General features: G+C 60.9%; 97 protein-coding genes and 7 pseudogenes (1 of these 104 running past the window's edge). 44 read left to right on the top strand and 60 right to left on the bottom strand.

Annotation, left to right across the window (positions count from 1 at the left end):
- The 3 genes from NKH36_RS07485 to NKH36_RS07475 form a co-directional block, all read right to left on the bottom strand.
- Positions 1 to 493, bottom strand: partial view of a Gfo/Idh/MocA family protein gene (locus NKH36_RS07485; RefSeq protein ID WP_352958202.1) — the start only. Its footprint begins 599 nt before the window's first position; the window shows 493 of its 1,092 coding nt (coding positions 1-493); it begins with the start codon at positions 491 to 493; its stop codon lies beyond the left edge, outside the window.
- An 83-nt stretch (positions 494 to 576) separates the two neighbouring features.
- A complete protein-coding gene (locus NKH36_RS07480; RefSeq protein ID WP_352958204.1) occupies positions 577 to 1,461 on the bottom strand; it encodes a sugar phosphate isomerase/epimerase family protein in 885 nt (294 codons plus the stop codon).
- Between the two features lie 107 nt (positions 1,462 to 1,568).
- Positions 1,569 to 2,552 (bottom strand): LysR family transcriptional regulator, encoded by a 984-nt coding sequence (locus NKH36_RS07475; protein ID WP_352958324.1) that lies wholly within the window; start codon positions 2,550 to 2,552, stop codon positions 1,569 to 1,571.
- 42 nt (positions 2,553 to 2,594) lie between these two features.
- Between NKH36_RS07475 and NKH36_RS07470 the strand changes: the two genes are divergently transcribed.
- From NKH36_RS07470 to NKH36_RS07440, 7 genes are all read left to right on the top strand, one after another.
- The gene (locus NKH36_RS07470; protein ID WP_254026262.1) at positions 2,595 to 2,948 is read left to right on the top strand and encodes a Dabb family protein; all 354 of its coding nucleotides are present in this window, start codon (positions 2,595 to 2,597) and stop codon (positions 2,946 to 2,948) included.
- Positions 2,945 to 3,232 (top strand): YciI family protein, encoded by a 288-nt coding sequence (locus NKH36_RS07465; RefSeq protein ID WP_352958205.1) that lies wholly within the window; start codon positions 2,945 to 2,947, stop codon positions 3,230 to 3,232. The genes NKH36_RS07470 and NKH36_RS07465 overlap by 4 nt, the downstream gene beginning before the upstream one ends.
- 5 nt (positions 3,233 to 3,237) lie before the next feature.
- Positions 3,238 to 4,314 carry a maleylacetate reductase gene (locus NKH36_RS07460; RefSeq protein WP_352958207.1) on the top strand — a complete coding sequence of 359 codons (1,077 nt, stop codon included), beginning with the start codon at positions 3,238 to 3,240 and terminating at the stop codon, positions 4,312 to 4,314.
- Between the two features lie 8 nt (positions 4,315 to 4,322).
- Entirely contained in the window at positions 4,323 to 5,108 is a 786-nt protein-coding gene (locus NKH36_RS07455; protein WP_287329018.1) for an SDR family NAD(P)-dependent oxidoreductase, read from the top strand.
- Between the two features lie 26 nt (positions 5,109 to 5,134).
- Entirely contained in the window at positions 5,135 to 5,935 is an 801-nt protein-coding gene (locus tag NKH36_RS07450) for an SDR family NAD(P)-dependent oxidoreductase (protein ID WP_287329019.1), read from the top strand.
- 251 nt (positions 5,936 to 6,186) lie between these two features.
- Positions 6,187 to 7,158, top strand: a complete 972-nt coding sequence (locus NKH36_RS07445; protein WP_352958209.1) for an MFS transporter — start codon at positions 6,187 to 6,189, stop codon at positions 7,156 to 7,158.
- Positions 7,155 to 8,225 (top strand): 2,3-butanediol dehydrogenase, encoded by a 1,071-nt coding sequence (locus NKH36_RS07440; RefSeq protein WP_352960965.1) that lies wholly within the window; start codon positions 7,155 to 7,157, stop codon positions 8,223 to 8,225. Before NKH36_RS07445 ends, NKH36_RS07440 begins: the two co-directional genes overlap by 4 nt.
- 76 nt (positions 8,226 to 8,301) lie before the next feature.
- Here the strand turns inward: NKH36_RS07440 and NKH36_RS07435 are convergent, their stop codons facing one another.
- The 4 genes from NKH36_RS07435 to NKH36_RS07420 form a co-directional block, all read right to left on the bottom strand.
- Positions 8,302 to 9,090 carry an intradiol ring-cleavage dioxygenase gene (locus tag NKH36_RS07435; RefSeq protein ID WP_502911991.1) on the bottom strand — a complete coding sequence of 263 codons (789 nt, stop codon included), beginning with the start codon at positions 9,088 to 9,090 and terminating at the stop codon, positions 8,302 to 8,304.
- 104 nt (positions 9,091 to 9,194) lie between these two features.
- Positions 9,195 to 9,974, bottom strand: a complete 780-nt coding sequence (locus NKH36_RS07430) for an ATP-binding cassette domain-containing protein (RefSeq protein ID WP_352958214.1) — start codon at positions 9,972 to 9,974, stop codon at positions 9,195 to 9,197.
- Positions 9,974 to 11,083, bottom strand: coding sequence for an ABC transporter permease (locus NKH36_RS07425; RefSeq protein ID WP_352958216.1), 1,110 nt, complete (start codon positions 11,081 to 11,083; stop codon positions 9,974 to 9,976). Before NKH36_RS07425 ends, NKH36_RS07430 begins: the two co-directional genes overlap by 1 nt.
- A 78-nt stretch (positions 11,084 to 11,161) precedes the next feature.
- The gene (locus tag NKH36_RS07420) at positions 11,162 to 12,178 is read right to left on the bottom strand and encodes a sugar ABC transporter substrate-binding protein (protein WP_352958217.1); all 1,017 of its coding nucleotides are present in this window, start codon (positions 12,176 to 12,178) and stop codon (positions 11,162 to 11,164) included.
- 270 nt (positions 12,179 to 12,448) lie between these two features.
- On the opposite strand from NKH36_RS07420, the gene NKH36_RS07415 reads away from it, so the two are divergent.
- On the top strand, positions 12,449 to 12,868 hold the full coding sequence (locus tag NKH36_RS07415; protein WP_352958218.1) for a hypothetical protein: 420 nt from the start codon (positions 12,449 to 12,451) through the stop codon (positions 12,866 to 12,868).
- A gap of 521 nt (positions 12,869 to 13,389) precedes the next feature.
- Here NKH36_RS07415 and NKH36_RS07410 read toward each other — a convergent pair.
- The gene (locus tag NKH36_RS07410; protein ID WP_352958219.1) at positions 13,390 to 13,629 is read right to left on the bottom strand and encodes a hypothetical protein; all 240 of its coding nucleotides are present in this window, start codon (positions 13,627 to 13,629) and stop codon (positions 13,390 to 13,392) included.
- A gap of 138 nt (positions 13,630 to 13,767) precedes the next feature.
- Here NKH36_RS07410 and NKH36_RS07405 point away from each other — a divergent pair.
- Positions 13,768 to 14,368: pseudogene (locus NKH36_RS07405) on the top strand (cupin domain-containing protein).
- A gap of 60 nt (positions 14,369 to 14,428) precedes the next feature.
- Here NKH36_RS07405 and NKH36_RS07400 read toward each other — a convergent pair.
- The 5 genes and pseudogenes from NKH36_RS07400 to NKH36_RS07380 all read right to left on the bottom strand — a co-directional run bounded on the left by NKH36_RS07400 (position 14,429) and on the right by NKH36_RS07380 (position 17,959).
- On the bottom strand, positions 14,429 to 14,641 hold the full coding sequence (locus tag NKH36_RS07400; RefSeq protein ID WP_352958220.1) for a flavodoxin: 213 nt from the start codon (positions 14,639 to 14,641) through the stop codon (positions 14,429 to 14,431).
- A gap of 29 nt (positions 14,642 to 14,670) precedes the next feature.
- Positions 14,671 to 14,985 (bottom strand): FAD-dependent oxidoreductase, encoded by a 315-nt coding sequence (locus NKH36_RS07395; RefSeq protein ID WP_352958221.1) that lies wholly within the window; start codon positions 14,983 to 14,985, stop codon positions 14,671 to 14,673.
- Positions 14,972 to 15,307 carry a c-type cytochrome gene (locus tag NKH36_RS07390; protein ID WP_352960960.1) on the bottom strand — a complete coding sequence of 112 codons (336 nt, stop codon included), beginning with the start codon at positions 15,305 to 15,307 and terminating at the stop codon, positions 14,972 to 14,974. The genes NKH36_RS07395 and NKH36_RS07390 overlap by 14 nt, the downstream gene beginning before the upstream one ends.
- A pseudogene (locus tag NKH36_RS07385) lies at positions 15,304 to 17,477 on the bottom strand (xanthine dehydrogenase family protein molybdopterin-binding subunit). The gene NKH36_RS07390 and the pseudogene NKH36_RS07385 overlap by 4 nt, the downstream one beginning before the upstream one ends.
- An 11-nt stretch (positions 17,478 to 17,488) precedes the next feature.
- Positions 17,489 to 17,959 (bottom strand): (2Fe-2S)-binding protein, encoded by a 471-nt coding sequence (locus NKH36_RS07380; RefSeq protein ID WP_352958223.1) that lies wholly within the window; start codon positions 17,957 to 17,959, stop codon positions 17,489 to 17,491.
- Between the two features lie 320 nt (positions 17,960 to 18,279).
- Here NKH36_RS07380 and NKH36_RS07375 point away from each other — a divergent pair.
- The 4 genes and pseudogenes from NKH36_RS07375 to NKH36_RS07360 all read left to right on the top strand — a co-directional run.
- Positions 18,280 to 18,973, top strand: a pseudogene (locus NKH36_RS07375) (response regulator).
- Positions 18,970 to 20,451: an ATP-binding protein gene (locus NKH36_RS07370; protein ID WP_352958224.1), complete on the top strand. Its 1,482-nt coding sequence runs from the start codon at positions 18,970 to 18,972 to the stop codon at positions 20,449 to 20,451. Before NKH36_RS07375 ends, NKH36_RS07370 begins: the two are co-directional and overlap by 4 nt.
- A 181-nt stretch (positions 20,452 to 20,632) precedes the next feature.
- Positions 20,633 to 20,788 carry a hypothetical protein gene (locus NKH36_RS07365; RefSeq protein WP_352958225.1) on the top strand — a complete coding sequence of 52 codons (156 nt, stop codon included), beginning with the start codon at positions 20,633 to 20,635 and terminating at the stop codon, positions 20,786 to 20,788.
- An 851-nt stretch (positions 20,789 to 21,639) separates the two neighbouring features.
- A pseudogene (locus tag NKH36_RS07360) lies at positions 21,640 to 21,894 on the top strand (cyclic nucleotide-binding domain-containing protein); the annotation flags it as partial.
- Between the two features lie 306 nt (positions 21,895 to 22,200).
- Here the strand turns inward: NKH36_RS07360 and NKH36_RS07355 are convergent.
- The 10 genes from NKH36_RS07355 to NKH36_RS07310 form a co-directional block, all read right to left on the bottom strand.
- A complete protein-coding gene (locus tag NKH36_RS07355; RefSeq protein WP_352958226.1) occupies positions 22,201 to 22,659 on the bottom strand; it encodes a c-type cytochrome in 459 nt (152 codons plus the stop codon).
- A 51-nt stretch (positions 22,660 to 22,710) separates the two neighbouring features.
- Positions 22,711 to 23,571, bottom strand: a complete 861-nt coding sequence (locus NKH36_RS07350) for a WD40/YVTN/BNR-like repeat-containing protein (protein WP_352958227.1) — start codon at positions 23,569 to 23,571, stop codon at positions 22,711 to 22,713.
- 217 nt (positions 23,572 to 23,788) lie between these two features.
- On the bottom strand, positions 23,789 to 24,073 hold the full coding sequence (locus NKH36_RS07345) for a copper-binding protein (RefSeq protein WP_352958228.1): 285 nt from the start codon (positions 24,071 to 24,073) through the stop codon (positions 23,789 to 23,791).
- A gap of 26 nt (positions 24,074 to 24,099) precedes the next feature.
- Positions 24,100 to 24,588 carry a cupredoxin domain-containing protein gene (locus NKH36_RS07340; protein ID WP_352958229.1) on the bottom strand — a complete coding sequence of 163 codons (489 nt, stop codon included), beginning with the start codon at positions 24,586 to 24,588 and terminating at the stop codon, positions 24,100 to 24,102.
- A gap of 43 nt (positions 24,589 to 24,631) precedes the next feature.
- On the bottom strand, positions 24,632 to 25,990 hold the full coding sequence (locus NKH36_RS07335) for a multicopper oxidase family protein (RefSeq protein WP_352958231.1): 1,359 nt from the start codon (positions 25,988 to 25,990) through the stop codon (positions 24,632 to 24,634).
- A 16-nt stretch (positions 25,991 to 26,006) separates the two neighbouring features.
- Positions 26,007 to 27,461, bottom strand: coding sequence for a TolC family protein (locus NKH36_RS07330; RefSeq protein ID WP_352958232.1), 1,455 nt, complete (start codon positions 27,459 to 27,461; stop codon positions 26,007 to 26,009).
- The gene (locus NKH36_RS07325; protein WP_352960956.1) at positions 27,458 to 27,688 is read right to left on the bottom strand and encodes a hypothetical protein; all 231 of its coding nucleotides are present in this window, start codon (positions 27,686 to 27,688) and stop codon (positions 27,458 to 27,460) included. Before NKH36_RS07325 ends, NKH36_RS07330 begins: the two co-directional genes overlap by 4 nt.
- 87 nt (positions 27,689 to 27,775) lie before the next feature.
- A complete protein-coding gene (locus NKH36_RS07320) occupies positions 27,776 to 28,279 on the bottom strand; it encodes a hypothetical protein (protein ID WP_352958234.1) in 504 nt (167 codons plus the stop codon).
- Positions 28,280 to 28,286: 7 nt separating this feature from the next.
- On the bottom strand, positions 28,287 to 28,724 hold the full coding sequence (locus tag NKH36_RS07315) for a YqaA family protein (RefSeq protein ID WP_352958236.1): 438 nt from the start codon (positions 28,722 to 28,724) through the stop codon (positions 28,287 to 28,289).
- A 26-nt stretch (positions 28,725 to 28,750) separates the two neighbouring features.
- Positions 28,751 to 30,751 carry a multicopper oxidase domain-containing protein gene (locus NKH36_RS07310; protein ID WP_352958238.1) on the bottom strand — a complete coding sequence of 667 codons (2,001 nt, stop codon included), beginning with the start codon at positions 30,749 to 30,751 and terminating at the stop codon, positions 28,751 to 28,753.
- Between the two features lie 359 nt (positions 30,752 to 31,110).
- Between NKH36_RS07310 and NKH36_RS07305 the strand changes: the two genes are divergently transcribed.
- The 5 genes from NKH36_RS07305 (at position 31,111) to NKH36_RS07285 (ending at position 36,034) form a co-directional block, all read left to right on the top strand.
- The gene (locus NKH36_RS07305) at positions 31,111 to 31,830 is read left to right on the top strand and encodes a FadR/GntR family transcriptional regulator (RefSeq protein WP_352958325.1); all 720 of its coding nucleotides are present in this window, start codon (positions 31,111 to 31,113) and stop codon (positions 31,828 to 31,830) included.
- 121 nt (positions 31,831 to 31,951) lie between these two features.
- Positions 31,952 to 32,926 (top strand): sialic acid TRAP transporter substrate-binding protein SiaP, encoded by a 975-nt coding sequence (locus tag NKH36_RS07300; protein WP_352958239.1) that lies wholly within the window; start codon positions 31,952 to 31,954, stop codon positions 32,924 to 32,926.
- Between the two features lie 79 nt (positions 32,927 to 33,005).
- Positions 33,006 to 33,578, top strand: coding sequence for a TRAP transporter small permease (locus NKH36_RS07295; RefSeq protein WP_352958241.1), 573 nt, complete (start codon positions 33,006 to 33,008; stop codon positions 33,576 to 33,578).
- A 3-nt stretch (positions 33,579 to 33,581) separates the two neighbouring features.
- Positions 33,582 to 34,988: a TRAP transporter large permease gene (locus NKH36_RS07290; protein ID WP_352958243.1), complete on the top strand. Its 1,407-nt coding sequence runs from the start codon at positions 33,582 to 33,584 to the stop codon at positions 34,986 to 34,988.
- The gene (locus NKH36_RS07285; protein ID WP_352958244.1) at positions 34,985 to 36,034 is read left to right on the top strand and encodes an L-idonate 5-dehydrogenase; all 1,050 of its coding nucleotides are present in this window, start codon (positions 34,985 to 34,987) and stop codon (positions 36,032 to 36,034) included. The genes NKH36_RS07290 and NKH36_RS07285 overlap by 4 nt, the downstream gene beginning before the upstream one ends.
- Before the next feature lie 32 nt (positions 36,035 to 36,066).
- Here NKH36_RS07285 and NKH36_RS07280 read toward each other — a convergent pair whose 3' ends face one another.
- Together NKH36_RS07280 and NKH36_RS07275 are read right to left on the bottom strand one after the other, a co-directional pair.
- Entirely contained in the window at positions 36,067 to 38,670 is a 2,604-nt protein-coding gene (locus NKH36_RS07280) for a TRAP transporter permease (protein ID WP_352960952.1), read from the bottom strand.
- Positions 38,671 to 38,739: 69 nt separating this feature from the next.
- Positions 38,740 to 39,723, bottom strand: coding sequence for a TAXI family TRAP transporter solute-binding subunit (locus tag NKH36_RS07275; protein ID WP_352958246.1), 984 nt, complete (start codon positions 39,721 to 39,723; stop codon positions 38,740 to 38,742).
- A gap of 117 nt (positions 39,724 to 39,840) precedes the next feature.
- Between NKH36_RS07275 and NKH36_RS07270 the strand changes: the two genes are divergently transcribed.
- Entirely contained in the window at positions 39,841 to 40,713 is an 873-nt protein-coding gene (locus tag NKH36_RS07270; protein WP_352958248.1) for a MurR/RpiR family transcriptional regulator, read from the top strand.
- A 12-nt stretch (positions 40,714 to 40,725) separates the two neighbouring features.
- On the opposite strand, the gene NKH36_RS07265 is transcribed toward NKH36_RS07270, so the two are convergent.
- Positions 40,726 to 42,048 carry an aspartate aminotransferase family protein gene (locus NKH36_RS07265; RefSeq protein ID WP_352958249.1) on the bottom strand — a complete coding sequence of 441 codons (1,323 nt, stop codon included), beginning with the start codon at positions 42,046 to 42,048 and terminating at the stop codon, positions 40,726 to 40,728.
- Positions 42,049 to 42,142: 94 nt separating this feature from the next.
- On the opposite strand from NKH36_RS07265, the gene NKH36_RS07260 reads away from it, so the two are divergent.
- The 7 genes from NKH36_RS07260 to NKH36_RS07230 all read left to right on the top strand — a co-directional run bounded on the left by NKH36_RS07260 (position 42,143) and on the right by NKH36_RS07230 (position 51,359).
- Complete coding sequence (locus tag NKH36_RS07260) at positions 42,143 to 43,000, top strand: beta-keto acid cleavage family enzyme (protein WP_352958250.1); 858 nt, start codon at positions 42,143 to 42,145, stop codon at positions 42,998 to 43,000.
- A 121-nt stretch (positions 43,001 to 43,121) separates the two neighbouring features.
- Positions 43,122 to 43,403, top strand: a complete 282-nt coding sequence (locus tag NKH36_RS07255; RefSeq protein ID WP_352958252.1) for a hypothetical protein — start codon at positions 43,122 to 43,124, stop codon at positions 43,401 to 43,403.
- Positions 43,404 to 43,882: 479 nt separating this feature from the next.
- Positions 43,883 to 46,477 (top strand): AMP-binding protein, encoded by a 2,595-nt coding sequence (locus NKH36_RS07250; RefSeq protein WP_352958254.1) that lies wholly within the window; start codon positions 43,883 to 43,885, stop codon positions 46,475 to 46,477.
- Positions 46,474 to 47,457 carry an NAD(+) synthase gene (gene nadE, locus NKH36_RS07245; protein WP_352958255.1) on the top strand — a complete coding sequence of 328 codons (984 nt, stop codon included), beginning with the start codon at positions 46,474 to 46,476 and terminating at the stop codon, positions 47,455 to 47,457. Before NKH36_RS07250 ends, nadE begins: the two co-directional genes overlap by 4 nt.
- Before the next feature lie 4 nt (positions 47,458 to 47,461).
- On the top strand, positions 47,462 to 49,483 hold the full coding sequence (gene asnB, locus NKH36_RS07240) for an asparagine synthase (glutamine-hydrolyzing) (protein WP_352958256.1): 2,022 nt from the start codon (positions 47,462 to 47,464) through the stop codon (positions 49,481 to 49,483).
- The gene (locus NKH36_RS07235; RefSeq protein WP_352958257.1) at positions 49,480 to 51,036 is read left to right on the top strand and encodes a class I adenylate-forming enzyme family protein; all 1,557 of its coding nucleotides are present in this window, start codon (positions 49,480 to 49,482) and stop codon (positions 51,034 to 51,036) included. Before asnB (NKH36_RS07240) ends, NKH36_RS07235 begins: the two co-directional genes overlap by 4 nt.
- A 56-nt stretch (positions 51,037 to 51,092) precedes the next feature.
- Entirely contained in the window at positions 51,093 to 51,359 is a 267-nt protein-coding gene (locus NKH36_RS07230; protein WP_352958258.1) for an acyl carrier protein, read from the top strand.
- A 173-nt stretch (positions 51,360 to 51,532) separates the two neighbouring features.
- Here NKH36_RS07230 and NKH36_RS07225 read toward each other — a convergent pair whose 3' ends face one another.
- Positions 51,533 to 52,225, bottom strand: coding sequence for a N5-glutamine methyltransferase family protein (locus NKH36_RS07225; RefSeq protein ID WP_352958260.1), 693 nt, complete (start codon positions 52,223 to 52,225; stop codon positions 51,533 to 51,535).
- A 430-nt stretch (positions 52,226 to 52,655) separates the two neighbouring features.
- On the opposite strand from NKH36_RS07225, the gene NKH36_RS07220 reads away from it, so the two are divergent.
- Together NKH36_RS07220 and NKH36_RS07215 are read left to right on the top strand one after the other, a co-directional pair.
- Complete coding sequence (locus NKH36_RS07220; protein WP_352958261.1) at positions 52,656 to 54,398, top strand: type I secretion system permease/ATPase; 1,743 nt, start codon at positions 52,656 to 52,658, stop codon at positions 54,396 to 54,398.
- Positions 54,399 to 54,486: 88 nt separating this feature from the next.
- Positions 54,487 to 55,842 (top strand): HlyD family type I secretion periplasmic adaptor subunit, encoded by a 1,356-nt coding sequence (locus NKH36_RS07215; RefSeq protein WP_352958327.1) that lies wholly within the window; start codon positions 54,487 to 54,489, stop codon positions 55,840 to 55,842.
- 37 nt (positions 55,843 to 55,879) lie between these two features.
- On the opposite strand, the gene NKH36_RS07210 is transcribed toward NKH36_RS07215, so the two are convergent.
- The 6 genes from NKH36_RS07210 to NKH36_RS07185 form a co-directional block, all read right to left on the bottom strand.
- A complete protein-coding gene (locus NKH36_RS07210) occupies positions 55,880 to 57,142 on the bottom strand; it encodes a polysaccharide biosynthesis/export family protein (protein WP_352958262.1) in 1,263 nt (420 codons plus the stop codon).
- Positions 57,129 to 58,406 carry a hypothetical protein gene (locus NKH36_RS07205; RefSeq protein ID WP_352958264.1) on the bottom strand — a complete coding sequence of 426 codons (1,278 nt, stop codon included), beginning with the start codon at positions 58,404 to 58,406 and terminating at the stop codon, positions 57,129 to 57,131. The genes NKH36_RS07210 and NKH36_RS07205 overlap by 14 nt, the downstream gene beginning before the upstream one ends.
- Positions 58,403 to 59,407, bottom strand: coding sequence for an SDR family NAD(P)-dependent oxidoreductase (locus NKH36_RS07200; protein WP_352958265.1), 1,005 nt, complete (start codon positions 59,405 to 59,407; stop codon positions 58,403 to 58,405). Before NKH36_RS07200 ends, NKH36_RS07205 begins: the two co-directional genes overlap by 4 nt.
- Before the next feature lie 75 nt (positions 59,408 to 59,482).
- Positions 59,483 to 60,181: a sugar transferase gene (locus NKH36_RS07195; protein ID WP_352958267.1), complete on the bottom strand. Its 699-nt coding sequence runs from the start codon at positions 60,179 to 60,181 to the stop codon at positions 59,483 to 59,485.
- On the bottom strand, positions 60,178 to 61,314 hold the full coding sequence (locus tag NKH36_RS07190) for a DegT/DnrJ/EryC1/StrS family aminotransferase (RefSeq protein WP_352958269.1): 1,137 nt from the start codon (positions 61,312 to 61,314) through the stop codon (positions 60,178 to 60,180). The genes NKH36_RS07195 and NKH36_RS07190 overlap by 4 nt, the downstream gene beginning before the upstream one ends.
- Before the next feature lie 47 nt (positions 61,315 to 61,361).
- On the bottom strand, positions 61,362 to 62,084 hold the full coding sequence (locus NKH36_RS07185; protein ID WP_352953271.1) for a nucleotidyltransferase family protein: 723 nt from the start codon (positions 62,082 to 62,084) through the stop codon (positions 61,362 to 61,364).
- 636 nt (positions 62,085 to 62,720) lie between these two features.
- Between NKH36_RS07185 and NKH36_RS07180 the strand changes: the two genes are divergently transcribed.
- The gene (locus NKH36_RS07180) at positions 62,721 to 63,395 is read left to right on the top strand and encodes a LuxR C-terminal-related transcriptional regulator (protein ID WP_352958271.1); all 675 of its coding nucleotides are present in this window, start codon (positions 62,721 to 62,723) and stop codon (positions 63,393 to 63,395) included.
- Between the two features lie 96 nt (positions 63,396 to 63,491).
- On the opposite strand, the gene NKH36_RS07175 is transcribed toward NKH36_RS07180, so the two are convergent.
- Positions 63,492 to 65,177, bottom strand: coding sequence for a PAS domain S-box protein (locus NKH36_RS07175; protein ID WP_352958272.1), 1,686 nt, complete (start codon positions 65,175 to 65,177; stop codon positions 63,492 to 63,494).
- 317 nt (positions 65,178 to 65,494) lie between these two features.
- Here NKH36_RS07175 and NKH36_RS07170 point away from each other — a divergent pair, with 317 nt between their 5' ends.
- Positions 65,495 to 66,205: a helix-turn-helix transcriptional regulator gene (locus tag NKH36_RS07170; protein ID WP_352958274.1), complete on the top strand. Its 711-nt coding sequence runs from the start codon at positions 65,495 to 65,497 to the stop codon at positions 66,203 to 66,205.
- A 128-nt stretch (positions 66,206 to 66,333) separates the two neighbouring features.
- On the opposite strand, the gene NKH36_RS07165 is transcribed toward NKH36_RS07170, so the two are convergent.
- The 7 genes from NKH36_RS07165 to NKH36_RS07135 form a co-directional block, all read right to left on the bottom strand.
- A complete protein-coding gene (locus NKH36_RS07165) occupies positions 66,334 to 66,576 on the bottom strand; it encodes a hypothetical protein (protein WP_352960945.1) in 243 nt (80 codons plus the stop codon).
- A 95-nt stretch (positions 66,577 to 66,671) separates the two neighbouring features.
- Positions 66,672 to 67,532: a P-loop NTPase family protein gene (locus NKH36_RS07160; protein WP_352958277.1), complete on the bottom strand. Its 861-nt coding sequence runs from the start codon at positions 67,530 to 67,532 to the stop codon at positions 66,672 to 66,674.
- A gap of 36 nt (positions 67,533 to 67,568) precedes the next feature.
- Positions 67,569 to 69,776: a lipopolysaccharide biosynthesis protein gene (locus NKH36_RS07155; RefSeq protein ID WP_352958278.1), complete on the bottom strand. Its 2,208-nt coding sequence runs from the start codon at positions 69,774 to 69,776 to the stop codon at positions 67,569 to 67,571.
- A 73-nt stretch (positions 69,777 to 69,849) separates the two neighbouring features.
- On the bottom strand, positions 69,850 to 72,069 hold the full coding sequence (locus NKH36_RS07150; RefSeq protein ID WP_352958279.1) for a GumC family protein: 2,220 nt from the start codon (positions 72,067 to 72,069) through the stop codon (positions 69,850 to 69,852).
- A 1-nt stretch (position 72,070) separates the two neighbouring features.
- Positions 72,071 to 74,068 (bottom strand): asparagine synthase (glutamine-hydrolyzing), encoded by a 1,998-nt coding sequence (asnB, locus tag NKH36_RS07145; RefSeq protein WP_352958280.1) that lies wholly within the window; start codon positions 74,066 to 74,068, stop codon positions 72,071 to 72,073.
- 4 nt (positions 74,069 to 74,072) lie between these two features.
- Positions 74,073 to 75,341: an O-antigen ligase family protein gene (locus NKH36_RS07140; protein WP_352958281.1), complete on the bottom strand. Its 1,269-nt coding sequence runs from the start codon at positions 75,339 to 75,341 to the stop codon at positions 74,073 to 74,075.
- The gene (locus NKH36_RS07135) at positions 75,338 to 76,564 is read right to left on the bottom strand and encodes a glycosyltransferase (protein ID WP_352958282.1); all 1,227 of its coding nucleotides are present in this window, start codon (positions 76,562 to 76,564) and stop codon (positions 75,338 to 75,340) included. The genes NKH36_RS07140 and NKH36_RS07135 overlap by 4 nt, the downstream gene beginning before the upstream one ends.
- Before the next feature lie 1,152 nt (positions 76,565 to 77,716).
- Here NKH36_RS07135 and NKH36_RS07130 point away from each other — a divergent pair.
- On the top strand, positions 77,717 to 79,516 hold the full coding sequence (locus NKH36_RS07130; RefSeq protein WP_352958283.1) for a calcium-binding protein: 1,800 nt from the start codon (positions 77,717 to 77,719) through the stop codon (positions 79,514 to 79,516).
- A 410-nt stretch (positions 79,517 to 79,926) separates the two neighbouring features.
- On the top strand, positions 79,927 to 81,588 hold the full coding sequence (locus NKH36_RS07125) for a calcium-binding protein (protein ID WP_352958284.1): 1,662 nt from the start codon (positions 79,927 to 79,929) through the stop codon (positions 81,586 to 81,588).
- A gap of 324 nt (positions 81,589 to 81,912) precedes the next feature.
- On the opposite strand, the gene NKH36_RS07120 is transcribed toward NKH36_RS07125, so the two are convergent.
- On the bottom strand, positions 81,913 to 82,215 hold the full coding sequence (locus tag NKH36_RS07120) for a DUF982 domain-containing protein (protein WP_352958285.1): 303 nt from the start codon (positions 82,213 to 82,215) through the stop codon (positions 81,913 to 81,915).
- A gap of 217 nt (positions 82,216 to 82,432) precedes the next feature.
- On the opposite strand from NKH36_RS07120, the gene NKH36_RS07115 reads away from it, so the two are divergent.
- The 4 genes and pseudogenes from NKH36_RS07115 to NKH36_RS07100 form a co-directional block, all read left to right on the top strand.
- Positions 82,433 to 83,494: a glycosyltransferase family 4 protein gene (locus tag NKH36_RS07115; protein WP_352958287.1), complete on the top strand. Its 1,062-nt coding sequence runs from the start codon at positions 82,433 to 82,435 to the stop codon at positions 83,492 to 83,494.
- Between the two features lie 4 nt (positions 83,495 to 83,498).
- A pseudogene (locus NKH36_RS07110) lies at positions 83,499 to 83,717 on the top strand (amylo-alpha-1,6-glucosidase); the annotation flags it as partial.
- Between the two features lie 154 nt (positions 83,718 to 83,871).
- Complete coding sequence (locus NKH36_RS07105; protein ID WP_352958328.1) at positions 83,872 to 85,647, top strand: alpha,alpha-trehalose-phosphate synthase (UDP-forming); 1,776 nt, start codon at positions 83,872 to 83,874, stop codon at positions 85,645 to 85,647.
- A gap of 71 nt (positions 85,648 to 85,718) precedes the next feature.
- A pseudogene (locus NKH36_RS07100) lies at positions 85,719 to 85,925 on the top strand (winged helix-turn-helix domain-containing protein); the annotation flags it as partial.
- A 19-nt stretch (positions 85,926 to 85,944) separates the two neighbouring features.
- Here the strand turns inward: NKH36_RS07100 and NKH36_RS07095 are convergent.
- From NKH36_RS07095 to tpiA, 6 genes and pseudogenes are all read right to left on the bottom strand, one after another.
- The gene (locus NKH36_RS07095) at positions 85,945 to 86,247 is read right to left on the bottom strand and encodes a DUF982 domain-containing protein (RefSeq protein WP_352958288.1); all 303 of its coding nucleotides are present in this window, start codon (positions 86,245 to 86,247) and stop codon (positions 85,945 to 85,947) included.
- Positions 86,248 to 86,601: 354 nt separating this feature from the next.
- A pseudogene (locus tag NKH36_RS07090) lies at positions 86,602 to 87,130 on the bottom strand (DUF1697 domain-containing protein).
- 14 nt (positions 87,131 to 87,144) lie between these two features.
- The gene (gene pyrG / locus NKH36_RS07085) at positions 87,145 to 88,782 is read right to left on the bottom strand and encodes a CTP synthase (RefSeq protein WP_352958290.1); all 1,638 of its coding nucleotides are present in this window, start codon (positions 88,780 to 88,782) and stop codon (positions 87,145 to 87,147) included.
- A gap of 138 nt (positions 88,783 to 88,920) precedes the next feature.
- The gene (locus NKH36_RS07080) at positions 88,921 to 90,036 is read right to left on the bottom strand and encodes a L,D-transpeptidase (RefSeq protein ID WP_352958331.1); all 1,116 of its coding nucleotides are present in this window, start codon (positions 90,034 to 90,036) and stop codon (positions 88,921 to 88,923) included.
- A gap of 211 nt (positions 90,037 to 90,247) precedes the next feature.
- Positions 90,248 to 90,706 (bottom strand): preprotein translocase subunit SecG, encoded by a 459-nt coding sequence (gene secG, locus NKH36_RS07075; RefSeq protein ID WP_352958291.1) that lies wholly within the window; start codon positions 90,704 to 90,706, stop codon positions 90,248 to 90,250.
- A 178-nt stretch (positions 90,707 to 90,884) separates the two neighbouring features.
- Positions 90,885 to 91,652 (bottom strand): triose-phosphate isomerase, encoded by a 768-nt coding sequence (gene tpiA / locus NKH36_RS07070; RefSeq protein ID WP_352958293.1) that lies wholly within the window; start codon positions 91,650 to 91,652, stop codon positions 90,885 to 90,887.
- 144 nt (positions 91,653 to 91,796) lie between these two features.
- Between tpiA and NKH36_RS07065 the strand changes: the two genes are divergently transcribed.
- The 6 genes from NKH36_RS07065 to lexA all read left to right on the top strand — a co-directional run bounded on the left by NKH36_RS07065 (position 91,797) and on the right by lexA (position 98,163).
- Complete coding sequence (locus tag NKH36_RS07065; protein ID WP_352958294.1) at positions 91,797 to 93,689, top strand: SurA N-terminal domain-containing protein; 1,893 nt, start codon at positions 91,797 to 91,799, stop codon at positions 93,687 to 93,689.
- Complete coding sequence (trpD, locus tag NKH36_RS07060; protein WP_352958296.1) at positions 93,686 to 94,696, top strand: anthranilate phosphoribosyltransferase; 1,011 nt, start codon at positions 93,686 to 93,688, stop codon at positions 94,694 to 94,696. Before NKH36_RS07065 ends, trpD begins: the two co-directional genes overlap by 4 nt.
- A gap of 4 nt (positions 94,697 to 94,700) precedes the next feature.
- Positions 94,701 to 95,552, top strand: coding sequence for an indole-3-glycerol phosphate synthase TrpC (gene trpC / locus NKH36_RS07055; RefSeq protein ID WP_352958297.1), 852 nt, complete (start codon positions 94,701 to 94,703; stop codon positions 95,550 to 95,552).
- Between the two features lie 66 nt (positions 95,553 to 95,618).
- Positions 95,619 to 96,116 (top strand): cyclic pyranopterin monophosphate synthase MoaC, encoded by a 498-nt coding sequence (gene moaC, locus NKH36_RS07050; RefSeq protein ID WP_352958298.1) that lies wholly within the window; start codon positions 95,619 to 95,621, stop codon positions 96,114 to 96,116.
- Positions 96,116 to 97,321 carry a molybdopterin molybdotransferase MoeA gene (locus NKH36_RS07045; protein ID WP_352958300.1) on the top strand — a complete coding sequence of 402 codons (1,206 nt, stop codon included), beginning with the start codon at positions 96,116 to 96,118 and terminating at the stop codon, positions 97,319 to 97,321. Before moaC ends, NKH36_RS07045 begins: the two co-directional genes overlap by 1 nt.
- 104 nt (positions 97,322 to 97,425) lie before the next feature.
- Complete coding sequence (gene lexA / locus NKH36_RS07040; protein WP_258116956.1) at positions 97,426 to 98,163, top strand: transcriptional repressor LexA; 738 nt, start codon at positions 97,426 to 97,428, stop codon at positions 98,161 to 98,163.
- Here lexA and NKH36_RS07035 read toward each other — a convergent pair.
- Positions 98,157 to 100,613, bottom strand: a complete 2,457-nt coding sequence (locus NKH36_RS07035) for a ComEC/Rec2 family competence protein (protein ID WP_352958302.1) — start codon at positions 100,611 to 100,613, stop codon at positions 98,157 to 98,159. The two genes, lexA and NKH36_RS07035, sit on opposite strands and share 7 nt — an antisense overlap.
- 102 nt (positions 100,614 to 100,715) lie before the next feature.
- Here NKH36_RS07035 and gltX point away from each other — a divergent pair, with 102 nt between their 5' ends.
- Both gltX and gltA read left to right on the top strand, forming a co-directional pair.
- Positions 100,716 to 102,140, top strand: a complete 1,425-nt coding sequence (gltX, locus tag NKH36_RS07030) for a glutamate--tRNA ligase (RefSeq protein WP_352958304.1) — start codon at positions 100,716 to 100,718, stop codon at positions 102,138 to 102,140.
- Positions 102,141 to 102,321: 181 nt separating this feature from the next.
- A complete protein-coding gene (gene gltA, locus NKH36_RS07025; protein ID WP_095485242.1) occupies positions 102,322 to 103,650 on the top strand; it encodes a citrate synthase in 1,329 nt (442 codons plus the stop codon).
- A 65-nt stretch (positions 103,651 to 103,715) separates the two neighbouring features.
- On the opposite strand, the gene lpxB is transcribed toward gltA, so the two are convergent.
- The 11 genes from lpxB to pyrH form a co-directional block, all read right to left on the bottom strand.
- Positions 103,716 to 104,894 carry a lipid-A-disaccharide synthase gene (lpxB, locus tag NKH36_RS07020; protein WP_352960936.1) on the bottom strand — a complete coding sequence of 393 codons (1,179 nt, stop codon included), beginning with the start codon at positions 104,892 to 104,894 and terminating at the stop codon, positions 103,716 to 103,718.
- Positions 104,884 to 105,786, bottom strand: a complete 903-nt coding sequence (locus NKH36_RS07015; RefSeq protein ID WP_352958305.1) for an LpxI family protein — start codon at positions 105,784 to 105,786, stop codon at positions 104,884 to 104,886. The genes lpxB and NKH36_RS07015 overlap by 11 nt, the downstream gene beginning before the upstream one ends.
- The gene (gene lpxA, locus NKH36_RS07010) at positions 105,773 to 106,606 is read right to left on the bottom strand and encodes an acyl-ACP--UDP-N-acetylglucosamine O-acyltransferase (RefSeq protein WP_352958307.1); all 834 of its coding nucleotides are present in this window, start codon (positions 106,604 to 106,606) and stop codon (positions 105,773 to 105,775) included. Before lpxA ends, NKH36_RS07015 begins: the two co-directional genes overlap by 14 nt.
- 13 nt (positions 106,607 to 106,619) lie before the next feature.
- A complete protein-coding gene (fabZ, locus tag NKH36_RS07005) occupies positions 106,620 to 107,078 on the bottom strand; it encodes a 3-hydroxyacyl-ACP dehydratase FabZ (RefSeq protein ID WP_352958308.1) in 459 nt (152 codons plus the stop codon).
- A 1-nt stretch (position 107,079) separates the two neighbouring features.
- Positions 107,080 to 108,138: a UDP-3-O-(3-hydroxymyristoyl)glucosamine N-acyltransferase gene (gene lpxD, locus NKH36_RS07000; protein ID WP_352958310.1), complete on the bottom strand. Its 1,059-nt coding sequence runs from the start codon at positions 108,136 to 108,138 to the stop codon at positions 107,080 to 107,082.
- A 179-nt stretch (positions 108,139 to 108,317) separates the two neighbouring features.
- A complete protein-coding gene (gene bamA, locus NKH36_RS06995; protein ID WP_352960933.1) occupies positions 108,318 to 110,669 on the bottom strand; it encodes an outer membrane protein assembly factor BamA in 2,352 nt (783 codons plus the stop codon).
- Between the two features lie 217 nt (positions 110,670 to 110,886).
- Entirely contained in the window at positions 110,887 to 112,029 is a 1,143-nt protein-coding gene (gene rseP, locus NKH36_RS06990) for an RIP metalloprotease RseP (RefSeq protein WP_352958313.1), read from the bottom strand.
- A 116-nt stretch (positions 112,030 to 112,145) separates the two neighbouring features.
- Positions 112,146 to 112,976 (bottom strand): phosphatidate cytidylyltransferase, encoded by an 831-nt coding sequence (locus NKH36_RS06985; RefSeq protein ID WP_352958315.1) that lies wholly within the window; start codon positions 112,974 to 112,976, stop codon positions 112,146 to 112,148.
- On the bottom strand, positions 112,973 to 113,704 hold the full coding sequence (locus tag NKH36_RS06980; protein ID WP_352960930.1) for an isoprenyl transferase: 732 nt from the start codon (positions 113,702 to 113,704) through the stop codon (positions 112,973 to 112,975). Before NKH36_RS06980 ends, NKH36_RS06985 begins: the two co-directional genes overlap by 4 nt.
- A gap of 30 nt (positions 113,705 to 113,734) precedes the next feature.
- Positions 113,735 to 114,289 carry a ribosome recycling factor gene (gene frr / locus NKH36_RS06975; RefSeq protein ID WP_352958318.1) on the bottom strand — a complete coding sequence of 185 codons (555 nt, stop codon included), beginning with the start codon at positions 114,287 to 114,289 and terminating at the stop codon, positions 113,735 to 113,737.
- A gap of 122 nt (positions 114,290 to 114,411) precedes the next feature.
- Positions 114,412 to 115,134 carry a UMP kinase gene (pyrH, locus tag NKH36_RS06970; RefSeq protein ID WP_254020117.1) on the bottom strand — a complete coding sequence of 241 codons (723 nt, stop codon included), beginning with the start codon at positions 115,132 to 115,134 and terminating at the stop codon, positions 114,412 to 114,414.
- Positions 115,135 to 115,343 lie beyond the last annotated feature (209 nt).

Here is a 115,343-nt window from a genome sequence, read left to right as displayed (position 1 = left end):
CCTCATTATGAGAGCAGCCAGCATGGGCCCTGACCTGGAGAACTTTCCCGAGTCGTCCGCTTGCCAGAACCTCCTGCATTTTTCCGATGGAAGGCGCGAAACGCCAACAGTAGCCAACCTGAAACAGGCCGTCCGTCCGATCGACCGCGGCGACAATACGCGCGGTGTCGGCTGACCCTCGGCCGGCCGGCTTTTCACAAAGCACGGCTTTTCCCGCTTCAAGCGCCTCGATGGCAAAATCCGCCATAGCGTGGCTTTTGGGATGCACAAGCACCGCATGGACATCGGGATCCGCTAGGATCTCGTCCTTGCTTCGAGGCTCCAACCCAAGCGCATCGACGAACGGCGTCAGAAGCGGACTTTCGTCATGGGCACCCAGCAGGCGCACCCCTGGCATTCTCTGAAACGCCTTTACCCTGCCGGATGTGTGAGGGTGCGTAATTCCCAGGCAAGCGATGCCGAGCACAGCATCTTCACCAATAGCGTAGCCCATGCCGTTGACCTTCGTTGTGGAGAAAGAGGAAGGGGCGATCCTCGTTGATCACCCCCCAAAAGCTCGCGCTGCCGTTGGTCCGATCAGAGATGGGCAAACTGAGCCATGGAGGACTTGAAAACTCGCTCGGCCATTTCGTCCAGTCCTAGCTTGCGGTGTTTGGCCGAAAGGATCTCCGTGCCGTACACGCCGCGGTAACCGGCTGCCTGTACCTCGCGCAGAAACGCCGGGACATCGAGTTCCCCTTCCCCGCAAAGCTCGCGATAAGCGATCGTGTCTTCCCAAATGTCTGGTACCGGCGCCACCTTCAGCGCGTCGTCAATTTCCACGGCTTTGATAAACCGAGCAGGTACCTTGCGAATTTCGCTATAGGGAATGTTGCCTCGGGCCATGTGCCATATGTCGATCAGCAGGCCACCATTCTTGCGATTTGCAGCGGAGACGATCGCCAAGCCGGTTTCGATGGTACGCACATTGGACCATGGCATGATTTCCAACACGATGTCGGTGCCGTAGGGCGCGGCCTCGTCGCATAACTTGCCCAGTTCGTCCGCCATCAGCGGCACGTCGGCGGGGGCATCCTCGAAGCCAGGCCCGACTTTGATATCCTTTAGTCCCAATTCCGCTGCGACCTCGAGCATAAGCTTGCGGACCTTGTCGGACTCCTGACGCTTCTCGTCGCGGCGGAACCAATTGGTCAGGAACTCGATCTCGAGGTGCTTGATGGCGTTCGCCTCCACGATCCGGCGCATTTCCCGGTAGCCGATCTGATCCCTGACATGAACTACATCCTCCGAATGGAGGCCAAAGCCCTTGAATCCGGCGCGGGCAGCGGCCTCGACACGGTCCTTGAACGGAAAGGGGCTGATCTCCGTCGGGCCCAACGGAAAGACGTCTCCAGAGAGGGCGAAGTAGGAAATCAGGAGTTCAACGTCTGCAGCCATCACGATGTCCTTGCGGGAATGCATATCGTGCCTCCGCGAACAGCGCGGCACCCGTTTTGGCTAACGTTCTACCGAGGGAGAATAAACCCGGTCGCTGGGGAAACTGTGTTGCGTGGCGCGCAAAAATCGGCCTACCGAGTCCGCAGTTCCTCGTAGTTGTTTGCGCGGAACTGCTCGACGAGAAAGTCGAGGAACAGCCGGGTCCGGGCAGGCATGAAGGATTTGCTCGGATAGGCGATATTCATTGTCAGCCTCGGGAGATCCCAATCGTCGAGGACGCGGACAAGGCGCCCGGCTACGAGATCTTCCTGGATAATGTACGTCGGCTGCGCCAGGATCCCAAGGCCGTCGCGAGCGGCTGCGCAGATGAGCTGGCCGTCATTGGCATTGATGATGCCATCGACCTCGACGGTTACAGCATCCTCGCCCTTGCGGAAGTTCAGGTTGTTCCAGTTGTCGGCCAGAGTGTAGAGGATCAGATCGTGGTCCTTGAGGTCACTGGGATGTATCGGGGCTCCGCAGCGGTTGAGATACTCCGGTGATGCCGCCAACAGCCGGCGCGTCTCGGCCAGTTTCCGAATAGTAATGGAGCTATCGGCCTCCACGCGACGCGTGCGGATCGCAAGATCGAGCCCATTTTCGATGATGTCGTAGTAGCGGTTGGATGCCACCACCTCGATCAGCACACTCGGATAGCGCTGCCTAAACTGCTGAACTACTGGCATCAGATGCAGCAACGAAAATGACAGAGAGGCCCCCACCCTCAGCCTGCCGGTTGGTGCATGAGCGCGGGCCGTAACGTTTGCCTCGGCCTCTTCCCAGTTCGCCAGGATGTCTCGGGCGTCCAAGTAGAGCTGCTGGCCTTCGGTGGTCGTGCTGAGCCGGCGAGTGGATCGTTGAACCAGCCGGGCACCGAGCCTCGTCTCCAGATTCACAAGGTGGCGGCTAACTCCGGAAACCGAGAGGTCAAGGGCATCCGCCGCCTTTGTCATGCTCTGTTCCTCAACGATCTTGAGGAACACCTGTAGCTCGGTCCAGCGATCCACTTTTTGCATCCCGCGGAAAGGTGTTTTGAGAAAGCCAGTCTTCATCGCATCCCAAGCAAATGCAATCACTTCCGTCAAACTTGCACGGTCACTTGGCTTGAGAGGGAACGGATGGATCAGGTGGCGACACAGAAGGGGCAGAGGGAGCGGGTAAAGCATGTCGTCATGTGGAATCTCCTTCCAACTGCCGACGGCCAGAAAGCCGCTGCGGTAGAAGCGGTCAAATCGCGCTTTGAGGCATTGCTCGGAGCGATCCCGGGCCTTCTGCACATAGAAGTAGGCGTGGATTTCAGCGGCGTCGATTACGCCTGCGACGTGGTGCTCTACTCAGAATTCGAAAGCGCTGAAGCTCTAGAGGCATATGCCACCCATCCCGCCCACCTGAAGATACGTGACGAGCTCCAAGGTGTGCGTATTGCGCGGTACCAGGTCGACTACGTTTCAACGGAGGAACCCTCGCCATGAAGGTTGCCGTCCACTGCATCGATCATCCAGACGCGATCGATATTCGTCTTGCTCACTACGATGAGCATAAGGCCTATCTGGCCGCGGGAAAGATGAGGACCGTAATCTCCGGACCGCTGCTAGCGGCCGACGGCGCCACAATGATTGGGTCACTGTTCGTCTTTGAGGCCTCCAGTGTGGCTGAGGTCGAAGCATTCAACGCCGCCGACCCCTTCAACCGGTCGGGCGTGTGGGCCGAGATCAGCATCAAGCAGTTCAACCTGCGCATTAACAATCGGGAGTGAGCAAAATGGCAAGGCTACCCGAGAGTTTCGTCTACAGCGCCAATGCGTCGCGAGTGGTCTTTGGCGCGGGATCGGTTGGAAAGGTCGGAGAAGAAGTCGACCGCCTGGGGCTACAGCGGGTTCTGGTCCTCTCCACACCCCAGCAGGAAGACTTTGCGCTGACGGTGGCCTCCCTGCTCGCGGCGAAGTCAGTTGGGGTGTTCTCGGGCGCCGCCATGCACACTCCGGTGAATGTCACCGAACAAGCGATGCGAGACATTCAGGAAAAGAATGTCGACGGGCTCATCGCCATTGGCGGTGGTTCGACGACTGGGCTGGGCAAAGCGTTAGCTCTGCGTACAGATCTGCCGCAGATCGCCATCCCGACCACCTATGCCGGCTCTGAGATGACACCCATCCTTGGTGAAACAGCAAACGGCCAGAAGAAGACGATCACTTCGCCGAAGGTCCTGCCTGAAGTGGTGATCTACGATGTCGACCTGACGCTTTCCCTACCGGTCGCCCTCTCGGGAACCAGCGGCATCAACGCTATCGCACACGCGGTTGAGGCGCTCTACGCTCGGGACCGGAACCCGATTATCGACCTCATGGCGGGCGAAGCCATCGGTGCATTGGCCAAGGCCTTGCCCACGATCAGGCTTGACCCGCGGGACAAAGAAGCACGATCCCTGGCCCTGTACGGTGCTTGGCTGGCGGGGACTTGCCTGGGGGCCGTGGGTATGTCTCTGCACCACAAGCTTTGCCATACGCTCGGCGGGTCGTTCGATCTCCCACATGCTGAGACGCACACCATCGTGCTGCCTCATGCCCTCGCCTACAACGCACCAGCAGTCCCGGATGCCATCGATCGCCTGAAGCGCGTTTTAGGCACCGACAACCCTAGCCTCGCGCTCTACGAACTCGCCGGTCAGGTAGGAGCGGCGCGCGCCCTTAAGGACATCGGCATGGTAGAAGAAGGTCTTGGCCAGGCCCGCGCATTGGCCCTGTCGAATCCCTACTGGAACCCTCGGCAGCTCGATAAAGATCGGATTGGGCGCCTCCTCCATCGCGCCTACGCCGGCATGCCTCCCCTTGTTGAATAGGTGATCGAATGGGTTCGCTTGAATTGCGTCTGCCCGACATCGTCGTCGTGACAGGCACAGCGTCAGGTCTCGGCCTCGAAGTGGCCAGGCATCTGCTGCAGTGCAACTGTAAGGTTGTCGGCGTCGATGTGGCCCCATCTGCGCTCCCATCCGATCCCAGCTACCAGCAAATCACCGGTTCGATCGCTGATACAAGTACCTGGGATAAGGTGGGCGACTTCCTCGACGCCGAAACGTCCGCAACGCTCGGGCTCGTGACGTGCGCCGCAATCCTTGACCTTGGCACTGTATCTGAAGCGACACCCGAACGCATCCAGCTCACCATGTCGGTGAACGTGACCGGCACCGCCTTGGCGATGGCGATGATCATCCCTCGAATGGAGGCCAAAAGTGGAGGCGCAATCGTTGCGGTTGCGTCAGTCAATGCCACCTTGGCCGAGCAGCAGCTGGCCATCTACAACGCATCGAAAGCAGCCGTGCGTCAGCTGGCTCGGACCGCGGCACTCGACCACGCACGCCGAGGCATTCGGATCAACGTTCTAAGTCCCGGTCCCATGATGGCTGGTCTCTTCAAGCGACACGTCGAGAGCGCCACCGACAGCTCCCGGTTCTTGGCGACCCGCGCAAATCGACAGCCGCAAGGCCGCATCCTCGAGGCAAGCGAGGTCGCCCAAGCAGCATTGTTCCTCTTGTCGGATGGCGCGTCGGCACTCCTCGGCGCTGACGTCATCGCCGACGGCGGATTGACTGCTGGCTTTGATTTCCGAACCGGCGCCGAAGGGGCGTCCGTCTAAACTCACGATCGTTGGGAGGAAGCAATATGGACACTGGTCTCAAGGGAAAGGTGGTGATCATCACGGGCGCTGCCAATGGCATCGGCCGCGCCACGGCTTTGGCTTTCGCTAAGGAAGGCGCCGACCTCGGTCTGTTGGACCTCGACGAGAAGGGACTTGCAGAGGTCGGGGCCGTCGCCGGTGGCCATGGTGTAGTCGTTCACTGCGCAAAGGCGGATCTTTCGGAGGCGGCCGGGGTATCCGGCGGCATGGACGAACTTCTGAAAGGCTTCGGGAACCGTGTTGACGTGCTCATCAACAATGTTGGTTCCGGCGCCATCCGCAGCTTCGACGACGTCGATGACGCGGCGTGGGATGCAACACTTTCGCTCAACTTCATGAGTTATGTGCGAGCGATCCGCAAAGCGCTGCCAATCCTGCGGGCCAATGGCGGCGTGATCATCAACAACGCATCGGACCTAGGGCGACAGCCTGAACCCGTGCCGGTCGACTACTCGGTATCGAAGGCCGCAATCCTCGCCCTCACCAAGGCATTGGCGCGAGCCGAGGCTCCCAAGATCCGCGTCAACGCTGTCGCTCCTGGTCCCATCTGGTCGCCCTTCTGGGAGAAACCTGGGGGCTTCGCCGAGACGATGGGCAAGTACCACAAGATGGAGCCGCAGGCGGCCGTCGAGCACGAATTGAAGCTTCGGCAGCTGCCGCTGCAGCGGCTCGGGACGCCGGACGAAGTGGCGAACGTGATCTTGTTCCTCGCCTCAGACCTGGCCTCGTTCGTGACGTCCTCGGTCTGGGGCGTCGACGGTGGTTCGATCCGATCCATCACCTGACGTGGTTGTCTCAGCCTCCAAGGATCAACCGCCGGCTGGCTTCGAGTTCGTAGTCGCCTGCGTTTGTGGCGCCATCGTCGCGAATCTCTATTTCGCACAGCCCATCGTCGGGGAAATTGCCGGCACGCTTGGGTTAGCTCCCGAAGGTGCTGGTATCATCGTGACGCTTGCCCAGCTGGGCTATTGTCTTGGGCTCCTCCTTTTAGTGCCGCTCGCTGACGCGATCGAGAACCGACGACTGGCTTTAGGCAGTGCTCGTCGTCGGCTTCGCCGCCTCGATCACCATGGCACTGACAACCTCGCCGACGCTTTTTCTAATCGCGTGTTTTTGCATCGGCATCGGGTCAGTGTCTGTCCAGATCCTGCTTCCTTACGCGGCCGCGCTTTCCGACCCAAAGCGCCAGGGATTGATGGTTGGGCGCGTGATGGCGGGCATCCTGACCGGCATCATGTTGTCTCGGCCTTTGTCGAGCTTGATCACCGGTCCTTTCGGTTGGCGGTCGGTCTTCTTTTTCTCTGCAGCCATCTGCCTGGGTGCTGCTGTGCTGATCCTCGCGCGGATGCCGGCGCGACAGCCCGAAAGCAAGCTTGGTTATGGAGCGATGCTGAAATCCATGGCTTCGCTCGCTTGGGAAAATCGCTTGCTTCAACGTAGGGCCGCATACCAGTTTCTGATGTTCTATTCCTACACCCTCTTCTGGACGGCCCTGCCCCTCCTTCTGAGCAGGCCGCCCTACAGCCTCGACCAAGTTCAGATCGCACTCGTGGCGCTGGCGGGTGCCGCAGGCGCGATCATGTCACCTCTGGCCGGGAGGGTAGCTGACCGCGGAGCGATCACCTTGGGAACGACGCTCTCCCTCAGCGCCGGCGTCCTATCCTGGATCGTCGCCGGCTGGGGCGGATCGGGTGGCGTGGTGGGGCTGGCGGCCCTGCTGGTTGGTGCCCTCCTTCTCGACGGCGCCGTCCCCGTGTCCCTGGTGATGAGCCAGCGTGAGCTCTTTTCCGCTCACCCTAACGAACGCGCTCGCCTCAACGGCCTCTTCATGGCAGCCTTCTTCGTCGGTGGGGCGGCTGGCGCCAGCGTCGGCGTCTGGGCGATTGAGAGCTTTGGTTGGCTTGGCGCTATGATTGCAGGCGCTTCAGGCCCCCTACTCGCCCTGACACTACATCTGATTTTTCTGGCGCTGCAAGCGCCGCCACTTTCCAAAGGATTTCGAAAATGAGAGCTGCCCGCTTCTACGCCAAAGGCGACGTCCGAGTTGAGGAACTTCCAGATCCGGTCGATCTGCAGCCGGATGAAGTTCTTGTCCGCAACAGATTGTGCGGCATTTGCGGCACCGATCTGCATGAGTTTGCCGACGGACCCCACTTCGTATCGTCTCAGCCCAACCCTTTCTCGGGGGCCTCAATTCCGCAGATCCTCGGCCACGAGTTCAGCGGTGAAATCGCGGCCGTTGGGAGCGACGTGTCCCATCTGAAGCTGGGCGACCGCGTGGCGATTCAGCCGCACATGGGTCCGGCCGATGGTTTTTTCGGCGTCCGCGGCCTCCATTTCCTTGGCACTCGCGGGGCCGCGACTGGCCTGACATGGAATTGGGGCGGGTTCGCGGATTTCGCGGTCATGAAGGCATCCGCGACTGTCAAAATGCCTCACACCTTGACTTTTGAACAGGGAGCGATGGTGGAGCCGGCGGCTGTCGCGGTGACAGCAGTCGACCGCAGCGGGCTTGAGCCGGGCGGCTCGATCCTGATCACTGGTGGCGGCCCAATCGGGGCGCTTACGGTCATGGCCGCCCACGTTGCTGGCGCCGGCAAGATCTTCCTCAGCGAACCCAATGCTGCCCGCCGCAAACGCATCGGGTCATTGGGCATTCCGGTCATCACGATCGACCCTACCAAGACGCCGCTTGCAGACTTTATTCGAGAGCACACATTCGAGCGCCTCGGATGCGATTCAGCGATCGAGTGCGCGGGCAACCCGCGAGCTATTGCCGACTGCATCAAGTCGGTGCGCTCGCAGGCAACGGTGGTGCTGGTCGGCCTCACCAACGCTAAGGTCGAGTTCTCACCTTTTGACCTGATCACGCGTGATATTCGACTGCAGGGGTCGCTCTGCTACCCGACGACACTATGGCCGCGTGTTTACGCAATGATCGAGAGCGGCCGTTTGCCGGTCGAACGCCTGATCGATGACACGATCGCCTTGGACGACATCGTCGAGAAGGGATTCAAGCCGCTGATGGATCCGAGCGGGACCAAAATGAAGATCTTAGTCGACCTCGGCGTTTAGCCGCCAGGCCTGCGGTCGCAGCCGCCGCCGCGCGATTGTCAGCCCTTGCCTTTGAAATATACCGCGAGCGAGGGTTCTACAGTCGCTTCAGGACGAAGTCGAACTTAACATTCCACTTCGTCGCCGCGTCGACGAGCGGCTCGAACGCGACAATCAACGTATGCTTCACCCCAAACACGGAATCCGACTCCAGGTACGGGTCTCCCGAGACGAAGATGTGCGTACAGAGGCGGTCGTAGCCGATCGCGCCAACCAGGAAATGCACGTGCGCAGGGCGGAAAGGATGACGCTCGAGCTGTTCGAGCATTTGCCCCACCGGACCGTCGTTTGGAATGGGGTATGAAGTCGGCTTGATTCCCACGAAGCTGTATCGACCATCTGCGCCAGTCCTGAAAATACCACGGTTGTTGAACGGCGGCTGTATGTCAGGCTGCTGAACGTCGTAGAAGCCTTCGTCGTTGTCTGACCAAACGTCGACATAGGCGTCCTCGATTGGATTACCGTCCAGGTCAAGGACCCGGCCCTCAAAGAGGCAAAGCTCACCCTTGCCATCGAGGTTGATGTTTTCACCCATCTGCCGCTCGGGCGACCCGTCGACATGGAATGGACCAAACACCGTGTTCTCGGTGGCACCGGTAGGACGCCGATGATTGATCGCGTCCACGAGCATCGAAACACCGAGCACGTCCGAAAGCAGGATAAATTCCTGCCGCGTGTCGCTGCACATCTGCCCAGTACGGGTCAGAAACGCGATTGCAATCTCCCACTCTGCCTCGGTAAGTTCGACATCGCGAATGAAACCATGGAGGTGATTGATCAGCGACTCCATAACGGTACGAAGACGAGCATTCGTTCCATCGCCCATCCTCGCGAGGACTGTTTCGACCGAGTTCTGCTCATTCAGGTACTTTGACAATTCGACCTCCTCTCGGTGGGGCTCCCAATCCGGGCCGCCCTCCGACGCGATCCCTAGATCGTTTTTCCGAGCGATGCTTCGAGCTGGGCGAGTTCCTCCCCGCCGGCCATCAAACTTTGCAGTTCTTCTGATGAGATATGCCCACGATCGGCCGTGCCAAGCGTCTTGCCGCGGTTGAGAACGGTAAACCGGTCTCCGACCGCCATTGCGCGCCGGACATTGTGAGTGATGAACACGACGCCTATGCCCTTCTTGCGGACCCGGTCGATTGTCGTCAGCACATTGGCGGTCTGGCGCACGCCAAGCGCCGAAGTCGGCTCATCGAGAATGAGTGCCTTGGCGCCGAAATAGACGGCACGCGCGATCGCGACGGTCTGTCGTTCGCCTCCCGACAGAGTGCCAACCGCCTGACCTGGCTCCCGCAAATTGATACCCATTTGCTTCATCTGCTCGAGTGTGATGGCATCGGCCTTCTTGAAATCCAGCCAGCGTAAGGGTCCGAAGCCGACCTCTGGCTCGCGGCCGAGCCAGAAATTCCGGCTGACGCTCATCAGCGGGATCATGGCAAGGTCCTGATATACGGTGGCGATGCCGGCAGCGAGCGCCTCGCGAGGGCTTGTGAAATGAACGGTGTCGCCCGCTACCCTCATCTCGCCAACAGTCGGGGTATGGGCTCCCGACATCGTCTTGATGAACGTCGACTTACCGGCGCCGTTGTCACCGAGCAGGCAGTGACATTCCCCCGGCATGACGCTGAACGACACGCCGGACAGGGCGATGATGCGGCCAAAGTGCTTCTGGATGTCGATCATTTCCAAAATTGGCGTGGTCATCACCTCTCTCCAGTGATCGAGCGGCGGATGTACGTGTTGGCCACAACTGCGCCGAGAAGGATCGTGCCAAGGAACACTCGGAAGAGCGAGCTCTCGACGTTGGTGAAAAACAGGCCCTGCTGGACCACACCGAAAATAACGGCACCGAGAGCGGCGCCCACTACAGACCCGTATCCACCGGTCAGCAATGCACCGCCGAAAACGACACAAATGATCGCCTCGAATTCCGTCATAATGCCGCGATCGGACGCAGCCGACCCGAACTCTATCGCTTGAGAAATGCCGAGCAGCGCTGCGCATATTGCGGCAACGATAAACATCAGTACCTTCACTCGAGCCACGGGGACACCGACGTTGCGGGCAGCCTGTGGGTCACCGCCGGCGGCGTAGATCCAGTTGCCGAACTTGGTACGGGTCAGAACCCACTGCCCGACGATCACCAGGCCGATGGCCCAAAGTATCAGCATGGGAATGCCATCGACGATCGGTTGCCCTAGCCGTGTGCCTCGGGTGTACGTTTCGATGATGCCCTGCTGGCCAAGCCAGGTGAACAGGCCTGTGAACGCTTTACCTCCGAAAAGCCAGGCGATGGGGTCGCCCGCTGCGGCATCACTGATCCCCGATACGACCGGCTGTTTGTTGAAGGTGATCGCACTCCAGATCGTCGCGCCGCGAAGGATGAACATGAAGGCCAGCGTCACGACAAAAGACGGAAGACCCGTGCGAATAACCAGAACGCCGTTGATGGTGCCTATCAAGGCACAGACCGCAAAGGTCAGCACGATCGCTACCCAGACTGGAATGCCAACGTGGATGACCAGCAGGCCGAAGACCATGCCGGAAAAGCCCACCATTGACCCGAGTGAAAGATCGAACTCGCCTGCGATCATCAACAACGACACGCCCACGGCCAGCACAATGAACTGCGCCGAAACGGTGCTCCAGTTAATGACACCATCCAGGGCGAACATCTGGGTGCCGCCGGCGAGAATGAGGAAGAAAGCGAACACGGCTGCCGTGCCGCCAATTGCTCCAAGCTCCGGGCGAACGAGCGCTCGACGCAGGAGTGAGTTCCGCTTAAGGCGCTCGTCGGTGCTAATGGACGTCATCTGATCTTGCCCGCAAAAGAGATCCGCAAGGACGAAGGCGGAAGCGCACGTCGCTTCCGCCCCCGGGAGGCGAGGCGCTTACCGGTACTTGCCGGCCAGCGACTCGACGAGAGAAAGGTTGTCCTTGGTGACAAACCCCGGCCCCGAAAGCACCGAATTGGCCTGCAGCACGCCATAGCGGAGATCATTGGTCAGCGTGATGACCGGCAGGTAGCCCTGCAGGAAAGGCTGCTGGTCGATGGCGAAGTTGATGACGCCATCTTTGATCGCCTGCGAAATGTCAGGATTGAGATCGAAGGTCGCGAAGTAGATGTCGCCCGCCATCCCATTGTCCTTCAGCGCTTTGATCGTGGGAATCGCGGTCATGGGGCCGAGGGTCAAAACGGCACTCGTATCCGGATGACTTGAGAGGTAAGCTTTCACACGGTTGGCGATTTCCGCTGCGTCGGTGCCGGAATCGATCATCTGCTCGCCCAGAGGCACGCCCAGACCCTCCGCGAAGCCTTCACAGCGCTGCTGCCCCGCCACATTGGGGAACAAGCTGTTCACGCAGAGGAACGACTTCATGCCTTCGGCTTTTGCTCGTTCACCGGCGCCCTTGCCGGCTTCATATTCAGGCTGACCGACGTGGAGCAGAGCACCGAGTTTTTTGGATTCCTCGGCCGTGCCCGTGTTCATCGTCACGACAGGGATACCCTGGGCAACCGCGTCTGCGATAGCGCCGCCCACTGTTTCGAGATCGGGGATGGTAACGATGATCCCGTCGGGCTTCTCGGCGGTCGTCTGCTGGATGATGCGCACCATGTCCGCCAAGTCGCCGGACGGCGGATTGCGGAACGTGACGGTTGCACCGACTTCCTTTGCTGCCAAGCTGGCGCCGTTCTTGACGGTGTTCCAGAATGTCTCGCTGTCAGGGGAATGGTGGATCAGGACGTATTTCTCGTCGGCAGCGCTTGCTGACTGTACGACGCCCATTGCGGCTGTTGCGGCTAGGCTCGCCAACAGCACGGCCTTAAACGATAGGTTTTTCATCTGCTCCTCCACGTTGGTGACTGTCGCTCTACTGGCGCAATCGGGTTCTCCGCGTTGCGCCACGGTCCCCCTCAACCGCCAGCGTGGGATTTATGCAGCTATCTTGTCGTGGGATGAACTGGGGCCAGCACAAAACACTATTGCAGATCACGCAATAATTGCCGGCAGAACGCCGTCCGCATCACGACCACGGCAAAGTCGGCATGATTTGGGCCATGGACCCGACGTCGCTTTCAACTTGTGGACTAGCCAAGCTCGCGGGGCGACAAAGCCCAGCGACGATGATCTTCGCATCTAAAACCCCAGCCCCGGAGATGTGAGCGGAACACTCGCTTGACGCGCACGGCCATCCCTCGAAACTCTCTCACACATTGTCGATCACCGTGGACGCAAACGAACAAACCCGTCACCACCGTCACTGGTGCGGCACTTGCCGACGAAAAGCTCGACCGGAAAGCTCTGCCCAGCGGTGCCGCCGCGCAGTCCATTGTCCGCCTCATTACCGCCGACGAATACCTCGTCGGGCATGCCAATGCGGCCGGCTATCTCGTAGAAGGCTTGATCCGGCTTGGAACGGTCATTGCAATCGGCTCGCGGCCCGGCGGTGAAAAGACGGCGATGCTCGTCGAGTTGGCGAGGATGCTTCGTACCAGCGGCAGCTTCATCGGCCGCAAGGCCAGGGTGTTTTCGGTCGCATATTTTGTCTGCGAAGTGAAAGCGACATCGCGGTTCGTTTCAAGACGGCCGGGTTGAATGATGTCCCCATGGTTCGGTCGGAAATCGGCCTGCCTCTGACCAACCCGACGAGGGCAGAGGATGTAGCGCTCCCGTGGCTTCGTTGCGCCTGGAGTCCAGTAATCCCCAGATGACCGACAGGACCCCTATCCGCCATTCGTGCCCCCTTCCCCGAAATGCGCCCGGTTTTTGCCCAAGCGCTCCGGACGAGTACAACGACAGTACAACTTAGAGGAATTGATTCCACTAAGTTGCTGAATACAATTGCTTTTCGCGACGTCCGTCCAGTCCATCATAGGCGCCACAGCAAGTTTGTGGTTTATCTTATTCTCCATTGTCTTTTTCTGTCTCATCCCGTCCAACGCCGGGTCGGAACGATTGAGCAATTTGACAGGTGCGCGCGCTCAAACGTGACCCTTATGCGATTTTGCCGCCGCAATTGGAAGCCAACTGGCCATGGTACGCGCCCGCTGCGCGGCCCGACTTGCTAGTGGCTGACGCGCTCGATCTCGGCCGCTCGGATGAACTTATCCGCGATCTCACCGATGTTCACGGCGTACCTCCTTTTCCTCGCTGTTCTGCTCCTCACCACCGTCGGGACGGTTGATTGTCACCGTGCACGCAATCAGCGTGTTCCAGTCCGGACCGTGTTCGATGATGTTATGAAGCTCGGAAATCTCTTCAAGATAATGTTCGATCGTAATCGGGCCGTTCTGGTGGCCGTAGACAAGAACCGCTTTCCAGCGTTTGTCACCATGCAGCGTTACCACGTTACTCATGCGGAATATCTCCTGCGGTCATCGAACAAATCCGGCTGCATTGCCGTGGGCCAAAAGGTAGCGGAACCGACCGGCATGTAGCCGGTTGAATCGGCATGAAGAGTCGTCCTCTGACAACCAGCAATGCAAGGCTACATCATGAGCATTCTGCAGAGTACCAAGAAAGCTGTCGAGCGGGTTACCGGTATCGCAAGACCGGGCAGGCAAGATGTGGCCGATCTTGTAAGGCGGCGAAAAGCAAATGAGTTTTGGTTCCAGGATGATGGCCTGGTGCCCAATCATCCGTTTTGGCCGCTTGTCGTCTATCGGGGCGCCGTGAGGCTGCCCGAAGAACTTGATCCCGCAGCCGTCTTGGAGGAGCTTTTCGAGGCCAATGGATGGGGGGACAGCTGGCGGAATGGCATCTACGACTACGTTCACTACCATTCGCGAATACATGAGGTGCTCGGGGTGGCGGGCCGGGACGGCCAAAGTCCGGTTTGGAGGCAAAAAGGGCCGAACCCTGTCACTGAAGGCCGGCGACGTCGCGGTTCTTCCGGCCGGCACCGGGCACCAATGCCTTTCGGCATCCGACGATTTTCTAGTTGTCGGCGCCTACCCTCCATTTGGGACCTATGACGAATGCACGACTGCCCAGGAGCATGATGGCGCGGTCGCGACGATCCAGAAGGTAGGTCGTCCACGCAAGGATCCCGTCTATGGGAGCAAGGGCCCGCTTCTGCAAAATTGGAAGAAGTAGGCGCAGGTCGACCGAAGCCCCAAGTGCAGAACGCACGAGCGGGGGCATGTACAACTCAGGCTAACGGCCTATCTCGACGCTCGCGAGCCACCGAGTGACCTCTCGAAGCGTCTCGCGCCTGGTCGCGATCAGACGGGCACTGGGTGCATGCTCGGCGACTATGGCGAGGCGGTTGCCGAGCCCGTAGCCGCCATGCGTAATGAACGGCACCAGCGTCTTGCCCGACAGGTCGTGCAGCGACAGGAACGAGCGTATAACGGAAGGCGCGGTCATTCCCTAGATCGGAACCCAGGAACACGAGTTCATAGGAGCTCAGATCCCGCACGGTCGCCTGCAACGGCGGTTCGTAACCCCGCTGCCGCTCGTCCTCTGCCTGCGCTACCTGTGCCTCGTAGTCTTCTGAACGGGCAGGCCAGATAAGCGGTCTCTGGCTCGATCAGCGTCACGGCAAGGTCGCGATCCAGCTGTTTCAATGCGCGTGCGCAGCTTGCCCCGGCAAAGCCGCCGCCGATGACGATCACACGGGGCTGCGCCTGTGCGCGTACCTGCGGCGCGGCAAGGACGGCAGCGGCGACGCTGGCCGCCGCACCGCTGATCAAGGCTCTACGGTTGGGCATGGCGCGCCGCCTCCGGTTTGGCGAGCCATTCGGCGATGGCGCGCGTCTCCTCCTCGGTAAATCCCCTGGCGACCCGGTCCATGACCGTCGCCTTGCGCTCACCGGAACGGAAGGCTTGCATCTGAGCGACGATGTCGTCCGCCGCATGGCCGTCGAGCGAAGGGATGGCTGAGCCGAGCGCCGCCGGCCCGTGACAGCCGGTGCAAGCCGTCGCACCGGGCGCCGCGTCGGCCCATGCCGGGGCGCTGGCCACGAGCCCCGCAAGCAGAACAGGCACAAAAGATCGTCCGCCGCGCCTGTTCTTCGCGCGCCTCATTGTCATGCGAGGTCATGGTTCTTCAGCGGCAGCGTGCGGATGCGCTTGCCGGTGACGGCGAAAATCGCGTTGAGGACGGCCGGCGCGGCGACCGCGATGGTCGGCTCGCCGACGCCGCCCCAGAAGCCGCCGGATGGCATGATGATCGTCTCCACCTCCGGCATGTCGGCCATGCGCACAACCTCGTAGCTGTCGAAATTCTCCTGCTCCATGCGGCCGCCATTGACGGTGCATTCGCCGTAAATGCAGGCGGAAAGGCCGTAGACGAAGGAACCTTCGACCTGCCGCTCCACTTGTGCGGGGTTGACGACATGACCCGGATCGGTGGCCGCCACGATCCGGTGGATCCTGAGCTGCCCGTCGGTGACCGAAACCTCCGCTGCTGCCGCCACATAACTGCCGAAGCCCATGATCTGCGCCAGGCCGCGGTGAACGCCGGCCGCGGGCGGGATGTCCCAGCCGATCCGTTCGGCAACTGCCTCCAGCACGGCGAGGTGTTTTGGATGGTTGACCATCAGCCTTCGTCGGAAGGCGAGCGGGTCGACGCCGGCCGCATGGGCGAGTTCGTCGATGAAGCACTCGACGTAAAGCGCATTCTGGTTGAGGTTGACGCCGCGCCAGAAGCCTGGCGGGATCGGCGGGTTGCGCATGGCATGGTCGACAAGCAGATTGTCCACCGTATAGCCAAGCGTGCCTTCCGTGCCGCTGAGGACGAGGCCTTGGAAGACCACCGGGTCCATACCGTTCTGCATGGCTTCCGGCCGCACCGCGGCAAGGATCGACTGGCCGGATATGCGCATGTGCAGAGCGGTCAGGTTGCCGTCCGCGTCGAGCGCGCCCGTCAGCCGGCATCGCGTGGTCGGGTGGTAGGCGCCGTGCAGCATGTCCTCTTCGCGCGACCACATGAGCTTTACCGGCGTTCCCGGCAGCTGCTTGGCAATGCTCACCGCCTGGCGCACATAGTCCTGGAAGTTGCCGCGCCGGCCGAAGCCGCCGCCGAGATGAATCTTGTGCACCTCGCATTGCTGCACCGGCAGGCCGGCGGCCTCGGCCGCTGCAGCAAGGCTGGCCTCGCCATTCTGGGTCGGCACCCATACCTCGCAGCGCTCCGGCGTGTAGAGCGCCGTCGCGTTCATCGGCTCCATCGTCGCATGGTTCTGATAGGGGAAGGCATAGGTCGCCGTGACCGTCCGGCCGGCTGCGGACAGCGCAGCACCGGCGTCACCTTGCTTGGCGCCAATGAAGGCGTCATTTGCGCCGAGCCCCTCTTCGAGCATCGCTGCGATCGAGGCGCTGGTGACCTGCCTGTTGGGACCTTCGTCCCAGACGACCGGCAGGGCATCGAGAGCGGTCTTGGGCCGCCACCACGTGTCGGCGACAACCGCAACGGCGGTTTCGTCGACCTGAACGACGGTGCGCACGCCGGGCATGGCCGCGACCGCCGCCGCGTCAAAACTCTCCACCTTGCCGCCGAAATACGGGCAGGCCCGGATCGCGGCGTTGAGCATGTTCGGCAGCTTGAGATCGGCGCCGTAGACCTGGCTGCCGTTAAGCTTGTCGGCCGTGTCGAGCCGCGGCAGCGGCTTGCCGGCTATGGTCCAATCCTTCGGGTCCTTCAGCGTGACATTGGCAGGCGGCGTCATCCGCGCGGCGGCGGCGGCCAACTGTCCATAAAAGGTGGCGCGATCTGATGCCGCATGCGTGACCATGCCCATCCTTGCGGTGCATTCGCTGGCCGGCACGCCCCATTCGGCGGCCGCTGCAGCGATCAGCATTTCGCGTGCGATGGCGCCACCAATGCGCACATACTCGTGCGATTCGCGGATACCGCGGCTGCCGCCGGTCGAGAAATTGCCCCACACGCGGTCGCGCGCCAGGTTCTGGGCCGGCGACGGATATTCGGTCGTGACCTTTGACCAGTCGCAATTCAACTCCTCGGCGACGAGTTGCGCCAGGCCGGTCAGCGTCCCCTGCCCCATCTCGGAACGGGCGATGCGGATGACCACCGTCTCGTCGGGCCTGATCACCCCCAGGCATTGATCTCCGGCGCCGTCTCGGCGCCCTCGGCACGTGCCGGCTTGATGAACGGCACGTTGAATCCGAGGGACAGGCCGCCGGCCGTGGCGGCCACGCCAATGATGAAGTTGCGGCGGGAGAGGGAAATTATGGCGTTCATGACTGTTCTCCTCAACCGCGTTGCGTGGCTTCGCCGCTTTTGGCGGCCAGCTTGATTGCTGCGCGCACCCGATTGTAGGTGCCGCAGCGGCAGATATTGGTGATCTCGACGTTGATATCCTCGTCCGCGGGGTTCGGGTTCTGCATGAGCAGACCCGCCGCAGCCATGATCATGCCGGCCTGGCAGTAGCCGCATTGCGGCACGTCGAGCGCCAGCCAGGCCTGCTGGACCGGATGCGAGCTGTCCGGCGAAAGCCCCTCGATGGTGGTGATTTGCTGGTCGGGCTCGACCGCGCTCACCGGAAGCACGCAGGAGCGCGTGGCGACGCCGTCTATATGGATGGTGCAGGCGCCACAGGCGGCAACGCCGCAACCGTACTTCGTTCCGGTAAGCCCGATCTGCTCGCGGATCACCCACAGCAGCGGCGTGTCCGGATCGACCTCGATGTCACGTGGCGTGCCGTTGATGATCAATCTGGCCATTGTGCAATCCTTTCGATCAAAGGCTGGCGAGGACCGCCGTCCGGATGCCGCACGGCATAGCCTGGCGGCAAAGACCGGAAGTCCGGGCTAGCGACGAGGCCAAGTTAGGCGGAAGCTGTCGCAGAACCTTGTCCCGACGACCGGCAGTTCATCGCAAGCTGTCGCAGGCGCTGCGCTCTGATACATTTCGTTACACTTCTCACGCTTTGTTGATGCCGCGCCAGATTGCCGCCGTGGCGCGGAAGGTGATCATCCGTGTAGACGCAAACTAGATATCGTCGATACTGGCCGACTATTCAGCGGCGGCTTTGGAGCATTGCATGGAAGTGGCCCAGCACATCGCGGTCGTTGACGACCATAGGGACATCCGCGATCTCGTCGGGAAATACCTCACCCAGCAAGGGTATCGCGTCAGCGTCGCCGACAGCACGGCCGCGCTCAGGCGGCTGCTCGACCGCAGCCTGCCCGATCTTATCGTCCTCGACGTCATGATTCCTGGCGAGGACGGCATTGCCGCCTGCCGCCACGTGCGCGGAACGGTCGACGTCCCGATCATCTTCCTTACCGCCATGGCCGAGGAGGTCGACCGGATCGTCGGCCTCGAGATCGGGGCCGACGACTACCTGACTGGCGCGGATCAAGGCTGTGCTCAGGCGCGTCCACAGCCTGCCGCCGCAGCGCGGTCGTCTCAAGTCGAACGCACTGCGGTTCGACCGCTGGACGCTGAATGTCGGCCGCCGCGAACTGGTCGGGCTCGACGGCGTGGCGGTCGCGCTCAGCACCGCTGAGTTCCGCCTTCTCACCGCCTTCATCGAGCATGTCGGGATCGTGCTCAGCCGGGATCAGCTGCTCGATCTCACTGTCGGGCGCACCGCCGACGGTTTCGACAGGGCCGGCGACAACCAGGTGAGCCGGCTGCGCAAGAAGATCGAGGTGGATCCGAAGAGCCCGATGCTGATCAAGACGCACTGGGGCGGCGGCTATTGCTTCACCGCCGAGGTGGCCCAGGCATGATGCTGTTGTGGAGACGCAGCCTGGCGGCCCGCTTCCTGATGTTGGTGCTGCTTGCGCTCGCCCTGTCGCAGGCGATCACCTTCCTGATCTCGTGGGACGAGCGCGGACAGGCCCTGCACGCGGCGGCCAAGGGCGAATTCGTCAGCCGCACGTCCTCGCTTGCGCTTCTGCTGGACACGACGCCGCCCTCGCTTCGGCCCGACATCCTCAATGTCAGCGGCACGGCCTATACGCGCTTCTGGACCTCGGAGGATGGACCGAGCAATCCCCTCTCTTGGCAGCAGGAAGCTTTTACCGAGCTCGCCAAGCCGCTGCCAGGAATTGCCGGCAAGTATGCCGCGTATATGAACGGGCAGGCCTCGACCGCAGTCGATGCCGCCGACCCTTCCGTGCCGCCGCGCATGCTGGATTTGTCCGGCAATGGCATGCCATTCTCGCGGCCGGCCAAGTTTCTCTATATGGACGCCGCCCCAAACGGCATGGGCCTTTCTGTCCGCCTCGAGGACAGCACCTGGCTGAATGCCGCCTACGCCAAGGCGATGCCGAACGCCTTCTGGACGGCGCAATCGGCGATATCGCTGGCGCTCACCGCACCCATCCTGTCCGCCATAGCGATTTTCGGGGCGCAGGCAATCGCGCGTCCGCTGCGACGGCTCGCCAATGCCGCTGAACTTTTTGGCCGCGGCGAGGCCGTGCCGCGGCTGCCGGAATCAGGGCCGGACGACATCCGCCAGACCGCCGAGGCGTTCAACCGCATGCAGGAGCGCCTGCAGCGCTTCGTCGAGGACCGCACGCGCATGCTGGCGGCGATCAGCCACGACCTGCGCACGCCGCTGACCTCGCTCCGGCTGCGCGCGGAATTTGTCCAGGATCACGATCTCCAGGAAAAGATGCTGAAGACCATCGAGGAAATTCAGACGATGACGAAAGCAGCGCTCGCCTTCGCGCGCGAGGACGCCGCGGTGGAGGAGACGCGTACCGTCGATCTTTCGGCGCTGGTCGGGAGCCTCTGCGACGATCTCGCGGATCTGGGCCAAAACATCACCGTCAGCGACGAGCCAAAGGTGCTGTATCGCTGCCGGCCAGACTCCCTGCGCCGGGCGATCCGCAACCTCGTTGAAAATGCCGTTCGATATGGCGAGCAGGCCAAGGTGAGCCTGGTCCGGAGTGCCCACAGCCTGGATATCGTGGTCGAGGACTCCGGACCCGGTATTCCGCCAGGCGATATGGAACAGGTGTTCGCCCCCTTCTTCCGCCTGGAGCAGTCGCGCAACCGGGAGACCGGTGGCGTCGGGCTCGGCCTGTCAATTGCCCGCGCCATCGCCCGTCACCACGGCGGCGACATCGTGCTGGAAAACCGGAGCAACGGCCTTCGTGCGGTCATCCGGTTGCCGCTGATCGACATGGCCAAGCAGCTTGCCCCGGCGCCCGTGCCTGAGACAAACCCTCCGACCGGACTGCGATCCCTGCCGGTTTGACCGAAACCCGTCCCGCGATCGGAACTCCTGCGCTGTCAGATCACCGCTGTCGTAACTAAGGACACGTCGCCACCCGCGCCTTCCTTAACCCAGCCGCTCTCGCTGGTGAGCGGCTGGTCCTGCCGGAAACTTCCGGCCACCAGCAGAGCCCTCCCCTCAACGTTTCCGCAGAGGTCATCCGATGAGCCATTCACAAGCCACGACACGCAACAACGTTATTTCCGCCGGAGATGCGACCGCATCCCCGGCGACGTCCATCACGCGAGCGCGTGCTTTCCTGGCTGCGCTCTTGGCTGCCGCCGGCCTGCTGGTGCCGGCCGCCGCTTCCACGCAGTAGGCCGACGGCGAGCGGCTGTTCCGGCAGCGCTGCGGGAGTCTGATATCGTCTGGGACGGCGGTACCCTTGATACCTTCCTCGCGGCACCGCGCCAAAGGGTTCCGGGCACGTCGATGACAGTGGGCGTTCCCAACGCCGCCCAGCGCGCCGCGATCATCGTCTATCTGGAAGGTGCGGTCGCGCAATAGTGTCCGCTGATGAGACCAAAGGTGCGTGCGTAGCCCTGTTCAATCGACCTGCCCAGAGTATCCGCGACGCTGTGAATACCGGCCGATCTGCTCAGGGGTGAGCAATTCGGCCATATCGAGATGATAGCGCAGGTGCGCTGCCCGTAGCGCACCTTGCACGTCGGCGATGGTTTTGTCATCTCAGCCAGGTGCGCCGAAATTATCTTCCGTTCGGAAAACAAGCGGTCCAGTTCGGTCTCTTTCTCGATGATGCGTCTTCCGAGCGGGACGGTTTCCGCCCTCATCTGATCCAGCAGCGCCTTGGTCCGCGACGCCTGTTCATCGGTGAGGCCAAGAGCATCCCGGAGGTCGATGTGACGGACCCGGATAGGAATTGAGTTCGGCCGCCAGCGCAAGGCCCATCCCTCGCCCCGCCATTAGGTCGGCGATCTGCTCGCCCGAGAGCGCCTTCACGCGGCGCGCCTCCATTCCGGAGTAAGACGAAGTGGTTTCGTCCTTTTCTGCAGCGGCCTTGTGACGGCTGAGGTCGCCATGCTGCTGCGCCAGCCCGTGAGGGACGGCAAGAAAAACCAGCATGAGGGACAGCACGGCAATGCGGTTCATCGAGCGATCTCCGGCGTTTCTTGTCTTGCAACGTTTGACACCAACCGCAGGACCTGAAACATGATTGCGATCATGTCGGAACTCCTCTTCGAGCGATTGCTTGAACTCGCGGGACGCGAGCAATCTCTCCCTGCCGGCAGCGCCCTGTTTCATATGGACGACCCGGTGCTGTCGCTCTTCCTGGTCACCGCGGGAGAATTGCGCCTTGTTCGGGCACTTTCTGACGGATTCCAGCTGACGTTGCAGCGTACCGGCTCCGCTTCGATCCTGGCCGAGGCTTCGCTGTTTGCGGATCGATACCATTGCGATGCGCTGGCAGCCGAGGAATCGATGGTGCGCGCCGTACCGATCACCAGGGCCATGGCGGTGCTCGAAAGCGATCGCGCGCTGGCCTCCGCGCTGCTGCGACACTTGGCAGGCGAGATCCATCGGACGCGGACACGGGCCGAGATATTGTCCCTGAAATCCGTCGCGGCGAGAGTTAGTGCCTGGATGGCATGCAACGGCGGCGTCTTGCCGCCCAAGGGACGCTGGCATCATGTTGCGTCGGAAATAGCCGTACGCCGGAGGCGTTTTATCGGGAGCTTGCCCGCCGGCGATGATGTGCCGCCACAATGCGGCTCATCGTGCGGACGATTTCCGCCGCGCGAAGACGCGGTTCAGTTCGTCGTGGCGACGGCGCACGTCGTCCGGCCAGCGCGACTTGATATAGGACAAAGCCGCGATGATATCGGCGTCGGTCAGGATTCCTCCGAAAGCTGGCATCCGCGTCTTGTAATCCTTGAGGTTGGCGGCTTCGGCGACGCCGAGTTTCGTTATCCTGAACAGCAGTGTGTCCGGGTGGTGCCAGGTGTGACCGCTTTCGTCGTGTGGCGGGGCCGGAAGAAATCCATCTTTGTCCTGCGCTTTCCAGCCCGGTTGACCTTCGAGGTTCTTGCCATGGCAAGAGGCGCAATGCGCCATGTAAACGGCCTCGCCGCGCGCGATCATAGGGGCATCGTCGGGCTTGAGGATCCCGCCCGACTTGCCGCCGAAAACAAGAACCACGAAGACCGCCACCAAGGCGGCGAGCGCAAGCACAAGCGCCAGCGCCAGATTTCCAGTCAGCCTACGATCCACTGTGTCACCGCATCAACGACCGAGTTCGGTCCAGTTGACGCCGCCATCGGTGCTGGCCAGGATGTCACCTTGGTGAGACGCCACGAATATCCGATCCTTGTCGGCCGGGTCGACCGCGAGATGCAGCAGGATTCGGTCACTCAAGCCGCTGGAAAGAGGCGCGAAGTTCAGAGCAGCCTCCGCGGACCGGACAAGTCCTCGTCCCACCACGAACGCGTAGACGAAACCGTCGGCCGTCACCTCAACGAGACTGACTGGCGCACCATCGACGACCGTTTCCCAGATCAGGCCTCCGTTCCTGCTGACCGACAGGCCTCCTTCAGTCGCGGCGTAAATCGTGTCGGCGTCCTTTGCCGATGCGGCGAGGTCGATCAGCTTTTCGGGCAGCAGTCCAACCACCGACCATGTCTTCCCGGCATCGCGGCTCACCTGTAGCGCGCCGTAGGCGCCGTAGAGAACCTGAGGATCGGCCGAGCTGACCGTCATCTGGTGAAAGTCGACCGGGCCGTCTGCTCCCGGCGAAACCTGATTCCAGGTAACGCCATTGTCGGCTGAGGCGATGAAACCGAGATTGCCCCCAGCCGACGGGTGCCCGCTGGCGTAGAGCGACCTCGGGTCGGAAGGGTCCGGCGTGAACCCCATAAAATCCTGCACCGGCGAAATGAGCTCTGCCTTTCCGTCCGACCCGGCGCGAAAGAGTCCGTGGTGGGTCGCTATCAGGAGCTTGCCGGAATTCTCCCTATCTACGGCCAGCCCGTGGATGTGGGTATGCTCCTTCAGTTGCGAAACCGAGACGGCCTCGACTCCTGCAGCCGATCCGGTCGACGTCGCCGCAATCAGACTCGCGACCAGAATTCCCAGGAGTTGTCTCATCTCATCGCTCCAACTTCGCCCTTAGCATCATGACGGGCATGATATCAGGACCGGGATTGCGGTGCATCGGACAAGTCTGCGCAGCCCAGCCCGCCGTCTGACCGACGCGGAGCCGGGCCGAGCAGTTGCGCCGCCTTGTTCGGATATCGGCCGCCTAGACTGCCTGCGAAATTTTCCGACATCGGATTGGTTTTCAACCCGCGGCGCTGGTCCCGGATCACTTGATGCCGGTGACCGTGATGCGTCCGTTGATGCGGTCGGCTTTGAACTCGATCGCCTGACCCGTTTTGACCTTATCGAGCATGCCCTGCTCCGCAACGACGAACACCATCGTCATCGCCGGCATGTCGAGATTGGTCAGCGGCTCATGCTTGATCGTCAGCTTCTTCTGTTTGGCGTCGACCTTGATGACTTCGCCCTTCACGAATTCCTGCGCAAGCGCGCTCCCGCCGATGGCGAGCATGAGCGTGAGTGTCGACAGTGTCTTTACCAATAGTGTCATGGTTTGCTTCCTTTGCGGTTTGTCGGTCAATTGGCGACGGTGATGTCGCCCTTCATGCCGGAATCGTAATGACCCGGAACCAGGCAGGCGAAGCCGAATTCGCCGGCGTTGGCGAACGTCCAGATGATCTCGCCTCTGGCGCCGGGCGCCAGCCGGATCGCGTTGGGATCGGCGTGCTCCATCTCGGGGAATTTCTCCATCAGCGCCTTGTGCTCCATGATCCCCTCATGGACGTCCATGACGAATTCGTGGTCGACTTGGCCCTTGTTGACGAACTTCAGGCGAACGGTCTCGCCCTTCCTCACCTTGAGCACGGCCGGTTGGAACAACATCTTCCCGTCGTCTTTCTCCGACATCGAGATGTTGACAGTCCGCTTTGCCTTGCCAGCCTCGCCAGGGCTGCCGATCGGCATCGTGGCGGCTTTGTCGCCATGGCCACCGGCATGCGTTCCACCGGCAAGAGCTGCTCCCGAACTGACCGCCATCAAAACGGCCGCTGCGATTATACGTTTCATGCTGCACTTTCTCTCATTGTTGAGGTTGAGGGGTTTCGGATTCTCATCCGAGTTTGCCGTGACCGCCGTGCGTTGCCGGGGCCATCGTTTTTGCGTCGCCTGATTTCGTCGGAGCGGGCACATCCCCCTTCCACTCGTAAGCCACGGTTCCCTCCGGGTGCTGGTACCAGCCCGGATCGGCATAATCGTTCGAGGCGAGGCCCTCGCGAACCTTCACGACCGAGAACATGCCGCCCATCTCGATGGCGCCGAATTGGCCCCACCCGGTCATCATCGGGATCGTGTTGTCGGGAAGCGGCATCTCCATTTCGCCCATGTCGGCCATGCCGCGGTCACCCATGGCCATGTATTCGGGCTGGACCCGGCGGATCTTGTCGGTGACCTTCGAGTTGTCGACGCCGATGTACGTGGGCACGTCGTGGCCCATGGCGTTCATTGTGTGGTGCGACTTATGGCAATGGATCGCCCAATCACCCTCGTATTTGGCTTCGAACTCATATGCCCGCATGGCGCCGACCGGAATGTCGATCGACACCTCCGGCCACCGCGCCTCCGGCCGGACCCAGCCGCCATCGGTGCAGGTCACCTCGAAGTCGTGGCCATGCATGTGGATCGGATGATTGGTCATGGTCAGGTTGCCCACGCGGACCCTGACCCGGTCGTTTTTCGCCACTGGAAGATGGCTGATCCCTGGAAAGACGCGGCTGTTCCATGCCCAGAGGTTGAAATCCGTCATCTCCATGATGCGGGGGACGTACGACCCCGGTTCGATGTCGAAGGCGTTCAGCAGGAACACGAAATCGCGGTCCACGCGCATGAATTTCGGGTCTTTGGGATGAATGACGAAGAAGCCCATCATGCCCATGGCCATCTGGACCATTTCGTCGGCGTGCGGGTGGTACATGAACGTGCCGCTCTTCACGAGGTCGAACTCGTAGACGAAGGTCTTGCCGGGCGGGATTCCGGGCTGGGTAAGACCCGTCACGCCGTCCATGCCGTTGGGCAGGATCATGCCGTGCCAGTGGATCGTCGTGTGCTCCGGCAGTTTGTTTGTTACGAAGATGCGGACTCGATCGCCCTCGACCGCCTCAATCGTGGGACCCGGCGATTGACCGTTGTAGCCCCAGAGATAAGCAGTCATGCCGGGCGACATCTCGCGCTCGACCGGCTCGGCCACGAGATGGAACTCCTTCACGCCGTTGTTCATGCGATGCGGAAGGGTCCAGCCGTTGAGCGTCACGACCGGCTGGTAGTCCGGCCCGCTCGTCGGGAAGATCGGAGGTTGCATGTCGGGGGACTCCATGATTGGAGCGTCGGGCAGCCCCATCGCGGACGTTTTGGTCCATGCAGTGGCGCCGGCGAGCAGGGCTCCCGCGCTTAGCAACTGACGTCTTGAAAGCATCTTCTTCTCCTTGAGTTCAGTGGCCTTCGGAGCCCGCGTCGGCCACCGCCGGTGCGTCGCCGCCGGACGAGCTCGTGCCGCCGCCGTGGATGGCGGTTCCGAGGTTGACGTCGGCCAGCCAGAAATTGCGCTTGGCGTTGAGGGAAAGCATGATCGAGCTGATTTTCGCGCGTGTGTCCGCCAGCAGCTCGAACGTGTTGGTGATCATGCCGTTGTAGGTGAGGACCGACTCCGCCTCGATCTTTGTTCGCAGCGGCACAACATTGTTCCGATAGTGCCGGGCAATGTCGTACGTCGAACGGTAGACGTCATAGGCCGATCTGGCCTCCGACCGGATGTTGACCGCCTTTTCCGCCATCCGGTTTGCAGCTTGCATATAGGCAAGCTCGGCCTTGCGCATCCGTGCCTTGCCGGTGTCGAAGATCGGAATGACGAATTCGAGCTCGAGAGTGGGTGAGACACTCGTCTCCGTTCCGCCCTCCTCCGCCTCTTCGCGTTCCACCTCCACGCCGGAAAGCAGTTCCAGATCGCTGACGTAGCGCGTCGCCTCGGTCAGACCGTAGGATTTCGCCAGCGCTTCCAGCTCAAGTTTCACGATCTCGAGGTCGACGCGATTTCTTAGCGCCTCCGCCTCGATCGCGCGTTTGGCCTTGGCGCCTTTGGGCAAGGCTGGAAGCGTGTTGGGGACTGAGTAATCGACATCCGGCCCCCATAAACCCATCAGCCGGGTGAGCTCTTCCTTGGCGGTGCGGGCGGCGAGCCGCGCCTCCGCGGCCTGACCGGTGATCTCGGCATAAAAGACGTGTTCTCGGGCTTGGCCGGTCTTTGTAAAGGCGCCCGTCTCTCCAAGTTTTTGAGCGAGTTCTGAGGCAGCGTCGGCAGCGGCTTGCGCCTTGTTCAAATAGGAAACGCTCTCCCAGGCAGAGACAGCATTGATCCAGGCACGCCGCGTGTCCGCGGCCAGCCGTAGCGTTTCTTCGGCGGCGCGGAGCTGGGCCTGACGGAAACGTGCATCCGCGACTGCGACGCGCCGCTTGCGGGTCGCCAGCGCAAGGATGTTGCTGACTACGGCTCCTTCAATCGTCCGCACAGGATCGACGCCGATCATGCCGGCCGAGATCGTCGGATTGACGAGCATCGTTTCCTGCCACATGTCAGCCGCCGACAGGCCGATCTCGGCGTAAGCGGCCTGCAGGCCCTTGTTGTTGAGCAAGGCGACCTGCACCGAGGTGTCCGGGCCGATCGTCTTCTTCTGAACAAGGCGCTTCACGCGCTCCGAGACCATCCGCGCTTCCTCGCTGGACTGCACCCACACGGTTTGCTTGCCGGTCACGGATTCGGCACGCGCCGCGACTGTCGTGAAGCCGGCCATCGGGGCTGAAATGCCATCGAGGGCCCCGCTGGTCGCGCACCCGGCAGCGATCAGCGGGATGGTTACCATCGCAGCCATGGTCAGGAGCCGGCGCTTCATGATCTGGCTCCCGGATTCGCAGGGGAGCGTTCTTCATTGAGACGCCGCCAATTCTGCGGATCCACCGGCTCCCGATGGCTATAGACGACGACCGGATGGTAGTGCGCATCACGGACGCCCATTGCGGGATCGGCTGGATTGAAGGTGGGAAGGATGTCCGGCGGCGTGGTCGCCGCGCATCCGGCAACTAACAGCGATGCGAGCATCGCGGAGCTTGCGATTTTCATTGTAGACCTGAAGCATGACGTGTGCGTTTGGCCGCGCGGGAACGGATCCCGACGCAGCGCGCGAACGCCCGAAGAGGGCGCGTCAGTTCAGATGTGTTTGGGGGGCCTTATGAGCGCTGCGTATTCGCCAAGCGGCAAAGTCACGGCAACGACCGACGCAAAGCAGCGAGAGACGACATGCTCCAGGTCAGGGCATTCGACCGGCACCGCATTTGCCGGCGCACAGTGGACTTCGCAGGTTTTGTCGGAAGCTTGCTTGTCGCCGTGATGATGTTCCGACGTGTCCGCGTCGCCTGCCGTCGGGCCGTGATGGCCCATGTCGTGTGCGGGTGTCTCGGCCTGCACATGCACCCCGGCGTGAAAACCCGTGGCATTGGCTGTGGCAAACAGACCAGGCTGAAGAGCCGACATGACCAGGAACACAACCGCCAGCATTGCTCGGAGCGGTATGTTTCCCAAGATCGAGATTCGACCAGCATTCGTCATCGCGCCCTTGGGACAATTGTTCGCATGATTTGTCAAGTTCGCGTGCGTACAGTTTGTTGCGATGCAACCAAAAGTGAACGCAATTGCCTGCTGCGATGTCTGCATTTCGATTTCACATCAGACCCAGCACCGCTCCGGCGACAACCAGATAACGCGAGACTTTCGCGAGGGCAACGATTGCGACAAAGCTCCATAGCGGCTCGCGCAAAACCCCAGCGACCACGGTCAGTGGGTCGCCGACGATCGGCATCCAGCTTAACAAGAGCGACCATCTTCCATAACGGTGATACCAGTTCGTGGCGCGGTTGAGCGTCGCGGGGCGCAGCGGAAACCAGGGCCTGTCCCGGAAGCGTTCGATGCCTCGACCGAGACCCCAGTTCACCACAGAGCCCATGACGTTGCCCAAGCTGGCGACAAGAACCAGCATTGCGGGCGAGAAGGAATCCATGGCGAGGAGTCCTGCGAGGGCGGCCTCCGACTGTGCCGGAAGGATGGTCGCCGCAGCGAAGGCAATAGCAAACAGGCCGCCGTAGATGGCAAAGATATCCATCTACGTTTCGGCTTGCGGAGCGGGCTTCAGGGTTTCACATCGATCACGACCATCAGTCCGCCACCGCCCTTCTCTTCGACATTGTTGTTGGTCGTATGATGCCCGATATGGCAGTGGATCAGCCATTTTCCGGGCCGACGTGCCTGCCAGACGACATCGTAGCGTTGCCCTGGTCCGACGTTGACGGTATCGGCAAGGAATCGCGCCGACTCCGGGATAGTCTCGCCGTCGCGGGCGACAACTTCGAATGGACCGCCGTGGATGTGCATCGGGTGGACAAATCCGTTGTTGGTGCCGATGAAGCGCACCTTCAGAGTTTCGCCGACCTTCATCCTGATCGTGTCCGTTGACGGATAGGCGCGGCCGTTGATGGTGAAATAATTCGGCTGCCCGCCGTCCATCGGCATCGACGGAAAAGTCAGGCCCTCCCGCATCAGCCATTCCTGAAGCTGGATAACAAAGTCGTGGTCGGCCGCAATCTCGTCCTGGGGATTGGCGGGATCGATGATGAGTGCGCCGTAGAGTCCGAGCGCCTGCTGGCGGTCGACATGGTCGTGCGAATGATAGAAGTAGGTCCCCGATTGGTCCGCCGTGAATTCGTATCGGTAGCTGCCGCCTGGCGGGATCGGCTCCTGCGTGATCTCGGCCGGGCCATCCATTTCATTGGGTAGGATCAACCCGTGCCAGTGAATGGTAGTGCTCTCCGGCAGGAGGTTCGTGACGTTGATGCGTACCCGGTCGCCTTGCCGGATATGCAGTCGTGGGCCGGGAACCTGACTGTTGATCGCATAGGCGTCGACTTTCACGTCCGGCAGGATCGCCCAGCGGATGACCGAGGTTTCAAGGTCGAACACCTTCACCCCGTTCTCTATCCTGGGTTCCAGTTCCCGGTCGCCGCGAACGTCCAAGCCATGGCTGGCCGTGATCAGGCGAGGATGCACGGCGGCCATGTCCAGCATCGCTGCAGCCGGCGTGTCGCGGTCCATGATCATGCCGGGCGGCATGATGGCGCCGCCAACGTCTCGCGCGCTGAGGGTGAGATTCACCCAATTGGCCGGAGCGATCATGCCGAGCGCCAACGCAAGCACGGACACTCCGCCGAAGGCCGCGAGTTGCGGCACGGTTGCATCCGGTTCCATGCCGTGACCGCCATGCGGATCACGCGACCCGCCTCCCCCATTGCCATGGAAGGAGCCATGGCCGGATCCATGATAGCCGGCCCCGGAATTGCCGCCCGGGCCGCCATGTCCAGGGTTGGCGTGTTCGTTGAGGCGCGCGTAAGCGTGGTGCCCCGCCCTTCCGGCTTCCGCGCCGCTATGTGCGTGCTCGCGCCTGCCTTCCCTCGCCTTGTCGAATTCCGGTTCGCGTTCGGTCATCAGCCCGTGCTTCAGGCCACGGGCCACCATCCATACGTTGGCAGGATATGCGGTGATGAAGCCAACGATCACGCCGAACGACATGACGCCCCAGAACAGAAGCTCGGTCGGCTCCATGGCCCGCATGTCGCTGCCCATCATCAGAAAGCTCATGACCGGCGCCATGCCCGCCATCATGAAATTCATGCTGATAAATTCCGGCATGAAGCTCTTGCGAACATTCTCCCAATAGGTGCCGCCCATCATCGATTTCATGAACAGCGACTGGAAGATGAACAGGCCGAAGGCGAACCCGGCAACATACTCAACGATGAGATCGATCCACATCGGCAGCCCAAGCGCGGCAGTGATTGCCGCCGCGAGGATGATGCCGGTGGCGTCTCCGGCGACGCAGTGGATCGTCGAGCCGACGCCTTGCTTCCAGAGCGGCTTCGTGAATGCCTCGTGTTCCCCCGGCCGAGGCTCCTTGTCGGCCAGCACGTAAATCAATAACCCCAGTGGTCCCATATAGAGCGTGACCAGGATGAAGCCCCATTTCATCACTACGGGTTCGGGATTGTTGCGGAACTGATCCCACGCCACATAAGCCGTACTGAGGCCCGCAAGAACGAACCAGACTGCAAGGAAGTAGTCAACGGGCTGTACGAACATTGCAGGACTCCTGTCGGTTTGCTCTCCAACGACCTAGTCTGGCATTGCCTCTCCAGATCGTCTGCGGACGGTTTTGGCCGCCTCTTTGGACGTTGCCGCGTCATCGGCCATTCCCCCTGGAAAACCCTGAAAAATGGTCTTGGCGGCTTCAGCCATCGCTTTGAAAACCACGGAGTTAAGCCTTCCAGTTGCTGGAAGGTCAAGAGTTGCTGCCCAGCCAGAATCGCCGAATGAGTTCCAGGGCGTTCTCTGCTGCTTGACTCTGCGCCTTTTTCGCGGCAGTTTTCGATCAATAGGTCAGACCAATTTACCGATTCGAGATCAGCCGGATAATTCTGTTGAAGTAGAACTGGGTGACGATGCCGATCCAGGCCGTTGAACCGCGTCGACTTTACCGACAGATCGCCGATCAGCTCAGGCAGCTGATCGACGCGGGCGAGTTCGCAGTCGGCGATCGCCTGCCGACCGAACGCGAACTGGCCGACCAGCTAGGCATCTCCCGCCCGACCGTCCGTGAAGCGCTGATCGCGCTCGAGGTCGAGGGGCGCATACGCATTCGCGTCGGCTCCGGCATCTACGTCACCGACCGGCCGCGTGCCGAGGTTTTGACGGCAGAGATGGATGAAGGCCCGTTCGAGCTGTTGCGGGCACGCGAGTTCATCGAAGGCGCGATCGCCGCCGAAGCCGCCCTCCATGTTCGGCCGATCGACATCGAACATATGGACGACGTGCTGCGCCGCATGGAGGACATACCTCACCCGACCAAGACGACGATCGCGCTCGACCGCGAGTTCCATACGCTGGTGGCGAGCATTCTCGGAAACGCCGTCCTGGTGCGTTGCATCGGCGAGCTTTTCGACCAGCGCATGAACCCATATTTCGAACGCCTGTCGAGGTATTTCGAGAACAGGGATTCCTGGCGGGTCGCCGCGGAGGAGCATCGCGCGGTGCGCGACGCGATCGCGGCGCGCGACCCTGAACGGGCCAAGGCCGCCATGCAGGAACATCTGCGTCAGTCGCAATTGAGATTCTCACGCAATTTCGGTGAGAAATCCGCAGCCAGGGAGGTCGCGGAATAGAGCATCGGACCCAAAAGTGGGAACCGGTTTTGGGAAAAACCGATGCTCAAACCTAGAGGTCAAGCAGCCGACCGGGAGGATCCTGTCGGCACAGTCAAATCCAATCACAGGGAGGAATATGATGTTGAGAAAGTACGCCGTTCTGCTCGGCACGATCGCCGCAATCGCTCTGCCCATGGCTTCGGCCTCTGCACAAACCGCGCTGAAATGGGCCCACGTCTACGAAACGTCCGAACCCTTCCACACGGAGTCCGTGTGGGCGGCGGAAGAGATCAAGAAGCGCACCGACGGCCGCTATACGATCGACGTCTTCCCGGCTTCGCAACTCGGCAAGGAAGCAGATATCAACCAGGGGCTGACCCTCGGAACGGTCGACATCATCATCTCCGGATCAAGCTTCGCCGCCCGCGAATTCCCGCCGATCGGCGTGACCTACTTCCCGTTCACTTTCCGCGACGCCGATCATCTGCTCGCTTACACCAAGAGCGACAAATACAAGGAATTGACCGGCGGCTACGAAGAGGCGTCCGGCCATCATATCACGGCAACCACCTACTACGGCACGCGTCACACGACATCCAATCGGCCGATCGAGAAATGCGCCGACATGCAGGGCCTGAAGATCCGCGTGCCTGATGTGCCGGCCTATCTCGCCATGCCGCGCGCCTGCGGCGCCAACACCGCGCCGATCGCCTTCGCCGAAGTCTATCTCGCCTTGCAGCAGGGCACGGTTGAAGCGCAGGAAAACCCGCTGACGACGATCGACGCCAAGAAGTTCTACGAAGTGCAAAAGCACATTATCCTGACCGGACACATCGTCGATCATCTCAACACGATCGTGTCGCAATCGCGCTGGTCGCAATTGTCGGACGAGGACAAGGCGATCTTCACCGAGGTGATGCAGGAAGCCGCCGCGCGAGCGACAAAGATCATCGTCGACCGCGAAAAGGCTCTGGTTGAAACCTTCAAGGAGCGAGGTCTCACCGTCACCGAAGTCGATCGCACCGATTTCGAAAAGAACGTGATGGAGAAGGTGACGTTCGAGGAGTTCGGCTACCGCAAGGAAGACTGGGAGGCGATCCGCGCCGTCAAGTAACCTGCGTCAATCCGGGCCCGGCGCGACGAGCGCGTCGGGTCTGTCGAGCCCGCTGTCCAACAGTGCCCGGAGCTTGCCGATGACCCAAGAGGTCCACACCCAGGTTACCCCCGAAGAACTGGCGCATGCATTCGAGGAAGAAACCGCACCCGTCGATCTGTCGAGATACGCGATGGAGGACTGGGTCACGCTCGCCGTGTTCTGGGGCATGTCGTTCTGTGTGTTCCTGCAGTTCTTCACGCGCTACGTCATGAACAACAGTTTTGCCTGGACCGAGGAGATCGCCATCAACTGCCTCGTCGTCGTGGTCTTCCTGGGCTCGGTCATGTGCACGCGCACCACGCGTCACATCCACGTCGACGTGCTTTATCATTATCTCCCCGCTGGGGCGGGGCGCTACCTGGCGCTCGCGGTCAATGTGATCACCATTTGCTTCTTCGCCTACATGTCCTGGCTCCTCTGGCGCTATGTCGGGATCGTCCACCGCGAGCGGATGGTCACCATCAACCTGCCGCGGAACGTCGTCTTCTACGCCGTCTTCGCCGGTTTCGTGCTGATGATGCTGCGCGCCATCCAGGTATTCATCGGCAACCTCCGCCGTGGCTACTCGGCGCTGGAGCGCCCCGCCGCGTTCGACGGACTGGGGGAATAGACCATGCTTCTTCTAATCGGAGCCTTTCTCGTCCTGATGCTGGTCGGCGTGCCCGTCGCTGTGTCGATGGCGGTGTCGTCGCTGCTCTATCTCGTCTTCTATGGCGTGGCGCCCGACATCATTGCCGCGCAGCGCATGATCGCCGGTGTCGAGAGCTTTCCGCTGCTTGCCGTGCCGTTCTTCATCTTCGCCGGCAATCTCATGAACATCGCCGGCGTCACCGGGCGGATCTATTCCTTCGCGCTGGCGCTTGTCGGCTGGATGAAGGGCGGCCTCGCGCAGGTGAACATTATCGGTTCGGTGATCTTCTCTGGCATGTCGGGGGCAGCCCTTGCCGACGCTGCCGGCATTGGCACGATCGAGATCAAGGCGATGAAGGACCACGGCTATCCCGTCGAGGCGGCCGTCGGCGTCACCGCGGTGTCCTCCACGCTCGGCCCGATCTTCCCGCCGTCGCTGCCCTTCGTCATCTACGGCATGATGGCCAACGTCTCGATCGGCGCGCTGTTCATGGCCGGCATCCTGCCCGGCGTCGTCATGACGGTGCTGATGATGGTCACGGTCGCGATCTTCGCCCACCGTCGGGGCTGGGGCTCGGACACGCCGTTCAAATTGAACCGGCTCGCCGCCGCCTCGATCGAGGTGGCCGTCGTGTGCTGCTTTCCGCTGGCCGTTTATTTCCTTGTCCAGATGGGATTGTCGCTCAATATTGCCGTTGGCATCGCGCTCGTCGTCCTGATCGCCTGCGACTGGTATTTCGACTTCTCCGCCGTCATGGCGCTCATGACCCCGATTATCCTGATCGGCGGCATGACCATGGGCTGGTTCACGCCGACCGAAGCGGCCATGGCCGCCGTCATCTGGTCGTTGTTTCTGGGGCTCGTGCGCTATCGCACGATGACACTTTCAGCCCTGGCCAAGGCCAGTTTCGACACGATCGAGACGACCGCGTCGGTCCTCTTCATCGTCACAGCGGCGTCGATCTTCGCCTGGTTGCTCACGGTCAGTCAGGCGGCGCAGCTCTTTTCGGTCTTCATCACATCGCTGACCGAAAACAAATGGGTGTTCCTGATCCTGGTGAACATCCTGATGCTGGTAGTCGGCTGTTTCCTCGACACGATCGCCGCGATCACGATCCTTGTGCCGATCCTCCTGCCGATCGTCGTCCTCTATGGGATCGATCCGGTGCATTTCGGTCTGATCATGACGCTTAATCTGATGATTGGTCTCCTCCATCCGCCGCTCGGCATGGTGCTGTTCGTCCTCTCGCGGGTCGCCAAGCTGTCGGTCGAGCGTACCACCATGGCAATTCTGCCATGGCTCGTCCCATTGATCGTCGCGCTGATCCTGATCACCTTCATCCCCGCCATCACACTGTGGCTGCCGACGCAAATGGGACTGATCCGATGATCGATAGCGCAGTCGCCGCGACGCTGTTCGGCCCCGAGGATCTGCGCGTCATCGAGCATCCGCTCGGCCCCCTCGCGCCGGGAAGGGTGCGCGTGCGCTTCGGCGCAGGCGGCATCTGCGGTTCCGACCTGCACTATTTCCGCCATGCGCGGACCGGGGATTTTGTCGTCACATCGCCGCTCGTGCTTGGCCACGAGGTCGCCGGAGAGATTGTCGAAATCAACGCGGACGCGCCCGGGCTTGCCGTCGGTGATCGCGTGGCGGTCAACCCGTCGCGCTGGTGCGGACAATGCGCGCGATGCGTCGAGGGCCGCGCCAATCTCTGCGAAAACATCTATTTCATGGGCTCGGCGTCGAAGACGCCGCACATGCAGGGCGGTTTTGCCAGCCTGTTCGACGTCACGCCGGCGCAATGCGTGAAGGTTCCGCATGATGTCGCCTACCAGGCAGCGGCACTCGCCGAACCGCTCGCCATCAGCCTGCACGCGGTGGCGCGGGCCGGCGACATTGCCGGCCGCAACGTCATCCTGTTCGGCGCCGGCCCCATCGGGCTCCTGACCATGCTCGCCGCCAGGCTCAAGGGATGTGGCGAGCTCACCGTCGCCGACATTGCGGACGCGCCGCTCGCCTTCGCCAGCAAACTTGGAGCAAACAGGACGATCGACCTGTTTGGCGGCGACGACGAGCTCAAGGCGCTCGCGTCCGACAAGCCTATCGATGTCGCATTCGAGATTTCAGGCACCGCAGCAGGCCTCGCGGCGGCGATCGCCAGCGTTCGGCGCGGCGGCACGGTCGTTCAGGTCGGCAATCTTCCGGGTGGTCAGATCCCCGTGGCGGCCAACGCGGTGATGGCCAAGGAAATCGACCTGAAAGGCACGTTCCGCTTCGGCGCAGAATTCAACCAAGCGGTCGATCTCATCGTCGGCGGGGATATAGATGTCCTAAAGCTGGTGACCGCCGAACGCCCCCTTTCCTCGGCCCGCGATGCCTTTCGCCTGGCCGCCGACCGCTCGCAGAGCGTCAAGGTGGTGCTGACCGCCGACTGAGGAGTTTTTCCCGGGCCTCAACCGTTCCAGTCTCAGCGCGCCGGCCCGGTTTCCCTCCTGTCCGCCTGCTTGCGCGCCCGCGCAAACTGCAGCCCGGCGACGCCGGCGGTCGCAGCGAGCGCCAGGCCGATTGGAATGAGGCTCGAGGGCTGGTCGGCCTTTCTGAGCACCGCCACCACGTCATATCCGACATCCAGCCCAATGCGCTTGGCGTAGGATCCGAAATCGACATTGCTGATCATCAGCGCGTCGCCCGCTTGCGTGATGGTAAGTCCAATGCCGCGCAGCCGCTCCAGCGGCTCGCCCGGCTCCCCGAGCGGCACGTTGACCGTTTTGCGTACATCTTCGCCCATGAGGTCGACACCCTCGACGACGAAATTGATGCGGCCATCCGCCGGCGTCTGCGCGACTGCCGACAGGAATTCGCTCGCCGGCAATTCCTCGTAAGGCGGCGACACCTGGTTGAGCCACCAGTCCGGCCGGAACAGCGTGAAGCAGATGAGAAGCAAGGCAGCACTTTCCCAAAGTCGGCTTTTCGTCACGAACCAATTCATTGTCGCGGCCGAAAACAGCAGGATGGCTATTAACGAGACCGTTGCCACCCAGATCGTCTGGGGCCAGGTTTCGACTCCGATCAGCAGGATCGCCGGATTGAAGATGAAGACGAACGGCAGGATCGCCGTACGCAGCGAATAGAGCGCGCCCTGGAAACCGGTGGCGATCGGATCCTCCTTGGAAATCGCCGCCGCCGCGAAGGCCGCCAGCCCGACGGGCGGAGTGATGTCGGCCATGATGCCGAAGTAAAAGACGAAGAGGTGGACAGCGATCAACGGGATTGGCAATCCGGCCTGCGCACCGAGATCGACCACGACCGGCGCCATCAGCGTGGCGACCAGGATGTAGTTTGCGGTGGTCGGGATACCCATGCCGAGCACAAGACTGATCGCGGCGATCAGGATCAGCATCAGGATGACGTTGCCGCCGGAGATTAACTCGACGAGCTCCGTCATCATCAGGCCGAGACCGGTCAGCGTTATCGTGCCGACGACGATGCCGGCGGTGGCGGTGGCGATACCGATGCCGATCATGTTGCGGGCGCCGAGCGCCAGCCCGTCGATCAGGTCATCCCAGGCAGCACGCACTGAGGCGGCGAGGTTTTCGTTACGGAATACCGCCATCAGCGGCTTACGCGTCACGACGATGCCGAGGATCGAGACCGTTGCCCAGAACGCCGAGAGGCCAGGTGACATCTGCTCGACCATGAGGCACCACAGAAGCACGGCGATCGGGATGAGGAAATCGAGCCCGGTCCGCGTGACGTCCCAGGCGCGCGGCAGTTCCAGGATTGGCGCGTTCGGATCGTCCAGTGCGAGGTCCGGATAGCGGGAGGAATACCAGACGGAGGCGACGTAGAGAACCACGCCAGCGACTGCGAGCACCGGCGGCGCGGTCCCACCCAAGACAGCCTGGATAGCAACAATGCCGTAATAGACGATACAGACGGCGAGAATGCTGCCCGACAGTCCCAGCCCCATCCGCAGCATTCGTTCTCTTGCCGGCGTCGGACGCTGCGGGATCGTCTTCAGGTCCATCTTTATCGCTTCGAGGTGAACCATGTAGAGCAGTGCTATGTAGGAAAAAACCGCCGGCAACAGCGCGTGCTTGACGATCTCCGAATAGGGAATGCCGACATATTCGACCATCAGGAAGGCGGCCGCACCCATGACCGGCGGCATGATCTGGCCGTTGATCGAGGCCGCGGCCTCGATGGCGCCCGCCTTGACACCGGAAAGGCCGGTGCGCTTCATCAGCGGGATGGTGAAGATGCCGCCTGAAACCACATTGGAGACGGACGAGCCGGACACGACGCCGTTGAGAGCCGATGAGACCACGGCGACTTTCGCCGGGCCGCCGCGCAGATGGCCGAGCAGCGCGATGGAGATCTGCATCATCCAGTTGCCGGCGCCTGCTTTTTCCAGAAGCGTCCCGAACAGGACGAAGAGAAAGACGAAGCTCGTCGATACGCCAAGTGCAATCCCGAAGACGCCTTCGGTGGTCAGCCATTGATGGTTGAGAAACTTGTTGAGCGATGCGCCGCGATGCTGAATCACGTCAGGCATGTACTGGCCGGCAAAGGTGTAGAAGATGAAGACACATGCCACGACCACCATCGGAAGGCCGAGCGCGCGGCGCGTCGCCTCGAGGAGCAACAGGATGCCAACGGTGCCGGTAACGAGATCGAGCGTGGTCGGCTGGCCCGGCCGTCCTGAAAGCTGGACGTAGAAGAGAAAGAGGTAGGCGCCAGCAAACCCGCCGACCACGGCCAGCACCCAGTCGAGCAGCGGCACACGATCGCGGGGCGAGGATCTCAGCGCCGGATAGGCGAGGAACGTCAAGAACAGCGCGAAGCCGAGGTGAATGGCGCGCGCTTCCGTATCATTGAGGATGCCGAAGCCGAACACGAACGGCAAAGGCGAAGCGTACCAGAGCTGGAAAAGCGACCACGCAACTGCAGCCCAGAGCAGGATTCGAGCGACTGTTCCGCCCGGATGCCGGCCACCCGTATCAGCCTCCGCGACAAGCTGTTCGAGCTCTTCGAGATCGACGCCGGCCGGTTGTTCTTTCACTTCGCTCATGACGCCTCCTGTTGCGGATGGCCCCGGCGGGTCCGCTGAACCCGCCGGACTGTCGTCAGATCACGAAGCCTACTTCAACCAGCCCTTTTCCTTGAAGTATTTTTCAGCGCCCGGGTGGAGCGGCGCGGAATTTCCTTCCGACACCATCTTGGCCGGATCGAGATTGGCAAAGGCCGGATGCAGCGACTTGAACTCGTCGAAATTCTCGAACACCGCCCTGGTCAATTGATAGACGCTCTCGTCGGGAACTTTAGCCGAAGTGACCAGCGTGGCGAGCACGCCGAAAGTCTCGGTATCGTCGGGATTGTTGGCGTAGAGCCCGCCCGGGATCACCGCCTTGGCGTAGTAGGGATTTTCTGCGACCAGCTTGTCCACGACTTCCCCGGTCAACGGCACCAGCTTGGCAGCGCAGGTAGTGGTCGGATCCTGAATGTTTGCCGAGGGATGACCGACGCCGTAGAAGAACCCGTCGATCTTGCCGTCGCAGAGCGCCGGACCATGCTCGTCCGCCTTTAGCTCGGATGCGAGCGAAAAGTCGGCCAACGTCCAACCCATCGCACCGAGCAGACGTTCCATGGAGGAGCGCGTCCCGGAACCGGGATTGCCGACGTTGAAACGTTTACCCTTGAAGTCCTCGAATTTCGTCACGCCGGCCTTCGGATGCGCCAGGACCGTGAACGGCTCCGGATGGATCGAGAAAACCGCGCGCAGGTCGGTATGGGCGCCACCGTCCTTAAAAGATTCCAGCCCCTTGTAGGCGTTATACTGGACGTCGGACTGCGCCATGCCGAAGTCGAGTTCGCCTTCCTTGATCGTGTTCACGTTGAACGCCGATCCACCGGTCGATTCGACCGAGCAACGGATGCCGTGTGTCTTGCGATCCTTGTTGAGCAGGCGGCAGATAGCACCGCCGGCGGCATAATAGACGCCGGTGACGCCACCGGTCCCGATGGTAACGAAATTCTGCTGCGCCATTGCGCTGGCCGAAAACAGCAGCACGGCCGACAAGGCGGCGATCTGCGCTCCGAGGCGTGCAGTCCGGGCATGTTTCATCTGGTTCTCCCTTGGTATTTTGCGTGCCGTCACGGCCGTCCGGTGTTCTAGTGTCAAGGCACGTCGATGAATGCTACGATTGTTGCGCTTTATCAATCAAGGGAAATGCTTGTTACAATGAATACGTGGGAGATGGGCTTCGACGCGCTTCTGGCGCGCATATTGACCGAACTCCCCGAACTGAGCTCAGAACTGCGCAAGGCGGCCCGCTTCCTGGTCGATCATCCCGACGAGGTGGCGCTGGTTTCCATGCGGGTGCTGGCCGCGCGATCAGAGGTGACACCGACGACCTTCGTGCGACTGGCGCGGCGGCTGGGCTTCGGCGACTGGGCGGCACTGCGCAAGCCGTTCGAAGACCGGCTGCGCTCCGGCAAGGCGCCTTTCGCGGCAAAGGCCGATGCGCTTGTCAAGCGCGGGTCGGAGGCGATTTTCGCTGAATCGCTGAGGACGACCGTTGCCAATCTGGCGGCGGCCGAAGCGGTCAACGGCAGCGAAGAAATAGCAAGGGCTTGCGCGATACTGGAGAAGGCACAGCGCATACGCGTCGCCGGATTCCGAAGCTGCCGCGCGCCCGCTCACGCGCTCGTCTATCTCTGCCGGATGTTTCGGCGCGACGTGACGCTGCTCGGCGGCGACGGCGGTGCGCTCGAGGCGGAACTCGCAGCGCTTGGAACGAGGGAAGCGGTCGTCGCGATCGGCTTTTCGCCCTATTCGCGTGAACTCGGGCCGGTGATAGAGGCTGCGCGACGACACAGCGTTCCGATTGTCGCGATCGTCGACAGCATGGCTGCTCCGATCGCGCGGCATGCCGACGTTACCTTGCGGTTCTCTACCAACAGCCCGTCCTTCTTCCCGTCGGTAGCCGCAGCTATGGCTATCGTGGAAGCGCTGGCTGCAACGATGCTGGCGCGCAGCGGGCCGGCCGCCGCGGCTCGTGTCAGGGAGACGGAACTGGAGTTACAGGCGTTCGGTGCCTATCTGCCGGAATGAAGAGCGCTGGGGCTATGCCACTGCAGCGTCTATCGCGTCGCCGAGCCGTTCAACAACCGCATCGATTGCTGCGGCGTCTATGATGAAGGACGGCGCAAGCAGCACATGATCGCCGCGCACGCCGTCGATCGTGCCTCCCGCGGGATAGACGAGCAGTCCGCGCGCCATCGCCTCGCGCTTGATCTTCGCATTGAGCTTCAGCTTCGGGTCAAAGGGCGCCTTGGTCGAGCGATCCTCGACCAGTTCCACACCCATGAAAAGGCCACGCCCGCGAATGTCGCCGATATGGGCATGGTTGCCGAACCGTTCGCCCAGTCGCTGCGAAAGATGTGCTCCCATCGCCCGAACATTGGCGAGCAGATCGTCGCGAGCGATCACCTCCTGGACGGCAAGCGCTGCCGCGCAGGCCATCGGATGGCATATGTACGTGTGGCCGTGCTGGAAAAAGCCGGAGCCTTCGGCGAACGCGTCGAAAATGCGGCGTGAAAGCAGCACCGCACCAATGGGCTGGTAGCCTCCGCCGAGGCCTTTGGCAATTGTCATCAGGTCGGGCGCGACACCGTCCTGCTCGCAAGCGTGCAGCGTGCCGGTGCGGCCCATGCCGCACATCACCTCGTCGAGGATGAGGAGCACACCGTAGCGGTCACAGATTTCCCGGATGCGCCCGAAATAGCCAGGAACGGCAGGCACTGCTCCTGCTGTCGCGCCGACGACAGGTTCCGCGACGAAGGCCATGACGGTGTCCGGACCGAGTTTGCGAATTTTATCCTCAAGCGCCTGGGCGGCGCGCAGGCCGTAGGCCTCCTCGCTCTCACCGGCTTCCTGGAAGCGGTAGGCATAGCATGGGTCGATATGATGCGTATCCATCAGCAACGGGCGGAATTGGGCGCGGCGCCACTCATTACCCCCGGCAGCGAGAGCGCCGAGCGTGTTGCCGTGATAGCTCTGTCGGCGGGCGATGACGTTTCGCCGCTCGGGCTTGCCAGTTTCGACGAAAAACTGCCGTGCCATCTTGAGCGCCGCCTCCACCGCTTCGGAGCCGCCGGACACGAAATAGGCGTGGCTAATACCTTGCGGCGCGCCAGCGACGAGCTTGTCGGCCAATGTCTCGGCCGGCTCGTTGGTGAAGAAGCTGGTGTGGGCATAGGCGAGCTTGTCGGCCTGTGCGTGGAGCGCGGCCGTCACGTCAGGATGGCCGTGACCGAGGCAGGAAACCGCCGCGCCGCCTGATGCATCGATATAGACGCGGCCATCGCGGTCGAAGAGTTCGATACCCTTGCCGCCAGCCGCGACGGGCAGGGTCGCATGGATCTGGCGATGCAGGATGTGTGTCATGCTTTCCTCGATTGACGATCGCGCGATTTGGAGCGAACCTATCATGCAACATATGTTACATAGTGCGCAATACTGAAACGATTGGACTGCACCTATGACAGTCGACAGGGACGTGACCGGCCCCGGACTTGTCGCACCGACGGCGATCGCCGTTGCGCCGAATGGTGGACGGCGTGGCAAGCAAGACCACCCTGCCCTGCCGATCAGCCCCCAGGAACTGGCCCGGACCGCCGTCGCCTGCCTCGAGGCGGGCGCCGCGATGATCCACACGCATGTCCGTGATCGCGACGGCGGCCATTTGCTCGACGCGCACGCTTATCGCGAGACGACGAAAGCGATACGCGATGCGGTGGGCGAGCGGCTAATCATCCAGATCACCAGCGAAGCGGTCGGCCGATACCAGCCGGCCGAGCAGATGGCGATTGTGCGCGCTACCCGCCCTGAGGCGGTTTCGCTGGCGCTGCGCGAACTGGTGCCGGACGCTGCCCATGAGACCGCTTTCGCGGAGTTCCTGTGGTGGCTGAAGAGCGAACGGATCGCCCCTCAGATGATCCTCTACGCGCCCGAAGAGGCGTCGGCCCTAGCCGCCATGCAGCAGCGCGGGCTGGTGCCTTTCGACGACATCCCGGTGCTCTATGTGCTTGGCCGCTACACGCCAGGCCAGGTTTCGCGGCCGGCCGACCTGCTTCCCTTCCTTGCGCATGACCGCCCGCGCTTCGCGCACTGGATGGTCTGCGCCTTCGGTCGGGAAGAAACCGCCTGCGTTACAACAGGTGCGCTGCTGGGCGGTCACGCCCGCGTCGGCTTCGAGAACAATTTTACTCTGGCCGACGGCACAACCGCTAAGGACAATGCCGCGCTCGTAGCGGCGACCAAAGGTGCCCTGACTGCTTGCGGCCTCAGGACCGCCCAAGCCGACGACCTGCGCGCCGCTTGGTCGATCCAGCGTTGACACTCGTCCGCACGCCTTGAGCGGCCTCCGGTTCGTCACATTTGTCAAAAATCTCTTTGCTACGCTGCAACCCAACTCTTTGGCTGACGTTAAAGGCTGCAATGAGCGCTGGGGAGGCTTTATGCAGACATACCTTGTCGAGCAAATGGAGGGCGATGACGTGATCGCGGTGCGTATCATCAACGCGCCGAGCCCTTTCAAAGCCGCCGCCATGTCGACAGATCGACATGTTATCCTTCGAACGTGGGAAAAGGATTGGATCCGAGTAACCGACGAGAACCGGGGACATATCTTTGCATACTGCTTTGTCTCCGACGGAGACTCCGACACCAGCGAGCGTGGTCCGACAACAGCACCAGGTAAACCAAGAAAAGCCCAAAAAACCGATCAGAGAGCCGGGTAAGCTCAAAACCACTGATCATCGATCCTGGCTGTATCGCGCTAACTTCCTGACGACTTCGCGACCACTGACAGCGGTGGCGCCTACTGCCACATTGCCGATTATCGCCCAGAACCGCAAAAAACCACGAATTAAGCCAATAGCGGCGCTGCTGGTCGGTTGTCAGGCGCGATCGCCTGTACGCCGTGAGCCTTCCGTCGACGCGAAGCGTCCGCAGCACGAGATGACGCCAAAGTGAGCAACCGCAGCCGTCTGGCGAAGATCGCGGCATCATCAGAATGATCGATGAAAAGATTTCGGCCGGGGGCGATAAGTGGCCTTAATCATAGCGTGGGCAACTCATGTCTCCGGCATATTTGGGATCAGAAAAGGCGCGTCTGGATCTAGGGGCCGATTGTCAGCCAGCGGCCTACCGTAGGTGGTCAAACGTCCCGGATTACGCACTTGATCAGGGCGGTCCTGTACTGCGCCCTCATCAACGCATGGGCGTCGATTTTGCGAACATTACCGTCTTCGATCACCTGAGAGACGTCACCAAACAACATCCTAACAAACTCGCGATCAGCGACGGCACCACTCGTCTGACGTATTCCCAGCTTGTCCAAGCCGTCGAGATGCTGTCCCACCGAATTGCGGCCGTCGTTCCCACCGGACAGGCGATCGGGATCCTTCAGGCCAACTCGGCCTGGTACCCTGTGGCTATCTTGGCGAGCATGGCGGTTGGGCGGCCTTCCGTGCCACTCAACACGAGAGACCCCTACTCGCGAACCAATGAGATTGTTGTTGCGGCGCGGCTCTCGGCGGTCATCGGCGATGGCAATATTCGCCCTGTCGGTTTGGCTCAGGATGTCCACTGGATTGATGCCACCACCAGCATCACGCCGCAAGTGCAGCCGATACCCCAGTCCTGTTCGGTGTCGGTCGACGCGCCCGGGATAGTACTCTACACCACAGGCAGCACTGGCCATCCCAAAAGCATCGTCAACAGCCAGCGCAGCCTGCTGTGGCGGGTTCAGCAATATGTCGACGCATGCCACATCAATTCGGATGATGTTTTCCTGCCCTTGACCGGGCCCGCCACGATCGCCGGTTGCCGGGAGATTCTCGCTGCCGTTCTGACCGGCGCCACCTTGCATCTCGCCGAGCTCGAAGCCATCGGCCTGCGGGCGGTCCAACGCCTGGTAGAATCCGAAGGCGTGACGGTCACCTATCTGGTGCCGGCCTTGCTCCGCGCACTCATGGCGGACAAGCCTGCTGACGCCTTCCGCTCGCTCAGAGTGGCCCGGATCGGGGGAGAGACGGTGTCATGGACCGATATCGCCCTGCTGCGCAAGGTCGTTTCGAGCACTTGCCTCATCCAGATCGGTTACTCGTCGACCGAGACCACAGGGTCGCAATGGTTCTTGCCGCAGGACTGGCCGGAGGAAGGCGCCTCGGTTCCGGTTGGCTGGCTGCTTCCAGGAATAGCGTTCGCGATTGTTGACGAAAAGGGACGCCGCGTTCAGCCGGGCAAGAGCGGAGAGCTCCTGATAAGAAGCCCGTATGTCCTGCTTGGCCATTGGGAGAACGGCGCCGTCGTGCCGGCGGAATCGGATCCGGATTACCCGGATCTTCGGATCTTCGCGACGGGTGACCTCGTCCAACTTGACAGTCATGGCCTGCTGCGGATCGTCGGACGCAAGGGGCGCCAGATAAAGATCAATGGTCGGCGTATCGAGCCAGCCGAACTCGAACGGGTGTTGCGTAACGCGCCTGACGTGGAGGATGCCGTTGCAATCGTGACGGCGGCAAATGAGCTTGTTGCATTCGCCATCCCCCAGCCATGGGCGGGGCCAGCCTTTTCGGACGAGCTTCGCCAGCTTGTCAGAACGAAGCTGCCGCCTCCGCTATGTCCCTTGCGGCTCCACACGATCGCCGCGATTCCGCGTCTGCCGGGCGGCAAGGTCGACATGGCTACGCTTGCGGAGATCGATCTTTCAGCCAGGAAGATCGCCCCGGCCGCGCAGCCGTCCAATACGAGCGAACCGACCGTCCACCGGATCGTGCAGCATGCCTGGAACAATACCCTCAATACACGCGTCGCCGCAGGCCGCTGGGATGACGCAGGCGGAGATTCGCTGAAGCTGCTGCAATGCGTCATGGAAATCGAAAGCGCCATCGGGCAGGAACTCAGTCTCGATGGGTTCACGGTCGGTATGAGCGCGGACGAAATGGTCAAGGCGGTCGTGTCGGCACAAGCAGGCGCCCTACGCACGCAAGTACAAAAGCACGACCCCCCAATTCTATTCCTGCTGCCGGGATCTGCCGGCTATGGCCCGAGCTTTGCTGCCTTTGCGTCTTCGATGGGCAAGATCGCACGAGTGGTCCCCATCAGATATCCTGCCCTGGCTATGATATTGCGCGGACCAAACACTGTCGCAAATATCGCCGAGGGCGCGGTTCAGCAGATCCGCCGCGCTCAGCCAACGGGCCCGATAAGACTTCTCGGCCATTCGCTCGGCGGCGCCGTCGCGTTCGAGGTTGCGGAGCGGCTGCTGGCCGCGGGGCGAACTGTGAAGTTCCTGGGCATCCTCGACACGAGCCTCCTCGGCGAGCGCAGCACCTATTGGGAGATGTTTGTCCGCACATATAATCGGATCCGAACCAACCGCGTGACCGCGGACCGGATGGTTTGCCGCTTCGTTGCAAAAGTCGCTGTCAAAATGGGCTTCGAGGCGCATCTCGCCCGCATCCTCGATCGCTATGCGAAGGACGGGTTCAACACGACGAGCTTCAGGACCAAGCTGGAACTGCAGGGGCAATTGCGGGGGCGAGCTTTCTATCAGTGGTTGGCGAGACCCAGACCGACGCTGCCGATCACTGCAACCCTCTTCCGCTGCGCTCGGCCCAAAATGCCTCTGGCCATAGGTTGGGATGGCGCTTTCGTGCGTCTGGATGTGATTCCGGTCGTTGGCAGTCACTTCGATATGGTCACAGAGCCCCATCTCGCCACCAACCGCCCACTCATCGAGAAGGCGTTGGAGCAAACCTATTCTGCGGCTGAGCTTCGCAAACGGGAGTACAGACCATCGACATGATCTCACAATTCAGCATGGGCGCGCTGGTGCTCGATGCTCGCGCGGAGGTCGATCGCATCGTTCAGATCCTGCGCGAGCAGGTTTTTGGCACGCTGCGGCGTCGTGGCGTGGTTGTCGGCCTCTCCGGGGGTATCGACAGCTCCGTTGTCGCATCGTTGTGCGCACGCGCGTTTGGGAAAGACAAGGTCTTGGGGATATTTATGCCGGAGCGCCATTCCTCCGGCGATTCGCTAAGGCTTGGCCGCAGCGTCGCAGCTCAGCTTGGCATCGATACGATCCTGGAAGACATAGCACCAGCACTTGAGGCCGTCGGCGCCTATCGCCGACAGATCGAAGCGATCCAGACGGTCGTTCCCCAATATGGCGACGGCTGGAAATGCAAGCTCGTGCTCGCGTCGGTTCTCGAGAGCAACGGTCTCAACATCACACGCCTCACGGTTCAGGGCCCCGACGGCAAGACCAATACGGTACGTCTGTCGCCGGCAGCCTATCTGCAGATCGTTGCTGCAACCAACTACAAGCAGCGCCTGCGCAAGATGACCGAGTACTACCATGCGGACCGCCTCAACTATGCCGTGGCAGGTACGCCAAACCGCCTGGAGCATGACCAAGGCTTTTTCGTCAAGCAGGGCGACGGAATTGCCGATCTGATGCCAATCGTCCACCTCTACAAGACCCAAGTCTACCAGCTGGCTGAATACCTTGGGGTGGATGAAGAGATCCGGCGGCGGCCGCCGACCACGGACACTTTCTCCATGGCCCAGAGTCAGGAGGAATTCTATTTCGCGCTGCCTTACCATCTGATGGATCTGTGCCTCTACGGCTTGAACCACGGAATTTCTGCCGACGAGGTCGCCGCAGCTGCCGGCCTCACCGCGGCCCAGGTTCAGAAAGTCTTCAAAGACATCGACAGCAAACGGCGTGCCGCACGCTATCTTCACGCGCGGCCCTTGCCGACCACTGCGATGGGCGAGGGCTGACCGGATGTGCGGCATCGCCGGAATCGTCTCGCTAAGCGCCTACGCGGCGCCTCCTTCGCGCGAGGCACTGATGCGCATGGTGGGCGCACTCGCGCATCGCGGCCCTGACGAGCGCGGCCTTTACCGCGACAAACGCGCGGGATTGGCGCATGCCCGCCTGTCCGTCGTCGATCTCTCCAACGGCCAGCAGCCACTCGCGGACGCGGGCGATACGACGTGGATCGTCTTCAACGGCGAGATCTTCAACTACCTCGAGCTGCGTGAAAAGTTGATCGCCCTCGGCCACCGCTTCCGCACCCATAGCGACACAGAGGTCATCGTCCATGCCTATCGCGCGTGGGGCGAGGCTGCCTTCGAGCGGATGAATGGGCAATGGGCGGTCGCAATCTGGGACTCCGTGGCGGGTCGTCTCGTGTTATCGCGCGATCGGTTTGGCATCTGCCCCTTGCAATTCTGCGAGCATGGGGGCCGCCTTTACTTTGCCAGCGAAGTGAAAGCCATTTTCGCGGCCGACATGGACATACCCCGTGCCTTCGATCCAGCCGGCATCGATCAGACTTTCACGCTCTGGACAGTCGTGCCGCCGCAAGGCGTGTTTCAGGGGATCAGCGAACTCACCCCGGGGCATGTCCGCATTTACGACAATGGCACCGTTCGCGAGCGGGCCTTCTGGAAGCCTTGCTATCCCGAAATTTCCGATCCCCGTCGTGACGAATTCACCGGCTCGCTCAACGACGCGGTGGAGGAGGTGCGCGGCGCCCTGGAGGCTGCGACGGCGCTCAGGATTGTGCAAGCCGACGTGCCGGTCGGCTGTTATCTTTCGGGCGGGCTCGACAGCTCGCTAGTCGCCACGCTGGGAAAGCGCTACGCGGGCGAGCGGTTCCAGACTTTCTCCCTGCGTTTTGCCGACGCCGAGTATGACGAGACCCGTTTCCAGCGCCTGGTCGCCGGCGCGACCGGGAGCGAGCACCATGAGGTGGTGGTTTCGCGCAGCGACATCGCCGAGATCTTTCCCGAGGTGATCTACCACACCGAGCGTCCAATCCTGAGGACCGCGCCTGCGCCGCTGTTCCTGCTCTCTAGGCTGGTGCGAGAACACGGCATCAAGGTCGTGCTGACCGGCGAAGGAGCTGACGAAATGTTCGCTGGCTATGACTTGTTCCGCGAAGGCAAGGTCCGCCGCTTTTGGGGATGCCAGCCCGCATCGACACGACGCTCACGGCTGCTGGAGCGCCTGTATCCCTATCTCAGCCGCTCGCCGGTACATCAGCAAGCAATGGCGCGCCAGTTCTTCGGGCGCGATATCCAGGCCTATGACACGCCCGGCTTTGCGCATGACACACGCTGGCGCACCACCAGCGCCATCAAGCGATTGTTCTCCGCCGACATGCGCGCCGAGTCCGAGCGCCGCAATGCCGTGCCCGAGCTGATCGCCCGCCTGCCCGCGGAGTTTTCGCGATGGGGCTCGCTTGCGCAGGACCAGTATATCGAGATCCAGACGCTGATGTCGGGATACCTGCTTTCTTCGCAAGGGGACAGGATGCTCATGGCCCACTCCGTCGAGGGGCGCTTCCCGTTCCTGGACGATGAACTCGTGACGCTCGCGAATTCGCTTCCGGCTGCCTACAAGCTGCGCGTCCTCGACGAAAAGCACGTGTTGAAGCGGGTGGCGGAACCAATCGTGCCGTCGGAAATCGTGGCCCGCAAGAAGCAGCCGTACCGGGCGCCCAACGCGCTTTGCTTCGTTGCCGACGATGCTCCGGCCTATGTCCGCGAAGCGCTTTCGGAGACGGCGTTGCGCGAGGCAAACGTTTTCGATCCGAAGTCGGTCACGCGCCTGCTGGACAAGTGTCGATACAGGGCGAACGACGGCGATCTGTCCAACTCCGACAACATGGCGCTGGTCGGCGTGCTGTCAACCCAGATCCTTCACCAGCAGTTTGTCGCAAGCCGTCCCGGTGGGGTCCGCTTAGGCGAGCTCAGCGTCGACGTTGACCGCGAGCATCGCGAAGAGGTGCCGGCATGATGCATGGCGCCGTACCCCTGCTGCATGACTACCTCACCCACGCCGCCAGCCGGGTCGGTGAGAAGGTGGCGCTGGTGTGCGGCGGGCAACGTGTCACCTATGGCGAGCTCGAAGCGCGCTCGAACGCCGTCGCGCAACATCTGGCCGCGGCTGGGGTTGCACGCGGCGATCGCGTGATGATCTTCGCCGACAACACTGTCGAGACGGTCGTCGCCTTCTGGGCGGTGCTCAAGGCGAACGCCGTGGTGTGCATCGTCAATCCGCTTACCAAGAGCGACAAGCTTGATTACCTGCTCAACGATTGCCGACCGACGGCACTGATCACGGACAGGCACCTGCACTCGATCTTTACAGAGCCGGCACGCAACTGCCCGTCATTGCGCCGGGTGATCGTCTCCGGGCCGATCATCGACGCCGAGCTGACAGGATTGCCGCACGCCGTGCGCTGGGACACCGTGGTTGCCGTCGACGGCAGCGCACCACCGGCGCGCCGCTGCATCGATATCGATCTCGCTGCCATCATCTACACGTCCGGATCGACAGGCGAACCCAAGGGCGTGATGCTGACGCACAGGAACATGACTGCCGCGTGCACGTCGATCGCTTCATACCTGAAGCTGTGCGAAGACGAGGTGATCCTCAACGTCTTGCCTCTCGCCTTCGATTACGGCCTGTATCAGATGATCATGGCGTTTCGCACTGGCGCTCGGCTGGTGCTTGAACGCTCGTTCGCTTTCCCGGCGCAGATCCTCGGATTGATCAAGCAAGAGAGGGTGACAGGTTTTCCCGGCGTGCCGACCATCTTCGCCGCACTCTCGGACCTCAAGACGCTGAAAGACCACGATTTTTCGAGCATTCGCTACGTCACGAACACTGCGGCTGCCCTGCCGCTCAAGCACATTCTCATGCTTCAGGACCTGTTTCCGGATGCGCGCATCTATTCAATGTATGGCCTCACCGAATGCAAGCGCTGCACCTATCTGCCGCCGGAAGACCTTGAGCGAAAGCCATTGAGCGTCGGGGTCGCCATCCCGAACACGGAAATGTGGATTGTCGACGAGCATGACAAGCCGGTCGGTCCTGATGTCGTTGGCCAACTCGTCATCCGCGGGGCGACGGTGATGAAGGGCTATTGGGGCAAGCCGGAAGCCACGGCCAGAAAACTCAAACCCGGCCCGTTGCCGGGCGAGCAGGTCTTGTACACCGGCGACTACTGCCGGATGGACGCGGAAGGCTACCTCTACTTCATCGGTCGCGGCGATGAGATCATAAAGTCGCGAGGAGAGAAGATAGCGCCGAAGGAGGTGGAAAACGCGCTGCTGGATATTCCGGGTGTGCGGGAAGCCGCGGTCATCGGCGTTCCGGACGAGTTGCTCGGACAAGCTGTGAAAGCCTTCGTCGTGATCGAGCAAGGAAGGATCGTCGGCGAAAGGCAGTTGCAGAAAGAATGCCAGAGACGATTGGAAAACTTCATGGTTCCGAAGTCCATCGTAATCGTACCCAGCCTACCGATGACAGACACGGGCAAACTCAAAAAAACGGCCCTGTCATGAGGCAGTTTCTGGATGAAATTGATCAGCATTCATCTTTTGTATCGGAGGAGGATTCAATGTTGTCTACCAAGGATAGAGCCGAGACCTGCAAGGACCAGATTCGCGCTTTCCTGGCGTCGAATTTCTACATAGCCGACGCGGATGCTCTGGAGAGCAACGCGTCCCTTCTCGACCAAGGCATCGTCGACTCGACAGGGGTACTCGAGGTTATCGGCTTTATCGAGGAGACCTTCGGCATCACTGTCGAAGACAGCGAGCTCCTGCCGGAGAACCTCGATTCCATCCAAGGAATTGCGCAATATGTTCTCCGCAAGCAAAACTGATTGCCGACATCTGGCTAGACCGGTTCATCGTTTCACGGAAACGCCGAACCGCTCTATCTCTTTGTTTTGCGTAATTCCGGACGGAAAACCGTTTCACACTTTTCCTGGAATTGCTCTAGCGCTGTTTTACGCCGCCGGCAGCGCCACCGAGCCTGCCGCAGTCGCGGCATGGCTCATGCTTGCGACGTGGTATGTCCCACAACCACCCTGCCCTCGCCGGCTTCGTTCGTGACCGCGCGGATGTTCTCGTAAGCCTTGGAACGCTCCAGCAGACTGATGACCTGCCGGTCCTGGCCGAGGCCGACCTCGAAGAGCAGGATGCCTCCGCGCCGCAAGTATCGCGGCGCATCCTTGATCACCCGCATATGGATGCTCAGGCCGTAGGGGCCGGCCGCAAAGGCTTCACGCGGCTCGAGCTCCGTCAGATGCGCGCGGTCGCCCTCAAGCCGCTTTTCCGAAATGTAGGGCGGATTGCAGACGATCACGTCCATCGTACCATCAAGCTCTAAGCCCGAGAAAGCATTGAACAAGTCGCCCTGAAGCACGGACACGCGATCCGCCATGCCGTGATGGGCGACGTTGCGGCGCGCGACTTCAACGCATCCATCGGTAAGATCGCTCGCCCAGACACGCGCGGTGGGAGCGTAGTGCGCGATGGCGCACGCCAGATTGCCGGCCCCGCAGCACATATCGACAACGTGTGGCGCCGGCAGGTTCATTTGACTCAGAACATCAAGAGCGGTCGTGCCAAGCAACTCCGTCTCCGGCCGGGGAACGAGCGCACCGGGCGCGATGAGCAACTCCAGCCCCATGAAGATGGTGCGGCCTTTGCTGTAGGCTTCGGCGACACTGATCTCTTCGCTCATGACAGACCCGCCTTCCTGACATTGCCGGTGCCGTTGTCCGACAATTCCGTCCCAATTAAGTGTATCTCGAATTCATTAAATTCTCGATGGGCAAATCGAAAAACAGTCGCCGCCCTAGGCTTTGAAGACACGATGCAACAAAAGGTGATCATGAGCCTCTTATCTGTCGCATGGTTGGGAATATTGTCTCATCATTGGAAATAGCCGGGTTCCCAGCCCGGTTATCCCCAACCTTGCAAAGCCAATTCCCGAATTCTCGGCCCTGCGTCACGATTTTGCTACATTTTAATCAAAAGGCACATACGTAAGCAAAACGTAATGTTTCAGTGGCTAACGGAAAGTAGCCGCTTCCCGCAAGGCAAGAGGGTTTACCCATCACCGACATGACCAATACGTTCGCGCGGCAATTTCGCACGAAAGATCGCAGATCATGAAGTCAACGCAAGGGCGCTCGCCCGATCTACGTTCCGCTATGTTCGGCTCAATGCATGGACTGGTTGGCGTCGGCGTTTTCTCGGCAGTGATAAACGTTCTCGCCCTGACCGGCTCCGTCTACATGCTCCAGATCTACGATCGCGTGCTGCCTTCGCAGAGCATTCCGACTCTCATCGGATTTACGATCGGGATGCTTGGCCTCTACGCTGTCTATGGCCTCCTCGATTTCGTCAGGCTTCGCCTGTTGGTCCGCATCGGCAGCCGCCTGCACAGAGATCTGCAGCAAAAGGCGTTTGCTGCCTCGCTTTCCCTACCGCTTACTGCTGGGCAGGATGCGAACCGGGTGCAGCCGCTTCGCGATCTGGACCAGTTGCGCGGCTTTCTTTCCGGACTGGGACCGACGGTCGTCTTCGACGCTCCCTGGATTCCGTTTTATATGGTGGTCATCTATCTGCTGCACCCTTCGCTTGGTGTGTTGGCAACCCTCGGCGCGGCTGCTGTCGTACTTTTGACGGTAGTCGCGGAAGTCGTTGCCCGCAAACCCGCCGCGCGGGCATCTGAAACGCTCGTGGCACAGCGGCTTCTTGCCGATTCCGGCCGCCGCAATGCGGAGGTTGTCCAGGCGATGGGCCTTTCCGCTCAGCTCGGTCGGCGCTGGAATGAGATCAGCCATCTTTACCTCAAGAACCAGGAACAGCTCTCCGATGTCGTTGGCGCAGCGAGTTCATTGTCGAAGACACTCCGAATGGCCCTGCAGTCCTCCGTACTGGGGCTTGGTGCCTACCTTGTGATCGGCGGCGAGGCTTCGCCCGGCGTGATCATCGCATCGTCCATATTGCTGGGCCGCTCATTGGCGCCGGTCGATGTGGCAATCGCAAACTGGAGAGGATTTCTGGCCACCCGGCGAAGCTATACCGATCTGGCGGCAGCGTTGGATGCTTTCGGTAGCCAGAAAGACCCTATGGAGCTGCCGCGCCCACAGACACAGCTTGCGGTCGAGGAACTGACGGTCGCGCCGCCAAGTCTGCAGAGACCAACGCTCGTCAATGTAAGCTTTCGCCTGTCGAGCGGCGCGGGGTTGGCGATCGTCGGCCCGAGCGGCTCTGGCAAAACGACGCTCGTGCGTGCGTTGGTCGGGGCATGGAAGCCGCTTCGCGGAACGGTAAGGTTGGACGGCGCCTCGCTCGATCAATGGAATTCGGAGCTGCTCGGCACCCATATCGGCTACCTGCCGCAGGACGTCGAACTGTTCGACGGAACGATCGCAGACAACATCTCAAGGTTCGGCGGCAAGAGTGACGCAAAGGGCGTGCTAGCAGCCGCCAAGGCTGCTGGCGTGGACAAGATGATCATGCGGCTGCCGGAAGGTTTCCAAACGCGCATCGGTGAAGGCGGAGCGGCCCTGTCGGCTGGGCAGAGGCAGCTCGTCGGGCTCGCCAGGGCGCTTTATGGCGATCCATTCCTTGTCGTTCTCGACGAACCAAATTCCAATCTGGATGCAGATGGCGATGTTGCCCTGGCTGGGGCAATCCTGACCGTGCGCGAGCGTGGCGGCATCGCGATTGTTGTTGCGCATCGTCCGTCAGCTCTCGTCAACATCGACCAGGTGCTCGTCTTGTCGAATGGCATGCTCCATTCATTTGGCTCGCGCGAAGACGTTCTGGCAAATGTTGTCCGGCCCTTCCCGCGGCAAAATAGTGTCGTCCCGTTGCAGCAAGGTGCAAGCGGCCATGCGTGAGGTGTTGCTACGTCTCTTGAGGTCTTGCTCCGTGTCTGCCGTGACCCTGTCACGTCTCTTTAGGTCTTGCTCCGTGTCTGCTGTGACCCTGTCATCATTTGCTCCTGTCGCTCGCGTAAGCCAAGACGCAAGCCAAGAGACCGGGACCAATCCAATCGAAGAGCCGGATGGTATCAGGGCCAATCTGATCCTGGGCCTGGCGACCACCTTGCTGTTGATCTTCGGCGGAGGACTCTGGCTGGGATTGACCAAGATTGCCGGCGCGGTGATTGCGCCCGCCACCGTAGTGGTCGAAAGCAACATAAAAAAAGTCCAGCATCAGACCGGCGGCACCGTCGGCGGCATCTTCGCCAAGGACGGGGACCATGTGCGTGCCGGCGATGTGTTGGTCAGGCTGAACGACACGTTGACACGAGCAAACCTGCAGATAGTCAGCGAGGATCTCGACCGCGCCACCATTCGCCTGGCGCGGCTGGAGGCCGAGCGACAGGGCCTGCCGGAAATGCAACTTCCACCCACCGTTCGGGCCCGGATGGGCGACCCGCAACTGGCGTCACTTGTCCGTGGCGAACGCGCCGTGTTCGAAAGCCGTGCCGCGGCGCTAGCTGGCCAGAAGGCACAGTTGCAAAGCCGCTCGAAGCAATTGGAACGTCAGATCGATGGCCTCAAAGCGCAGCAGGCGGCGATGGATGAGTCCTTGGACCTGCTGACGCTGAACCTTGCTGACGTCGAGTCTCTCTACTCAAAGAAGTTGGTCTCTAAAGAGAGGCTGAGCACTATCAGCTTGGAGAAGAGCCGGACTCGCGGCGAGTCAGGACGGCTTGTCGCAGCAATCGCGGAGGTTCAAGCGCGCATCAGTGAAACTGACCTGCAGGTGCTTCAGCTCGATGAGCAAATGCGGAGCGAGGTAACGAGCGAACTGCGCGAAACGGAAGCCAAGCAGACTGAACTCAATGAGCGCAAGGTCGTGGCGGAAGACGAACTCGCCAGGACAGATATTCGCGCTCCACAGTCGGGAACGGTACAAGAATCCTCAACCCACACCATCGGAGGCGTGATTGCCCCCGGAGAAGTGCTCATGATGATTGTGCCCGATACCGACAACCTGGTCGTGGATGCGCTCGTTTCTCCAGAGCGTATCGATGATGTACGTCCTGGACAGCGGGTTTCAATTCGCTTTCCGGCTTTCGACGCAGGGACGACACCTGTTTGCCAAGGTTCGGTCAACCGCATCTCTGCAGATCTGATCAAAGATCAGCAACGCCAGCTTTCGTACTTTTCGGCACGCATCAACGTCGAAAATGCGGCGACCTGCTTGACGGGAGCGAAAATCCTCAAACCCGGCATGCCCGCCGAAGTTCACATACGCACCGACGAGCGCAATGTATGGTCCTACTTGCTGAAACCCTTTACCGACCAGGTTTCCAGAGCTTTCAGACAGTAACGCAATCGGCAATCGCGACAGAACAAGGTGCAGCAGTCTATCGGGTCGCGGCGGTCTCGAGACCGCTGCTGAACCTTACCTCTATCGTGTCACCCGGTGATACCTCGGTGTCTTCTCCGGCCGGCTGTTTGCGCCATTCCTCACCGACCTTGCGGATGATCGTGACCTGAGCCTGGATGGTCTCGCCGGCAACCGGCAGTGGCTGGGCAGACGCCCCCGTGGGCTGCAACTTTTGGCTGGCGGCGCGAAGTCTTGCGGTGATGTCGGCAAGACGCACGTTGGTATCCTTCAGCTCAGTCAAAAGAGCCATCCTTCTCAGGTTGTCATTGCGCTCGCGCTGCCTGACAAAATCATCCTGCTGGCGTCGTGTTCTCATGAGCTCAACCGACGTTTCGAGCGCCCGGCTGGAAGAGAGAATCACACCGCGCCGGACATCGGCGAGTCTATCGTTGGTCAGATTGCCTGCTTTATGCACTTTCGTTATTCGTGCCAGGTCTTCCTCGTCCGCTTTCACTGCCTCGGCTTCGGCCTTCTCGCGCTTGAGCAGCACCTCGATCTGCGCCGCAGCAGCCTTGGCACTTTGTTCAAGGTAGCTTTGCTCCTGCTGGAAGTTGTCCAGCGAGATCTTGAGCCCTTCTGCTTCAGCCTGGGTGATTGCCGAAACGAAAGCGGCCGACAAGGGTGACCCTTGTGGTGCCTTCATGTCGAAATTCGCCTGGTTCTGAAGTTCGGCGCGCAGGCGGGCGCTATGAAAATAGTCTCTGGTGTACTCCCCCCAGGCCGATTCATAGTCACGCCGCAGATCCACCGGATCTGGGCCAACCTGGTTTGCCCGCGACCGCAGGAGGCTGAACCCCCCAGACACGGCGATCGCCTGCCGCACGGTCATGAGCGGTCGGTAGGCCTGCTGTCCGGGAGTGAGCACGTCGCCGGTCACATAGATCGGGCGATACTCTGCGATCACGGCGGTGACGTCGCTCGGCTTGACGACGATCATTTGCTCCCGCCCATCGGGCAGACGCTGGTGAAATATCTTGGTAGTCAAGATCGTCTCCATGCGTGTCTGCAATTCGGCGGGAGTGAGGCCGCCGACCGAAACCATGCCGACTTCGGGAAGCGCGATCGTGCCGTCCATTTGAACCATGACACGTTGCGTCCGTTCCGGGATGGAGGCGATTCCTATCTCGACGGTATCGCCGGCGGAAAGTCGATATGCGACCCGCGTCTCCGCTGCGGCGGCCATACCCATCGCAGTCAGGATGCCAAGCGCGGCAAGTAGGATTCGATTAGTGAAGACCATTGGTGACAATCTCCTTCCGGTTCAACGTCGACTCTTCCGGCCAATCGACACGGGAGACGAAGTCGTAGACTGGCCCGCCGGCCACGCCCCAGTTGCTCGACCAGATTACCTGCGAGCCGTCAGGCGACGGCGAGGCGTGACTCTCGCTTCGATAGTCTAACTGAGTGCTTCTCGTTTGTGCGATGCGGCGAACCTCGCCACTGCCATCGATGCGCAGCGCGATCACTTCCTGTGCATATGGCGCCCAGTCCAGGTGAGCCGATATTTCGTCCGGATCGCCGCCATAGGTCAGGAACACCCAGCCAGGCCTGTCCAGCGCACGCAGAGATGCATGCATAGCTTCGCCATATTTCGTAAGCGGGGTGACCCTGCCGTCGGACAGCCTTCGCTTGATCACCTGAAACTTGTCCGGATCGGACTTGCTGATGCCGACATAGACTTCGCTGCCGTCTTCATCGACTGTCATATCGCCGTGTCCGGGCCGGTGATGTTCCACCCACCTTTGTAGCAAAGTGCCCTCGACACTGAAAATGAAGCCCTGTTCGACGCCTCTTGTTATCTCCTGAAGGCATAGAATGTTGGTTCCGAGCGGAGAAATCGAGCAGGTGCCGTTGGTTCCGCCAATATGCTCAAGTTCGATGTCCGGGAATTTCCGCCGCTGCTTGAGATCGTAAGCAAAGACCACCGCATCGCCATCCTTACGCACCGCGCGCACGGCTATGCGGTCACCGTCACGGCTTGGGTTGCCCTTGCCCGGTCCGAAATGGAAATCGTGATGCTCGGTCGAAACAAACAGGACGTCTTCGCGATTGGTCCGTGGCGCCCAGGTTGATACTTGCCGTCCCTGAACGCAGATCATCAGAGCGGCGTTTTCAGGGTGCCATTCGCATTCAGTCGATCGAGCGCGACGGAACAGCGGGGCATATGTGTGCCCGTCGAAAAAGCACATGCCGCCGCTACAGCCATTGGTGATGACGAGAAGGCTCTGGTCTGAATTCCAAGCTTGAGCACTCGAATAACGGTGGCTGCAATACTTGTTCTCGCACGCGACACCATTGCCAAGCGCTCCTGGCTTGGTAATGCGCGTGAAGATCGTCCCAAACGCCGGATCCGTCACTTGGCGCAGATAGTCGGGCAGATCCATCGTCACCGGCGCGACAAATTGTGTCTGCTCGCTGCTTTGCCGGCTTCCGGCCGCGGGCAGACCCAACGACATCGCAACGGCAATCAACAGCAGAGCCGATGCACGCTGGTAGAAGGTCATGTCATATAGCCCATTTCGCGGCGTACGCGGCCTTCGCTGAGGCGCGCCTGCCACCATCCGATGGTTCGCTCCAATCCTTCCCGCAGGCTGGTCTGCGCCCGCCATCCGGTCTTCGTCTCGAGTTGCGAAGAATCGGCTAGCAAGGCACGGACTTCGGAATTCTGCGGCCGCAGACGGCGTTCGTCGCGGTGGACCGGTTTTTTGGAGCCGCTCAACTCGAGCACCAGATCCAAGACGTCCGAGACCGTCACAGCGCGCTGGCTTCCGGCATTGTAGGCATGGCCGAATTCGAGCTCGGCCGAACCTGCGGTCAGGAATGCCGCCGCAGTGTCTTCCACAAAAGTAAGGTCGCGGACCGGACTTGTGTCCCCGACCATGATCGCCGGGCAATTTTTGTCGAGAGCCTGCCTTATGATGGTCGGCACGATGGCCCGCTCACTCTGACGTGGGCCGTAGGTATTGAACGGCCGCAAAATCACGACCGGGACGTCGAACGACCTGGCGTAGGACTCTGCCATCATGTCCGCGCCGATCTTGGATGCCGAATAGGGTGACTGGCCCTGCAGCGGATGGGATTCGCGGATAGGCATGGTCTGTGCGGTGCCATAGACCTCGCTGGTCGAGGTGTGCACCACACGCTCTGTCTCCCATTGCCGCGCCGCTTCGAGGACATTCACTGTGCCCAGGATGTTAGTCTCCACATAGGATTGGGCGGCCGCGTATGAGTATGGAATCGCGATGAGTGCAGCGAGATGAAACACAACGGCCTGGCCACGCATGATCCGGCTCAGGAACGCGCTGTCGCGAACGTCGCCGCGGACGAGGTTCAGCTGGGTTCGAATGGTGTCCGGCAAATCATCCAGCCAACCATGACTGTCGAAGGAATTGTAGAGGGCGAGCGCTGTGACATCCGCCCCACTACGAACGAGCGCTTCGGTGAGATGCGACCCGATGAACCCATCAGCACCCGTTACCAGAACTTTCCTACCCCTGTAGTTCATGACTAAACGTACCCCCTATGACGTGAAGCGCTGACCTTGCGAATTCACCAGAGCGTGGCCATGCCAAGCATGGTCTCACATGCCGATTGGTGGCGGCGAAACCAGGCCGATCGGCGGCCGCGAGACCAAACCGAGAACCGCCAGAAAGCCGCGCATCATCCAGATGATGTCAGCGGCGATCGTCCGCTGCGGATAGTAGGAGAGGTCGATCCTGGCCTTGGCAGGAAACAGAACCTCGCGGTAGAACTGCATCGGATCCGCGGATTGCGGATAGAATTTGGCCTCATGCCGGAAGAGAACCTGGGCCGGACCCAACAAGCCCGGCTTGTATTGCAGAACAGCCTCAAAGCCACCACGGAAACAATCGGCAAAGACAAGGCTCTCCGGCCGCGGCCCGACAATTGCCATCTCGCCTCTAAAGACATTCCACAGTTGCGGGAGCTCGTCGAACTTGGTGAGGGCGAGGAACCGGCCTATTCTCGTCATGCGGCTGTCGCCGGCCATGGTCAGCGCCAAGCCGCCCGGATCGCATCGCACCGCGAATTTGCGGAACTTGTAAATGCGGAACGGCCGCCCACCGGCACCCACGCGGGTCTGCGTAAAGAAGATTGGCCGGCCGCCTTCCAGTAAAAGCGCCAGGGCGATCACCAGCATCAGCGGAGCGAAGACTATGGCGGCTGCTGTAGCGATCACGAGATCAATTGCTCGTCTCGCAAACCCATGGGCGGCCCTTGAGACAACAGATCGATGAATGGATAAATCCAAGGCATTCATGCTGCTGTTCCTGCTTGGGCGCAACTGTGGACTGCAGCGGCAAGAGCGGCAGCCACTGATTCGACGACAGGCGCGGTGATCTGGGGATGCAGTGGCACCGTGAGCTCACGCTGGGCAAAGTCCTCAGTCCGCGGCAAATATGTGCCTGGGAAAAGCTCGCGATAGAGCGTCATCTGGTGCACCGGCGGATAATGGATGGTGGTTTGTATTCCTTGCCTGCGCAATTCATCGATGACGTCTTGCCTATCAGCATAACGCGGCAAAAGGACAGGCATGATATGATAGGCGGACGTCCGCGGCTCGTGGAACGGAACTGTCACGGCCGGACAATGTTTTGCGATCAGACGTCGATACAGCATGACCAGAATACGCCTGATCTCGTTCCACTCCTGCAAATTCTGCAGCTGGACCAGTCCGATTGCAGCGCGCATTTCATCCATGCGATAGTTGAATCCGAGCATGGTGACATCGTACTGCGGCGTGCGACTGTTCAGCCTCTGATGTGTCCCCGTGGTCATGCCGTGCCCACGAGCCTGGCGGATTGTCTCAAGCAGCCTGGGATCTCGGGCAATCACGGCTCCACCTTCCGCCGTGGTCATATTCTTGTTGCCATAGAAGCTGAAGGCGGCCGCGGCACCAAATGTACCTACCTCCTTGAGGCCCGGCGCATGCGCGGCGTCCTCGATGATCTGCAGCCCTCGGGCTCGAGCGAACTTCTGCCATTCTTCGCGATTGGCGAGATAGCCGGCGAAATGTACGAGAATGACCGCCTTGGTGCGCGCGGTGCATCGCGCTTCAGCTTCCACGATCGACATCAGCGGCACGTCGGCCGACTCGATATCGACAAAGACCGGAGTGGCACCGACGTAGAGAACCGCGTTTGCGGTCGCCACGAAGGTCATTGACGGGACCAGCACTTCGTCGCCTGGTCCGATACCGAGTGCATGTAGAATGAGATGAAGCGCTGCCGTACAAGAACTTACCGCGACGCAATCCTCTGCACCATGCATGTGGGCAAAAGCCTCTTCAAAGGCTCTCACCTGCTCTCCCATGGTCAGCCAACCGCTATCGATGACCTTGGACAAAGCTGCCTTCTCCGGCACACCCAAAATTGGGGCACTGACCAAGAGCATCATAACCTCCTAGACTGTTGGACTGTGGGATCGGCTTGGCGATCTCGTCATGCGGCCGTGGCAGTGACCTCGATCGAGGCCGACTGGTCTTCCCAGGAAATGGCTTGTGCATTCTGGAAATCGTCGACGCGCCCGATATCGAGCCAGAGACCATCATGCTTGTACACGTGGACAGTTGTACCGTTCTGCATCATCTGCAGCATCAGGTCGTCAAACCCGAAGGGAATGCCAGATGGAATAAACTGCAGAACGTCTGGATTCATGCAGTAGATTCCCATGCTGACCAGGTGCGAAAGCGTCGGTTTCTCGCGAAAGACCTGCACGGTGTTGTCGACTTCGTCTATGACGCCGAAGTCCATCTTGATCAGGCGGCAGGCTGTGGCGATCGTCACCGGATCGGTGTGCTTGCGGTGCGCTGCCACAAATCGACTGAGACTTAGATCGGTAAGGACATCGCCGTTGAGGACTATGAATGGTTCTGTCAGCTCGTCTCTGATCAAGGAGAGCGGTCCGATGGTGCCGAGCGGCTCCATTTCTTGCGTGTATCGAATTTTCAGGTTCCACTGCGAGCCATCTCCGCATACGGTGCGGATCAAGTGGCCGAGATACCCGGTTGTGATGTAGACCTCTTGGATGCCATTGCGTCGCAGCCATTTCAGAAGCATCTCAAGAACCGGTCGAGCACCGATCGGCATGAGCGGTTTCGGCAAGATCGATGTGAAGGGGCGAAGGCGGGTCCCCATTCCACCACATTGAATCACTGCTTTCATCTGGTCCTCCCATGTTCACTCGACCTGAACGCCATCGTTACAGCCACAGGATCCGGTAAAGCCGCGTTCTTGTTCTCTTAAAGGACCGGTGAGGTTTCCCGCCGGCCCTGATCCGGACATTGTAGCTAGATGGTATGTGGCCGTCGGGGGGGATGTCGTCGTGCATTCGAATGGTAGCGATTCAGACATTCTGGTATTCAATAACCGTGCTGATCGACGAAGGCTGGCGCCTGTCACAGAGGCAGGCTCCGAGCGCGCTTCAGCGATCAGTTCTTGGCCGATCAGCTTGGGGCCACAAGACCGACAAAACCCGAATGAGTGCTTACAATGAGCCTAGCATCCATCAATCGCCGGAACGACCTACGACAACCCGGCGATTGCGCGGTATCGGCATCAACGCGAGCTGTTGGGACATGGGTCTTGGAGGCTGAGAACGGATATTCGACAGGTCGGCGGGCTCCGTTCGCGGGTTTCAAAAATAAGAGGAGCGTTTCCGGTTATTTAGGATTATATTAGCAATCTGACGCTTGCGGTGTTGGGGCATCGCAGGTGTTGACTGGATGAATCGACGAGTGGTCGGCCACGACTTTAAGGCCATCACCGTTCAATCATTCCAGGATTCGTTGGGGTAGTTCAATGTATCGAATCGTCATCGCCGACGATCACGGCTTGTATCGTCGTGGCTTGCGATTGGCACTGACCGCAGGCATTCCAGGTGTGGAAATATTTGAGGCGTCGTGTTTCGATGCCGTACTCAGTCTGCTGGCGGAACAGGCGTCAGTTGATCTGGCGATCCTGGACCTGAACATGCCGGGATTGTTCAATCAGGAAGTGCTCAGCGGCATTCTGTCGGCTTATCCGGATACACGTTTTGCGATCGTTTCCGGGAATGATTCACGCTCGGAGATACTCACGGCTCTGTCGATCGGCCTTCACGGCTATATCGTAAAGTCGCAGAGAGACGAGGAGGTCGTGATGGCCGTCAACGAAATCCTCTCGGGCCGCATCTATGTCCCTGCACTTCTGTCGCGCCCCGGTGCCGCGCAAGCAACCCACGTACCTACTCCCTCCGAGCATATCCCACACCGACGTACCACCAGTGGCAATCTTGGCAGGCTGACCTCAAGGCAAAAGGAGGTCCTCAAACTGATGGCGGAAGGGTATTCGAATAAGGAAATTGCGCGCGATCTGGAAATCGCCGAAGCGACGACGAAAATCCATGCCGCTGCGGTTCTGCGTGAGCTTGGGGTACGGAATCGGACAGAGGCTGCCGTTATGCTGAAGAGCTGGCTAACGAGGGATATCAACTAAAGCACCGCGTCCTTTTGGACACGCAAGGGGCGCTCTAAAATTTTGAATCTACGCATTATGGCGTCTAGAAACGAGCCCGGCTTTTGCGCCAATGCGTTATGGGCCGATTTCCTTGCGCGACAGCCGCAGCGAATATCGCAGCCCGTGATCCGACATTTCCAACTTGGGCGAGTAACCGACAAGCGGCGCCCCATCCACTCCGATTATCATGGAACCGAAACCATGACGGACAATTTTTGAAGTCCGCCGCCGCCCCGATTCCACCCACTCGAACACGATGTCACTACCTGCGTCTTCAGACGCGAACGTCCAATTTACCTCGATCCGGCCTTTTGAATCGCCAAGCGCTCCATGTTTCAAGGAATTGGTCGCAAGCTCGTGAACAACCATCCCAAAGCTTTCGGCGGCGCCGCCTGATATCACAACGGAAGGACCGCTGACCGATATGTCGCGTGTTCCCATATACGGCTGCAACTCCTGAACAACGAGATCGTGGAGCATCCCCGACGCATTGCCGTTGCGTGAAAGCAGCAGATGCGTTGCTTCGAGCGCACGAATCCGGTCGATGAGCGTCTCCTTGTACCTGGCGACATTGTTCTCGGGAACATCGACCATGTTCACCAACGCCGTGATCACAGGGAACAGGTTGCTGAACCTGTGGCGTTGTTCGAGCATAATGCGCTCCCGCTTCTTTGCCGCGGCGCGCAGCAGCGTGGTTTGTCGTCGCTCGGTCAGGTCGGCGGCCACGCCGAGCCGCTGTAGACGATCATCGTATTTCTCTTCCCTTCCGCGCAAGGCAACCCAGCGGATATGTCCGTCAGGTCGTCGGACGCGAATCTCGACGTCGTAGTTCATGACGGATGCGAGCTTTCTCGATGCTACCAGCTTTGGCCAGTCCGCCGGATGAACGACGGCTGACAGTTCGTCCAAACGGCGGCTAGCGGCCGGGGGCAGGCCGAGAATGTCCCAGAACGTGCCCGAGCCGGTGACGATCTCGTCTTTCAGGTCGATCCGCCACGTGGCCAGGCGTCCAGCAGACAAAGCGAGATCAAGCCACTCCTTCTGAGCCCGAAGCGCTTCGTGTACGGCTCGTCGTTCCGAGATATCGTCGACCACCACGAAGATGCTCTCTGAGAGAACCCCGTCGGGCACGGATGAAGATAGGGTTAGCCGCGCCCAGAATGCCGATCCGTTCTTTCTTAACAGACGCACCTCCGAAGCGAACGAAGCAGAGTCGTTACCCAGGCCCGCCAGCAACTGCTCCAAGGCATCACGGTCGTCCGGATGAACGAGTGTCTCGAGCCGCAATTGGGCAAGCTCCTCCTCCTCGTAGCCAGTCATCTCGCTGAGGCGTCTGTTGGATTGCAGCAGCTCACCTCTCTCGTTGGTGTTTGCGAATCCCATGGCGGCGCGTTCGAAAGCCCAACGGTAGCGGCTTTCGGTAGCTTCGACGGCAGCGAGTCTGGCTTCTGCTACTTCCAGCAGCTCACTCAGGTCCTGCCGCAGCCGATGAAAAGTCATGGCAATCACGCCGCCCGAAACCACAAGCAGAATGGCGCGCGCCCAATCCTCGCTGGAGATCTGACCATGCAGGGTGCTTCGTGCCCACAGGCCGGCAGCCACCATCAAGATTGTCGCCGCAAGCGCAGGCCCACGGTCTTCAAGGTAGGAAATGATGATAATAGCTGGAATAAATTCCAGAAAACTCGAACCTTCCCCAATATATACCGACGCTTTTGTTTCAAATATCAGTGTAGCCGCCAGTACCAACGCGGAGGCCATATGAGTTAGCAGTCTGCCTGATGGGTTCGAATCCGACCTGCGCGACTGCGAGTTCATGGGCGTAGACTACAACCTTTTGACTAGGCCGTCGAGACTAGAGCAAAAAACGTACAACCTAGTACGACTGCAGGATTGCCATACCACTATCCCAGCGCGCATTTTATCAGACGGGGGGAGGCATGACTTGGTCAGAACTCCTCAGAATATATCGAGTTTCAACGTAATAGGGCCCGTATTTGCGAGCCCTATGCATACAAGACTGTTTGTAAATCCCGAACAACTTATTTCGGGCCGTGAAACTTTGGGGAGCTTGAAAAATGACTCTGATCGATAGACACAGCGATGTCGTTGCGGGCAAACGATACATTACAATAGGGACCAAGTATAATCCCGACGCGCAGATGATGCGACCCACATATGCCTATCCTTTAGCTCGTGCATCAGATCGACCGGACACAGGGGTCGAGGAACCAAGAAGACGCAGCCTGGAATCCATCACCGGCATGCTTGACCGCATCGGCTGTGGTTATCTCGTACTGAACCGCGAAAGAAAAGTAGTCGAATGGAACGCAGCCGCTCAAACTACGCTGGAGCGCCAGGGCGAAGCGGCTGATACAGCCAGTGAACTTTCGATAGCCTTAAGGCGACTGATCGCAAATGTTCCGGCTAATTTCCTGCCGGGTTCACTGTCTTGGGTGGTGATCCGCAGCAGAGGCGACAGGCCGGTGATACTGAAAGAAAACGGCCTTGTCGCTCCTGACGGAACGAGCATTGTGGCATTGCTGGACCGTGAGAACAGGTCGGGGCCAAATCCTCAGACGCTGCAAAAGATGTTTGGATTGACGAGCGCGGAAACGCACCTTGCGCTGCGCTTGGCTCAGGGCGATGCGCCGTTGGAGATCGCTCGCAGTTGGCGCCTCAGCCGCACCACGATCCGCTCCCAGCTTGCCTCGCTGTTCGCCAAGACCGAAACGAGACGTCAGGCGGAACTGGTGGCTCTTCTGGGCCGCATTTCGGTCTTGCCATAAAGGCCGCCGCCTAGAGCATGTTCCATCCCGATAATATTGGGATGGAACTCTCACTTGTTTTTTACCATGATCTTTCCTGAAAACCGGTTGGCGCTTTTCGGGATCCGGGCGCCGGCATCCACCAGGATTCAGGCAACCGGTTGCCCTTCGAATTCGATTTGAACGTGTTGTCCCATTAGAGACCCGTCGCTGACGCTTGGGGCCAACAGTTGCACTGCTGCCATGCCAAGAATCTGGCTGATTTCAAGTTCCTTGCGGGCAGGATCTGAAAAGAAAAGGTCAGAGCGGCGGATCATGCCGAACAGTGTCGCCGCCGCCAGCGATCTTTGCAGAGCAAACCTGACTACAGCGCAATCAACAACTGCGCCCAAGCTGGTCAACCCCGCACCACCGATATAGATGAGGTCAAAGAGCGAAGACGCTGGCGTAGCCGAGGCTCCGGTCCATGTCTTCGTTTAGGGCAAAACTATGTCCGCTGGAGCAACAGAGGTCGCGGAGAATCGGGTGGGACTTCTCGGACCGCTGCAATCTTCAATATCGCTTGCGTCAGCGTCGAGCCTTTCATGGCTGCGTTTGGCCGCGTTTGGCCGCTGGTCCACCTCCGGTCTGCAAGATCTTCGTAATTATCTCCTGCTCGACTGACTGAATGCTCTCTAACGATGATTGGTTGTTGAGCGTTTCGATTGGAATTTTTTCGATTCGATTGCATGAGGATGTCATTTATGGTTTGAAACATCCCAAAAGCGCGCATGCTCGTATCGAAATCTGGCTCGAAAATTCGCTCTGCAGGCGGTTCATGCTCCATCCGCTGCAGCAAGCGTGTCTCCACGATCGCTTGTGGCACCACAACTCGGAGCGTGATATCGGCGACTGGCGCTAGGCTGAGCGCCTTTGCAAGCGCGACATTGTCTGCGGTTCCGTTGGACATTGCGAGCGACGCAATCGCTTGGACATAGCCCTGATCGAATATTTCTACATCTCTAGATTGCTTCGCTTGATCCCAGCAGCGCGAAAGCTTCAATAGATATTGCCAGAGCCGGGCCCGCCATATTCGTTTTTTTGGCGGAAGCATTCTGATCATGGAAAGGGACGTCGAAAGATTCATTCTGCCTCTCGGAGAAAGCAATATTTTTGAAGTTGAAAATATCGCAGCCATAATTCTGGAAATGAACAGGAAGATTCCGAAATCGAACCTCCCTCCCCTGGTGCTAGGCTGGTAACTGAGGACAACCTTGGCGTGGTATCCATCCCCGCGCAGTCGCCGGGCAAGCGCGTGAGCAAACGTTGTCTTGCCAGATCCGGTCGGTCCGAAGATCTCAATGATCATGGGGTCGAACCCCTTAGTGGCGATACTCTCGCGCGATCAGCGCAAGAACCAATACCTTGGCCGGCTGTCGACTGTGCCTGTTCTGAACGACGCTAGTGCAAAGATCAGCGCAGGCATGATCTTCAGTCGTTTTCTGATATAGATCGCCATCGCCACGTTCCAAACGGCCAATGCAAGTGCCAGGCCTACCGCCGCGCCCAGCGGACCGTAAAGCTCGATTCCTGCCGCACAGCCGATGATGCCGGCGACAGCGCCAACGATCATGGCGGCGGCTGCTGCCCATTCGTTTCCCGTCATCGTCAAGAGATTCAGCTGGGGTCCGCACAGCGCGACAAAGACATATCCGAGCATCAGTACCCGCGCGATGGGTGCTCCTGTGCTGAAATCCTCACCGAACCAGTTCATGAGAGGTTTAACAACCACAACCAGCGGGACGGCCATCGCTATGGCGCCGGCAGAGGAAAGTATGGCGGCTCGCGAAAATAGCTGCTGCAGACCCTTCCGATCGCCTCGGGTATGAAGGGCAGCCGCTGCTGGCGAAAACATCACGCCGACGGCAACGAGGGCAAGACTCACAAGCAACGCCACATTCAGTCCCAAGGCGAAGATTCCCGCGTCCCGAATATGACCTGTCCAGCCCAGCACCATAACCCCGGCCCGACTGATGAAAACATCGAGCCCGGCCATGAGCATGATTGGCGGAACCGCCGCCCACCACTCATGCGACGCATCGCTGGGCTGAGTCTGCCGCAAGCCAGGCGGCTGAAACCTTGTCGCCATAATGAACACCAGCCCGACCGTAATGCCCGAACTTGCCAGCACCGCCTGCATCACCAAGGGTGCGTTGAGGGTCCATGATCCGGAAAAGGCCGCGACTCCCAGCAACATCAACAACAGGCCGTCGCGCACGATGCGTTCCGGCAGCAGCGCTGAGACACCACCGCCGAAGGCACGAATAAGTGCTGCACCCAGCGCGGAGGCGGTAACCAAAGGTACTGCTGCCATGCCAAGGAGCTGGCTGATTTCAAGTTCCTTGTGAGAAGGATCTGAAAAGAAAAAGATCAAAGCGGCGCCGATCATGCCGAACAGCGTCGCCGCCGCCAGCGATCTTTGCAGAGCAAACCTGACGACACCATGTGCCAGGTCAAGCCGCCCGTTTGCCCTGTAGGCGGACACGAAGCGCAGTAGGGAGACATTGAAACCAAGCGTTGCAAGATAGCCAAGCACGGAGGTCCAGGCCAGGACATAGGAATAGATGCCATAGCTGGTGGAACCGACGAGGCGCGCAATCAACAACTGCGCCAAGCTGGTCAACCCCGCACCACCGATATAGATCAAAAGAGCGAAGATGCTGGCGTAGCCGAGACTCCGGCGCATGTCTTCGTTATGGGACAAAACTATATCCCCCGCGGCAAGAGAGGCCGCAGAAGCTCGTGCGGTCTTCATATCATTACAGTCGTGGTCAGCGTCGAGTATCTCATGGCCTTGGCTGCCTTTGGCCGCAGGTCCACCGCCGGCTTGCAAAATTTTCGAGATTATTTTCCGCTCAACACACTGAATGCCTTCTAACGAGGACTGATCGTTGAGAGTGTGGATCGGAATGATTTTTCGGTCGGACCCGACGAGAATGTCATTTATGCTTTGAAATACCCCGAAAGTGCGCATGTTTGTGTCAAAATCTGCCTCGAAAATTCGCTCCGCAGGCGCTTCATGCTCCATCCGCTGCTGCAAACGCGTCTCCACGATCGCACGTGGTGCAACAACTCTGAGCGTGAAATCAGCTGCGGGCGCGAGGCTGAGCGCCTTTGCGAGCGCGACCTTGTCTGCGGTGCCACTGAACATTGCCAGCGACGCAATCGCCTGGACATAGCCCTGATCGAATATGATTACATCTCTGGATTGCTTCGCCTCATCCCAGCGGCGCGAAAGCTTCAATATGTGCTGCCAGAGCCGGGCCCGCCATATTCTTTTGTCTGGCGGCATCACTCTTATCATGGAAAGGGACGTTGAAAGATCCTTGATCCTGCCTCTCGGAGAAAGCAGGATTTTTGATGTTGAGAATATTGCCGATATGATCCTGAAAATAGCCAGGAAGATCCCGAGATCGACGCTCGATCCCCTCTCGCGAGGCCGGTGACTGAGGGCAACCTTGGCGTGGTACCCCTCCTCCCGCAGTCGCCGGGCAAGGGCGTGAGCGAAGGTCCTCTTGCCGGATCCAGGCGGTCCGAAGAGTTCAATGATCATGGGTCCAATCCGATCGTGGCGACACCCGCGCGATTTCCGCAACCATCGTTGCTTCGAAGTCCGCTTGTGACGCTCATGATGTTTCCTCGAGCAAAAGATCAGCGCTGTCCCCGAACTGATAGCCGGCGTGCTTCTTGAGATTAACCTGCGTGAGAACGCTCCCCACAGGGACCGTAACTGACGCATCGCTCGCGAGCGTTTCCAAAACACCGCGTGCGATGCTGCGTCGCGTCTTGCCCCAGCGAACCGCGAAAAGAACCGCATCAGCCCAGCCCGTCAGAAGCCCGGCCTCCGGCCCTCCAAGTCCCAGCGGTCCATTTATGATGACGATGCTGTAGCTCGAGTGCAGCTCATCCGTGAACAGGGAATTGTCGACCGTGGACAGTAACGCCAGCAGATCCTCCGACGGTGCGAGAGCCATGAAGTCGATTCCGATTTCAGGCATTCCCGCGATTGCATCGTGCAAGGCACAGCGTTCGCTCACATAGTCTCCGAAGAAGTTGTGTGGCTTGAGCGCCGAGAATTCATCCAGGAATTCGTTCGTGAGGCGGGCGCCCGTGCGGTCAAGATCGAGGAAAAGCACTCGGCCCCCCAGTCGGGTGGCTGCCAAGGCCAGGCTCCATGCAAGCTCGGTCTTGCCATCATCCTGGACGCTGGACGTTACGAGAATGATGTGCGACGAGCGATCCCTCGCTTGCTTGGCTGCTGCGGCGACAAGCAGGGACGTCACGGCGCGGCTGTATCTGGACCTCTGCTGGGCTAAAACCAGCTGCTTCAGCCGTTTGGCGTGCATTGTGGCAGCTTGTGGTATCAGCCCCAAGCATGGAACCCCGAGCGCTGCTTCAGCTTCGGCTTCGCCCCGCAAGGTCTGATCGAGGCGGTTGCGAATGACAACGAAGACCCCGCCAAGAAGCCCGAACACAACCATACCGGGTGGGATAAGGAAAATCGGCGACAGGGTCTTAGGAACCGTCGGCGGCCATGCCGCCGAAAGGACCGACACTCCGGCCGAAGGAGTTGCGATGCGCCGTATCAAGTCCTGTTGTTGGGCCAGAAGCTGGTTGTATCGTTCCGTCAAGATATTGACCTGCGGCTCCAGTGCACGCAGCCCAGACAGCCGGCCGGCTGTATCGGCCACAACCGCGTCGAGCACATTCTTGCGGCTTTCCAGAGCTGCAATCTGGGCCCGGTAGATGCTGGCTTCGGCAGCGAGACGAGCGGTGTCTTGTTCGATCTCGCGGTTGATCGCATCGCTCAGATTTTTATCTGCCGTGTCATTGGCCTGGCGAGCCGCCAGGTCGGCCAGCGCCGGTGATCCGATGGCTTGAGCGAGCGAGGCGACCGATGCCCCCTCCTTTCGCAGGTCCTGAATATGTTGAAGGCGAGATTCCGTGGCGGAGAGATGCGCTTTCGACAAGGAAATCTGCTGGCTCAGTTCAGCTGTCTCCTTGGCGGCGTTGTCCGCAGCACCTTGGTCGACTGCACCATGGCTCAGCCGATACTTTTCCAGGCGATCGGTCGCTTCTGCCAGATCGCGTTGTACGCCCGGCAGGGCAGCGACTATCGAGGTGAGTTCCAGTCTGTCCGCTGCCTGGCGTCTCTTCGCGAGATCGTCGATATACAATCGGGCGAACGTATTAGCCACCATGGCGGCTCGCGCCGGATCGGGATCGGTAAAGCCTATGCTGATGACTCTCGATCGCAGTTCCTGCCCAACCCTCATGCCCTTTCGCAACGCCTTTAGTTCAGCCGCATCCGCAGCTTCCGGCTTGCTTTGCGGCCAAATTCCGGCCAAGAGGCCGTCTGCAAATGAGCGCAAAATCGACCGGCCGCCGCGAGCAGGGTCGGGACGAGAACTTCCAGTTCCGGCATCACCTTGTTCGGCAGTGCCGCCGGCCTCTGTCTTGCGCAGCTCTGCCATCACGCGACGCAGATTTCCTTGCGACAAGAGCATGGTTATATTGTCGTCAATGCTGGCATCCAGCATTGCCGGAGCAGGTTCCGCGCCGGCGGGCCCATTCCTGCTTGGAGCATCGAGGATAACTTGCGTACTCGCCTCGTAGCCGACAGGGACGGCCAAACCCGCAAGCCCGGCCAAAACACCGCCCAGAACCACCATGGCGAGCAGGAATCGTTTTCTCCTCGCGATGGTGATGAGGAGTTGATGAATGGAGCTCTGCGCGTCCATCTGCTCGCGCAGCGGCCGCCGCATGCGCGGCTTGGTCTCGTGCGCGGTTACGTGCATCTCAGTGGCGCGCGGAAGTTGCTTGCGGCTGACTATGGAACCTTCCATTTTACACTCCTGCCAGTTCGAGTACGCGATACAGGTCCGTTGCCGGCGCCGGTGGCCGACGGGCCTCGTTGCGCCAGGCCTGGAACATCAACGCCGCCCACAAATCACGAGAATGGTCCTGCCTTCCATCCATGTGATCTCGCCAGCACGTCTGGACCTTCGCAAAGTCGAAGATCCCGTCTCCGGACACGCGCATATCGGCGAGCAGATCGCTGGCCCAGATGCGCAGCGGCCCTCTCAGCCAGACTGCTATAGGGACGTCGAAGCCCTGCTTCGGCCGATCGGTCAGCCGCTTGGGAACATAGCGATGCAGCAATTGACGAAGGATCCACTTGCCTCTGCCGTGGCGAACCATTGCGTCCGCCGGCAGCCGCCAGGCGAAGTCGACAACCCGATGGTCGAGAAGCGGGCATCGCCCCTCGAGACTGGCGGCCATGCTGGCGCGGTCCAGCTTCACCAGTATGTCGCCGGGCAGATAGCCGACCATGTCGTCGTACAAGAGACGGGACAGCAGGCCATCAAGCGGCGGTGCGCCGTGAACTGATAAGGGCAGCTCATGCTGGGTGAGGTTCTCGGTCGATGATCCCCTAAGCCGCTGATACAATTCGTCCTCATCTGCCGCTGCGAGCAGCCGAGCCAGGCGATCCAACCGGTCGCTCCGCAGCGCGTGCCGCGCATGCGCCGAAAGCGGCAGCTTGCTGACGAGATCGTGACGGGCTGCACGAGCCAGCAATCCAACACCGGACGCAAGCGTCTGACGCAGAGGTGACGGCAGCCTATGCTGTCGTCTCGCTCGGGCTGCCATGAGATGACGAGCGTAGCCGGCGAAGCATTCGTCGCCGCCGTCGCCCGTCAGAGCCACCGTAACGTGCTGGCGAGCGAGCCTCGCTACGAGCAGAGTTGGTATCTGCGATTCGTCGGCGAACGGCTCGTCCCAGGTCTGCGGCAGTTCTGGAATGACCTCGCGCGCGGTTGCGCAAGAAAGGTGAAGCTCGGTATGGTCGGTGCCCAAGTGCCGGGCGACCTCCGCAGCATGGGGAGCCTCATCAAACCCGCCCTCTCCGAAAGCGACGGTGAACGTGCGCACCGGTTTTGTGGATTGAGCCTGCATCAGAGCTACAACGACGGAGCTGTCGACACCACCGGATAGAAAGCCGCCCAGCGGCACATCAACGTTCATGCGTTCCCGGACCGCAAGTCGTAGCAGGTCGTCGAGTTCATCCGTCAGTTCTTCGTCAGTGCCGACAATTGGTTCCTGCCGACCTTTCGCGGCGACTTCGGCCAGCGACCACCAGTATCGGATGCGATGCGAAAGCGACGCGACACTGCGGGCCTCAGCGAAATCTGCGGCCGTCACCGACAGGACTGAGCCGGGCGGCAGCTTGAACACGCCTTGCCAGATGCACTTGTTATCCGGTACCCATCCCCTCGACAGCATCGACGTGGCGGCATCGATATCGAGTTCCTGACAGAAACCTGGAAAGCAGTTGATCGCCTTCAACTCGGAGGCAAAAACGAGCGCATCGCGTGTTGAAGCGACGTAAAGCGGCTTTTTGCCCATTCGGTCGCGGGCGAGATGAAGGGTCCTCGTCTTCATATCCCACAATCCAAAAGCGAACATGCCGGCGAAGCGAGTGAGTGCGGTATCGAGCCCCCAACTCTCGATCGCGCACAGCATGACTTCGGTATCGCAGGTGCCGCGGAAACGATGGCCCGCGCCTTCAAGTTCGCGGCGCAGATCCTGGAAATTGTATATTTCGCCGTTAAAGGTGATGGTATATCGGCCAGTGGCCGAATGCATCGGCTGGTGTCCCGCCTCCGACAAGTCGACGATGGCCAAACGCCTGTGGCCGAAGGCAACGCCGGCTTCACGATCTGCCCAGAAGCCGTCGCCATCAGGCCCACGGTGACGAAGGGCTGTCGTCATTTGCGCTATTGCCCTTAGCGGCTTCGCACTAGCCGCACCGTTTGCAAGAAGAATTCCGGCAACCCCACACATCCCGTCACCCCAAGTCCCTGGAAGTTTTCATGGAAGTAGCCGAAATTACTCGCGGCGTTCCGGCAACAAGACAGAGGGTCAGCGCAAACCAAACGATCGGGTGGCGGATGATCAGGTGCGGAAACCCGTAAATCATGATCGCCACCACCAGCGCAAAAAGCGCATCGAGCTTCGCACGCCATGCCGACATGGCCGCCGAGCCGACGATCCAAAGCAGGGCCAGGACCGCAACCAGACCACCTTGCGTGTACAGATCGAGGATCGTGTTGTGAGCCTCGAATGGTTCGGGCAGAAACTGCCGATATTCGACCGAGGGGCGGTCCACATGCGGGCCAGGACCAAGGCCAAGAGACGCTGACGTCACGCCCTTGTAGACTGCATTACCCCAGAGCGTGACGCGAAGTGTAAAGGTTGAGTCGGTCTCCTCGCCGCCCCTCCCCTTGCTGAGGCTCTTGGCGAAATTTTCAACGCTGCTTATGTCCCTGAGAACGTAGGGCGTCATCGACATAGCCAGGGGGAGGAAGCCGACCATCAGGAGGACGGCGACTTGCCGCGAAACGCTGCCCTTGTCACCGGTCGTAAGCCATGTCCGACCCCGCAGTCCTAGAAATACCAGGCAGGTCACGACGCCTGTAAGAAGATAGGCATCACTCTTTGTCAGCCTACCGACATAGACGATCAGAACAAGGCTGCTGAACCCGATCACCCTCCCCCAGGGACTGCTTGTCGTCGTAGCAAGATGCAAAGCCAGCGGACCAAGAATTGCGCAATAGATAGCGAGTTGGTTCGGATTCTCGGACCAGCCCATGAAGCGATCCCAGAACCAGGGATTGACACCGGGTTGGTGGATCCAACCCCACGCAAGTGCCAGTTGAAAGGTAAAGCATGCATTTGCTATCCAGATCACCCACCAGGCAGTGCGGCGCAGGTGGCGATCGGCGTCGGGCTCTGCGGCAGCCAGGCAGGTGACGCTGGCCAACAGCATGTATGCCATTATGTCGTGAATCGGCGCCGAGAGGTCCAGAACCGCCGTGGTCAGTAAGCCGACAATTGCACCGACCGCCAGGGTGAGCGTCATGATCAGCCAGAAGGTCGCAAGACGGAACAGGGCCGGCGTGGCCTCCAAGCGACCACCGGCGATTACTCGCCCGATCGACAGCATGATCCAAAGCGATAAGAACAATTCGGTATATCCGAAGGGCAATCCCGGAACACCGAACTGCGTCGCATAGCCCATCGCAATGCCGCTGGCCAGCAACGCATCCCGGATCATCGGCGTGCTCCACCCAATCCGCGGTTTGCGGCATCCCCTTCAAGCAAGATCGGGGACGCCGGTCGAGCAAGACCGCCGTGGGATTCGACGCTAAGGACACTTTTGTAGAGATCGCAATACTGGTCGACTACCCACGGCAGCGCGAACTGCTCCCGGACGAGTTCGACAGAACGACCGCCCATGATCTTTCCGTGACCACGGTCGGACAGGATGTCTATTATTCGAGACGCAAGGCCATCAACATCGTGCGGTGGGACGAGATAGCCGTTCCATCCGTCTTCAACCACGTCATTGCAGCCAGGCATCCTTGAGGCGACGATAGGCAATCCCGCCAGTCCTGCCTCCAGCAGGACGCGCGGGATCCCTTCCCGATATTGTGTCGGAAAGGCGAACAGATCGGCCATACCAAGAAGGGCTGGAACATCGCGTCGCGGACCCAAGGCGATGACATGGGGGGCATATCGATCGATGTCTGATTTGTCGACGGCAAATGGCCCTTCGGATTCCCATGGACCGACAAGCACGAAGCGCGCATCAGGCCTTTTAGATAGGATGCGTGGGACCGCTTTGAGGAGTGTCGGGATACCCTTCTGGCGGGTCAACCGACCGACAAAAATTACGACTTCGGCGGACTGGAGCCCAAGCTCTTCACGCATTTTCGCCGCTGACGGGGCAAGATGCCTTGCCATGGCGAACGCATCGACGTCGATTCCAGAACTGCGGATCAGCCGCCCGCTGCCGCGTCGGATCAGTCGATAGCGTTCAAAGAAAGCCTGATCGTCCCGATTTTGGAAGACCGTCGCAGCCGTCCAGAAGGACGAAAGCCATTGCAGTCCGCAAAAGACTGGACGCAGGGCCAGAGCCCGTGGCTCCTGCGACGAGAATGTCCAGCCCAGACCATTGATCGTGCGGATGACTGGGGCCTTCCCGCGCACCGCAAGTGGCGTCAGCAGGTTCGGTTTGGTGTCGAAACTTTGGACAACATCTGGTTGCAGTTCCGACATTAATTTTCGAATCGTTCTGATGGCGCCCCATTCCCCGCTGCCGCCGCTGGCAAATCGGTCGAAACCATAGCGGCGATGCGGAATGCCATGTCGCGAAAACGCAGCTTCACTGCCACTCGAGACTGCAGTGACCCGAAAACCCCTTTCGCGAAGCGACATCAGGAACGGAATTCTTAAGGCGTGATCCTCGCCTCCCACACACACGAGATGCGGGTTCATCCTGCCTCTCCCGACCATGTGCCGTCCCCGAATCGCGGGAAGTGGCCGGCTTTTGACTCTGCCTTCATGACCTTGGTTTCGCTTCTTCTGCGTGTATGGATGCCAAGTCACGGTACGGGCAGGCTTGCCTACTGTCCTCGTCTGTTTGCATGAGGCAAACCGCATTTGGATCAAGGTGTTGCGACATCAGGCAGCTAAGTCTCCGGCTTGGCGAGGCAATCCACGCCCAAGGCCTGCACAGGTGTGATGCCGAGGCCGCATGGCGGGCTTCCTCGACGCGCATATCCTGCGTGGTGAAGGGTGTGGCGGGATCATTTGCGCGTCGAATTTAGGAAAAAATCCTGCGGGCGCGTTCGCCGGCGGGCGGGCAACCAAAGACTGCGCTTCGGATAATCGTCCGTTGTCAGACCTCGGTCTGGGTCGGTGCTTTGCCGGCCCGAGCATCGTCCCGACCGTGGGCCGGTGCCTCAGTACGCTGGTTGAACCGCATCTCAGTCACTTCCGCCCTGGTAGAATCTGTCTGCGACCAGCAGGTAACTTAGCTCGACCATCTCCGATGCCGGCAATGTCGTCGGCGGATGACATGGTTGTAAGCGAGCACCTGCCCACTGTGTCCACAGAAAATTGGGTTGCGACGCCAGAGAACATGGCCTGGCTCAGCACCTGGCTTAACGCAGTCAGATTTGCCTGCAGGTAAGTGTATATTGTACAGAAAAGCTATTATGGCTGCCGTTCTATTCATAGCCTCTAGTTGCCGGCAGTTAAACTCCGACTTTTGTGGCGCCACTTCAACGGGTCAGCATCACCAAGGAATCTTCGCGAAATACCGGCATCGACGCCATCTAGAATCTTATTGAAAGGCAAAATACTCGATAGGAAATCACTGTCGAAGACGGATCACATATAGGCATGTTAAAGACCAATCTGAAAGAAATGTACAATTTATCTGAATGCCTTGGGTTAATGTATACGATGATAAAATGGAATGTTGCTTTTCGATGCCGTGGCTATCCTAAGTAAAATTCTGCTTCCGTGAGGCGATCCTGCTGGTGATCAACGAATCTATCAGAGGGGTGTGGGTATGTGATTTGAAGCTAATATACGCTGTCGAGTAGGCAGGCACCGCGGGGCGCTAAGAAAAAAGGATTATTAATGGCACTTCATTTCGCAGCAGGTGGGTCCGCCACAGAAGTCGCAAGCGCCGGTTTCAATCTGGTCGACGTTCAATATATCGACCAGGTCAACGAGCTGCCGGATGGCACGAAGGCTATGGTCTGGCTCAACGAGGGCGAGGGCGTGACCCAGTCCTTTATCGACAAAGTCACCCCCTTCCTTGGCAATCCGAAGGTGTATGGGTTTTTTCTCGTCGACGAGCCGGATCCCACCGGCCAATACCACACCCAGGTAGACGCTGAGGATCTGAAAGCCGAATCCGACTGGATCCACGCTCGCATGCCAGACGCCAAGACCTTCATCACCGCGATGGACATGGGGTCAGCCGAAAACTCGGATTTTTCCAACACCTACAACTATGACAACACGCATATCGATCTGTTTGGAATAAGCGCCTATCCGGTGCGCACCGGCACAGACACGGTCGACTACGACATGATCGACAGAACCGTGGCTGCGGCGGTGGAGTCGGGCATCCCGACCAGCCAGATCGTTCCGATCCATCAGACCTTTGGCGGCGGCAATTGGACGACCAACACGGGCGGCAAATATGTCATGCCGACGGCGGATCAGCTGCAGACGATGATGGACCGCTGGGATGAACTGGTTCCGTCGCCCGAATTCGACTTCGCCTATGCCTGGGGTTCGCAGGAAGGCGACGTCGCGCTTGAAAGCTCGCCGGAACTGCAAGCCGTCTTCCGGGAACACAATCTTCAGGATGAGGCCCCGGCCACACCTCCAGTTAGCGAGCCTGAGACGCCTCCCGTTAGCGATCCTGCCACGCCTCCAGTTAGCGAGCCTGAGACGCCTCCAGTTAGCGATTCTGACACGCCTCCAGTCAGCGATTCTGGCACGCCCCCATCCGACGACCCGGCCCAGACCATCGAGGGAAATGCCGGTGCCAACACTATAAACGGCGGCGGCGGTGCCGACACCATGATCGGCCATGGCGGCAACGACGAATACTATGTTGACAATGCCGGCGACAAGGGGGTCGAGTCCTCTGGCCAAGGTCAAGACAGGGTATGGACCTCTGTGAGCTATGCGCTCTCAGCCGGCTCATCGATTGAAGTCCTTGGCACCACGAAGGACGCCGGCACCACGGCAATTAACCTGACCGGCAACGAGTCGGCCCAAACCATCCAGGGCAATGCCGGCGCCAACGTCATCAACGGCGGCGGCAGCGCCGATAAGTTGAGCGGCTATGGCGGCAACGACGATTACTATGTCGACAATGCCAGCGACAAGGTGGTCGAGTCCTCTGGCCAAGGTCAAGACAGGGTGTGGACCTCTGTGAGCTATGCGCTCTCGGCCGGCTTGTCGATTGAAGTCCTTGGCACCACGATGGACGCCGGCACCACGGCAATCAACCTCACCGGCAACGAGTTGGCCCAAACCATCCAGGGCAATGCCGGCGCCAACGTCGTCAACGGCGGCGGCGGTGCCGATAAGTTGAGCGGCTTTGGCGGCAACGACGTTTTCGTCTTCAATAGCGCCCTTGGTGACGGCAATGTCGACAAGATTACCGACTTCAACTCGTCCCAGAACAAGATCCATCTCGACGACGCGATTTTTGCCGAGCTTGAGTTGGGCACGCTCACATCCGACGCTTTCTTTGCGGGTAAGGCCGCGCATGATAGCTCCGACCACATCATCTACAACAATTCAACCGGAGCGCTCTCCTTCGACAGCGACGGGATCGGCGGCGCCGCTCAAACACAGTTCGCCACTCTTTCTCCAGGTTTGTCGATTACGGCAACCTCGTTCTTTGTGACCTAAAGGAGCTAGGGAAACGACATCGCGCGAGGGCCTGCGCTCGCCAACAGAGACAGGTGGATAAACTGCACCTTGAAGCCTGTCTCGTTTGGCGGCGTGGATGCTCTGGCGCGAATCGCCGGCGTCACTTGGCGCACCCGACATAATTCGAACCTATGACCTCTGCCTTCGGAGGGCGCGCGCGCCCAACGGCCGTTCGGGAAAACCAGGCGATCCCAACCGACTGGCTATTTATCCAGCATTGCCGTCATCAAGTTTCGCGCAAGTCCCTGCAGTCAAATCGCATGAAAATTGGTGATCCATCCAAGATCAATGATTCTATCAACAGCGTGTCGCTAATTGATTTGGCGCTAATATAGACCGTCGCGTAGGCAGGGATCGGGGCGCTACAGAATCACACGAGGGATATCCGCATGGCCACGATGCACTACACCTGGGGCGCTTCAGCATCCCAGGCCAAGGCCTATGGCTTCAACCTAGTTGATCTTCAATACGCGTCATCGGTCAACGCGTTGCCGGATGGCTCGAAGGCTCTGATCTGGCTGGGCGAGAGCAATGGCGTAACCCAGTCCTTTATCGACAAGGTAACGCCTCTCCTCAACAATCCGAAGGTTTTTGGATTTTTCCTGACTGACGAGCCGGATCCCACCGGCAGATATCACACCCAAGTGAGCGCTGCCAACCTGAAGGCGGAATCCGACTGGATCCATTCCCATTTCCCGGGTGCCAAGACTTTCATCACCCTGATGGACATGGGGTCGTACACAGACTCGAATTATTCCAATACCTACAATCCTGCGAATACAGGGATCGATTATTACGGAATAAACCCTTATCCCGTGCGCACGACTGCGGTGGACTTCAACTACATCGATAGAGCCGTGGCTGCGGCGTTGGAAGCAGGCATCCCGCAGAGCGCGATCGTTCCGGTCTATCAGACGTTTGGCGGTGGCGGCTGGGCGACCAATACGGGCGGGTCGTATGTCATGCCCACGACGTCCCAGATGCAGACCATGATGGACCACTGGGACAGGCTGGTTCCCAATCCTGCCTTTGAAATGGCTTATAAATGGGCCTCGCAGAACGGCGAAACCTCACTTGGCAACACTCCGTCAATGCAAGACTTTTTCCTGCGACACAACACCAGCACTACCACCCCACCACCGCCAACCGACGGTAACGTCTACGGCACCAGCGGCGCTGATGTACTTCAGTCAACCGGCGCCCACACGATGACCGGCTACGGCGGCAATGACACGTATTATGTCGACAATGCCAAAGATAAGGTGATTGAGGCGACCGGCGGCGGCACCGACAAGGTGCTCACCTCGGTGGCATACGGGCTTACAGCCGGCGCGCAGGTCGAGCTTCTCACCACCACCAACGCCGCCGGCACGACAGCTATGAACCTGACGGGCAACGAGTTCGCCCAGACCATCCAGGGCAATGCCGGCGCCAACAACATCAATGGCGGCGGCGGTGCTGACACGATGATCGGCTATGGCGGCAACGACGGCTACTATATCGACAATGCCGGCGACAAGGTGATTGAGGCGGTCGGCGGCGGTCGCGACGTCGTGGTCACCACGGTGAGCTATGCGCTTGCGGCCGGCTCGCAGGTCGAGCTTCTGGCCACCAGGTATCCGACCGCCACAGCTGCAATCAACCTCACCGGCAATGAGTTCGCCCAGACCATCCAGGGCAACGCCGGTTCCAATGTCATCAATGGCGGCCGTGGTGCCGACATCTTGACCGGCAACGGCGGCAACGACACCTTCGTTTTCAACTCCGCTCTTGGAGCCGGCAATATCGACAGGATCGCCGACTTCAACAAGCTCCAGGACAAGATCCACCTCGACAACGCGATTTTTGCCGGGCTGAGCTCGGGCGCCCTCTCATCCGGTGCTTTCTTTGCTGGTGCCGCCGCGCACGACAGTTCGGACCACATCATCTATAACAATTCAACTGGAGCGCTCTCTTTCGACAGCGACGGGATCGGCGGCGCCGCTCAAACACAGTTCGCCACTCTTTCTCCAGGTCTCTCGCTTACGGCAGCTGCATTCTTTGTGACCTGAAGGATCTAGTGGGCAACGACCTCACGCGAGGGCCCGCGCTTGCCAACAGAGACAGGTGCACAAAACTGCACCTTGAAGCCTGTCTCTTTTGGCGGCGTGGATGCTCTGGCGCGGACCGTCACTATGTCGAGTTTGGACCCGACCGCTCCTAGGTGACCAATTTAAGGGAGTTCCTCCCGAACCTATGGAACTGCGATGGTGCTGGCCGTTCCCATAACCATTCTGATTTAGCAATTTTTCGGCCCTTGAGACGAGCCTGATAGCCAGGTGACCGCTCGCGTCCGGCTCCGACACAGCGCAAGTTGAAGAGAAATGGATCGGCATCTATCGCCTCGGCGTGTATACGCTGTCCATCTTTTCGCTGCCTATCGGCAGCGCCATGTCGTCATCCAGCAGCCGGGTGATCCGGGCAAAGCCCGTAAAAGCCTTTCTTGCTTCCTCGGCAGACATCCGGCCCGCCAGAGCCGCAGCGCAGCAGTTTAGCGCGCATTGATACACCGGGCCGCGCCGCCCTTTCGGCCAATGGCGCAAAAACGTCATCGCTTCGCTGACACTGTCGATTTCTTCGACAGGCTTTCCCTCCCCGCGCGAAATTCGCACCGGCGTAAAGAACTGCAGGCGATTCATCGTTTCCTCCCGGTCGATCGCGATGCGTTCGATCGAACCCTACTAAATTCACGGTCAGCCAATTGGTTCCCGGCAAAAACGCCCACGGACTCGATAAAATTGCCACGTGTCGGCTGAGTGAAGCGCCAGTCATCGCCCGACTTCTTGCAGTCGCGGGAACGTTCGGGGGTGTGATGCATTTCGACTTCAGCGATGATCTTTGAGGAAATGCCAGACTATGAGAATAGCCCATGTGGCGCCGCTCCATGAATCCGTCCCGCCTCGGCTCTACGGAGGTACGGAGCGCATAGTCTCCTATCTAACCGAAGAATTGGTCGAGCTTGGCCATGACGTAACCTTGTTTGCCAGTGGCGATACAAAAACGTCGGCAAAATTGGTGCCGTGTCGCGAGCGTGCGCTGCGTCTTGATCCACGCCCGCTGAAATCCGAGACAGCCGCGCACCTTTCGATGCTTTCCGAGGTGAGGAAACGAGCTCATGATTTTGATATCATTCATTTTCACCTCAGCCATTTCCTGCATTTTTCCTTCTTCGAGCACATGCCCGAGCGGACGGTGACGACGCCGCATGGCAGGCTCGACTATGTCGATCTGGCGCCGGCCTATGACCGTTTTCCGCGCTTTCCGATGATCTCCGTTTCCCGTAGCCAAAGCACGGGGCTCGTCAACGCCAACTGGCTGACGACGATCCACCACGGGCTACCGACCGAACTCTACAAACCGGTTTTCGAGACGAGCCCAGGGGAACCCTACCTCGCCTTCCTTGGCCGGATGTCGCGCGATAAACGTCCGGATCGTGCCATCGAGATCGCCCTGCGCTCGGGGCTGAAACTGAAGCTTGCGGCAAAGATCGGCGACGACGACCGCGCCTATTTCCGAGAGATGGTCGAGCCGCTCGTCGACGGTGACCGTGTCGACTATGTCGGCGAGATCGAGGAGGATAAGAAGGCGGAATTCCTCGGCAAGGCGGCCGGCCTCGTATTCCCTATCGACTGGCCAGAGCCGTTCGGTCTTGCCGTCATAGAAGCGATGGCCTGCGGCACGCCGGTGATCGCCTGGAACTCCGGCGCGATGCCGGAAATCGTTGATCAAGGCGTGACCGGTTTTATCGTGGATTCCATGGAGGGCGCGGTCGCGTCGATGCCCGGCATGCTGCGGCTCGACAGGCGGAAGGTGCGAGCCGTCTTCGAAAGGCGGTTTTCCGCCAAAAGAATGACCCGCGACTACGTTTCCGCCTACGCGCGCCTGATCGGTGCCTCGGCCGAAGCAAGAGCGTCGTGAGCGACTGATGCAGGCCTGCCTCGGCCTGGAGATCGACGGCTGGGACGGCGAAATCCACGTCACCCGTCCCAGGCTGCCGATTGGTATCGACACGCTCACGCTGAGGCATCTGGGCGTTGGCACCAGGAAGGTGGATCTCACCTTCCAGCGTGTCGGCGACAGGGTCGTCGCCTTTCTCGCCGACCGGCATGAGGGCTTAGTGCCGCTGATCGTGCGGACCTAATTTGGCTTTCGCATGGAACTGACCGCGGCGCTGCAATTAGCGGAACCGATGGCCCGTCTGAGCGTTCCGACGCACGGCAGCTTGTCACGATTGGCCGGCTGCGAATTCGAAAAACAGAATGGCCGCCGACCGGCCGGAGGAAAATCGTTTTCTGATGTCGGACTATGGCTTAGAGATACTCTGGCTTCTGATCCTTGCGAGCCTGGGCCTTTCCGTTGTTGCCGTGGTGTTCTCGATATTCCATCGGCGCCACAGCCACACACCAGCGGTCGCATACACCGCCGGCGAGGACGTGGCTTCGGAAGCGGCTCGCAAAGTGCTGCGGGAGTTTGAAAAGAACGGCCACTCGGCCGATGCAGCGCTGATCACATGGTCGCCCGACACCTTGCGCAAGATCCTGGCCGACGATCTGCCGGAGACGCAGGTGATCGTGGTGTCAAACCGCGAACCCTACATCCACAACACTGGGGATGATGGCGTCGAGCTCTTGGTACCGGCCAGCGGGCTGGTATCGGCGCTTGAGCCGATCACCCGAGCCTGTGCCGGCACCTGGATCGCCTATGGCGGCGGAACAGCGGACCGTCTCACCGTCGACAAGAGCGACCGGGTTGAGGTGCCGCCTGGCAATCCGTCCTACACGCTGCGCAGGGTCTGGCTGACGGAGGAAGAATACCAGGCCTATTATCTGGGCTTCGCCAATGAAGGTCTGTGGCCGCTTTGCCATATCGCCTTCACCCGCCCGATTTTTCGCGCGTCGGATTGGGAGGCCTATGAGGCCGTCAACCGGAAGTTCGCCGATACGGTAGTTGCCGAGGCGCGCAACGAGCGGCCGATTGTGCTGGTCCAGGACTACCATTTCGCGCTCTTGCCGCGCATGATCCGCGAGCGCCTGCCCGAGGCGATCGTCATCACTTTCTGGCATATCCCGTGGCCCAACTCGGAAGTGTACAGCATCTGTCCATGGCGTGAACGGATCCTGGAAGGCTTGCTCGGCAGCTCCATCATCGGCTTTCATACCCAGTTCCATGCCAACAATTTCGCCGAAAGCGTCGATCGCTTCCTGGAAAGCCGTATAGAGCGTGCCGATGCAGCGATTTCCTACGGTGGACGGACGACGCTGGTGCACGCCTATCCCATCTCCATAGAATGGCCGGCCGAACTTTTGGCTAAACTGCCTGATGTCGGCGTATGCCGCGCCCGCCTGCGCGAGAGGTTCGGACTGAAAGCGGATGTCAAACTGTGCGTCGGCGTCGAGCGTCTCGACTACACGAAAGGCATTCTCGACCGTTTCCAGGTATTGGAAGAATTGTTCACGAGACATCCCGAATGGATCGGAAAACTGGTTCTCCTGCAGATCGCGGCCCCCAGCCGGGGTACGCTCCCGGCTTACAAGCAACTCCACGATGAATGCCGCCGCTATGCCGAAGAGCTCAACCAGCGCTACGGCAGCGAGGACTACAGTCCTGTCCTGATGGTGGACAAGCATCATACCCAGGAACAGGTCTACGAGATCTATCGCGCCGCCGACATATGCATGGTCACCAGCCTGCATGACGGCATGAACTTGGTGGCCAAGGAATTCGTCGCGGCGCGCGACGACGAACAGGGCGTGCTGTTGCTCAGCACCTTTGCCGGCGCCTCGCGCGAACTTTTGGAGGCATTGATCGTCAATCCCTACGATACGGCGATGACGAGCGAAGCGCTGCTGCAGGCGCTGACCATGACGCCGGAGGAACAGCGCGAGCGTATGCGGCCCATGCGCGAAATGGTCCGCGACAATAACGTCTATCGCTGGGCCGGCAGCATGCTTCTGGATGCGGCCCGCCTTCGCAAGCGCGGCGACCTCGACCGGGTGACGGGCAACGGCGAGCGGCCATCGAACAATAATGTCATTCCCATGTTCGAGCGGGCAAGAAAGGCAGTGTCGTGATGAGTATTCGCCGCCGCGCGCCCTCAATGAAAGACCGGCGGACCTGATGATCCTCAACCTGCTGGCAGCCGTTCCTGCAATCGCCGCAGCAGATCCTGAGCCGCGAGCAGCTTCTCGCCGCCAGCAGGATTCAGGACGAAGAGGTGTTTGACCGCAGTATCGACGTGCAGATATTACGACTGCGCCGCAAGCTCGAGGTCAACCCGAGCGAGCCGAAACTCGTTGTCACCGAGCGGGGCGCCGGCTGCGTGTTCGCTGCCTCCGTGGAGGTGCTGTGACTTTGCCAAATACGAACGTTCATCGCCTCAGCGCATGCACGCTATCAATATTTTCGCCCGCCATCGGCAGTGCCATGTCGTCTTCAAGCAAGCGTGTGATGCGGGCGAAGCCGGTAAAAGCCTTCCTTGCTTCCTCCGCTGACATCCGGCCCGCCAGAGCCGCAGAGCAGCAATTCACCGCGCACTGGTAGACTGGCCCACGCCGGCCTGTTGGCCATTTGCGCAAGAAGCCTATCGCTTCGGCTACGCTATGAATTTCTTCGGCAGGGCTTTCCTGCCCGCGCGAAATCCGCACCGGCGTAAAAAATTGCAGGCGATCCATCGTTTCCTCCCGGTCGATCGCTACGTGCCTGATCGAACCTTGTTAAACTTACGGCTGACCACGTGGTTTCGGCAAACAGGGCCCGACGCTAAAAAGAGGCCGAGCCAAAAACGAAGTCTCTCATATTGTTCGACCGAAATCGAATCACCAAACGTGACAAACGTGCGACGAACCGTTGTGCTCCGATAAGCGCGAGTTCGTCGAATGCCTGTAAGGCCAAAGCCGACAAATCAATCGGTTGCCGGTTCCTTCGCGTCGAGGCTCTCTGCAGGGGGAAACGGCGGGTTTCGCCGAAGCGGGGCGGCGAAGGCATGACATAATTTCCCCCTTCTCCCCTTGCTTATGGGAGAAGCCCTATTCACCGACCATCTCGGCCAGCCTGCGCACTGTGTTCCAGTTGCGCGAGGTGCCGACGCCGAGCCGTTTATGGCTTGCCGCCGCAAGCAACCGCGAACTTGGCGTCTCACGGGAAAATACGATCCAGATGTCGCCGCCGACCGCCTGCATCCGCTCATCCTTGCCGACATAGGCCTCCAGCGCCGCGACGGCCTCAGCGGGAACGGGCTTGCGCATCACGCTGATCCGCGGCGGCAGCCGATTCGGCGGGAAACGGATTGCCGGCCGCAAGCTTCAACCAGTCCTCGGCGCGGCGCACGATGATGTCGACATGACGGCCGAAGGTCTTTTCGAACGCCGTCTCCAATCTGCGCTCCAGCGCGGCAATTTTTGTCTCTTTCGTCTCGAAGACCAGATTGCCGGTCGCCACCAGCGTGCGCGGGTTGTTCAGCCCCAGGTCTTCTGTCATGGCCCTGAGATCGGACATGACGACACGCCGCCCCTCGCCCAGGACGATGCTGTAAAGCAGAGCGACGTAGGTTTGCATGGTAGCCTGTCGGTTTAGACCAAACGGCTCTGCTCCACCGCCGCCTCGATGAAGCTGGCAAACAGCGGGTGCGGGTCCAGCGGCCGGCTTTTCAGCTCAGGATGATACTGCACGCCGATGAACCAGGGATGGTCGGGGTATTCGACCGTTTCCGGCAGCACGCCGTCAGGCGACATGCCGGCAAAGACCAGGCCGCATTCCTCGAGCCGCTCCTTGTAGTCGACATTGACCTCATAGCGGTGGCGGTGGCGCTCGGAAATCTGCGTATCGCCATAGATCTCGGCGATCTTCGAGCCCTTGGCGAGGTCCGCCTGATAGGCGCCGAGGCGCATGGTGCCGCCGAGGTCGCCGGTTTCCCTGCGCTTCTCCAGCATGTTGCCCTTCAGCCATTCGGTCATCAGGCCGACGACCGGTTCCTCGGTCGGGCCGAACTCGGTCGACGAGGCATGCTCGACGCCGGCCAGCGAACGCGCTGCCTCGATGCAGGCCATCTGCATGCCGAAGCAGATGCCAAAATACGGCACTTTTCGCTCGCGGGCGAACTTCGCCGCCAGGATCTTGCCTTCCGCGCCGCGCTCGCCAAAGCCGCCGGGGACCAGAATGCCATGAACCTTCTCCAGCCACGGCGCCGGATCTTCCTTTTCGAATATCTCGCTCTCGATCCAGTCGAGCTTGACCTTGACGCGGTTGGCGAGGCCGCCATGCGACAGCGCCTCGATCAGCGATTTGTAGGCGTCCTTGAGGCCGGTATACTTGCCGACGACGGCGATGGTCACCTCGCCTTCCGGGTTGTGGATGCGTTTGGACACCGCTTGCCAGGGTTCCATGCGCGGCTTCGGCGCCGGATCGATGCCGAAGGCGGCCAGCACTTCCGAATCCAACCCTTCATTGTGATAGGCCATCGGCACGTCATAGATGTGCGGCACGTCGAGTGCCTGAATGACCGCGCTCTCGCGGACGTTGCAGAACAGCGACAGTTTGCGGCGCTCTTCCCTGGGGATGGGGCGGTCGGCGCGGACCAGCAGGATGTCGGGTGCGATGCCGATGCCGCGCAATTCCTTGACCGAATGCTGGGTCGGTTTGGTCTTCAATTCGCCCGCCGTTGGAATGTAGGGCATAAGCGTCAGGTGCACGTAGACGGCGTTGTTGCGCGGCAGGTCGTTGCCGAGCTGGCGGATCGCCTCCAGGAACGGCATCGCCTCGATGTCGCCGACGGTGCCGCCGATCTCGCACAGGACGAAGTCGTAGTCGTCGTTGCCGTTGAGAATGAAATTCTTGATCTCGTCGGTGACGTGCGGAATCACTTGCACGGTGGCGCCAAGATAGTCGCCGCGCCGCTCCCGCTCGATGATGTTCTTGTAGATGCGGCCCGTGGTGATGTTGTCCTGCTGGTTGGCCGAGCGGCCGGTGAAGCGCTCATAATGGCCAAGATCGAGATCGGTCTCGGCGCCGTCGTCGGTCACGAAGACCTCGCCATGCTGGTATGGCGACATCGTGCCAGGATCGACGTTGAGATAGGGATCGAGCTTTTTGATGCGTGCGCGATAGCCTCGCGCCTGCAAGAGAGCCCCAAGGGCCGCTGCAGCGATGCCTTTTCCAAGTGAGGAAACCACGCCGCCTGTGATGAATACATATCGCGCCATGGGAGTCATCGCTTAACGCGGCCGAATTGATTCCGCCAGAGAAAAAACCACCGCGAAGGCTTTTTCCCAAGAAGGCGCTGTGGTGGTGCGTGAACCAACACAAAAGGGCCGGCGAGACCGGCCCTCTTGGGATGACCCGTTAAGGCGTCAGATGATGACGACGTTGGTGCCTACTTTCACCCGCCGGTAAAGGTCCATGACGTGCTCGTTGATCATCCGGAAGCAGCCGTTGGAGGCGCTCGTTCCGATCGACTGCGGCGCGATGGTGCCGTGAATGCGCAGATGGGTGTCCTTCTTGCCGTCGTAAAGATAGATGGCGCGCGCGCCGAGCGGATTTTCGCCGCCGCCGGGCATGCCGTCCTTGTACCGGCCGTAATTCTTCGGTTCACGCTTCTGCATCTCGAGAGTCGGGATCCAGCGCGGCCATTCCTGCTTGTCGCCGACCGCGACCGTGCCCTTAAACTGCAGGCCGTCACGACCGACTGCGATCGCATAACGGCGGGCGGTCCATGAGGATTCGACGAGATAGAGGCGGCGCGCACTCGTATCGATGACGATGGTGCCGGGACTATAGCCGGTGAATTCGACCTCTTGCGGCACGAACTCCGGCTTCACCTTGAACTGCTTCTTGGCTTCCTTCCTGGCGAGAGCGGCATCGAGGGCGCGGGTCTCGGGAAGCAGCGACATCGACGAGGACGTGCCGCCGAACAGGCCGGCGAAGAGCCCGACGCCCTGCGGCTTCTGTCCAACCGGCTCGCTGCGCAATTCACCGTTGTTGCCGGTCAACGCGACGTTCATGGCCTCGGCGGAAACCGGCTCGGCCGACTGGATCGGTGCGATCGGTTCGATGATCTTGACGGTCTTCTTAGTCGGCTTGGCATCAGCCACCTGGGCAGCGGACTTATCCTTCTTGGCAAGGCCCTTCTTGGCAAGAAACGCCTGCCGTTCCGCATCGGCCTTGGCTTTCGCCGCCTCGCGCATCGCCACCTTCCTGGCCTCGAGCGCCTTGGTTCGAGCGGCCTCCCTGTCGGCCGCGATCTTGGCTTCTAGCTTGCTGATCTGGGCAAGATCGTCCGAGGTCGGGTTTTTCTTCTTTTTGAGGAGCCTTAGTTGGGCCGTATCGCTTTTGGCGGCGACTTTGACGATGTCAGTTGTTACTGCGGCTTTAGAGGTCGAATTGCCCGCCGGCATGGCCGCGTAAGCGGGCGCACCAAGGCTGAGCACGGCCCAAAGGCCGGCTAAAATGAAGCTGCGAAGCTGCATGGCGAAGATCCGATCGTTCAATGCTTGTTGCCCACGGCGTCGCCCGGCGTCCCCCAAGGACCCCGAAAGTGCCGCGCGCAATCTATAATCGATTAATCGAAGACGCCTCAAGCGCCCTGTCGAGCCGTGCCCGGTCGAATCCTCGTGATCGTGCGGCATTTGCCGCGACTGTGTTCAAACAACAACAGATCGCGGCGCCGGACGCCTGCCGTTACTGGTTTGGAACCTGCGGCGTTACTGGCAGGGTGACGCCGTTTGTGGCCGGCGGCGTGGCCGAATCCGCCGTGGGCGGCGCGGTGGGCGCCGGGGCTGCGGCATCATTGCCGGTAGGCGGCGTCGGGGCCGTATTGCCGGAAGGTGGTGTCGGCGTCGTGGTTCCAGGCAACTGATTGAGCACGCCGCCCCCGCCGTTCGTCACAGGCACACGATCGAGAATATCGATCGGCTTTTCGCCGTAACGGGCGACGATCGACAACGTCAGTGAGGTAGCGAAGAAAGCCGCTGCCAGGATCGCCGTCGCCCGCGTCAGCGCGTTGGCCGCACCGCGCGCGGTCATGAAGCCCGATCCGCCGCCGATGCCGAGGCCGCCGCCTTCGGAGCGCTGCAGCAGCACCACGCCGACAAGAGCGAGCACGACCATGAGGTGGACGACGATCAGTACGGTTTCCATAGTTTACCTTGGCAAAGCCTTGCGCGGCCGCGGATACGGCCGGTGATTTGGAGGCGGCTCAATACAATGCTTTGACGGCATTTCCAAGCCCGTGGCCGGAATATGGGAAGCAATGCGCCCTTTGCAACGATTTCCGCTACGGCACAGCCTATCCGAAGTGCCCGACAGCCTTTCGATGTTACGAGATATTTCGATAGGCTTCGGCGATGCCGAGAAAGTCCGCCGCCTTCAGACTGGCGCCGCCGACCAGCGCGCCGTCGACATTTTTCACGCCGAGCAGTTCGACCGAGTTCGAAGGCTTGACCGAGCCGCCATATAGGATGCGCATCTTCGCCGCCGCGCTGCCAAGCTTTTCCGACAGTTTTTCGCGAATATGCGCATGCGCCTCAGCAACGTCGGCGGCGGTCGGCGTTAGTCCCGTGCCGATCGCCCATACCGGCTCGTAGGCGATGACGGTATTCGACGCCGTGGCGTCGGGCGGCACCGAGCCGGCGACCTGGCGCGACAGCACGTCGAGCGTCGCGCCCACCTCGCGTTCTGCTCTCGTCTCACCGATGCAGATGATGGCTACCAGTCCGGCGCGCCAAGCGGCGGACGCCTTGGCCTGTACAATGGCGTCGTCCTCATTGTGATCGGCGCGGCGTTCGGAATGGCCGACGATGACGTGGCTGGCGCCCGCATCTTTCAGCATCTCGGCCGAAATACAGCCGGTATGGGCGCCGCTCTCCTTGGGGTGGCAATCCTCGCCCCCGGCCCGGACCGGCGTGCGCGACAAAATCTCTGCAGCATGCGCCAGCAGCGTCGCCGGAACGCAGACCAGCGCTTCGGTCTCCGCATCGAGCCCGCTCATAAAGCCGTTGCCGATCATCCTGAGTTCGTTGAGCGAGGCGCTGGTGCCGTTCATTTTCCAGTTGCCTGCGACCAGCGGGCGGATTCCTGGCGTCATGGGATTTGTTTCTCCGGTCGATATTCGGCTGCGTCCTCACTACCAAACTCAGCCCACAAAGCAATCGACAGTGGGCCGGAAGGACGCTATTGCGCTTGTTTCAGACTCGACAAATGCGAAAATGCGCAAAAATCGGAAGTGACCATGCTTAGTATCTTGAGAAGCGCGGCGGGGACCTGGGTCGCGAAGGCGCTGCTGATATTGTTGGTGTTGAGCTTCGCCGTCTGGGGCATTTCCGGGCAGATGGTCGGTGGTTTTGCAGGCCACGACGCAGTTGTCACGGCCGGAGGCACCAAAGTGTCGATCAACGAGTATCGCCTCGCCTATGATCGCCAGATCAGCGTGATGTCGCAGCAATTCGGCCAGCGCATCAGCCGCGAGCAGGCGACGGCGCTCGGCCTCGACAACCAGGTGCTGGCGCAACTCGTGTCGGGTGCAGTCCTCGATGAGCAGGCCCGCAAGCTCGGGCTTGGGCTGTCCAAGGACCGGCTGGCCCAACTCACGCATGAAGACCCGGCCTTCAAGGGTCCCGGCGGCACCTTCGACAGAAGGACTTTCGAATACATACTGCAACAGGTCGGCATGCGGCCGGAAGACTATCTGAGGAATCGCGGCCAGGTGGCTGTGCGCCAGCAGATCGTCGAGGCGGTTTCGGACGGCCTCAAGGCTCCGGATACTTTCTTGAAGGCGGTCGCGCTTTATCGTGGCGAAGACCGCACCATTGACTATCTGACCTTGCCGAAATCGCTGGTCGAGCCGATTGAAGCGCCATCCGACACTGCGCTTTCAGCTTATTTCGAGGAAAATAAGAAGACCTATGCGGCGCCCGAATACCGCAAATTCTCGTATGTCAGGCTCGAGCCGCAAGACATCATGGATCTGAGCGCCGTGACCGACCAACAGGTCAGCGACGACTACAACAAGAACAAGGGGCGCTACACCACCCCGCAAACGCGCACCATCGAACAGCTCGTGTTCAAAACGCCTGATGCCGCGAAGGCCGCGCTCGATTCACTCAAGACCGGCGCAACCTTCGACAAGATCGTCGCCGCCGAGGGCAAGACGCAAGCCGACACGCTGCTCGGCACGCTGTCCAAGGACAAGATCGCCGACAAGGCGGTGGCGGATGCCGCGTTTGCGCTCAATGTCAACGAAGTCAGTCCGGTCGTTCAGGGCGCCTTCGGTCCAGTGCTGCTGCGCGTCACTGACATCAAGCCCGAAGTGGTGAAGCCGCTGGCCGAAGTGTCCGCCGATATCCGCAGGGATCTAGCGCTGGGCGAGGCAAGCCGCATTCTGTTGGACGTGCATGACAATTACGAAGATATCCGCGCTTCGGGCAGCACGCTGAAGCAAGCGGCCGAAAAGCTGAAGCTGAAGGTCGTCACCATCGACGCGATCGATCGCACCGGCCTGAGGCCGGACGGCACCATCGTCAAGGACCTGCCGGAATCGCCGGAGCTCATCAAGACGGTGTTCGACGCCGAACCCGGCACCGAGAATCCCGACCTCACCACTGCCGACAACGGTTTCGTGTTCTATGAGGTGGATTCGATCACGCCGGCCCGCGACCGCACGCTGGATGAAGTCCGTCAGAAGGTGGTGGCCGACTGGACGGCGGCGGAAACGACCAAGCGGCTCACCGCAAAAGCGGACGAGCTCGAAAAGCGTCTCGATGCCGGCGCCACGCTCGATGTGATCGCGAGCGAGCTCAAGCTCGAGAAGCAGACCAAACGCGGCGTCAAGCGCGGGGCGGACGACGTCGATTTCGGCAAGGAAGGGGCGGCTGCGATGTTCGGCGAAGGCGAAGGCGGGACCGGGTTGATCCCCTCGCCCACCGGCGACGGACAGATCCTGTTCAAGATCGCCGAAGTTTTCGAGCCTGCCGGAGCCGACGCCAGCTCGGTGCCGGACGACGCGCAGAAATCCTTCACCTCCGGCATGTCCGACGACCTGCTCGACCAGCTGGTGGCGCAGCTGCAGACGCAATACGACGTTCGCATCGACCAGACCGCCGTTGCCCAAGCCCTGACCAGATGAGCGCGCTCAAGACCCATATCGCCAAGGTCGCCGCCGGCAACTCCCTTTCCTTCGAGGAGGCGCGCGAGGCCTTTGACATCATCATGTCGGGCGACGCTACGCCCGGCCAGATCGGCGGCTTCCTGATGGCGCTGCGCGTGCGCGGCGAGACGGTGAGCGAGATTTCCGGCGCCGTCGCCACCATGCGCGCCAAGATGCTGCGCGTCGACGCGCCCGCTGGCGCGATCGACATCGTCGGCACCGGCGGCGACAATTCGCACAGCGTCAACATCTCGACCGCATCCGCCTTCGTCATCGCCGCCTGCGGCGTGCCCGTGGCCAAGCACGGCAATCGCGGACTGTCATCGCAGACTGGTGCCGCCGACGTGCTGACTGCGCTCGGCGTCAAGATCGATATCCCGCCGGAAACAATCGGCCACTGCATCCACGATGCAGGCGTCGGCTTCATGTTCGCGCCGGCGCATCATCCGGCAATGAAGCACGTCGGCCCGATCCGCGTCGAGCTCGGCACCCGCACCATCTTCAACCTGCTTGGCCCGCTCTCTAATCCGGCCAGTGTGAACCGGCAGATGGTCGGCGTCTTCTTGCCGGAATGGATCATGCCGGTGGCCGAGACGCTTAAGGCACTGGGCGCCGACCACGCCTGGGTCGCCCATGGCGACGGCTATGACGAGATCACCACCACCGGCGAAACCCAAGTAGCCGAACTGGTCGGCGGCGAGATCCGCAGCTTTACACTGACCCCGGAAGCGGTCGGGCTGAAGCGGCACACCAAGGACGAGTTGCGCGGCGGCGATGCCGCCTACAACGCCCAGGCGCTGCGCGACATGCTGGGCGGCGCTGCCGGTGCCTTTCGCGATACGGTGCTGATGAACGCCGGCGCCGGATTGGTGGTGGCGGGCAAGGCGACGACCCTTGCCGACGGCATGGCGACGGCGGCGCAAGCCATCGACAGCGGCCGCGCGCTGAAAGTGCTCGACCGGCTGGTCGAGATTTCGAACGGATAGAGCCGTGTCTGATATCCTGCGCAAGATCGAAGCCTACAAGCGCGACGAGATCGCCGCGGCGAAGGCGCGCGTGCCGCTTGCCGAGATCAAGGCGCAGGCGAAGGACACCGATGCAGCGCGCGGCTTTCTCTCGGCCCTTGAAGCCAAGCGCAGATCCGGGAATTTCGCGCTGATTGCCGAGATCAAGAAGGCGAGCCCGTCCAAGGGCCTGATCCGCGCCGATTTCGATCCGCCGGCACTGGCCAGGGCCTATGCGAAAGGTGGCGCCGCCTGCCTTTCGGTGCTGACCGACGCACCGTCCTTCCAGGGTGCGCCTGAATTCCTCACCGATGCGCGCAACGCCGTGACATTGCCCGCTTTGCGCAAGGATTTTCTGTTCGAGCCTTATCAGGTGTTCGAAGCCCGCGCGTGGGGCGCTGACGCCATCCTGATCATCATGGCGAGCGTCGATGACGCCGTGGCCAGCGAACTCGAAACGACGGCGTTCGAACTCGGCATGGACGCGCTGGTCGAAGTGCATGACGAGGCCGAGACGGAACGCGCGCTGAAATTGTCATCACGGCTGATCGGCATCAACAACCGCAACCTCCGGACGTTCGAAACCAGCATCGAAACCTCGGAGCGGCTTGCGACGATGGTGCCGGTCGACCGCCTGCTGGTCAGCGAGAGCGGTATTTTCTCGCACGAAGACTGCCGCAGACTGGAACGGAGCGATATTGGTACGTTCCTCGTCGGCGAGAGCCTGATGCGGCAACAGGACGTGGCCATTGCGACGCACCTGCTTTTGACGGGCAAGGCGCCCGCAAATGCATCCGCCCGAAAATCGGAATCGATTTTCGGAGAGCACGATGCATAGATTCAAAGCATTAGAGCGTACTTTGTGCGTCCAAACGGACGCACGTCGCTCTGAGGTGACCTGACGATGTCGGCCGCCCTCACCCATCTTGGCGCGAAAGGCGAAGCCAATATGGTCGATGTCGGCGACAAGGCGGAGACGACGCGCACGGCAATCGCCGAAGGTCTTGTCTCGATGCTGCCAGAGACGCTCAAAATGATCCTCGACGGCGATGCCAAGAAGGGCGACGTGCTGGGCACGGCGCGCATCGCCGGCATCATGGCGGCCAAGAGGACGCATGAGTTGATCCCGCTCTGCCATCCGCTGCTGTTGACCAACGTATCCGTTGACATCGAACCGGACGCGGCGCTGCCCGGCCTGAAGGTCACGGCGCTGGCCCGCGTCACCGGCAAGACCGGCGTCGAGATGGAAGCGCTGACCGCCGTCTCGGTCGCCTGCTTGACCATCTACGATATGGCCAAGGCGGTCGACCGCGCCATGGTGATTTCGGGCATCAGGCTGGTGGAAAAGACCGGCGGCAAATCCGGCGACTACAAGGTAGGCGCCCAAGAGGCAGGCCGATAATGGCACTGCTTCCGGTCGCCGAGGCGCTCGAGCGTCTGCTTGAAGATGCTGCGCCCTCGCAAGCTGAAAGCGTCGCCCTGATGGACGCCGCCGACCGCGTGCTGGCGGAGCCGCTCATAGCACTTCGCACCCAGCCGCCGTTCAACGCGTCCGCCATGGACGGCTTTGCCGCGCGGGCCAAGGATGTCGCGTCCGTGCCCGCAAGACTTTCGGTGATCGGCATAGCGCCGGCCGGACGCGGCTTTGCCGGAACAGTCGGCCCGGCGCAGGCCGTCCGCATCTTCACCGGCGCGCCGCTTCCGGCAGGCGCCGACACCATCGTCATCCAGGAGAATGTCCGCGACCTCGGCGGCGGCAGCATCGAAGTGACCGCGTCGACCGTTGAAGGCCGCAACATCCGCCGCCTCGGGCTCGATTTCTCGAAGAGCGACGTGCTGCTGGAGAAAGGCCGCCTGCTTGATCCGGCGGCATTGTCGCTGGCGGCGTCGGCCAACCATCCGCAGGTCAGCGTGGTGAAACGGCCGCTGGTCGCAATCATCGCCACCGGCGACGAATTGCTGCCGCCGGGCAGCGATCTTGGCCCCGACCAGATCATCTCGTCCAATGCTTATGGCGTCGCCGCCGCGGCCCGCTCGGTCGGCGCCAGCGCGCTCGATCTCGGCATCGCCCCCGACCGGAAGGAGGCGATCGCCGCGCTGGTGAAAAAAGCGGTCGATGCAGGCGCCGACGTCATCGTCACGCTGGGCGGCGCCTCGGTCGGCGACCATGACCTGGTCCATGACGTGCTGACCGGCGAAGGCATGACGCTCGATTTCTGGAAAATCGCCATGCGGCCCGGCAAGCCGCTGATGTTCGGGCGGCTCGGCGACATCCGCTGCATCGGCCTGCCCGGCAATCCGGTGGCGAGCCTGGTCTGCACGCAGCTCTTTCTGAAGCCGCTGCTTGCGCGGCTCGGCGGCCGCGCTTTTCGGCAGGACCTGCGTCAGGCGCGGCTCGGCGCCGCCATGCCGGCCAACGATCTCAGGCAGGACTATGTACGCGCCGTGGTGAGCGAAGAAGCCGGCACGCTGCTGGCGACCCCGTTCGGCATCCAGGATTCGTCGATGCTCAAAATGCTGGCCGACGCCAACGGGCTGATCGTGCGCGAGCCATTCGCTCCCCCAGCCGCGACGGGCGTCGCCTGCAGCGTGCTGATGCTACGCTGAACAAAACGTCAACACTTTCATTAAACTTTAAACGGTTGCGGAACACAACTGGAACAGATAGTGTTTGTTCTGGGTTTGTTTTTCTGATTCTGTTGGGGGTCGCGATGCTGACACGCAAACAACACGAACTGCTGATGTTCATCCACGAGCGGCTGAAGGAAAGCGGCATTCCGCCCTCGTTCGACGAGATGAAGGAAGCGCTCGACCTCGCCTCCAAGTCGGGAATCCATCGGCTGATCACGGCGCTGGAGGAGCGCGGCTTCATTCGCCGCCTGCCCAACCGCGCCCGTGCGCTGGAGGTGCTGCGCCTGCCCGATTCGATCGCGCCCGGCCTCAATGCGGCGCGCAAATTCTCGCCGAGCGTCATTCAGGGCAGCCTTGGGCAGGGCAGCCTCGGACGACAGATCAAGCCGGCGCCTTCGCGCATGCCCGCGGCCGGCAATGACGACGACGTCGTTGCCACCGTCTCCATCCCGGTGATGGGCCGCATCGCTGCCGGTGTGCCGATCGACGCGATCCAGCACCAGACGCATTCGATCTCGGTACCACCGGATATGATCACCGGCGGCACGCACTACGCGCTGGAGGTCAAGGGTGATTCGATGATCGAGGCCGGCATTTTCGACGGCGACACGGTCATAATCCGCAACGCCGACACCGCCCAGCCTGGCGAGATCATCGTCGCCTTGGTCGACGAGGAGGAAGCGACGCTGAAGCGGTTCCGCCGCAAGGGCGCCTCGATCGCACTGGAAGCCGCCAATCCGGCCTACGAGACGCGCATCTTCGGGCCGGACCGGGTCAAGGTGCAAGGCAAGCTCGTCGGACTAATCCGGCGTTACTGAGTGGTGGCCTTTTTGGGCTTCTCGGCCTTGCGGTACGGCGGCAGGCCCCTCGCCTCGCGCGAAAATCTTCGCTGCTCGTGCCAGGGCCTATAGGGCTGTCTGACGGCAAAACGGATTTCTGCGCGCGTCGTCGCCGATAGCGGATCGAAGAAGACGGCGGCACTGCCCATGCGAGCGAGCTGCCGTTTGGTGACGACAAGAACCAGCGGATTGCGGCAGGGATTGTAATAGGCTGTGGCATCATCGATGACGATCAGATCCGCAAAGGCACAGGCTGGCCGCGCGGTTTTACGGTTGTCGGCGAGCGCGATGATCGCGCCGGACGGATGCCGGGCGAGGCACAGGCCGGCAGTGCAGTAGAAGGGCGCTCCCGGCGGCAGGTCGGCCGGATCGGCGAGGTCGAACCGCACGTCTCCTTTTTCGAATGTCTCGGGCTCGACAATGGTCGCTGAAACCAGCGCATGTTTCCAGTTGTCGGTGATGAATTCGTTCGAACGCACCCGGTTGACGGCAAGTTCGCCGCCGCCAATCGGCAGCGCCACCAGATGCGCATCTTCCGAAATCAGCACGTCGGGGGTGCGTGTCTCGGAAATCGTCAGCAGGCCGGCGAGCGCAAAGGGAAGTGCCGCAAGCCGCAACCATGTCGTCGCCATCGTGGCGATGACCAGGGCGACCGTCACCAGCAGAACCGACTGCAACGAAATCAGTCCGACTGCATCGATCGGCGACCGCTCGGAGATCCATCCCGATATTGCAATCATGGCTGTCAGCCCTTTGCCCATCATGTAGAGGAAAGGCCCATCCAAGCCGAAAGGCATTGCCAAGGCGCTGACGACGGCCAGGAACATGACGACCGTGACGATCGGCATGACGGCCAGATTGGCGAACAGGCTAAGCGGCGAGACGCGCTGGAAGTGCCAGATGGCAAAGAGCGCGGTGGCGCTGCCGGCAATGATGGAGGTCATTGCGATGGTACCTGTCCCAGCGGCGAGTTTCCGCGTGACGAAAGCGACCGGTGACCGTCGCTGTAGCGGCGCCGTGGCCTTGTCGGCACAATAGTCGGACCAGCCGGCATAGGCGCCCACGAGAGCAGCGGTCGCGGCGAAGGACATCTGGAAGCTTGGGCCGACCACCTCGTGCGGCGACACGACGATGACCGCGATGGCTGAAATCGTCAGATTGCGCATGGTGAGTGCCGCCCGGTCGAACAGCACGGCGACAAGCATTACCGCCAGCATGATGAAGCTGCGCTCAGCCGCGACCACGATACCGGAAAAAATGAGATAGGCAGCGATGGAAACGAGTGCGGCGGCAGCCGCATATTTTTTGACCGGCCGGCGCGACGAAAAATCGGGAAACAGCGCAAGTGCGCCGCGTAGCAATCCCATGATGGCGCCGGCGACAAGCGCCATGTGCAGGCCGGAAATGGAGATGATGTGGTAGATGCCGGTGCGCCGCATCGATTCGTTTATCTCTTCGGGAATGCCGGCACGCACGGCGACGATCAGCGCGGCGGCAATCTCCCCCTCGGCGCCACCGATGCTGTCCCTGATATGGTCGGCGATGGTTTCGCGCGCCTTTTCGATCGAGGAAGAAAGGCGCGCGGCGAACGGTGCATCTTCGGAAACGACGATCTTCGGATTGCCGAGGAAAAAGCCACTGGCACCGATACCGGCGAAATAGCTGTCGAAGGAGAAGTCATAACTGTCCGGCCTAACCGGGCCAGTCGGAGGCAGAAGCCTCACATAGCCGGTTGCGACCGAGCCTGCGGTCATCTCAGCGGGAATTTTGCGTGCCGAAACCCTGACACCTTTCGGCGCATAACGCAGTGTCGGCCGGGCGGTCGACATCACGTCGATGGTCAGCCTGATCCGGCCGTTCGCCATCTGGTCGAGCCTAACGACACGGCCGGTGAGCTGGGTCTGGATTTCCGAACCGAGCATCTGCGTTCCCACGCGCCAGGTTTCAACCTTGGCGGCGAGAACACCGAGTGCGCACAGCAACGCTGCCATGAAGCACAAATGCGTTTTGCGCCATGAGCGCGTCACCGCCGCACACAATGCCGTGAGGACCACGACGGCAATGGGCTGCGGAAAGTCCGGTTCGACGGCAAGCGAAAAGTAAACGATCACCCCGCATGCCAGAAAAACCGGCACCAGCAGGAAGGCGACGCCGCGGTCGAGTTCCAGGCCGGCTGCCGAGGCCACGCTGTTGCGGATACCGGATGGTGAAAGACGGCTGAGCTGTCGGCGGAAACGAATGACAGGCCCAGGTGTTGGAGCCGGTGTTGGCGCGGAGCGGTCCGGCGAAAGAGGCTGAATGCCCGGGTGCGACGCAGGCAGCAAAACGGGTAGCGGCTCGGCGTAAGGAACGTCCGCAAACAGCGACCGTTCGCTGACGCTTGTGATCGCGCCCTCGCTCTCGTCCACGCCGCGGCCCGGTCCAGCCATCGGGTCTGCCCCTTGCGCCCTTGACCTCCTATGCTACATGAACGCGCGACGCGCGAAAGTCCGCGCAATCACATCCGTTTCCTGGGCTTGCCTGAGAGTTCCATGTCCGACAAGGTCGTCACCCGTTTTGCCCCCTCGCCCACTGGCTTCCTCCATATTGGCGGGGCGCGTACGGCGCTGTTCAACTGGCTGTATGCGAAACACACCGGCGGCACGATGCTGCTGCGCATCGAGGACACCGATCGTGACCGTTCGACCGATGCGGCAACCGCCGCCATCCTCGACGGGCTCTCCTGGCTTGGCCTCACCTGGGACGGCGACCCGGTATCGCAGTTCGAGCGCGCGCCGCGCCACCGCGCCGTCGCCGAGGAGTTGGTGCGGCTCGGCAAGGCCTATTACTGCTATGCGACGCCGGCCGAGCTGGAGGCGATGCGCGAAAGCGCGCGTGCCAAGGGGCTGCCTCCCCGCTATGACGGCCGCTGGCGCGACCGCGACCCGTCGGAGGCGCCGGCCGGCGCCAAGGGCGCGATCCGCATCAAGGCTCCGGCCGACGGCGAGACGGTGGTGCATGACCTCGTGCAGGGCGAAGTCCGCTTCCCCAACAAGGATCTTGACGATTTCATCATCCTGCGCTCGGACGGCAATCCGACCTATATGCATGCGGTCGTCGTCGACGACCATGACATGGGCATCACCCACATCATCCGCGGCGACGATCATCTGACCAATGCCGCCCGCCAGATGGTGATCTATCGAGCCATGGGCTGGGACGTGCCGTCGATGTCGCATATCCCGCTGATCCATGGCGCCGACGGCGCCAAGCTGTCGAAGCGGCACGGCGCCCTCGGCGTCGAAGCCTATCGTGCCATGGGCTATCTGCCCGAGGCCCTGCTCAACTACCTGGCGCGGCTCGGCTGGAGCCACGGCGACGACGAGATCATGTCGATCGCCGACATGATTGCATGGTTCGACATCGGCGATGTCAACAAGGGAGCCGCCCGCTTCGACTTCGCCAAGCTCGAGGCGCTGAACGGCGTGCACATGCGCCGCATGAACGACGCCGAATTGCTCGGTATCTTCATCAACACCTTGCCCTATCTCGAAGGCGGCCCGGCGATCGCAGCGCGCCTCGACGAGACACGCAAGGAGCAGTTGCTCGCTGCGCTGCCAGGCTTGAAGGAGCGCGCCAAGACGCTGGTCGAGCTGGCCGACGGCGCCGCCTTCCTGTTCACCGAGCGGCCGCTGCCGATTGACGAGAAGGCGGCTGCATTGCTGGGCGGTGAGGCGCGCGAGATCCTGCGGGGCGCGCACGCGGCGCTGAAGGCGATTTCAGGCGACTGGACGGCCGAAGCGGCGGAGGCTGCGATCCGCGAATATGCACTGGCCGGGGGCCATAAGCTCGGTGCTGTGGCCCAACCTTTGCGCGCCGCACTCACCGGCAAAAGCACCTCGCCCGGCGTGTTCGATGTGCTTGCCGTGCTTGGTCGCGAGGAAAGCCTGGCGCGCATAGCGGATCAAATCGATTAGCAAAACTGGCCCAAGAAGATTGGCATTGAAAGGTGGGTTTCGCAGTGCAACATTAGGTCTTGGCCCAATTTGGCACGCAAATCCAATTGCGGGCGCAAACGCGCGAACTCCGATGCTTTCGACGTGTTGCGTTGCAGATATTTCGCCTTTGCCAGCATGAGAAAACCAAAAGGAGTTTGCAATGTCCGAAGCTGCGACAAAGATGGAATTTGGCGGCAAAACCCAGGCGTCGACTGCTAAACTTGAATTCGGCGGCAAAACTCACGAGCTCAAGGTGCGAAGCGGCTCGGTCGGACCTGATGTCATCGATATCGGCTCGCTTTACAGCACCACGGGGGCGTTCACCTATGATCCCGGCTTTACGTCGACGGCAAGCTGCGAGTCGGAAATCACTTTCATCGATGGCGATGCCGGCATCCTCTTGCATCGCGGCTATCCCATCGACCAGCTGGCCGAGCATGGCGACTTCCTCGAAGTCTGCTATCTCTTGCTCTACGGCGAATTGCCGACCAAGGCGCAGAAGGACGATTTCGATTACCGGGTGACGCGCCACACCATGGTGCATGAGCAGATGTCGCGCTTCTTCACCGGCTTTCGCCGCGACGCGCATCCGATGGCGGTGATGTGCGGCGTGGTCGGCGCGCTGTCAGCCTTTTATCACGATTCCACCGACATCTCGGACCCCTATCAGCGCATGGTCGCATCGATGCGGCTGATCGCCAAGATGCCGACGATTGCGGCGATGGCCTATAAATACCACATCGGTCAGCCCTTCATTTATCCGAAGAACGAGCTGAATTTCGCGGCCAATTTCCTGCATATGTGCTTTGCCGTGCCGTGCGAGGAGTACAAGATCAACCCGGTGCTGGCGCGTGCGATGGAGCGCATCTTCATCCTGCATGCCGATCACGAGCAGAACGCCTCGACCTCGACCGTCCGCCTTGCCGGCTCGTCAGGCGCCAATCCATTTGCCTGCATCGCCGCCGGCATCGCCTGCCTGTGGGGACCGGCCCACGGTGGCGCCAACGAGGCGGCCTTGAACATGCTGGGCGAGATCGGCCATGTCGACCACATCCCGGAATTCATCGCCCGCGCCAAGGATAAGAACGATCCGTTCCGATTGATGGGTTTTGGCCACCGCGTCTACAAGAACTACGATCCGCGCGCCAAGATCATGCAGAAGACCGCACATGAGGTCTTGGGCGAACTCGGCATCAAGGACGATCCGCTGCTCGACATCGCCATGGAGTTGGAAAAGATCGCGCTGACCGACTCCTATTTCATCGAGAAGAAGCTTTATCCCAACGTCGATTTCTATTCCGGCATCACGCTGAAGGCGCTGGGCTTCCCCACCACCATGTTCACCGTGCTGTTCGCGGTCGCCCGCACCGTCGGCTGGATCGCGCAGTGGAAAGAAATGATCGAGGATCCGCACCAGAAGATCGGTCGCCCGCGCCAGCTCTATACAGGTGCGCCGGAACGCGACTACGTGCCGATTGCAAAGAGATGAGTGAGTAGCGAGTAGGGAATAATGAATAGTAAAGGGAGCGCTGATTGGCTCCTAACTGCTTTCTACTACTCACTACCGCCTTTTTTGATGCACCTCATCACGACCCCCGCAGCGATATCGCCGGAAGGTCTGTCGACAGCCATGCGTCTGGCCACCTCGGCAAAACCGTCCTTCTGCCATGCGCGATAGGGGGTGTCTGAAAACAGCGCGTCCAACTGCCGCGCCAGATAGTGCGGCCGCACATATTCGTTGTAGCTTTCCGGGACGATCGGGCGATCGGCGATGAGATTGGGCAAGGCAGCGCTCCATACGGTGATCAGGCCCTGGGCTATCCGCATGACCGGATCGAGTCGGTAGCAGGAGATCATCGGCACACCCGACAGCGCCAGTTCCAGCGACACCGTTCCCGATGCGATCAGCGCTGCATCGGCCTTGCCGAACGCCTGCCATTTGCGTTCGGGATCAAGGATGATCTCCGGCTTCTCGTCCCAGCTTGCCACCGAAGCTCTGACCAGATCGGCGACATGCGGCACTGTCGGCAACAGCAGGCGCAAGCGGTGTCCGCGCGCGCGCAGGATCGAGATCGTCTTGCCGAACGGGCCAACCAGCCGTCGCACCTCGCCGCGACGCGAGCCGGGCAGCACAAGCAGGATCTTCACACGATCGTCGGACAGGTCGCGCGGCAGGCTTTGCGCCTTGGCAGCGCCCAGCACACCCGGATCATGGGTAAGGCGGTGGCCGACATAGGTGCCGGGCGGACCGCCGAGGCGGGCGAGTTCCTTCACCTCGAAAGGCAGGATGCAGAGGATGTGGTCGACATACGGCTTCATCGCCACCGCCCTGCCCGGCCGCCATGCCCAGACGCTCGGGCAGACATAGTGGACGATCGGGATTGCCGGATCGGCGGCACGCACCTTTTTCGCCACACGCAGCGAAAAATCCGGGCTGTCGATGGTGATGAGACAGTCGGGTTTTTCACCGGCGACCGCATCGGCCGTCTGGCGGATCCGCCGCATCAGGCGCGGCAGGTCGCGCAGGATGGCGCTCAGGCCCATCAGCGCGATCTCGCCGCTGTCGAAGAGGGGGGAGAGGCCGAGCGCCTGCAAATGCCGGCCGCCGATGCCGACGAGCCGGACCTCGCGGCCGGTCGCGCGCTTCAGCGCCGCTACGATGTCGGCGCCAAGCAGATCGCCGGATTCCTCGCCGGCGACGATCGCGATCTTCAGCGGTTTCTCAGTCGCCATGCGCCGGCTCCGCAGCAGGCAGGCCAATCACGAACAGACCGAGCGCATTGGCGCGAGCGACGACGGTGGGGCCTTCCAGAACCAGCGAGCGCCCGGCTTCGACCGCAATGCCAACAAGTCCGGCGGCATGCGCCGCCTCGATCGTCTGCGGGCCGATGGAAGGCAGATCGGCACGCAACTCCTGGCCGGGCTTGGCGCATTTGACCAGGACGCCGCGCGTTCTGCCGGCCAGCCTGCCATGGCCGCGCAACTGCCGTGTTCGATCGAGCAATCCGTCAGTGCCCTCGACGCCTTCCAGCGCGATGGCGCGGCCGCCGATCGCAACAGCCGCCTGGCCGATATCCAGCGCGCCGATGGCCTTTGCCGCCGTATGCGCCGCTTCGATGTCGCGCCAGTCGGATTTCCGCGGCGCAGCCTTGGTCAGCGTCCCTTCGGCCGCGACCAGTTCCGGCACGATCTCATGGGCGCCGACAACCTTGATGCCGCTGCGCTCGATCCTTCGCACGAACAGTTTCAGCACGGTATCGTCGCCTTGGGTTGCACCGACAAGAAGGCTGGGCACCCAGGCGAGCAGGCCGAGATTGAGGCGCATGGCGCTCAGCCGGGGACGGCGTGTGATATGGCCCGCGGTCACCAGATGGCTAACATGATGGTTTTTGAGCGTCGGCAGCAGGGAGCCGACATCCTCCAGCCTCAACGTCGCCTGCTCATAGGCGTCGAAGTCGGATATGCGGTCGACCTCGCCCGCCACTATTACGACGAAGGGAGATTTGCCCTGCCCAGCAAGCGCCCTGGCAACTTCGACCGGCAAACTGCCGCCGCCGGCGATGATGCCAACCTTGGCGTCTGGCGCGAGATCAAGGCCCGTCCGGGTGGCCTCAATCTTCGTCATCTGCATCGTCGCCGTCGCCAGCTTTGAGCGACGGGACGGCATAGTGCCGCTTGCCGCGACTGGCGATGAAATCGATGATTTTCATGGCGGTCGGTGACGAGGCGAATTCCGCCTTGGCGAACTCGACGTTTTCGCCGACGGTTCGGGAGCGATCGAAGATCGTCCTGTAGGCCTTGCGCAGCGTATGGATCTCGGAGCGCGGCAGGCCGGCGCGCTTCAGGCCGATGATGTTGAGGCCGCGGAGGCTGGCGCGATTGCCGACGGCGATGGCGTAGGGAATGACGTCGCCGACGATTGCCGAGCAACCGCCGAGAAAGGCGTTGTCGCCGACGCGGACAAACTGATGAACAGCGCTGAGGCCACCGATATAGACGTTGTCGCCGATCTCGCAATGGCCGCCCAATGTCGCCTGATTGGCGAAGGTGGCGTTTCTGCCGACGATGCAGTCATGGGCGATGTGGGCGTAGGCAAGGAAGTTGCCGTTGTCGCCGATCGTCGTCTCGCCGCGGCTGGAATCGGTGCCGAGGTGCATGGTCACGCCTTCGCGGATCGTGCAGTTCTCGCCGATGACCAGCGTGGTGCGGCCGCCCTTGTGCTTGGTGTTCTGCGGCGGCGCGCCCAGCGTCGCCATCGGATAGACCTTGGTCGACGCACCGATGGTGGTCGCGCCCATCACCGAGATGTGGCTGACCAGTTCGACGCGGTCGCCGATCACCGCATCGGCGCTGATGTGGCAGAATGGCCCGATGCGGACGCCTTCGCCGATTTTTGCACCGGCCTCAATGACCGAAGATGGATGGATGACTGTCTGAATTTTCATAAGCATTCGATCGTCAGTCGCTCGTAACCATCATCGCCGAGATCTCGGCTTCCGCGGCCCTGACGCCGTCGACCAGGGCCTCGCAGGCGAATTTGAGAAGGTTGCCGCGTTTCTTGATTTTCTTCACATGGATCTTCAACTGGTCGCCGGGAACGACCGGTTTACGGAATTTGGCGTTGTCGATGGTCAGGAAATAGACCAGCGAGGGTTTTTCGGTGCCAAGGCTGCGGATGCAGATGGCGCCGGCCGTCTGCGCCATCGCCTCGACGATCAGCACGCCGGGCATGACCGGCTGATCCGGGAAATGACCCTGGAAATGCGGCTCGTTTATGGTCACGTTCTTGATGCCGATAGCGGACTCGTCGCCATCGATGTCGATGATGCGGTCGATCATCAGGAACGGATAACGATGCGGCAGGAGCTTCATCAGCCCCAATATGTCGACCGCCTCGAGCGTCGTCGCCACCACCATCTCAGCTCTTCCCTCCGTCGCCCGATTTGCGCGCCCTGGCCAGTCTTCGCAGAGCCGCGATCTCCCGCATGGCTTCAGCCATCGGCTGCGCCGGATACCCTCCCCAAATCTCGCCCGCGGGGACGTTGCTCATGAACCCGCTTCTTGCAGCAAGCTTGGCCCCTGTCCCAATGGTCAGGTGATCCGCAAGGCCGACACCGCCACCCATGGTGACGTTGTCGCCCACCGTTACGGAACCGGAAATACCCGAAAGGCCGGCGATTATGCAATTGCGGCCGATGCGGACGTTATGAGCGATCTGCACCAGATTGTCGATCTTGGTGCCTTGACCGATGACCGTGTCGGACATCGCGCCACGATCGACCGTGGTGTTCGAGCCGATCTCGACGTCGTCCTGGATAACGACCCGGCCGATTTGCGGGACGCGCTCCGGGCCCTTGGCCCCGGCCACGAAGCCAAAACCGTCTTGGCCGATGCGGGCGCCGCCATGGATGATGACGCGGTTGCCGATCAGGGCGTACTGAATGCTGGCGCCTGGACCGACATAGCCATCGCGGCCGAACTGGCAGGAGGGACCGATAACGGCATGAGGAGCAATGACGGTTCCGCTGCCGATAGAAGCGCGAGGGCCGATGATCGCGCCGGCCTCGACAATCGCCCCGGCCTCGACATGCGCCGATGGATCGATATGGGCATGCGGCGAAATACCGGTTTCGCCGGTCATCGGCGCCGGTGTCGCAGCCGCCGGGAAAAGCAGGCGTCCGACCATCGCGAAAGCCTGTTGCGGGCGCGGATGGACCAGAACCGCGATACCCGCCGGCGCTTTGCCGGCAAATTCGGCGGGACAGAGAACCGCCGCCGCCCGCAGCGATTGCATCAGCGCGAAGTTGCGTCTGCCATCGACGAAGACAAGAGCGTGCTCGCCGCCTTCGCTTGCCGGCGCCAACGCTTCGATCGATCTATCGGAGAGGCCAGAGTCGACAAGCACCGAGCCGGTCAGATTCGCGACTTCGCCAGCCGTATACCGGCGTGATGGCGCGAAGAACACCGGATCGGTCATCCCAGAAGCTATATCCAGCTAGCGCATGACCCCGAAAATCGGAATCGATCTTCGGAAAGGATCATGCGCAAAATCAAAGTTCTACAGCGTCCTTTGCGCATCCAAGAGGACACGCGGCGCTGTAGTGTCGGATCACTCTCATCCGGACCCTACGGCCCGGAAGTACCGGTGCCCGCCGATTAGAAGCGGGACGATATGCCGAAGTTGAATTCCTGCACGTCGTCGGTGTCCTCCTTGAGGACCGGGATCGCATAGTCGATGCGGATCGGGCCAAAGGGTGACGCCCACATCATGCCGAGACCGACGGAGGCGCGCCACTCCATCCCGGTTGTCGATGGATCGACACCCGCCACATCGTTGCCATAAAGTGTCGCCGCATCGGCAAAGACCGCGCCGCGCAGGCCGAAGCTCTCCGGAATCACCGGCATCGGAAACTGGGCTTCCGCCGAGGCGTTGAAATAGGTGGTGCCACCGAGATGGTCGTCAAAGCCCTGGTCGTCGACAGGACCGATGCCGCCATAGGCGAAGCCGCGGATCATACGGTCGCTGCTCTGGAAATGGTCGAAGATGCGCAGGTCGTCGTCGCTGCCGTAGCCCTGGATATGGCCCGCTCCACCCGAAATCAAACCAACCAGATCAAGCTGCTCAGACAATGTCTGGTAGACGGTGCCACGCGCTGTCACCTTGACGAATTTGGCGTCGCCGCCAAGGCCGGCGAATTCCGTGGTGACATTGGCGAAGATGCCTTCATGCGGGCTCTTCATGTCGTCGATGGTGTTGTAGACCAGGCCGAGGCTGACCGACGACTTGAGCCACGGGCTTTCCTCAATGCCGTTTAGGATAGCCGTAGAAACCTCGCACCCGGCGTTGGGATCGCAGCCATCGTCGAGCTCATACTTCTCCTGCGAGATATTGTACGCCAGCTGCGTCGAGATGTCGTCGGTGATCGGCAGGCCGAACCGCACTGTCGCGCCTGTCGTCTCGCTCTGGTAGTCGTCGTATTCCCTGGTCCGATGGAAAACATCGAAACCGGCAGCGATACGCCGCCCGAGGAAATAGGGCTCGGTGAAGGAGAAGCTGTAGTCGCGCGAATTCTTGCCGCCGCCCGCCGATAGCTTGATGAACTGACCGCGTCCGAGGAAGTTGCGCTCGGTGATCGATCCTTCGACGGATGGGCCTGACGTGTCGCCGCCGGTCGAATAGCCGGCGCCGACCGAGAACTCGCCGGTCGATTTCTCAACCACGTCGACCACGAGCACCACCTGATCTGGCTCAGAGCCGGGCACGGTCGAAACCTCGACTTTTTCAAAATAATCGAGCGCTTCCAGCCGTTTCTTCGCCCGCTGGATGAGAACCTGGTTGAAGGCATCGCCCTCACTCACGTCGAATTCGCGGCGAATGACATAGTCGCGTGTCCGGTCGTTGCCGCGTATCTCGATGCGCTCGACATAGGCCTTGGTGCCCTGGTCGATCGTATAGACCACTGAAATGGTGTGGTTCTCGAAATTGCGATCGCCGCGCGGCGTCACCTGGGCGAAGGGATAGCCGGAACCGGCGACCCTCTCGGTCAACGCAATGATGGTGTCTTCGACGTTCTCAGCGTTGTAGACGTCGCCCTTGTGGGTTTCGACCACCGACTGCAGCGATGCAGCGTCGACCTCGGGAATCGTGCTCTCGACGCTGACGTCGCCGAAGGTGTAGCGATCGCCCTCCTGCACGGTGATGGTCACTGTGTACTTGTTGGTGGTTTCGTCGAGTTCGCCGACCGCGGAAATAACCTGGAAGTCGGCATAGCCGTGATTGTAATAGAAACGGCGCAGCAGCTCCTGGTCGGCGCGCAGCTTGTCTTCGTCATAGACGTCGTCGCGCAGCACGAACGAAAGGATGGACGAGCGCTTGGTAGAGATGACGTCGGACAGGCGACGGCTCGAGTAGGCGCTGTTGCCGACGAAATTGATCGCGGCAATCTGCGTGCGGCCGCCTTCGTTGATGTTGAACACCACGTTCACGCGGTTGTCGCCGAGATCCATGATCTGGGTGGTCACGGCGGCGTCGTCGCGGCCGATACGCCTGTAGGCGGCCTTGACCGCCTCGATATCGGCATCGAGCGCCTGCTGCGAAAACGTTCCACGCGGCTTCAACTGGACCGCGGCCGCAAGGGCGTTGTCCTTGAGCTTCTTGTTGCCCTGGAACAGCACCTGGTTCACGACCTGATATTCGGAAACCTTGATGACCAGCGACGAACCGACCTGGTTGATCTGGACGTCCGAGAACAACCCGGTGCCGAACAGCGCCTTGACCGCCTCGTCGATATCGGAGCTGGAAAAGGCCTTGCCGGGCTTGATCGTGACGTAGTTGCGGATCGTGTCGGCGTCGACACGCTGATTGCCACTGACTTCAATTCTTGAAACAACAGCGGCCTCGGCCGCCGATGTGGCAACGAACTGCACTGCGAGCGCACCTGGTACGACCAGGGCGGCGGACAGGGCCACCGCGGACGCGGCGCTCAGAAACTTGGATGCTGCCTTCATCGGGCTTTTGTACCTTTTCTCGAAGTCCCCACGGCGAGAAAACCGGACGTGCGGTAATTTCCCCTACCGTATTAACCGGATTTTCCCTACACGCAAGGCTCCTGGTTAATTTGTATTTACTTAACCCTGTTGCGTGGCTTTCGCGTCACGCATATCCCAATGCATGGTAAACGGCGTCTCAACATTGGCTGTGCCGAAGCCAAATTTCTTCATGATTTCAGCACCCAAACAGGTCGTTCCAGAAAACGAACCCCATGAAGCCCAAGACGAGAAGCAGGCCGGCCCTGAAACCCATCTCCATCATTCGTTCCGACACTGGTCGCCGAATGACGGCCTCCACGCCGTAGAACAGGAGATGCCCGCCGTCGAGGGGGGGAATCGGCAAAAGGTTGAGAATACCGATCCCGACCGACAGCAGCGCAACAAGTTGCACAAGCCAGTCGAAGCCCAGTTTTGCCGCCTGCCCCGACATCTTTGCGATCTTGATTGGGCCGCCCAGCTGGCATTTGTCTTCGCGACCGACGACGAAACGCTGCAGGAACTGGCCGGTACCCTGGATGATGTGGCCGGTTTCCTCGACCGCGGCAGCCAGTGCGCCAGCCGGGCTGTAGGTGATCAGGCGGGGTTGGCCGAATTCCTGGTTGTTGACGACGCCGATCACGGCCACCTTGACCTTGTTGCCCAGTGCGTCTTCCTGTTCCATCAATCGCGGCGTCGCCGTGACGGTGATCTCTTTGCCGTCGCGCAGCATGACAAAGGTGATGGCGTCGCCGCCGCGGCCCGAGACCCGGCGCTGGACGTCGGCGAATGTCTGGACCTTGCTGCCGTCGACGCTGACGAATCGGTCACCGGGCAGGATGCCGGCCTGTGCCGCCGGACTGCCGGCGGTGACTTCAGCCACCATCGGCTCCATCACAGGGCGGCCATAGGCGGTAAACAGCACCGCGAAGACGGCGATCGTCAGCAGGAAATTGAACAGCGGGCCGGCCACCACAGTCGCCGCGCGCTTCCAGACCGGCTGCGTGTGAAACGCAATCTTGCGCTCGGCATCGGTCAGCGTTTCGATCTCCTCCGAACTGGGTTGGCTCGAGGTGGCGTTCATGTCGCCGACGAATTTGACGTAGCCGCCGAGTGGAATGGCGCAGAGTTTCCAGCGCGTGCCATGGCTGTCATTGAAACCGAAGAGTTCCGGGCCGAAGCCGATCGAAAAGACTTTCACGCCGATGCCGCACCAGCGGCCGACGAGGTAGTGGCCCATCTCGTGGACAAACACGACTACGGTCAGCACGAACAGGAACGGCACCAGCGTGCCGAGGACAAAGCCTTCCGTGCTGAAAACCGCGTGAAGAATCTCGTTCAACTCATGTCCTCAAGATTCGTCCGCAGCACGGTCGTACCGCGACTGTGGCATCAATCCAGGCGAATCCATGGCGCATCCTGCGCAGGTCAAGAAGCCAGGCCAGGAATCAATGCCGATCAAGCTGGAAACAGCCCCTGTGCCGGATGGTCGGCGGTCGCCGAAATCCAGCCGATGACGTACAGGGCGAAAGCCGCCGCGACAAGCCCGTCGACCCGGTCCATGACGCCGCCATGGCCCGGTATGAGCGTGCCCGAATCCTTGCGGTTGTGGCGGCGCTTCACCCACGATTCGAAAAGGTCGCCGGCCTGCGAGACGAGCGAAAGCACGAGTGCAACGACGCCGAGCATTGCGAGATTGCCGGCTCCGGCCGCGGCGGCCAGAAGCAGCCCGGCAACCACGCCGCCGACGGCACCGCCGAGTGCCCCGCTCTGCGTCTTGCCTGGCGAGATCGACGGCGCCAACTTCGGACCGCCGACAGCGCGGCCGACGAAATAGGCTGCTATGTCAGTCGCCCAAACCACCGCGAACAGGAACAGAATGGCGACGAGGCCGGGATGGTCGCCGTCACGCAAAAGAGCAAGTGACAGGCCGGAAATGCCGGCATAGGCAAGGCCGGACGCGTCCCACTGTCCCGTTTGATGCATCGAAGTCTGGCGCATCGAACCCACGACCACGGTGACAACGACCATCACTGCCACAAGAAGCAGCAGCCAGTACGCCGGCAGGCCGGCGACCAAGGCGCCGACGAAAATCAGAAGCAGCGCTTCCGGCAGCAAACCAAGACCCGTGGCGGCGACCGGGCGGCACATCCGCGTCCATTCGTAAAAGATCAGGATCGTCATGGCGGCGCAAAGCAACCGGAAGGGCACTCCGCCGAGCCAGGTCAGGCCGAGTGTGACGACCGCAAGCACGACGGCAGAAATAACGCGAAGCTGGAGGTTGCTCATCCCTTGGCCGTCACGGGGACGTCTTGAGCGCCCAGGCCGCCGAAACGGCGCTCGCGACTGGCAAAGTCGCGCAATGCGTCGGCCAAATGCTCGCGGCTGAAATCGGGCCAGTAGCAAGGCAGGAAGACAAGCTCGCTATAAGCCGCTTGCCACAGAAGGAAATTTGACAGCCTGAGCTCGCCGCTGGTGCGGATGACCAGTTCCGGATCTGGAATACCCTGGGTATCGAGAGAGCCGGCAAAGGATTCGGCCGTGATCGCCTCGCTGTCGAGCTCGCCGCGCGCCACTGCCGAGGCAAGCTTGCGCGCCGTGCGCACGATCTCGTCGCGTCCGCCATAATTGAAGGCGATGACCAAGGTCAGCGCGTCATTGCGGGCGGTGAGCGCTTCGGCCTCTTCAAGCAGGGTCCTGATGTCAGGTTGCAGCCCTGCCCTGTCGCCGATGATCCTGACCCGCACGCCGTTTTGGTGAAGCTCGGCGAGATCGCGGCGGATGAAGATTTTCAAGAGGCCCATCAGGTCGCTGACTTCGGACTTCGGCCGCGACCAGTTTTCCGACGAGAAGGCGTAGACGGTCAGGAACGAGATGCCGAGGCCAGGAGCGGCGCGCACGGTGTTGCGCAGCGCCTCGACGCCGGCACGATGGCCGGCAAGCCGTGGCAGGCCGCGCGCCTTGGCCCAGCGTCCGTTTCCGTCCATGATGATCGCGACATGCGCAGGGCTTGTCATAGTCTCGCTTTCGGGTCGGTCACCTACCCCTTAAACCTGCATGATTTCTGCTTCCTTATCGGAAAGCAGATGGTCGATGGTGCCGATCATCTCGTCGGTGAGCTTTTGGACCTGGTCGGACCGCTTGCGATGATCGTCCTCGCTGATATCGCCGTCCTTTTCCGCCTTTTTGAGAAACTCCATGCCGTCCCGGCGCACGTGGCGCACAGCAATGCGCGCATTCTCGGCATAACCATGCGAGATCTTGACCAGTTCCTTGCGGCGCTGTTCGTTGAGTTCGGGCAGCGGAATTCTGAGATTGGTGCCGTCGACGATCGGATTGAAGCCGAGATTGGATTCACGGATGGCGCGATCGACGGCGCCGACCATCGAGTTGTCCCAGACCGAAACCGAAATCATGCGCGGCTCCGGCACCGACACGTTTGCTACCTGGTTGATCGGCATGGTGGTGCCGTAGGCCTGCACCTGGATCGCGTCGAGCAGGTTGCTCGAAGCGCGGCCGGTCCGCAGCGAAGCCAGATCGTGCTTGAACGCAGCGATCGCCCCGTCCATGCGCCGTTTGAGATCATCGTATTCGCCACTCATCATCGTCTCCTCGACCCGTTAGCCGGGTTCACTTCAGGGTAACCCGTATTCAAGCCTCAATCCGAATACCCGTTCCCGCTTTTCGCTTGCGCGGAAACCTTCGGTTGGGGATCGGGCTCCGATCAGTCGTCCGTGACGACCGTGCAACGGCCGCCGCCCCTCAGAATATCACCGAAACCACCCTTCTCGTGGATCGAATAGACGATTATCGGAATGTTGTTTTCGCGCGCAAGTGCAATCGCCGCCGTATCCATGATCGAAAGACCGCGTTTTATGACTTCGCCATGGCTGATGCGCTCGAAACGTGTTGCATTCGGGTCCTTCTTGGGATCGGCCGAATAGACGCCATCGACCTGGGTGCCCTTGAACAGCGCGTCGGCGCCGATTTCCGCCGCGCGCAGCGCCGCGGCCGAATCGGTGGTGAAGAACGGATTGCCGGTGCCGCCGGCGAAGATGACGACCTTGCCCTGGTTCATGTAGGCGGTCGCCTGGCGCTGCGAAAAGCTCTCGCAAAGCTCAGGCATGGCGATTGCCGACAGCACCACCGCGTCGACGCCGATCTTGTTCAGCGAAGTGCGCAGCGCCAGCGAGTTGATGACGGTGGCGAGCATGCCCATGTGGTCGCCGGTGACGCGATCTCCGCCCTTGGACGCAACCGCCACGCCGCGAAAGATGTTGCCGCCGCCGATGACGACGCCGACCTCGATGCCCAGGGTGCGGGCCTCGGCAATGTCGGCGGCGATGCGATCGACTACCGACACGTCGATGCCGAAATGCTGTTCACCCATCAGCGCTTCGCCCGACGCTTTCAGCAAGACACGTCGGTAGAGGGGCTTCACCGTCATCTGATCCTCATTATCGTGCGTGCGACGCGCCTCGGGCTGCCGCCGCGCAGGCGCTGCCCCGAAACATTGGGGTTCCGATACACGAAGGGCGCCGCGCGGTTACACCGCCCCCCCACCCCCAAAAACAGCTAACCCCCTATTCAGAAGCCGGCCAATACCAAAAGGAACGTCACCGACCGGGCCGCGCACATCCGGGGCTGGGCAGCTAC

It is taken from the genome of Mesorhizobium sp. M1312 (assembly GCF_040318115.1).
In the GTDB taxonomy this organism is placed as follows: Bacteria; Pseudomonadota; Alphaproteobacteria; order Rhizobiales; family Rhizobiaceae; genus Mesorhizobium.
This window is presented reverse-complemented; position numbering and strand designations above follow the sequence as displayed.

Coding starts and splice junctions, on each gene's coding strand:
- NKH36_RS07480 (WP_352958204.1), bottom strand. CDS start 1,461: ATGCATTCCCGCAAGGACATCGTGATGGCTGCAGACGTTGAACTCCTG.
- NKH36_RS07470 (WP_254026262.1), top strand. CDS start 2,595: ATGGATCAGGTGGCGACACAGAAGGGGCAGAGGGAGCGGGTAAAGCAT.
- NKH36_RS07465 (WP_352958205.1), top strand. CDS start 2,945: ATGAAGGTTGCCGTCCACTGCATCGATCATCCAGACGCGATCGATATT.
- NKH36_RS07460 (WP_352958207.1), top strand. CDS start 3,238: ATGGCAAGGCTACCCGAGAGTTTCGTCTACAGCGCCAATGCGTCGCGA.
- NKH36_RS07455 (WP_287329018.1), top strand. CDS start 4,323: ATGGGTTCGCTTGAATTGCGTCTGCCCGACATCGTCGTCGTGACAGGC.
- NKH36_RS07450 (WP_287329019.1), top strand. CDS start 5,135: ATGGACACTGGTCTCAAGGGAAAGGTGGTGATCATCACGGGCGCTGCC.
- NKH36_RS07440 (WP_352960965.1), top strand. CDS start 7,155: ATGAGAGCTGCCCGCTTCTACGCCAAAGGCGACGTCCGAGTTGAGGAA.
- NKH36_RS07435 (WP_502911991.1), bottom strand. CDS start 9,090: ATGGGCGATGGAACGAATGCTCGTCTTCGTACCGTTATGGAGTCGCTG.
- NKH36_RS07430 (WP_352958214.1), bottom strand. CDS start 9,974: ATGACCACGCCAATTTTGGAAATGATCGACATCCAGAAGCACTTTGGC.
- NKH36_RS07425 (WP_352958216.1), bottom strand. CDS start 11,083: ATGACGTCCATTAGCACCGACGAGCGCCTTAAGCGGAACTCACTCCTG.
- NKH36_RS07410 (WP_352958219.1), bottom strand. CDS start 13,629: ATGAGTAACGTGGTAACGCTGCATGGTGACAAACGCTGGAAAGCGGTT.
- NKH36_RS07400 (WP_352958220.1), bottom strand. CDS start 14,641: ATGACCGCGCCTTCCGTTATACGCTCGTTCCTGTCGCTGCACGACCTG.
- NKH36_RS07395 (WP_352958221.1), bottom strand. CDS start 14,985: ATGCCCAACCGTAGAGCCTTGATCAGCGGTGCGGCGGCCAGCGTCGCC.
- NKH36_RS07390 (WP_352960960.1), bottom strand. CDS start 15,307: ATGACAATGAGGCGCGCGAAGAACAGGCGCGGCGGACGATCTTTTGTG.
- NKH36_RS07380 (WP_352958223.1), bottom strand. CDS start 17,959: ATGGCCAGATTGATCATCAACGGCACGCCACGTGACATCGAGGTCGAT.
- NKH36_RS07370 (WP_352958224.1), top strand. CDS start 18,970: ATGATGCTGTTGTGGAGACGCAGCCTGGCGGCCCGCTTCCTGATGTTG.
- NKH36_RS07365 (WP_352958225.1), top strand. CDS start 20,633: ATGAGCCATTCACAAGCCACGACACGCAACAACGTTATTTCCGCCGGA.
- NKH36_RS07350 (WP_352958227.1), bottom strand. CDS start 23,571: ATGAGACAACTCCTGGGAATTCTGGTCGCGAGTCTGATTGCGGCGACG.
- NKH36_RS07345 (WP_352958228.1), bottom strand. CDS start 24,073: ATGACACTATTGGTAAAGACACTGTCGACACTCACGCTCATGCTCGCC.
- NKH36_RS07340 (WP_352958229.1), bottom strand. CDS start 24,588: ATGAAACGTATAATCGCAGCGGCCGTTTTGATGGCGGTCAGTTCGGGA.
- NKH36_RS07335 (WP_352958231.1), bottom strand. CDS start 25,990: ATGCTTTCAAGACGTCAGTTGCTAAGCGCGGGAGCCCTGCTCGCCGGC.
- NKH36_RS07330 (WP_352958232.1), bottom strand. CDS start 27,461: ATGAAGCGCCGGCTCCTGACCATGGCTGCGATGGTAACCATCCCGCTG.
- NKH36_RS07325 (WP_352960956.1), bottom strand. CDS start 27,688: ATGAAAATCGCAAGCTCCGCGATGCTCGCATCGCTGTTAGTTGCCGGA.
- NKH36_RS07320 (WP_352958234.1), bottom strand. CDS start 28,279: ATGCAGACATCGCAGCAGGCAATTGCGTTCACTTTTGGTTGCATCGCA.
- NKH36_RS07315 (WP_352958236.1), bottom strand. CDS start 28,724: ATGGATATCTTTGCCATCTACGGCGGCCTGTTTGCTATTGCCTTCGCT.
- NKH36_RS07310 (WP_352958238.1), bottom strand. CDS start 30,751: ATGTTCGTACAGCCCGTTGACTACTTCCTTGCAGTCTGGTTCGTTCTT.
- NKH36_RS07305 (WP_352958325.1), top strand. CDS start 31,111: ATGCCGATCCAGGCCGTTGAACCGCGTCGACTTTACCGACAGATCGCC.
- NKH36_RS07300 (WP_352958239.1), top strand. CDS start 31,952: ATGTTGAGAAAGTACGCCGTTCTGCTCGGCACGATCGCCGCAATCGCT.
- NKH36_RS07295 (WP_352958241.1), top strand. CDS start 33,006: ATGACCCAAGAGGTCCACACCCAGGTTACCCCCGAAGAACTGGCGCAT.
- NKH36_RS07290 (WP_352958243.1), top strand. CDS start 33,582: ATGCTTCTTCTAATCGGAGCCTTTCTCGTCCTGATGCTGGTCGGCGTG.
- NKH36_RS07285 (WP_352958244.1), top strand. CDS start 34,985: ATGATCGATAGCGCAGTCGCCGCGACGCTGTTCGGCCCCGAGGATCTG.
- NKH36_RS07280 (WP_352960952.1), bottom strand. CDS start 38,670: ATGAGCGAAGTGAAAGAACAACCGGCCGGCGTCGATCTCGAAGAGCTC.
- NKH36_RS07275 (WP_352958246.1), bottom strand. CDS start 39,723: ATGAAACATGCCCGGACTGCACGCCTCGGAGCGCAGATCGCCGCCTTG.
- NKH36_RS07270 (WP_352958248.1), top strand. CDS start 39,841: ATGAATACGTGGGAGATGGGCTTCGACGCGCTTCTGGCGCGCATATTG.
- NKH36_RS07265 (WP_352958249.1), bottom strand. CDS start 42,048: ATGACACACATCCTGCATCGCCAGATCCATGCGACCCTGCCCGTCGCG.
- NKH36_RS07260 (WP_352958250.1), top strand. CDS start 42,143: ATGACAGTCGACAGGGACGTGACCGGCCCCGGACTTGTCGCACCGACG.
- NKH36_RS07255 (WP_352958252.1), top strand. CDS start 43,122: ATGCAGACATACCTTGTCGAGCAAATGGAGGGCGATGACGTGATCGCG.
- NKH36_RS07250 (WP_352958254.1), top strand. CDS start 43,883: ATGGGCGTCGATTTTGCGAACATTACCGTCTTCGATCACCTGAGAGAC.
- nadE (WP_352958255.1), top strand. CDS start 46,474: ATGATCTCACAATTCAGCATGGGCGCGCTGGTGCTCGATGCTCGCGCG.
- asnB (WP_352958256.1), top strand. CDS start 47,462: ATGTGCGGCATCGCCGGAATCGTCTCGCTAAGCGCCTACGCGGCGCCT.
- NKH36_RS07235 (WP_352958257.1), top strand. CDS start 49,480: ATGATGCATGGCGCCGTACCCCTGCTGCATGACTACCTCACCCACGCC.
- NKH36_RS07230 (WP_352958258.1), top strand. CDS start 51,093: ATGTTGTCTACCAAGGATAGAGCCGAGACCTGCAAGGACCAGATTCGC.
- NKH36_RS07225 (WP_352958260.1), bottom strand. CDS start 52,225: ATGAGCGAAGAGATCAGTGTCGCCGAAGCCTACAGCAAAGGCCGCACC.
- NKH36_RS07220 (WP_352958261.1), top strand. CDS start 52,656: ATGAAGTCAACGCAAGGGCGCTCGCCCGATCTACGTTCCGCTATGTTC.
- NKH36_RS07210 (WP_352958262.1), bottom strand. CDS start 57,142: ATGGTCTTCACTAATCGAATCCTACTTGCCGCGCTTGGCATCCTGACT.
- NKH36_RS07205 (WP_352958264.1), bottom strand. CDS start 58,406: ATGACCTTCTACCAGCGTGCATCGGCTCTGCTGTTGATTGCCGTTGCG.
- NKH36_RS07200 (WP_352958265.1), bottom strand. CDS start 59,407: ATGAACTACAGGGGTAGGAAAGTTCTGGTAACGGGTGCTGATGGGTTC.
- NKH36_RS07195 (WP_352958267.1), bottom strand. CDS start 60,181: ATGAATGCCTTGGATTTATCCATTCATCGATCTGTTGTCTCAAGGGCC.
- NKH36_RS07190 (WP_352958269.1), bottom strand. CDS start 61,314: ATGCTCTTGGTCAGTGCCCCAATTTTGGGTGTGCCGGAGAAGGCAGCT.
- NKH36_RS07185 (WP_352953271.1), bottom strand. CDS start 62,084: ATGAAAGCAGTGATTCAATGTGGTGGAATGGGGACCCGCCTTCGCCCC.
- NKH36_RS07180 (WP_352958271.1), top strand. CDS start 62,721: ATGTATCGAATCGTCATCGCCGACGATCACGGCTTGTATCGTCGTGGC.
- NKH36_RS07175 (WP_352958272.1), bottom strand. CDS start 65,177: ATGGCCTCCGCGTTGGTACTGGCGGCTACACTGATATTTGAAACAAAA.
- NKH36_RS07170 (WP_352958274.1), top strand. CDS start 65,495: ATGACTCTGATCGATAGACACAGCGATGTCGTTGCGGGCAAACGATAC.
- NKH36_RS07160 (WP_352958277.1), bottom strand. CDS start 67,532: ATGATCATTGAGATCTTCGGACCGACCGGATCTGGCAAGACAACGTTT.
- NKH36_RS07155 (WP_352958278.1), bottom strand. CDS start 69,776: ATGATCATTGAACTCTTCGGACCGCCTGGATCCGGCAAGAGGACCTTC.
- NKH36_RS07150 (WP_352958279.1), bottom strand. CDS start 72,069: ATGGAAGGTTCCATAGTCAGCCGCAAGCAACTTCCGCGCGCCACTGAG.
- asnB (WP_352958280.1), bottom strand. CDS start 74,068: ATGTGTGGGGTTGCCGGAATTCTTCTTGCAAACGGTGCGGCTAGTGCG.
- NKH36_RS07140 (WP_352958281.1), bottom strand. CDS start 75,341: ATGATCCGGGATGCGTTGCTGGCCAGCGGCATTGCGATGGGCTATGCG.
- NKH36_RS07135 (WP_352958282.1), bottom strand. CDS start 76,564: ATGAACCCGCATCTCGTGTGTGTGGGAGGCGAGGATCACGCCTTAAGA.
- NKH36_RS07130 (WP_352958283.1), top strand. CDS start 77,717: ATGGCACTTCATTTCGCAGCAGGTGGGTCCGCCACAGAAGTCGCAAGC.
- NKH36_RS07125 (WP_352958284.1), top strand. CDS start 79,927: ATGGCCACGATGCACTACACCTGGGGCGCTTCAGCATCCCAGGCCAAG.
- NKH36_RS07120 (WP_352958285.1), bottom strand. CDS start 82,215: ATGAATCGCCTGCAGTTCTTTACGCCGGTGCGAATTTCGCGCGGGGAG.
- NKH36_RS07115 (WP_352958287.1), top strand. CDS start 82,433: ATGAGAATAGCCCATGTGGCGCCGCTCCATGAATCCGTCCCGCCTCGG.
- NKH36_RS07105 (WP_352958328.1), top strand. CDS start 83,872: ATGTCGGACTATGGCTTAGAGATACTCTGGCTTCTGATCCTTGCGAGC.
- NKH36_RS07095 (WP_352958288.1), bottom strand. CDS start 86,247: ATGGATCGCCTGCAATTTTTTACGCCGGTGCGGATTTCGCGCGGGCAG.
- pyrG (WP_352958290.1), bottom strand. CDS start 88,782: ATGACTCCCATGGCGCGATATGTATTCATCACAGGCGGCGTGGTTTCC.
- NKH36_RS07080 (WP_352958331.1), bottom strand. CDS start 90,036: ATGCAGCTTCGCAGCTTCATTTTAGCCGGCCTTTGGGCCGTGCTCAGC.
- secG (WP_352958291.1), bottom strand. CDS start 90,706: ATGGAAACCGTACTGATCGTCGTCCACCTCATGGTCGTGCTCGCTCTT.
- tpiA (WP_352958293.1), bottom strand. CDS start 91,652: ATGACGCCAGGAATCCGCCCGCTGGTCGCAGGCAACTGGAAAATGAAC.
- NKH36_RS07065 (WP_352958294.1), top strand. CDS start 91,797: ATGCTTAGTATCTTGAGAAGCGCGGCGGGGACCTGGGTCGCGAAGGCG.
- trpD (WP_352958296.1), top strand. CDS start 93,686: ATGAGCGCGCTCAAGACCCATATCGCCAAGGTCGCCGCCGGCAACTCC.
- moaC (WP_352958298.1), top strand. CDS start 95,619: ATGTCGGCCGCCCTCACCCATCTTGGCGCGAAAGGCGAAGCCAATATG.
- NKH36_RS07045 (WP_352958300.1), top strand. CDS start 96,116: ATGGCACTGCTTCCGGTCGCCGAGGCGCTCGAGCGTCTGCTTGAAGAT.
- lexA (WP_258116956.1), top strand. CDS start 97,426: ATGCTGACACGCAAACAACACGAACTGCTGATGTTCATCCACGAGCGG.
- NKH36_RS07035 (WP_352958302.1), bottom strand. CDS start 100,613: ATGGCTGGACCGGGCCGCGGCGTGGACGAGAGCGAGGGCGCGATCACA.
- gltX (WP_352958304.1), top strand. CDS start 100,716: ATGTCCGACAAGGTCGTCACCCGTTTTGCCCCCTCGCCCACTGGCTTC.
- gltA (WP_095485242.1), top strand. CDS start 102,322: ATGTCCGAAGCTGCGACAAAGATGGAATTTGGCGGCAAAACCCAGGCG.
- lpxB (WP_352960936.1), bottom strand. CDS start 104,894: ATGGCGACTGAGAAACCGCTGAAGATCGCGATCGTCGCCGGCGAGGAA.
- NKH36_RS07015 (WP_352958305.1), bottom strand. CDS start 105,786: ATGACGAAGATTGAGGCCACCCGGACGGGCCTTGATCTCGCGCCAGAC.
- lpxA (WP_352958307.1), bottom strand. CDS start 106,606: ATGAAAATTCAGACAGTCATCCATCCATCTTCGGTCATTGAGGCCGGT.
- fabZ (WP_352958308.1), bottom strand. CDS start 107,078: ATGGTGGTGGCGACGACGCTCGAGGCGGTCGACATATTGGGGCTGATG.
- lpxD (WP_352958310.1), bottom strand. CDS start 108,138: ATGACCGATCCGGTGTTCTTCGCGCCATCACGCCGGTATACGGCTGGC.
- bamA (WP_352960933.1), bottom strand. CDS start 110,669: ATGAAGGCAGCATCCAAGTTTCTGAGCGCCGCGTCCGCGGTGGCCCTG.
- NKH36_RS06985 (WP_352958315.1), bottom strand. CDS start 112,976: ATGAGCAACCTCCAGCTTCGCGTTATTTCTGCCGTCGTGCTTGCGGTC.
- NKH36_RS06980 (WP_352960930.1), bottom strand. CDS start 113,704: ATGACAAGCCCTGCGCATGTCGCGATCATCATGGACGGAAACGGACGC.
- frr (WP_352958318.1), bottom strand. CDS start 114,289: ATGAGTGGCGAATACGATGATCTCAAACGGCGCATGGACGGGGCGATC.
- pyrH (WP_254020117.1), bottom strand. CDS start 115,134: ATGACGGTGAAGCCCCTCTACCGACGTGTCTTGCTGAAAGCGTCGGGC.